General features: G+C 49.1%; 102 protein-coding genes, 12 pseudogenes and 2 riboswitches (1 of these 116 cut by a window edge). Of the genes and pseudogenes, 20 read left to right on the top strand and 94 right to left on the bottom strand.

Going from position 1 to position 115,343, the window contains the following annotated elements; translation table 11 throughout:
* Positions 1-349 precede the first annotated feature (349 nt).
* From tsaD to tsaE, 4 genes are read right to left on the bottom strand one after another with little or no spacing between them, the layout of a single operon-like run.
* Positions 350-1,414 (bottom strand): tRNA (adenosine(37)-N6)-threonylcarbamoyltransferase complex transferase subunit TsaD, encoded by a 1,065-nt coding sequence (gene tsaD, locus ASL14_RS05665; protein WP_134910773.1) that lies wholly within the window; start codon positions 1,412-1,414, stop codon positions 350-352.
* The gene (rimI, locus tag ASL14_RS05670) at positions 1,411-1,926 is read right to left on the bottom strand and encodes a ribosomal protein S18-alanine N-acetyltransferase (protein ID WP_134910774.1); all 516 of its coding nucleotides are present in this window, start codon (positions 1,924-1,926) and stop codon (positions 1,411-1,413) included. Before rimI ends, tsaD begins: the two co-directional genes overlap by 4 nt.
* A 17-nt stretch (positions 1,927-1,943) precedes the next feature.
* Positions 1,944-2,780, bottom strand: a complete 837-nt coding sequence (gene tsaB / locus ASL14_RS05675; protein ID WP_134910775.1) for a tRNA (adenosine(37)-N6)-threonylcarbamoyltransferase complex dimerization subunit type 1 TsaB — start codon at positions 2,778-2,780, stop codon at positions 1,944-1,946.
* A 3-nt stretch (positions 2,781-2,783) separates the two neighbouring features.
* Complete coding sequence (gene tsaE / locus ASL14_RS05680; RefSeq protein WP_134910776.1) at positions 2,784-3,263, bottom strand: tRNA (adenosine(37)-N6)-threonylcarbamoyltransferase complex ATPase subunit type 1 TsaE; 480 nt, start codon at positions 3,261-3,263, stop codon at positions 2,784-2,786.
* Between the two features lie 135 nt (positions 3,264-3,398).
* Between tsaE and ASL14_RS05685 the strand changes: the two genes are divergently transcribed.
* On the top strand, positions 3,399-3,926 hold the full coding sequence (locus ASL14_RS05685) for a cysteine hydrolase family protein (protein ID WP_134910777.1): 528 nt from the start codon (positions 3,399-3,401) through the stop codon (positions 3,924-3,926).
* A 452-nt stretch (positions 3,927-4,378) separates the two neighbouring features.
* Positions 4,379-5,937: pseudogene (locus ASL14_RS05690) on the top strand (IS1182 family transposase).
* Positions 5,938-6,033: 96 nt separating this feature from the next.
* Here ASL14_RS05690 and ASL14_RS05695 read toward each other — a convergent pair.
* The 3 genes and pseudogenes from ASL14_RS05695 to ASL14_RS05705 all read right to left on the bottom strand — a co-directional run bounded on the left by ASL14_RS05695 (position 6,034) and on the right by ASL14_RS05705 (position 7,331).
* Positions 6,034-6,267, bottom strand: a complete 234-nt coding sequence (locus ASL14_RS05695; protein ID WP_044645178.1) for a helix-turn-helix domain-containing protein — start codon at positions 6,265-6,267, stop codon at positions 6,034-6,036.
* Between the two features lie 354 nt (positions 6,268-6,621).
* Positions 6,622-6,714, bottom strand: a pseudogene (locus tag ASL14_RS29490) (alpha/beta fold hydrolase); the annotation flags it as partial.
* Positions 6,714-7,331 (bottom strand): DJ-1/PfpI family protein, encoded by a 618-nt coding sequence (locus ASL14_RS05705; RefSeq protein WP_223264210.1) that lies wholly within the window; start codon positions 7,329-7,331, stop codon positions 6,714-6,716. The pseudogene ASL14_RS29490 and the gene ASL14_RS05705, both read right to left, overlap by 1 nt.
* Positions 7,332-8,078: 747 nt before the next feature.
* Here ASL14_RS05705 and ASL14_RS05710 point away from each other — a divergent pair.
* The 4 genes from ASL14_RS05710 to ASL14_RS05725 are packed head-to-tail and all read left to right on the top strand — an operon-like array spanning position 8,079 to position 11,421.
* Positions 8,079-9,263, top strand: coding sequence for an acetyl-CoA C-acetyltransferase (locus ASL14_RS05710; RefSeq protein ID WP_134910778.1), 1,185 nt, complete (start codon positions 8,079-8,081; stop codon positions 9,261-9,263).
* A gap of 57 nt (positions 9,264-9,320) precedes the next feature.
* A complete protein-coding gene (locus ASL14_RS05715; protein WP_134910779.1) occupies positions 9,321-10,061 on the top strand; it encodes an acetoacetate decarboxylase in 741 nt (246 codons plus the stop codon).
* 41 nt (positions 10,062-10,102) lie between these two features.
* A complete protein-coding gene (locus ASL14_RS05720) occupies positions 10,103-10,768 on the top strand; it encodes a CoA transferase subunit A (RefSeq protein WP_134910780.1) in 666 nt (221 codons plus the stop codon).
* On the top strand, positions 10,765-11,421 hold the full coding sequence (locus ASL14_RS05725) for a 3-oxoacid CoA-transferase subunit B (protein WP_134910781.1): 657 nt from the start codon (positions 10,765-10,767) through the stop codon (positions 11,419-11,421). Before ASL14_RS05720 ends, ASL14_RS05725 begins: the two co-directional genes overlap by 4 nt.
* A gap of 236 nt (positions 11,422-11,657) precedes the next feature.
* Here the strand turns inward: ASL14_RS05725 and ASL14_RS05730 are convergent, their stop codons facing one another.
* The 4 genes from ASL14_RS05730 to ASL14_RS05745 form a co-directional block, all read right to left on the bottom strand.
* On the bottom strand, positions 11,658-12,638 hold the full coding sequence (locus ASL14_RS05730; RefSeq protein WP_134910782.1) for a hypothetical protein: 981 nt from the start codon (positions 12,636-12,638) through the stop codon (positions 11,658-11,660).
* Positions 12,639-12,641: 3 nt separating this feature from the next.
* A complete protein-coding gene (locus ASL14_RS05735; protein WP_044645186.1) occupies positions 12,642-12,821 on the bottom strand; it encodes an H-type small acid-soluble spore protein in 180 nt (59 codons plus the stop codon).
* Between the two features lie 58 nt (positions 12,822-12,879).
* Positions 12,880-13,119, bottom strand: coding sequence for a hypothetical protein (locus ASL14_RS05740; RefSeq protein WP_134910783.1), 240 nt, complete (start codon positions 13,117-13,119; stop codon positions 12,880-12,882).
* Between the two features lie 193 nt (positions 13,120-13,312).
* The gene (locus tag ASL14_RS05745) at positions 13,313-13,711 is read right to left on the bottom strand and encodes a RidA family protein (RefSeq protein ID WP_134910784.1); all 399 of its coding nucleotides are present in this window, start codon (positions 13,709-13,711) and stop codon (positions 13,313-13,315) included.
* Positions 13,712-14,135: 424 nt separating this feature from the next.
* Here ASL14_RS05745 and ku point away from each other — a divergent pair, with 424 nt between their 5' ends.
* Entirely contained in the window at positions 14,136-15,053 is a 918-nt protein-coding gene (gene ku / locus ASL14_RS05750) for a non-homologous end joining protein Ku (protein WP_134910785.1), read from the top strand.
* Between the two features lie 60 nt (positions 15,054-15,113).
* Here the strand turns inward: ku and ASL14_RS05755 are convergent, their stop codons facing one another.
* The 8 genes and pseudogenes from ASL14_RS05755 to ASL14_RS05790 form a co-directional block, all read right to left on the bottom strand.
* Positions 15,114-16,988 (bottom strand): ABC transporter ATP-binding protein, encoded by a 1,875-nt coding sequence (locus ASL14_RS05755; RefSeq protein ID WP_134910786.1) that lies wholly within the window; start codon positions 16,986-16,988, stop codon positions 15,114-15,116.
* Positions 16,989-17,008: 20 nt separating this feature from the next.
* Positions 17,009-18,208 (bottom strand): nucleotidyltransferase domain-containing protein, encoded by a 1,200-nt coding sequence (locus ASL14_RS05760; RefSeq protein ID WP_134914409.1) that lies wholly within the window; start codon positions 18,206-18,208, stop codon positions 17,009-17,011.
* Positions 18,209-18,214: 6 nt separating this feature from the next.
* Positions 18,215-18,676, bottom strand: a pseudogene (locus tag ASL14_RS05765) (lasso peptide biosynthesis B2 protein); the annotation flags it as partial.
* A gap of 1 nt (position 18,677) precedes the next feature.
* On the bottom strand, positions 18,678-18,980 hold the full coding sequence (locus ASL14_RS05770) for a lasso peptide biosynthesis PqqD family chaperone (RefSeq protein ID WP_134910787.1): 303 nt from the start codon (positions 18,978-18,980) through the stop codon (positions 18,678-18,680).
* Positions 18,970-20,013: a dephospho-CoA kinase gene (locus tag ASL14_RS05775; RefSeq protein ID WP_134910788.1), complete on the bottom strand. Its 1,044-nt coding sequence runs from the start codon at positions 20,011-20,013 to the stop codon at positions 18,970-18,972. Before ASL14_RS05775 ends, ASL14_RS05770 begins: the two co-directional genes overlap by 11 nt.
* Positions 20,014-20,145: 132 nt before the next feature.
* Positions 20,146-20,274 (bottom strand): paeninodin family lasso peptide, encoded by a 129-nt coding sequence (locus ASL14_RS05780; protein ID WP_134910789.1) that lies wholly within the window; start codon positions 20,272-20,274, stop codon positions 20,146-20,148.
* Between the two features lie 53 nt (positions 20,275-20,327).
* Positions 20,328-22,252: pseudogene (locus tag ASL14_RS05785) on the bottom strand (asparagine synthase-related protein).
* The gene (locus tag ASL14_RS05790; RefSeq protein ID WP_134910790.1) at positions 22,249-23,517 is read right to left on the bottom strand and encodes a sulfotransferase family protein; all 1,269 of its coding nucleotides are present in this window, start codon (positions 23,515-23,517) and stop codon (positions 22,249-22,251) included. The pseudogene ASL14_RS05785 and the gene ASL14_RS05790 overlap by 4 nt, the downstream one beginning before the upstream one ends.
* A gap of 216 nt (positions 23,518-23,733) precedes the next feature.
* Here ASL14_RS05790 and ligD point away from each other — a divergent pair, with 216 nt between their 5' ends.
* Entirely contained in the window at positions 23,734-24,624 is an 891-nt protein-coding gene (ligD, locus tag ASL14_RS05795) for a non-homologous end-joining DNA ligase (RefSeq protein ID WP_134910791.1), read from the top strand.
* A 54-nt stretch (positions 24,625-24,678) separates the two neighbouring features.
* Here the strand turns inward: ligD and ASL14_RS05800 are convergent, their stop codons facing one another.
* Both ASL14_RS05800 and cls read right to left on the bottom strand, forming a co-directional pair.
* Positions 24,679-25,623, bottom strand: coding sequence for a YitT family protein (locus tag ASL14_RS05800; protein ID WP_134910792.1), 945 nt, complete (start codon positions 25,621-25,623; stop codon positions 24,679-24,681).
* A 195-nt stretch (positions 25,624-25,818) separates the two neighbouring features.
* Positions 25,819-27,249, bottom strand: a complete 1,431-nt coding sequence (gene cls / locus ASL14_RS05805; protein ID WP_134910793.1) for a cardiolipin synthase — start codon at positions 27,247-27,249, stop codon at positions 25,819-25,821.
* A 122-nt stretch (positions 27,250-27,371) separates the two neighbouring features.
* Here cls and ASL14_RS05810 point away from each other — a divergent pair, with 122 nt between their 5' ends.
* Positions 27,372-28,403 carry a M23 family metallopeptidase gene (locus tag ASL14_RS05810; protein WP_187644857.1) on the top strand — a complete coding sequence of 344 codons (1,032 nt, stop codon included), beginning with the start codon at positions 27,372-27,374 and terminating at the stop codon, positions 28,401-28,403.
* Positions 28,404-28,422: 19 nt separating this feature from the next.
* Positions 28,423-28,884, top strand: a complete 462-nt coding sequence (locus ASL14_RS05815; RefSeq protein WP_134910794.1) for a bactofilin family protein — start codon at positions 28,423-28,425, stop codon at positions 28,882-28,884.
* A 27-nt stretch (positions 28,885-28,911) separates the two neighbouring features.
* On the opposite strand, the gene ASL14_RS05820 is transcribed toward ASL14_RS05815, so the two are convergent.
* The 16 genes and pseudogenes from ASL14_RS05820 to ASL14_RS05895 all read right to left on the bottom strand — a co-directional run bounded on the left by ASL14_RS05820 (position 28,912) and on the right by ASL14_RS05895 (position 45,851).
* On the bottom strand, positions 28,912-29,997 hold the full coding sequence (locus tag ASL14_RS05820) for an AI-2E family transporter (RefSeq protein WP_134910795.1): 1,086 nt from the start codon (positions 29,995-29,997) through the stop codon (positions 28,912-28,914).
* Between the two features lie 259 nt (positions 29,998-30,256).
* Positions 30,257-31,039, bottom strand: coding sequence for an ABC transporter permease (locus ASL14_RS05825; RefSeq protein ID WP_134910796.1), 783 nt, complete (start codon positions 31,037-31,039; stop codon positions 30,257-30,259).
* Positions 31,032-31,952, bottom strand: a complete 921-nt coding sequence (locus ASL14_RS05830; RefSeq protein WP_134910797.1) for an ABC transporter ATP-binding protein — start codon at positions 31,950-31,952, stop codon at positions 31,032-31,034. Before ASL14_RS05830 ends, ASL14_RS05825 begins: the two co-directional genes overlap by 8 nt.
* Before the next feature lie 109 nt (positions 31,953-32,061).
* Entirely contained in the window at positions 32,062-32,553 is a 492-nt protein-coding gene (locus ASL14_RS05835) for a hypothetical protein (RefSeq protein ID WP_134910798.1), read from the bottom strand.
* Positions 32,554-32,688: 135 nt separating this feature from the next.
* Positions 32,689-33,666 carry an LCP family glycopolymer transferase gene (locus tag ASL14_RS05840; protein ID WP_134910799.1) on the bottom strand — a complete coding sequence of 326 codons (978 nt, stop codon included), beginning with the start codon at positions 33,664-33,666 and terminating at the stop codon, positions 32,689-32,691.
* A 15-nt stretch (positions 33,667-33,681) separates the two neighbouring features.
* Entirely contained in the window at positions 33,682-35,022 is a 1,341-nt protein-coding gene (locus ASL14_RS05845; protein ID WP_134910800.1) for a UDP-glucose dehydrogenase family protein, read from the bottom strand.
* Between the two features lie 51 nt (positions 35,023-35,073).
* Entirely contained in the window at positions 35,074-35,883 is an 810-nt protein-coding gene (locus ASL14_RS05850) for a WecB/TagA/CpsF family glycosyltransferase (protein WP_134910801.1), read from the bottom strand.
* Positions 35,861-37,065, bottom strand: a pseudogene (locus ASL14_RS05855) (glycosyltransferase family 4 protein). The gene ASL14_RS05850 and the pseudogene ASL14_RS05855 overlap by 23 nt, the downstream one beginning before the upstream one ends.
* A 155-nt stretch (positions 37,066-37,220) precedes the next feature.
* Positions 37,221-38,461 (bottom strand): annotated as a pseudogene (locus ASL14_RS29230) (glycosyltransferase family 4 protein).
* A 493-nt stretch (positions 38,462-38,954) separates the two neighbouring features.
* Positions 38,955-40,217 carry a hypothetical protein gene (locus ASL14_RS05865; RefSeq protein WP_134910802.1) on the bottom strand — a complete coding sequence of 421 codons (1,263 nt, stop codon included), beginning with the start codon at positions 40,215-40,217 and terminating at the stop codon, positions 38,955-38,957.
* Positions 40,204-41,547 carry a flippase gene (locus ASL14_RS05870; RefSeq protein WP_134910803.1) on the bottom strand — a complete coding sequence of 448 codons (1,344 nt, stop codon included), beginning with the start codon at positions 41,545-41,547 and terminating at the stop codon, positions 40,204-40,206. The genes ASL14_RS05865 and ASL14_RS05870 overlap by 14 nt, the downstream gene beginning before the upstream one ends.
* A 122-nt stretch (positions 41,548-41,669) precedes the next feature.
* Positions 41,670-42,659 (bottom strand): GDP-mannose 4,6-dehydratase, encoded by a 990-nt coding sequence (gene gmd / locus ASL14_RS05875; RefSeq protein WP_134910804.1) that lies wholly within the window; start codon positions 42,657-42,659, stop codon positions 41,670-41,672.
* Positions 42,660-42,679: 20 nt separating this feature from the next.
* Positions 42,680-43,618 (bottom strand): GDP-L-fucose synthase, encoded by a 939-nt coding sequence (gene fcl / locus ASL14_RS05880; RefSeq protein ID WP_134910805.1) that lies wholly within the window; start codon positions 43,616-43,618, stop codon positions 42,680-42,682.
* A gap of 31 nt (positions 43,619-43,649) precedes the next feature.
* Positions 43,650-44,348 carry a sugar transferase gene (locus ASL14_RS05885; protein WP_134910806.1) on the bottom strand — a complete coding sequence of 233 codons (699 nt, stop codon included), beginning with the start codon at positions 44,346-44,348 and terminating at the stop codon, positions 43,650-43,652.
* 86 nt (positions 44,349-44,434) lie between these two features.
* Positions 44,435-45,121, bottom strand: coding sequence for a CpsD/CapB family tyrosine-protein kinase (locus ASL14_RS05890; RefSeq protein ID WP_134910807.1), 687 nt, complete (start codon positions 45,119-45,121; stop codon positions 44,435-44,437).
* Positions 45,102-45,851, bottom strand: a complete 750-nt coding sequence (locus ASL14_RS05895) for a YveK family protein (protein WP_134910808.1) — start codon at positions 45,849-45,851, stop codon at positions 45,102-45,104. The genes ASL14_RS05890 and ASL14_RS05895 overlap by 20 nt, the downstream gene beginning before the upstream one ends.
* Positions 45,852-46,162: 311 nt before the next feature.
* Here ASL14_RS05895 and ASL14_RS05900 point away from each other — a divergent pair, with 311 nt between their 5' ends.
* Complete coding sequence (locus tag ASL14_RS05900) at positions 46,163-46,531, top strand: helix-turn-helix domain-containing protein (protein ID WP_134910809.1); 369 nt, start codon at positions 46,163-46,165, stop codon at positions 46,529-46,531.
* Between the two features lie 54 nt (positions 46,532-46,585).
* On the opposite strand, the gene ASL14_RS05905 is transcribed toward ASL14_RS05900, so the two are convergent.
* The 24 genes and pseudogenes from ASL14_RS05905 to thpR form a co-directional block, all read right to left on the bottom strand.
* Positions 46,586-46,768: a hypothetical protein gene (locus ASL14_RS05905; protein ID WP_134910810.1), complete on the bottom strand. Its 183-nt coding sequence runs from the start codon at positions 46,766-46,768 to the stop codon at positions 46,586-46,588.
* A gap of 310 nt (positions 46,769-47,078) precedes the next feature.
* A complete protein-coding gene (locus tag ASL14_RS05910) occupies positions 47,079-49,367 on the bottom strand; it encodes a PD-(D/E)XK nuclease family protein (RefSeq protein ID WP_134910811.1) in 2,289 nt (762 codons plus the stop codon).
* 49 nt (positions 49,368-49,416) lie between these two features.
* Positions 49,417-51,042 (bottom strand): glycosyl hydrolase, encoded by a 1,626-nt coding sequence (locus ASL14_RS05915; protein WP_442953229.1) that lies wholly within the window; start codon positions 51,040-51,042, stop codon positions 49,417-49,419.
* Positions 51,023-51,103: riboswitch (cyclic di-GMP riboswitch) on the bottom strand. (Overlaps the previous gene by 20 nt.)
* Positions 51,104-51,257: 154 nt before the next feature.
* Positions 51,258-52,634 carry a sugar phosphate nucleotidyltransferase gene (locus ASL14_RS05920; RefSeq protein WP_134910812.1) on the bottom strand — a complete coding sequence of 459 codons (1,377 nt, stop codon included), beginning with the start codon at positions 52,632-52,634 and terminating at the stop codon, positions 51,258-51,260.
* Between the two features lie 718 nt (positions 52,635-53,352).
* Positions 53,353-54,681, bottom strand: coding sequence for a UDP-glucose dehydrogenase family protein (locus ASL14_RS05925; protein ID WP_134910813.1), 1,329 nt, complete (start codon positions 54,679-54,681; stop codon positions 53,353-53,355).
* A gap of 5 nt (positions 54,682-54,686) precedes the next feature.
* Positions 54,687-55,787 carry a glycosyltransferase gene (locus tag ASL14_RS05930; protein WP_134910814.1) on the bottom strand — a complete coding sequence of 367 codons (1,101 nt, stop codon included), beginning with the start codon at positions 55,785-55,787 and terminating at the stop codon, positions 54,687-54,689.
* 28 nt (positions 55,788-55,815) lie between these two features.
* Complete coding sequence (locus ASL14_RS05935) at positions 55,816-56,964, bottom strand: glycosyltransferase family 4 protein (protein WP_134910815.1); 1,149 nt, start codon at positions 56,962-56,964, stop codon at positions 55,816-55,818.
* The gene (locus tag ASL14_RS05940; RefSeq protein ID WP_134910816.1) at positions 56,958-58,145 is read right to left on the bottom strand and encodes a glycosyltransferase family 4 protein; all 1,188 of its coding nucleotides are present in this window, start codon (positions 58,143-58,145) and stop codon (positions 56,958-56,960) included. The genes ASL14_RS05935 and ASL14_RS05940 overlap by 7 nt, the downstream gene beginning before the upstream one ends.
* Positions 58,132-58,971, bottom strand: coding sequence for a glycosyltransferase family 2 protein (locus tag ASL14_RS05945; protein WP_134910817.1), 840 nt, complete (start codon positions 58,969-58,971; stop codon positions 58,132-58,134). Before ASL14_RS05945 ends, ASL14_RS05940 begins: the two co-directional genes overlap by 14 nt.
* 22 nt (positions 58,972-58,993) lie before the next feature.
* Positions 58,994-60,373: a lipopolysaccharide biosynthesis protein gene (locus tag ASL14_RS05950; protein WP_134910818.1), complete on the bottom strand. Its 1,380-nt coding sequence runs from the start codon at positions 60,371-60,373 to the stop codon at positions 58,994-58,996.
* A 5-nt stretch (positions 60,374-60,378) separates the two neighbouring features.
* Entirely contained in the window at positions 60,379-61,821 is a 1,443-nt protein-coding gene (locus tag ASL14_RS05955; protein WP_134910819.1) for an O-antigen ligase family protein, read from the bottom strand.
* Positions 61,822-61,826: 5 nt separating this feature from the next.
* Positions 61,827-62,597, bottom strand: a complete 771-nt coding sequence (locus ASL14_RS05960; RefSeq protein WP_134910820.1) for a WecB/TagA/CpsF family glycosyltransferase — start codon at positions 62,595-62,597, stop codon at positions 61,827-61,829.
* A gap of 4 nt (positions 62,598-62,601) precedes the next feature.
* On the bottom strand, positions 62,602-63,939 hold the full coding sequence (locus ASL14_RS05965; RefSeq protein ID WP_134910821.1) for an O-antigen ligase family protein: 1,338 nt from the start codon (positions 63,937-63,939) through the stop codon (positions 62,602-62,604).
* Positions 63,940-63,949: 10 nt separating this feature from the next.
* On the bottom strand, positions 63,950-64,885 hold the full coding sequence (locus ASL14_RS05970) for a glycosyltransferase (protein WP_134910822.1): 936 nt from the start codon (positions 64,883-64,885) through the stop codon (positions 63,950-63,952).
* Entirely contained in the window at positions 64,885-65,583 is a 699-nt protein-coding gene (locus ASL14_RS05975; RefSeq protein WP_134910823.1) for a sugar transferase, read from the bottom strand. Before ASL14_RS05975 ends, ASL14_RS05970 begins: the two co-directional genes overlap by 1 nt.
* A 16-nt stretch (positions 65,584-65,599) precedes the next feature.
* Positions 65,600-66,492 (bottom strand): annotated as a pseudogene (gene galU / locus ASL14_RS05980) (UTP--glucose-1-phosphate uridylyltransferase GalU).
* Positions 66,493-66,531: 39 nt separating this feature from the next.
* Entirely contained in the window at positions 66,532-67,170 is a 639-nt protein-coding gene (locus ASL14_RS05985; RefSeq protein ID WP_134910824.1) for a CpsD/CapB family tyrosine-protein kinase, read from the bottom strand.
* The gene (locus tag ASL14_RS05990) at positions 67,154-67,897 is read right to left on the bottom strand and encodes a YveK family protein (protein WP_187644855.1); all 744 of its coding nucleotides are present in this window, start codon (positions 67,895-67,897) and stop codon (positions 67,154-67,156) included. The genes ASL14_RS05985 and ASL14_RS05990 overlap by 17 nt, the downstream gene beginning before the upstream one ends.
* Before the next feature lie 326 nt (positions 67,898-68,223).
* Positions 68,224-68,865, bottom strand: coding sequence for a response regulator (locus ASL14_RS05995; RefSeq protein ID WP_134910826.1), 642 nt, complete (start codon positions 68,863-68,865; stop codon positions 68,224-68,226).
* Positions 68,866-68,958: 93 nt separating this feature from the next.
* Entirely contained in the window at positions 68,959-70,467 is a 1,509-nt protein-coding gene (locus ASL14_RS06000) for a sensor histidine kinase (RefSeq protein ID WP_223264215.1), read from the bottom strand.
* Positions 70,468-70,910: 443 nt separating this feature from the next.
* Positions 70,911-75,508: pseudogene (gene gltB / locus ASL14_RS06005) on the bottom strand (glutamate synthase large subunit).
* Positions 75,509-75,975: 467 nt separating this feature from the next.
* Positions 75,976-76,659: a metal-dependent hydrolase gene (locus ASL14_RS06010; RefSeq protein WP_134910827.1), complete on the bottom strand. Its 684-nt coding sequence runs from the start codon at positions 76,657-76,659 to the stop codon at positions 75,976-75,978.
* Between the two features lie 159 nt (positions 76,660-76,818).
* Entirely contained in the window at positions 76,819-77,631 is an 813-nt protein-coding gene (locus ASL14_RS06015; protein ID WP_134910828.1) for a cell wall hydrolase, read from the bottom strand.
* A 111-nt stretch (positions 77,632-77,742) separates the two neighbouring features.
* Positions 77,743-78,336: an RNA 2',3'-cyclic phosphodiesterase gene (gene thpR, locus ASL14_RS06020; RefSeq protein WP_134910829.1), complete on the bottom strand. Its 594-nt coding sequence runs from the start codon at positions 78,334-78,336 to the stop codon at positions 77,743-77,745.
* 185 nt (positions 78,337-78,521) lie between these two features.
* Here thpR and ASL14_RS06025 point away from each other — a divergent pair, with 185 nt between their 5' ends.
* On the top strand, positions 78,522-79,478 hold the full coding sequence (locus tag ASL14_RS06025) for a D-2-hydroxyacid dehydrogenase (RefSeq protein WP_134910830.1): 957 nt from the start codon (positions 78,522-78,524) through the stop codon (positions 79,476-79,478).
* A 4-nt stretch (positions 79,479-79,482) separates the two neighbouring features.
* Here ASL14_RS06025 and ASL14_RS06030 read toward each other — a convergent pair.
* The 30 genes and pseudogenes from ASL14_RS06030 to ASL14_RS06160 form a co-directional block, all read right to left on the bottom strand.
* Positions 79,483-80,471, bottom strand: a pseudogene (locus tag ASL14_RS06030) (methyltransferase domain-containing protein).
* Between the two features lie 13 nt (positions 80,472-80,484).
* Positions 80,485-81,428: pseudogene (locus ASL14_RS06035) on the bottom strand (MsnO8 family LLM class oxidoreductase).
* A 68-nt stretch (positions 81,429-81,496) separates the two neighbouring features.
* Positions 81,497-82,912, bottom strand: a complete 1,416-nt coding sequence (locus tag ASL14_RS06040) for a deoxyguanosinetriphosphate triphosphohydrolase family protein (RefSeq protein WP_134910831.1) — start codon at positions 82,910-82,912, stop codon at positions 81,497-81,499.
* A gap of 268 nt (positions 82,913-83,180) precedes the next feature.
* Positions 83,181-84,092, bottom strand: a complete 912-nt coding sequence (gene nikC / locus ASL14_RS06045) for a nickel transporter permease (RefSeq protein ID WP_134910832.1) — start codon at positions 84,090-84,092, stop codon at positions 83,181-83,183.
* 35 nt (positions 84,093-84,127) lie between these two features.
* A complete protein-coding gene (locus ASL14_RS06050) occupies positions 84,128-85,132 on the bottom strand; it encodes an ABC transporter permease (RefSeq protein WP_025685134.1) in 1,005 nt (334 codons plus the stop codon).
* Positions 85,133-85,170: 38 nt separating this feature from the next.
* The gene (locus ASL14_RS06055; RefSeq protein ID WP_134910833.1) at positions 85,171-86,826 is read right to left on the bottom strand and encodes an ABC transporter substrate-binding protein; all 1,656 of its coding nucleotides are present in this window, start codon (positions 86,824-86,826) and stop codon (positions 85,171-85,173) included.
* Positions 86,827-87,595: 769 nt separating this feature from the next.
* A pseudogene (locus ASL14_RS06060) lies at positions 87,596-88,560 on the bottom strand (glycoside hydrolase family 25 protein).
* 134 nt (positions 88,561-88,694) lie between these two features.
* Positions 88,695-89,141: a phage holin family protein gene (locus ASL14_RS06065; protein ID WP_134910834.1), complete on the bottom strand. Its 447-nt coding sequence runs from the start codon at positions 89,139-89,141 to the stop codon at positions 88,695-88,697.
* A gap of 89 nt (positions 89,142-89,230) precedes the next feature.
* On the bottom strand, positions 89,231-89,404 hold the full coding sequence (locus tag ASL14_RS27250) for a CD1375 family protein (RefSeq protein WP_187644854.1): 174 nt from the start codon (positions 89,402-89,404) through the stop codon (positions 89,231-89,233).
* A 148-nt stretch (positions 89,405-89,552) separates the two neighbouring features.
* Positions 89,553-90,503: a phage tail protein gene (locus ASL14_RS27830; protein WP_223264216.1), complete on the bottom strand. Its 951-nt coding sequence runs from the start codon at positions 90,501-90,503 to the stop codon at positions 89,553-89,555.
* Positions 90,504-90,518: 15 nt separating this feature from the next.
* The gene (locus ASL14_RS06075) at positions 90,519-90,908 is read right to left on the bottom strand and encodes a phage tail-collar fiber domain-containing protein (RefSeq protein WP_134910835.1); all 390 of its coding nucleotides are present in this window, start codon (positions 90,906-90,908) and stop codon (positions 90,519-90,521) included.
* Between the two features lie 121 nt (positions 90,909-91,029).
* Positions 91,030-91,797 carry a putative phage tail protein gene (locus ASL14_RS06080; protein WP_223264217.1) on the bottom strand — a complete coding sequence of 256 codons (768 nt, stop codon included), beginning with the start codon at positions 91,795-91,797 and terminating at the stop codon, positions 91,030-91,032.
* A gap of 61 nt (positions 91,798-91,858) precedes the next feature.
* Complete coding sequence (locus tag ASL14_RS29055) at positions 91,859-91,987, bottom strand: hypothetical protein (RefSeq protein ID WP_257721142.1); 129 nt, start codon at positions 91,985-91,987, stop codon at positions 91,859-91,861.
* A gap of 43 nt (positions 91,988-92,030) precedes the next feature.
* Positions 92,031-92,297: a hypothetical protein gene (locus ASL14_RS06085; protein WP_134910836.1), complete on the bottom strand. Its 267-nt coding sequence runs from the start codon at positions 92,295-92,297 to the stop codon at positions 92,031-92,033.
* A gap of 20 nt (positions 92,298-92,317) precedes the next feature.
* A complete protein-coding gene (locus ASL14_RS06090; RefSeq protein WP_134910837.1) occupies positions 92,318-92,929 on the bottom strand; it encodes a hypothetical protein in 612 nt (203 codons plus the stop codon).
* 16 nt (positions 92,930-92,945) lie between these two features.
* Complete coding sequence (locus ASL14_RS06095) at positions 92,946-95,540, bottom strand: hypothetical protein (RefSeq protein WP_134910838.1); 2,595 nt, start codon at positions 95,538-95,540, stop codon at positions 92,946-92,948.
* A 1-nt stretch (position 95,541) separates the two neighbouring features.
* A complete protein-coding gene (locus ASL14_RS06100) occupies positions 95,542-96,138 on the bottom strand; it encodes a YmfQ family protein (protein ID WP_335338624.1) in 597 nt (198 codons plus the stop codon).
* A gap of 13 nt (positions 96,139-96,151) precedes the next feature.
* On the bottom strand, positions 96,152-97,303 hold the full coding sequence (locus ASL14_RS06105) for a baseplate J/gp47 family protein (protein WP_134910839.1): 1,152 nt from the start codon (positions 97,301-97,303) through the stop codon (positions 96,152-96,154).
* Positions 97,303-97,761: a DUF2634 domain-containing protein gene (locus tag ASL14_RS06110; RefSeq protein WP_044645249.1), complete on the bottom strand. Its 459-nt coding sequence runs from the start codon at positions 97,759-97,761 to the stop codon at positions 97,303-97,305. Before ASL14_RS06110 ends, ASL14_RS06105 begins: the two co-directional genes overlap by 1 nt.
* The gene (locus tag ASL14_RS06115; protein ID WP_134910840.1) at positions 97,754-98,161 is read right to left on the bottom strand and encodes a hypothetical protein; all 408 of its coding nucleotides are present in this window, start codon (positions 98,159-98,161) and stop codon (positions 97,754-97,756) included. Before ASL14_RS06115 ends, ASL14_RS06110 begins: the two co-directional genes overlap by 8 nt.
* Positions 98,154-99,131 (bottom strand): XkdQ/YqbQ family protein, encoded by a 978-nt coding sequence (locus ASL14_RS06120; RefSeq protein WP_134910841.1) that lies wholly within the window; start codon positions 99,129-99,131, stop codon positions 98,154-98,156. Before ASL14_RS06120 ends, ASL14_RS06115 begins: the two co-directional genes overlap by 8 nt.
* Positions 99,128-99,769, bottom strand: a complete 642-nt coding sequence (locus ASL14_RS06125; protein ID WP_134910842.1) for a LysM peptidoglycan-binding domain-containing protein — start codon at positions 99,767-99,769, stop codon at positions 99,128-99,130. The genes ASL14_RS06120 and ASL14_RS06125 overlap by 4 nt, the downstream gene beginning before the upstream one ends.
* 37 nt (positions 99,770-99,806) lie before the next feature.
* Positions 99,807-101,579 (bottom strand): hypothetical protein, encoded by a 1,773-nt coding sequence (locus ASL14_RS06130; protein ID WP_134910843.1) that lies wholly within the window; start codon positions 101,577-101,579, stop codon positions 99,807-99,809.
* Positions 101,580-101,755: 176 nt separating this feature from the next.
* Positions 101,756-102,190, bottom strand: coding sequence for a phage tail assembly chaperone (locus ASL14_RS06135; RefSeq protein WP_044645253.1), 435 nt, complete (start codon positions 102,188-102,190; stop codon positions 101,756-101,758).
* 74 nt (positions 102,191-102,264) lie between these two features.
* The gene (locus ASL14_RS06140; RefSeq protein ID WP_134910844.1) at positions 102,265-102,672 is read right to left on the bottom strand and encodes a phage tail tube protein; all 408 of its coding nucleotides are present in this window, start codon (positions 102,670-102,672) and stop codon (positions 102,265-102,267) included.
* A gap of 63 nt (positions 102,673-102,735) precedes the next feature.
* Complete coding sequence (locus tag ASL14_RS06145) at positions 102,736-104,202, bottom strand: phage tail sheath family protein (protein WP_025685151.1); 1,467 nt, start codon at positions 104,200-104,202, stop codon at positions 102,736-102,738.
* 2 nt (positions 104,203-104,204) lie between these two features.
* Positions 104,205-104,423, bottom strand: a complete 219-nt coding sequence (locus ASL14_RS06150) for a YqzN/YkzM domain-containing protein (RefSeq protein WP_134910845.1) — start codon at positions 104,421-104,423, stop codon at positions 104,205-104,207.
* Between the two features lie 10 nt (positions 104,424-104,433).
* Positions 104,434-105,297 carry a hypothetical protein gene (locus tag ASL14_RS06155; protein ID WP_134910846.1) on the bottom strand — a complete coding sequence of 288 codons (864 nt, stop codon included), beginning with the start codon at positions 105,295-105,297 and terminating at the stop codon, positions 104,434-104,436.
* Complete coding sequence (locus ASL14_RS29060; RefSeq protein ID WP_257721153.1) at positions 105,294-105,428, bottom strand: hypothetical protein; 135 nt, start codon at positions 105,426-105,428, stop codon at positions 105,294-105,296. The genes ASL14_RS06155 and ASL14_RS29060 overlap by 4 nt, the downstream gene beginning before the upstream one ends.
* A gap of 339 nt (positions 105,429-105,767) precedes the next feature.
* On the bottom strand, positions 105,768-106,244 hold the full coding sequence (locus ASL14_RS06160) for an ArpU family phage packaging/lysis transcriptional regulator (RefSeq protein WP_134910847.1): 477 nt from the start codon (positions 106,242-106,244) through the stop codon (positions 105,768-105,770).
* Between the two features lie 399 nt (positions 106,245-106,643).
* Between ASL14_RS06160 and ASL14_RS06165 the strand changes: the two genes are divergently transcribed.
* From ASL14_RS06165 to ASL14_RS06180, 4 genes are all read left to right on the top strand, one after another.
* Positions 106,644-107,114, top strand: coding sequence for an XRE family transcriptional regulator (locus ASL14_RS06165; protein ID WP_134910848.1), 471 nt, complete (start codon positions 106,644-106,646; stop codon positions 107,112-107,114).
* Between the two features lie 11 nt (positions 107,115-107,125).
* Complete coding sequence (locus ASL14_RS06170) at positions 107,126-107,563, top strand: ImmA/IrrE family metallo-endopeptidase (protein ID WP_134910849.1); 438 nt, start codon at positions 107,126-107,128, stop codon at positions 107,561-107,563.
* A 180-nt stretch (positions 107,564-107,743) separates the two neighbouring features.
* Positions 107,744-109,630, top strand: a complete 1,887-nt coding sequence (locus tag ASL14_RS06175; RefSeq protein ID WP_134910850.1) for a 5'-nucleotidase C-terminal domain-containing protein — start codon at positions 107,744-107,746, stop codon at positions 109,628-109,630.
* A 245-nt stretch (positions 109,631-109,875) separates the two neighbouring features.
* Entirely contained in the window at positions 109,876-110,547 is a 672-nt protein-coding gene (locus ASL14_RS06180; protein ID WP_134910851.1) for a 3'-5' exonuclease, read from the top strand.
* A gap of 45 nt (positions 110,548-110,592) precedes the next feature.
* Here the strand turns inward: ASL14_RS06180 and ASL14_RS29235 are convergent.
* The 3 genes and pseudogenes from ASL14_RS29235 to ASL14_RS27255 form a co-directional block, all read right to left on the bottom strand.
* A pseudogene (locus ASL14_RS29235) lies at positions 110,593-111,574 on the bottom strand (helix-turn-helix transcriptional regulator).
* Positions 111,575-111,645: 71 nt separating this feature from the next.
* Positions 111,646-112,413: a hypothetical protein gene (locus ASL14_RS06190; RefSeq protein ID WP_134910852.1), complete on the bottom strand. Its 768-nt coding sequence runs from the start codon at positions 112,411-112,413 to the stop codon at positions 111,646-111,648.
* A gap of 224 nt (positions 112,414-112,637) precedes the next feature.
* On the bottom strand, positions 112,638-112,793 hold the full coding sequence (locus tag ASL14_RS27255; RefSeq protein ID WP_187644853.1) for a hypothetical protein: 156 nt from the start codon (positions 112,791-112,793) through the stop codon (positions 112,638-112,640).
* Between the two features lie 278 nt (positions 112,794-113,071).
* Between ASL14_RS27255 and ASL14_RS06195 the strand changes: the two genes are divergently transcribed.
* From ASL14_RS06195 to queD, 4 genes are all read left to right on the top strand, one after another.
* Positions 113,072-113,536, top strand: coding sequence for an SH3 domain-containing protein (locus ASL14_RS06195; RefSeq protein WP_134914419.1), 465 nt, complete (start codon positions 113,072-113,074; stop codon positions 113,534-113,536).
* Between the two features lie 25 nt (positions 113,537-113,561).
* Positions 113,562-114,266 carry an AIM24 family protein gene (locus ASL14_RS06200; protein WP_134910853.1) on the top strand — a complete coding sequence of 235 codons (705 nt, stop codon included), beginning with the start codon at positions 113,562-113,564 and terminating at the stop codon, positions 114,264-114,266.
* 70 nt (positions 114,267-114,336) lie between these two features.
* A riboswitch (PreQ1 riboswitch) is annotated at positions 114,337-114,380 on the top strand.
* Between the two features lie 133 nt (positions 114,381-114,513).
* On the top strand, positions 114,514-115,197 hold the full coding sequence (gene queC / locus ASL14_RS06205) for a 7-cyano-7-deazaguanine synthase QueC (protein ID WP_134910854.1): 684 nt from the start codon (positions 114,514-114,516) through the stop codon (positions 115,195-115,197).
* Positions 115,190-115,343, top strand: partial view of a 6-carboxytetrahydropterin synthase QueD gene (gene queD, locus ASL14_RS06210; protein ID WP_134910856.1) — the 5' end (the start) only. 338 nt of this gene lie beyond the right edge of the window; only the first 154 of its 492 coding nucleotides appear in the window; it begins with the start codon at positions 115,190-115,192; its stop codon lies off the right edge, out of view. The genes queC and queD overlap by 8 nt, the downstream gene beginning before the upstream one ends.

Consider the following 115,343-nt stretch of genomic DNA (forward strand, 5'->3'; position numbering starts at 1 on the left):
CTTTGAGCTTAATTATCCACATTTCGGACGGGATATGTGGATAACTTTGTTCACAACTTGACAAATCATATCATTGTTCGGGGAATATTAAATTTCAGGTTTTTTTGATGAATGCTGAAAAATCGTGCAACATCATGACGAACGACGCGGGAGAATTAGACACTAAAGTTCACCTGCTCAAACTCCTGTATTTATACCTGTTGAATTTTATATTTATAGATTTCTATAAGTTGAACTTACATTTTCCGTGTTCAGCCTAATATAAATCATAAAAGACACGACTCAAACGAGTCGTGTCCCTATCTACTATCTTCACTTGCATTCAGCTCACTGCCTGATGCTTCTCCAACTAAGATTGGACGGACCACTCTTCCAGAGACAGCCCGGGATCGGCTTTCATGTCCAGTGAGGTGAATTCGCCACGCTTCCACTTGGCGTAAGCAGCCGCACCAATCATAGCCGCATTATCCGTGCAATATTTCATGGATGGTACTAGCAACTCAATACTTTCACGTTCACAGCGTTCACGAAGTGCGGTCCGCAGTCCGCGATTGGCGGCAACACCGCCGCATAGCAGCAGTTGCTTCGCGCCGTATTCACGCATGGCACGAATTGCTTTTTCCACCAGCACTTCCACGACCGACTCTTGAAAGCCTCTTGCGATGGCTCCGACATGAACGGTTTCTCCGCGCATTTTCGTCTGGTTGATCACATTCAACACCGCCGATTTCAAGCCGCTGAAGCTAAAATCATAGGAATCCGGCTCCAACCATGCACGTGGCAAGGTGATAGCTTCCTCGGATTCATGAGCCACTCGATCTACGTGCGGACCACCAGGATACGGAAATCCAATAGCCCGCGCCACTTTGTCATAGGCTTCCCCAACCGCATCATCCCGCGTGCGCCCAATCAGGTGAAAATGACCCTCGGACTCCATCCATACCAGCTCCGTGTGCCCACCCGATACGACCAGAGCGATGCACGGATATACGATTTTATGCTCCAACTGATTTGCATAAATATGTCCTGCAATATGATGGGTTCCGATCAACGGCTTTCCGAACGCCATGGCGGCGCTTTTGGCGGCGACAATGCCCACCAGCAGCGCACCGACCAGTCCCGGTCCTTGCGTCACGGCAACCGCCGATAGCTCGCGGGGCGTAATTCCCGATGCTTGCATGGCCTCGTCCAGCATGTAGGTAATGCTCTCCACATGCTTGCGGGATGCCACCTCCGGCACAACTCCACCAAAGGCTTTGTGCGTTTCAATCTGACTGGAAATCAGATTAGAAAGCACCTCTGTACCATTTTTCACGACAGACACAGCCGTTTCATCGCAACTCGTCTCCACTGCCAGTATATAGCAAGGCTCGCCAGAGGCGGCGCCTGTACCTGCTTTTTCCTCTTGCATCATCGCTTCTGCACGCTTCCTTCCTGTTTACCGGATGCCCCATGTGCGGGAAGATCCGCCCACATGATCACGGCATCCTCGTTATTATCCGAATAATAGCCCTTACGGACGCCCGCTGGCTTAAAGCCTTTTTTCTCATACAAGCCCTGAGCAATCCGATTCGTCACCCGTACCTCCAGCGTCATGCGTTCCATCCCCAGATAAGAGGCCGTTTGCATTAGCTCGTCCAGCAGCTTATCTCCAAGCTTGCGCCCGCGATAGGCCTCACGAACGGCAATATTCGTAATATGGGCCTCGTCCATAATCGTCCACATCCCTGCGTAGCCGATGGCCTGTCCGTTCAGCTCCATAATCATATATTTAGCAAAATGATTCATCGTCAGCTCATTACGGAACGCTTCTTCCGTCCACGGCAGCGTGAACGCTTCATGCTCAATTGCCAGCACATCGGGAATATCATCCAGTTGCATCAGTCGAAACTCTAGCTTTTCTTCCCGTTGTATGTTCTTTGCCATGTTGTTCACCGCTCTCTTCAGCGCTGACGAAGCAGATTGGCTTCCGCCTCCGCCAACTGGGTATAGTTTGGAACCAGCGTATGTAACTCGTCATGTTCCTGACGAAGCAGCTTATCCGCCCCAAGGCGGCCAACCCATCTTCCTTCCAGCTCATACGGTACGATACGAAGCTCGCTCCATGCACGCAGGCGCTCGGCTGTTTCTGCGTGAACCGCCGTTTCACCGACCAGCCAAATGACCGCAGGGCGCTGTTCGGACGGCAAAGCCTCCAGCCGTTGCAGCAGGTCCTCAGTCCAAGTGGCCATCAATCGGATCGCATCCGGTTCCAGACGCTGCGGAATCCCGGTATTGCCGTCCACATTCGCTGCGAACAAGCCTGTGTAAACCTGTCCGCGCCTTGCATCCAGCACTGGAACGATCCAGTCTGCCGCCTGCTCTCCGGCCGAGTGTATACTTGCTAACTCACTTCCAGCTTCTTGCCCCTGCGACTCGGTGCCACGGCTCCAACCGCCCCAGGCCAGCGCGTGCAAAGTGGATACGGATGTCACCGGGACTCCCCAGGCCCAAGCAAGTGTTTTCGCTGCGGTCACCGCAATGCGAATGCCTGTGTAAGACCCCGGTCCCACACCCACCGCAATGCCGTCCACATCATCTCGTGTCAGCCCGTCTTCGTTCAGAAGCCGTTCCAATTCGGAAATCACGTGCACCGAGTGATTGCGTTCGCCATAGACATTGCTTTCTCCCAGTAACTCTTTTCCGTTCATCAGAGCGGCCGCCATCACGGTCGTCGCTGTATCTAACGCCAAAAACCGCTCACGCGGCTTTACATTCTCATCTGTATGCTCTCTTTGCATGGTTCAAACTCCATTCTCCCGCAAACTGCGGCACCATTGTTCATAAGGCTCGCCGTACCCGGTAAGGTGAATCAAGCGCTCCTCTACATCCGTTGTTTCTATATACATGTGAAGCCGCTGCTTCGGCAAAATATCCGGTATAATACTGCCCCATTCCACCAGACACACGCCTGTCCCGTAAAAATATTCGTCCAGCCCAAGATCCTCTGCCTCATCCTGTGTAATACGGTACACATCCATATGGTACAAGGGCAATCGGCCTTCATACTCCTTAATGAGCGTAAAGGTTGGGCTGTTTACGATACCCGGCACACCCAGATGACTGGCAAAGGCTTTGGAAAAAGCGGTTTTGCCCGCTCCCAGATCTCCATCCAGCACGATCACCGTTCCGGGAACCGCTTTGGCTGCCAAAAACCCTGCCAAAATCCCGGTCTGAGCCTCTCCGGCAGAACGGAACGTAAACTGTTCCTGCGAAATTGTCATATATTTTAATCACCTTTCGTCCGAATCGGACCGTGCCAACTTGTCCTTTATTATATAGTTCACCTTATGTCGCCGCAAGGCATGAAGACATGCTATTGTAAGATAGATGAAACATACAGGGAGGGAATCGAAACGATGGGACAAAACGTTTTACTCATAATTGACGTGCAGCAAGCTATGTTTATGTATGATGAGAAGCTGTACCGAGAGCAGGAAGTTGTAGAGCATTTGCAGCAGCTTTTGACCAGAGCCAGAGCTGCAGGTACACCGGTGATTTTTGTGCAGCATACCGATGAAGCGGATGAGGATTTCCGGGAAAACAGTGTAGGCTGGGCTATAGCAGATGTAGTGCGTCCCCTTCCCCATGAGCGGATTGTCCGTAAAACATCCTGGGACAGCTTTTACCAAACTGAATTGGGCGATGTGCTAAAGGAATTGGAGGCTGATCGGCTCATCATTGCCGGGATGCAAACCGAGTTCTGCCTCGACACGACCTGTCGGAACGCCTACAGTCTGGGGTACCAGAACAACGTGCTTGTATTGGATGCGCACAGTACATTTAATAGTAAAGTGCTGAGCGGCGAACAAATCGTTGCCCACCACAATGAGATGCTCGGTAATCGTTTTGTACGTTTGCTTGCAACGGAGGATGTACATTTTTAATATGAACCCATTTGAGGTCGATTGCTTTCAAGCAGTCGGCTTTTTTATCCTCAACTTAAAAGTTACTATTGCGCCACTGCGCATTTTTTAATTAAGCCCCTTATATGTTTACTCAGCCCAGCATAATATGCAAAAAGGGGCTGTCCCAAAAGCCATGAAATGGCTGCTTGGGATAGCCCTTGTTTTTGAGTAGGATATACGTGAGCGTTTGGTGAGGACGCTCCGCGAACGGAACGTTGTTCCAATCGCTGTTGTATCCAGATTTTATTTATTTGACTTAGCGGTAAAAATCCGGATACAAAGGCGACCGCTGCCGCTTTTCCACAATCGTTCCGTCCTCTCCGCTGTTTAAGCGGGAATCGTATCTACAATCCTTCTAAAAATCATAAAAAAAGAAACCTTTCTTTGGTAAAATGGAAGTGCGACCAACCATTTCAAAGGAGAGGTTTCTTTTGTACATTCAATATAACATGGACCAACTTTGCTTGCCAATGGATTTAGAAGAAGATATTCCTCCTAATCACCTCGTTCGTGTCGTTAATGCAGCCGTGAATCGACTGGACGACACCATCTTTGACGCCGCCTATCCCGGCGGTGGCCGCAACAGCTACCATTCTAAAATGCTGACAAAAGTCATCATCTACGCTTATACACAGCGCATTTACTCCTCCCGGCAAATCGCTAAAGCGCTTCGGGAGAATATCCCCTTCATGTGGTTGGCCGGACGGCAACGCCCGGACTTCCGTACCCTTAATCGTTTCCGTTCTCAGCGGATGAAGGACGTTCTTGAAACGGTATTCACCGCCGTGCTTCAATTTCTGGCGGAAGAAGAATACGTCTCCCTGGAGCATTACTTCGTAGATGGTACCAAGATCGAGGCCAATGCCAATCGCTACACATTTGTTTGGGGCAAGGCCGTGACTAAACACAAGGCCAAGTTGCAAGAGAATGTACACGTGCTGTTTGCCAGCATCGAAGCCGCAGAGCACCAGGAAGAGTGCGAGCACCAAGGTAAAGATCTTGTCGAACTCGGCGAATCGTTAGAGATGAGTAGTGAGAAACTCGAACACATGACCCAAGCGCTGGAGTCGCAACTTCTGGACAAGCCCAAGGACAAAACGCTGAAGAAAGCCGTTCGGAAGCTTCGCAAGAATTTGCTGCCAAGGCTGCTGAAGTATGAGCAATACAAAACCCTGCTTGGGGACCGAAACAGCTTCAGCAAGACCGACCCGGACGCGACCTTCATGCGGATGAAGGAAGACCACATGCGAAACGGTCAACTGAAACCCGGATATAATGTGCAGGTCGGAACCGAAAACCAGTTCATTTTAGCCTACAGTGTTCACCAACGACCGACGGATACTCGCTGTTTGCAGCCGCATATGGAAAAAGCTCAGAAACTACTGGGGGATTTCCACAGACCGTCATTGCAGACGCAGGTTACGGCAGTGAAGAAAACTACGCCTATCTGGAAAAGGAAAAGATCCAGGCTGTCGTTAAATACGGCAGCTACCATAAAGAGAAGAGCAAGGCGTGGAAAGCGGATATCGGAAAGATAGAGAACTGGACATACAACGAGGCAAAGGATACATGGACCTGCAAGGCTGGACAAACACTGCATTTCCGCAGAGAAAGAAAGGAAACCTTAAAGAGTGGATACGAGATTCGCAAACGTCATTACCGAAGCAACTCTTGTGACGGCTGCCTCCTGAAGGACCGTTGTACGAAGGCGGAAGGAAATCGGGAAGTAGTCGTCAGTGTGGAACGGCTAAGATACCAGAACCAAGCTCGGGAAATCCTTCGAAGTGAAGAAGGGTACACCTTGGCCGTGCGCCGAATGACGGAACCGGAAAGCGTATTTGGACAACTGAAAAACAACCGGGGTTTCCGGCGGTTTCTGCTTCGCGGCATGGAGAAGGTGACGCTTGAGGTCGGCTGGCTTTCACTTGCCCATAATGTGCTGAAGCAAGCCGCAGTGGACCAAAAACGCAAAGCAGCGATTCTCCAATAACGGGAGAATCGCTGCTTTGCTGACTTTTGTGGTTTTTTAGAATGAGAAGGGTTGTCTCTAACGTCGAAATCTACTTTTGGGACAGCCCCCATGTTATTATTCAGTACTTTCTTTGGCATTTGGTATGTACTCCAGAAGATCACCGGGAGTAACACCTAATCCACGACACAATGCACCGAGCGTATCGTAATCTATACGTTTGGTGGCATTGCCAGCAAGCGAGGTAATTGTGTTTCGACTCACGCCTGTTAACTCCACTACATCTTTGTTTTGTAATCCACGTTCTCTCATCATTTCTCCAAGGCGACAACGTATACTCAAAGGTTCCATAGAAATCCCTCCAAAAAAATAAGCACTACATGTTGACCCACTCTGTTTTTTCAACGTATCATAGCCCGTACCGCAGACGCTGTCCAGAACGGTCAGAGTTGCTTGAGTAATACGTACGCAAGCAACTCTGGATCGCTAATCATGACGTCATGGGCCGCATCTATCTCGATATAGCGCCAGCCTGAGTCCCTCCGCACGCGCGACAGTGATCGCTCAAGCAGGTCTCCAGGCGCCTGAATGCAGCGTATATAGGATTTTCGTTTTGTTCCACAATGTCATTGATATGTGTCGTTAGATTCACATCTCGCGAGCGCGCGGGTGCCCGTTCGGCAAGCCCAGTCAGCGTCGGCGCTGTGACGAAATGGCCTTCGGCTTCGAGCAGCGGAACACACGCTCCCAGCACCATCCACCATGCCATGCGCCATGAACCAGCACGAAAGATGTCATCATCGAACCTCCTTATCTCTTGCAATATACTTATCTCGCAAAGGGGTCATCATTTTTATTGGAATTCCAGATGTATTCAATTTGATTAGCCATCTGTTGAGCTTTTCAAGACCAAAGTGGTCGGAAACAAAGCCTAAGGACATATCTATTCCAGCGGATACGCCCGATGAAGTATAGAACTTTCCATCTACTACCCATCTTGCCTTTGGAATCCACTCAACCTCTGTGTCGATGGATTTCACCCAATCAAAGGCTAATTTATTGGATGTGGCGCGCCTGTTTTTTAACAAGCCTGTTTTGGCAAGCAGCGCAGAACCTGTACAGACGGTTATACAAAAACAGGACTGTTCCGCAAAATCTTTGACCTGTTTCATAAATTGATCATCATGGATTAAACTTCTTGTCCCCTGTCCGCCCGGGATCATGAATATGCCATCGGGCTTTGCTTGTGCAATAGGTTCTGTAACAATCTTGGTTTTTTGCCGACTCTCAATAATTCCCCCGTTCATAGAGAAATATTTTAAGTCATACTCTTCCGGTAGGCGACCAAAAATCTCAACGGGTCCGAATACATCCAGTGTTTCAAAATCATCGAACAAGCATATGTTAAAGTCCATATGGCTCACCTCCCTCAAAGATTAATCATACTATACACCCTGTTTCTTGGATTAAACAATATAAAAAGCACCTTTTCGGGCACTTATTCAGGCTCATCAACTTAGCAATGAAAGAGCTCTTGAATTTCCTTCTGTGGAGATTCAGGAGCTTTTTGTGTAATTGGGGTGACACCGTTAACAAGAAACAAGCTGGCACAATTATGACGAAGAGCATGAATATTTAAAGGCAAAGCCGTCTTCAGAAAATTCTGAAGGGCTTTTTTTTATTTCCCAGCGATCAGTTAGGTGCTATTTGCGAAGAAAAGGAAGGACGTGATTAAGAGGAAGGTGTGCAAACTCAACGATTAGCCTCGTTTTTTCACGTATTGATTACAAATTTCGTTTTTAACAGAAAATTCAATTTGCGATCATTATTTTCAGAAAAATCGAGAAATTAACAGAAAACATTAGAATGGCCTATTTATTTTGGAGTATATGGCTTTATAAACATCTGTATACAATTATATGTAAATATTTGAACATTGAGCAAAATCTGCATTGGGACTATGATGAAACTGGTTTTAATTTCCAACGGAAGAAAGAAGGCGATCGAACCGTCACACTCACCGTCTTAGGCACCATGATATGCCCGCATGCAAATGTATCTTGCAGTCGCTACGTTTCGTAAGTTAAGCGCGGAAATTACGAATTGAATTGCAATCATGGATGTATTGTGTCTTGAACACAGCGAAAGGAATGTGAATTTTTATGAAAAAAGTAGCTTTAGTAAGCCCGTTGAGAACAGCGGTCGGCTCTTTTAACAAAACCCTTGCGCCCCTAAGCGCTCCTGAATTGGGAGCAACCGTGATGACAGCATGCCTTCAGCAAAGTAAATTAGAGCCTGCTTTGATTGATCAAATTTATTTGGGAAATGTTCTTCAGGCAGGCAATGGCCAAAATCCTGCCAGACAGGCGGCACTGAAAGCCGGTATCCCCATTGATGTACCCGAATCAACGATAAACACGGTTTGCGGTTCAGGACTTCATGCCGTTGCTTTAGCCTACGATTCAATATTGGCGGAACAAAGCAACATCGTCTTGGCCGGAGGCATGGAGAGCATGTCGAACGCCCCTTATCTGCTAAGGAATGCAAGAAACGGCTACAAGCTTGGCAACGGTGAATTGGTAGACTCCCTGGTGGCCGACGGCCTAACGTGCCCGATCAACAATTACCATATGGGAATTACCGCAGAAAATGTTGCCGAGAAATATGGAATTTCAAGACTTGAGCAGGATGAATTCGCATATGAAAGCCAATTAAAGGCTGTAGAAGCAAAAAACAACAAGGTTTTTGAAGAGCAGATTGTTCCGGTCATGATCAAAACCAAAAAAGAAACGATTTATTTCACGGAGGATGAACACATAAGAGGAAATACAACGAAAGAAAAACTTTCTCATTTAAAAACTGCGTTTAAGGAGAACGGAACGGTTACCGCCGGAAATTCTTCGGGGATCAATGATGGCGCGGCAGCTATGCTTGTAGTGTCGGGAGACAAATGTAAGGAACATGCGTTAAAGCCGTTGGCATATATCAAGGGTTATTCACTTGTTGGCGTTGACCCTGCATATATGGGAATGGGGCCGGTGAAAGCCATTTCGTCACTCCTTAAGCGACAGGGAATATCCATTGATGCCATCGATCTTTTTGAAATCAATGAAGCGTTCGCCGCACAAGCATTAGCGGTATTGAAAGAGCTTGGGGTCAGTCCGGAGAAGGTGAATGTCAATGGCGGCGCGATCGCGATCGGACATCCTGTTGGTGCAAGCGGTGCTAGGATATTGGTTACGTTGGTTCATGAAATGGTGCGAAGATCTTCACGTTACGGCATAGCCTCGTTATGCATCGGAACGGGAATGGGAATAGCGATGCTGGTTGAAAATGCGCTCATTTAAAATGCGTGTTCAAAAGATGACTTTTGGAACTACCTCTTAAAAGGAAGGGAGATTGCTATGAATCAAAAAGATGTACTTTCACTCCAATCCATGCCTGCGGCCAGCGGCAGTTATGGGCGCCCACCATGCCGCTTCATCAACCGGGAATTTTTTATCATTACCTATGAATCCGACCCCGCTGCGATTAGACAAGCGGTCCCGGAACCTCTTCAGCCGGATGGAAGCAATACGGTTTCCTATGAATGGATCAAGATGCCCGATTCATCCGGTTTAGGAAGCTATGAGGAAAGCGGCATTGTCATTCCGTGTACTTTTCAAGGAGAACCCTGTAATTTTGTTGCCCAAATGTATTTGGATAACGCGCCTGCTATTCTTGGGGGACGTGAAATCTGGGGATTTCCGAAAAAATGGGCGAAGCCTCATCTGATCGTTGAGGATACGGAGACGCTGACAGGTACATTGCATTATAATCACGTTCTCGTGGCCACGGGAACCATGCCTTTCAAATATAACATTCTCGATGAACAGGAAACGGCTAAAGCGATCGCAAAAACGCAAGTTAATTTAAAATTAATTCCTGATGTTGACGGTACCCCCAAAATTGCTCAGTTAGTAGCGTATAATCTCGACAACATTACTGTAAAAGGCGCCTGGTCAGGGCCTGCCAGATTAAGCCTGATCCCCCATGTCAATGCTCCTGTGGCAGATTTGCCGGTTCAAGCTTATATTGGCGGAAAACATTTTATTGCCGATTTAACTCTTCCATATGGAAGAGTCCTCTACGATTATCTCCAATAAAGTTTGCTTTCCTAAAAATATATATATAAGGAGAAGGAACCATGAATAACAAAGTAATCTCCGCTGAAGAAGCAGTTAAGAAGGTCAAAGACGGAGACACGGTGATGGTCGGAGGTTTTCTGGCAGGAGGCTTTCCGGAGGATCTGGTACGTGCGCTTGTCGACACAAATTCCGCCAGCAATCTTACGATTATTTCCAATGACACAGGCACACCGGAATTATCTATCTATAACCTTGTAAAAAGCGGCAGAGTAAAGCGGATTTTTGCATCCTATATCGGCTCCAATCCGGAAACAGGAAGGCTCCTGATGACGAAAGAAGCAGAGGTTCAACTCTTCCCGCAAGGCACGCTCGCTGAAAAAATACGCGCAGGGGGAGCCGGTTTGGGCGGTGTTTTAACACCTGTAGGTGTAGGCACCATTGTAGAGGAAGGAAAAAAGAAAATAGAAATTGATGAAAGGGAATATTTGCTCGAACTGCCGCTTAAAGCGGATGTGGCGCTAATCAGAGCCCATAAGGCTGATGAAGAGGGAAATCTTGTCATTAACGGCTCTTCACGCAACTTCAATATGGTTATGGCTACAGCGGCAGAGTATGTAGTTGCTCAGATAGACGAATACGTAAAGACGGGAGAAATTGACCCCAATCATGTCAACGTTCCCGGCATATTTGTTGACTCAATTGTAAAGGTGGGTGGAAACGCATGAATAACAGAGAATTCATTGCTCGAAGAATAGCCGAGGAATTCAAAAATGGTGAAGTTGTCAACCTTGGTGTCGGATTGCCTACAATGGTAGTGGACTATATCCCCGAAAACATTCATATTATGCTGCAGGCGGAGAACGGAATCCTCGGTGTAGGTCCCAAAGCGGCTCAGGGAAAAGAAAGACTCGATTGTATCGATTCAGGCGGAAACTACGTTACAACTATGGAAGGAGCATGCTTTTTTGACAGTGCACTTTCATTTTCCATCATCCGCGGAGGGCATGTGGATATCACGGTTTTGGGCGCCCTGGAGGTCGATGAGAAAGGCAACCTTGCAAGCTGGATGATCCCTGGGAAAAAGGTGCCAGGCATGGGGGGAGCCATGGATTTGGTGGTCGGAGCCAAGAGAGTGATTGTAGCCATGGAGCATGTGAACAAAAATGGGGCACCAAAAATACTGAAGCAATGCAAGCTGCCCCTGACCGCTGTAAATGTTGTAAAGACCATAGTAACCGAAAAGGCTGTCATCGATGTTATTCCGGGTAGAGGGCTGATGCTAAAGGAAATTGCTCCGGGTTTGTCGGTAGAAGATGTTCAAATGGCGACAGAGGCTGAACTGATGGTTTCACCACATTTGAAGGCCATTGCAGTGTAAAGGTCATGAGAACGAAACAAGCCCTTAAGGGGAGATGGGTACTGACTCCGAAGAAGTTTCAGCTTCGTGGAGGCTAATCCCCCGTGGAGGCTCGAGTCCTCTCGACCGCATTCATTTTTACAAGTAGGGTTCGCTAATTGCTCATTGAGCAATTGCGAACCTTTTTTGTTGGAGTGGGACCTTTCAAGCAGCATTCTGCGATGAAAGCCTACAGCTGTGCAAATAAAATGCGCCTTTTATGAGCGTAAAATCCAATCCGCTACATGCTCAGCCACCTTCTTATGGTTAAGATAAGCAAAGAAGTTGTGGGGATTGGAACGCCCAGTGTGACTATCTTTCCAGAATGTCTGAATAAGCGGCTGATCATCAATACTTTCTATTAAATTTCGATTCAGCATCAGATGGAATTCATCTTCAACCGTTGCATCATGCGCAATGTAGTCATCCTCAGCGTTAATATTGGTCCAATGTCTGATATTTGCGGGATACATACCGTCGTCAGGCTCATTGGAATCATACAAGCTGCGCTTTACGGCTGGCTCGCCTAGCGGATTACCCAATGTTAGCCATTCGTTAACTTTGTGTTCCCATAGATGTTTGTATTCGCTCATACGTGAAAATTTCCATAAAACATCGTAAGCCACCATGCATCCCATACTATGGGAAAGCAGCATGACATCCTCTCCACTACTTAATGCCTCGGCTAGAGGGGACTGTAGCCTTTCGCGAATTTGGGAGCCTATTACACGACTGGTTAAATAGGCTCCCAGATCAGGGAGAATCCTTTTGATCGCACGGGTACTCATACCAAACAAAGAGAGGTAAGGGCTGAGTATTTTTGCAGCATCATCATAGAAGTGTATAGTGGGTTCATTGGCTATCAGACGCTCGTATTCCTCCGGGGTCATATGATCCGTTGGTCGATTAATTAATTGTTCCATACTTTCGTCGTAATAATGGTCTGGAACGTAGAAATCTCCATCCTCTTCTTCAAAAAGTTTTCTGTACCGAGGCCGACTCTCTAATAAGAGCCGATTGTTGATGTCACCATAATAACTAAATGTCAGTAAAATCTGCTCTTGCTCCAGCTTTTGTGCCGCTTCCTCGTTCACTCGACGCAATCCTGCGATCAGCGCTTTTTTAATGAGACGAAGCATTTCGTCGCATCTGGGCTTTTTGTCACGTCCATGAATAATGACTAAATGTTTGGTTCCCATCTCCTATCGCTCTTCCAGACGATCCACACGGACGGTTTGAGTATTGCCGGGATTGCTGCCCACCTGTACGGTAGCCATACCGTTTGCTTCATCCACATGCTCGATCCAGATTGGTTTACCCTCTAATTGCACGGCAATGTTTTCGGATGAATTGTAAATCGCTTTTGCTCGTTCGACGTTCATGCTGATATCCTCCTGATGATTTGTTTTGTATCCATTTATTTCAGAAATACAGGTTCACCTAGTCCTCATCTATAATCCGTTCAATGTCCAATGAAGGGATGCTATGAGAAGGAGAGGTTGAAACTACAGCCTCCAAATCCACATGAGCCACAGCTACGGGAAAAGGCGGCTGGATTCCATGGGAAAGGGCAAACTCGGGCGGCAATGCATCCTGTTCGCCTCCGGCGGGTCCCCGAAAAGCGATATGGCTTTGACCCACACGATGCCTGATTTGCCGAGGATAAGATTTTCCGGTCATAAATTGTGTACCTCCTTTTGAATCGGATATACCTTACTATGCACCAAAAAAGCTGCAACCATGCGCAAGCGGAAGCAATTCGCAGCCTTCATTTACACCTCATACTCGTGAGTTTAAACATCAAACAGCCCCAGCTTCTCACGAAGACCGGGGCTATCTATGATTCATCCCATAAATGAGGTACGTATTATTTTTATGCTTTAGCTGCCCAAATTTCAATTTCAATTTTTATTTCAGGCAATCCTAGAGCAGTAAGGTAGCCGATAGTCATTGCAGGATAATCATTCCCGAATAACTTTTCCCATTGGGAATACATGTAATCCCAATCTATCTGCTCAGTTGCCCATACATTTACTTTTATAATATTGTCAGCGATTAATTGTTCGGCGTCCAAAACTGATTTAATGTTATTAAAAGTATTGCTGATTTGTAGGTTAAAGCTTTCTGGGAACTGGCCATTCTGATCTACTCCAACTTGACCCGAAGTCACGAATAGCTCTGAATTTCTGGGAATTTTAGTTATATGTGTGTAATTCCCTACTGGTTTCGGCATACCTGCCGGGTTTTTTCTAGTTATTTTTTCATTTTTCATTTAATCGACCTCGTCATTTTAAAATTTTTCTACCGTTTCTTCTAACCATTTTCAGGCAGACTCCACCCATAAAAATGATTTTAGAAAAAAACAGCAGTAGAGTATCCATATCCAAAAGATATAAAGTTTAATGATCTTTTCTTCATGACATGAACACTCCTTTCTTATAAAATGTCAAAATCGTTGGTTATCCCTTATCTTAATATAACTAATGTAACTTAACAACTTCAAATCATTGTGTTATGCGATGTAGTCATACCTCAGAAGGCAGATTAGTTGGCTTGCTCTTTTCTTTACACCTCATACATTCCTTTCTCCGAAGCATACTAAGTGAAAAATCTAAGTGAAAAATGGATATGCTCACAGCCGAGCGTTGGAATCGAAGGATACAAAATGCGGATTAAAGAAAAGGAGGAGCGGCGTAATGCATACAGTCTGGAAAGGCGCGATCAGCTTTGGGCTGGTTCATGTGCCCGTTAAGATGTTTTCGGCTACAGAGGATAAGGATATTTCCATGCGTTATATTCACAAGGAATGCGGAAGTCCGCTCAGTTATGTACGAAAGTGTCCCGTTTGTGACAAGGAGGTCGAATGGGAGGAAATTGGAAAAGGCTATGAATACGAAAAAGGGAAGTTTGTCATGTTCGATAAGGAGGAACTGGAGCAAATCAGTGGACAGGCTGACAAAAATATCGTCATTCTGGACTTTGTGGACTTGCAGGAAATTGATCCGATTTATTTTCAGAAAACATATTATTTGTCCCCGGATCAGGCAGGCTCCAATGCTTACAAACTGCTTATGAATGCGATGAAGGATACCGAAAAAATTGGCATTGCTCAAATCTCAATCCGATCCAAAAGCAGTCTGGCGGCTATTCGTGTGCTGGATGAATGTTTGGCGGTGGAGACGATGTTTTACCCGGATGAAATTCGCCCGGTGTCCCAGGTTCCTAATCTGCCGGGGCAGGAGGAAGTTAAAGAGAAGGAACTGACCATGGCAAAAATGCTCATTGAGCAGCTATCTACACCTTTTGATGCAGCAAAATATACGGATCAGTACCGCGAGCGGCTGCTGGATCTTATTCAGCATAAAGTGGCTGGAGAAGAGATCCGAATCGCTCCGTCGCAGCCGCAGACCAATGTCGTGGACCTGATGGCTGCACTCCAGGCCAGCATCGAGGCAGTGAAGCCTGTCGTTACCGATCCCGGCCCTGCCGCTGTGAAAAAACGCCCTGCGCGTAAAACAGCAGCCACAACAACACAACAAGCGGTGGCAGGAGATGCCGTTTCTCCGACTCCGATCAAAAAGAAAAGAAGTACTGCCAAACGTAAGGAAACCTGAGACTGCGGCATCTCAATTCACCATGCAGCAGAAATTTAAGCAGGCCAACAGAACAGGCAGTTAAGGGGTGGCGATGACACTGCTTTGGTATGACAGCAGTTGGCTGAACGCCCCCCGCTCTTCCTGTACCAATTGACGATAATTCCCCTGCTGTATAATCTCGCCCTGTTCCAGAACGACAATTTGATCCGCATGACGAATGGTCGACAGACGATGAGCAATGACGATCAACGTCATTTGACCTTTCATCCGCTCCAGCGCCGCCTGAATATCGGCTTCATGCTCCCCATCCAGTGCACTTGTCGCCTCATCCAGAATGAGTACCGGAGGACGATGCAGGACAGCCCGCGCTAGTACCAACCGCTGACGTTCCCCTCCAGACAGGCGAATGCCGCGATCCCCGATTACCGTGTCCAGCCCTTCGGGCAATCTGGTAACAAAGCCGTCTGCGGCTGCAAAATGTAACGCTTCCCATAACTGCTGCTCGCTCGCATTCGCATCGGCCAGCTTCAAATTTTCACGGACGGTGGCATGAAACAAAAAAGGGTCCTGCGACACATACCCAAACGACTGCCTCCATTGTGGCAACAGCTCGTCGTTTAGTACATGTCCGTCCATTTTAATCTGGCCCTGGGTTGGGCGTAAAAATCCCATCAGGACGTCAACCATTGTACTTTTGCCCGCGCCCGATTTCCCCACAATGGCCGTCATTCCCCGAGCGGGGATGAACAGATTTATTTGGTGTAATGCAAGCTCTGCTGTACCATCATACCGATAATCCAGACCACTGCATTCAATGCCCGTACGAAGATAAAAGGGCTGGCGTGCAGATGCAGTTGTAGATGCAGATACAGATTTATGGGTTGCCGATAAATCGCTTGAAACGTGAGTCTCAAAGGTTGTAAGTGCAGTCAGCGATGGATCTGAGAAAGCTTCGCATTCCTGCTGTACCTTGGTCACACTTTCAAAAGCAGACAGCATGGACATGATATATTCCAGACTCGCTTGAATAAGGGCAAACCTCGGCCATAAGCGAGAAAATATAAGGATAAGCACAATCAGCTTTTCAGGAGAGACGTGTAGCCATTGCAATGACACCAACATGATGCAAGCGACAAACACGGCAGCCGCCGTGCGGTGAAAAAATTGTGTGGTGGCATTTTGCCGTACAAACTGGGTCGTGTTGTCCTCCATACGTTGGGTCAAAGATCGAAACCAGTCTATATTCGCAGCTTCCAGCAGATTGCTTTTAATATCCTTCATCCCGTTCATATGGTCGGTGATCCCGGCAAAATAAACCTGCGACAGCTCGGTGGTACGGTCGCCCAGTTGTTTAGCATTTTGAATGGATCGGCGAAAGACGACAAACAACCCCAATCCGCACAGGAACACCAGCCCGGTTAAAGAAGGAGACAGCCAAAAAGCCAGCGCAATCTGGATCAGCGTAAAAATAACGGCTGTGGTGAGCTGGAGAAGCAGATTGGTTCCCTGACTAACACGCGCCAGCTCGGTCGTCATCACATGACTGAAATCAGACTTTCGCTGACGCAAGTAAAAAGTCCACTGCGCCTTCATAAAGGAGGTATACACGTCTATTCGAAGGGAACGCATGAACCGTTGCTGAATCCGCGAATTCAGAATGGATTGGTAACGCTGAAGAAGTGCCTGCCCTATGAGCAGTAACACAAAAAGCAGCAGCATTCCTTGCAACAGCCAGCTTTTAGGGATGTTTGACAAGAAAAGATCAAATCCGCCTGACAGGAAGGGTATCCCTGCATGACCGCCAAATATGCCGATAGCCGCCAGCATGGGAACAAGCATGTAAATACCCAGCCCCTCCAGCAAGCTGACGATGATCATACATCCAATATTGAGAAATAAAGCACCGCCATTCACGGCATACAGCTTGGTCATATATAATCGCAGGTGGTACATAATGCACGCTCCTTATCAGGTCAGTGCTTTGAGAATCGCCGTTTTAGCCAGAGAAATGGACGTAGAGGGATGTATAAAAAATGCAGCTGACGAGGCAGCGGTAAAATCGCCGGATCGCCCGTGGAAGGAAACAAACGGCTTATCAGGTACAGCAATTGGTGGCTTGGCCCCTTTAGGGAGAGCAAATAGGATCGACTGGTTGGCTGGCAGATCGTTGGTTCGACTTTCTGGTACGCCGCCCCGGGAACGCTGGCCTGAATGAAGGACAGCGCGCTCAGCGCGAGCCTCTGCGCCTGCCGGGTAGCCGATACCGGACGCATCGGCTCCGGTATCGGCGTACCCAGTAGCGCAGCAGCGAGCGCCCAAGCCTGCCCGCCCACAGGCACGCCCCCGTATCGGCGCAGCATCGGCAGAAGCGCCTCCCAATCGACGGCGCGTACCGCAAGCCTGTCGATGTCAACCAGCCAGCGCAGTCTGAACCAGCCGTGACGCGCCCCGTGAGCGCTGAGGTACAGAAACTGGTGCTCGCTGCCAAGCGTGTACATACAGGGTGCTCCTGTGGCTGTGGCTTCACTCATTTGCCTGTGATCCCACAGCTCGTCAAAAGAAGGTTCTCCGCCTGCATCCGGCTGGAGCCGCCAATGCAGCTCTATCTCTACCCGCTTTTGCGGATGAAGAAAGGATGCATGATGGTCCTTCCATTTCCAACTGCCCAGAACACGTGCTTCTCCGCTTTTGGATACATACCCGGCTTCCCGCATCCAATGCTCCGCCTGATCCATGTCGTCCGGGGCAATGAGTAAATCCACGTCCTTGGAGGTACGCAGTGAAACATCCCCGTACAATTGCTGCGCCAAGGCAGGACCCTTGAGCATAAGTACACGGATGCCATGATTCATGAGCAGCCTGGTCACACGTCCGGCTTCCGCTTGCAGGTGTAGCATACGCAGGGTGTTCCGGTGATACTGCGCCTGAAGGTTACGCAGCAATTCAGCAGGAATGGCCGGATGATTTATTCTTTTCAACTGGAGATATACCGCAGGCACCACCCGATGGTGTTCTGCCAGCCGCAACAAGCGGGTCCAATCCAATCCATACAGATAAGCAGCATGGACTGCATCCAGCCTTGAAGTGGCATCTTTTCGCAGTAAAAAGAGCAGCAGCGTCAATTCCTGATCCTCATTCCAGCGTTCAGGTTCCAAAACAGTATGGGTGGACATACTTTCAGCAATCTTCGTATTTTGGGCCGTCACAGCACGCCTGCCGAAGGTGCCCACCACAGTAAACGCCCCCATCTCCCGTTCGCCCGTAACATAAATCGGTCCACTCCGCACCCAGGCATGTGCCGCCAAACGTCCTGCAGCATTCTTGGCTGTGCCAAGATACAGCGTGCAGTCCAGCTTTCTGCGGCCCAGCAACGTCATTGCGGCAGCAGCCTGCACAAGACAGCTACTGCGCCAAGGAGTATAACGGCTTGCCAGCTCCACAGCATGTGAAATATGCCGAACGGCTTGCTTCTGCCGGGCATCACACTCCCAAGAGGTTTCTTCCATCCGTATTCCCCAACCGCGTGCATAATCTTCAAACGGACGATGCTGATGAAGACGTGCCCATCCCAGTTGCAGCCAGGCTTCCGGCAGCAGTCTCCTGACCTCCGGGGATAGACGGCGAAGGCGTTGAACCCACATTTTAAACCGACTCCCGCAGAAGCTTTAGCAGTCCTTCCCGTTCCAGTTCAGCGACAAAGGAATGTACCTGCTGTCTGCACCGTTCCTCGTCCACTTCATATTCATCCGTCAGAGCAGCCACGATCTCCCCGAGTGAAGGGCAGGATTCCGCCAGTTCCCAGATTCGTCCTCCCGTGAAGCCGAGATTATAATATTTTCCTGTGTTGATGCTCATCATGACCTTTTCCCCGTCCATGTCACTGACATACACTTCCTCACCGTGAATGACACGGTCATGATCCTTCGTCGAATGATTAGCTGCCATAGCTGTTTTCCTCCTTGCGAATGATATCAAGTACCCGGTGTACAATCTCGGACGCGGTAAAAGCCGAGCTATCCCTCAGTAGTCGCCAGCCCTCCACCTGTCGAGCCACCCGGGCTACCGTTCTAAAATGCCATTCACCCAGACTCATTCGCGGAATAACCACCCTGCGATATGTATGAAACAATAACGTATGCAAGCATTCCAGCATGTTCAAAGAATGTTCAATAACTGCCTTTAACTCCCCTTCGCGTTGGAACTCACGTTTTGGAGACTCTGCCACCAGCTCGAATACACCTCCCAAGGGAAGCGGCTCGTTGTGAAAAGAATCGACTGTTGGCAAGGCATACTTATTCAGCTCACCTGTAAGCTTACGCAAATGTCCATGTTTGGGCATCGCAGGATTGCCGTCCATTAAAATAAGCCCGTGATTGGTTTTGCGTCCATGTTTATTTTCCTGTAAAGCCTCAAGCTGGAGCATGCTTTCCAAGCCCAACTTTTGCTGCGGGTAAGCTGGATAGACTATGGTTTTGAAAGCCGTAGCTTGCACAGCAATAACATCATCACTGACTATCTTATAGCCTGCCTGTGTAAAAGCAGCAGCCAGCGTCGATTTTCCTGCTCCGGATTCGCCCACGAAAGCGTAGGCCTTGCCTCCAATGACTACCGCACTCCCGTGAAGAGGCAATATCCTCCTCTGTAACAAAAGCACACCCATGCATGTGCCGAGCACAAACAAACGCACGGTGTCAGGATCAGCTCCGTGGTATACGTATACCTCAACCTCTTTGCCACCCCTGACAGCATAAATAGCCGTGCCCGGTACGTGAAACATAAAGCTCTCGCCCTCTATCATAAAATGCGTTTGCTCCAGTTGTTCGCTCCATTCAGTCAAATCAGCCTGACGAATAACCACATCCTCCACCACTCCCGACGCTGCGGGTATCAGTTCAGGTAGTTCCAGCTCACTGGCAATCTTGAGCCCAAATGCTGTATATACCTCCAAACTGATACTACGTGTACTACTGTCATGCACGATAGGACCCTCTCCCCCTGCTATTTAAAAATCCCGCCTTTATTTCGTTGAGCAACGCCTTTAACCCAATAGAAATAAAGACGGCTTTGTGCAACGAATATAGCCCGCTTAAAGAATCATGTATGTCATCTGTTAGCTTGGATTAACCAGGTCAGCGTCGTGATCAGATACCCAGTCAATTTCTTTCCAGCCCTTACCTGCCATCGTCTGGTTAATATCCAGCACCTCTATGGTGGGCTCCTGCCATCCTTTTTTACTCATGTCATCACCTCCCCTCCAACGAACGACGTATCTGTCTGACCGGATAGACCGGATCAGTTAAATCTGCGTATAAAACGGTACACAATCAGACTGTGCATCAGCAGCCGTATGTTGGGATCGGACGCCTGCTCCGGTCGCGGTTGGCGAAACTTCGCCATAGCCATTTTAATGACATCGATATTGAGAAATTCGGCGGCATGTAAATCATGGCACAGCAGTTGAAGTTCCCCCATAAACGTCTCCCAGCAGGGGAGCATACGATGCAGCCAATCCGCAGGCTGTACACCGCGTACACGCTGGTTCAACCGGACATCATCGGGCAAATAGTCCCGCATGGCTCCGCGAATGAGTGCGCGATCCCGGCCGTTTTGCACATACTGCTCAAAGGGCACCGACAGGCAAAAGCGGATCACCCGGCTGTCTCCGGTCGGGTCGCGCTCCCACAGACCATAACGCAGCGACAGCTTGGTCGCGACTACACCATTTTTGTTCGCAATCGCTAAATTCGTGAATTTCTCTTTTCTCGTCTGATCGGCGTTCTTCATCCATCCGGTTCCGCTCAAAGCCGGAATGTCCTCCACATTCATTCGCTTGGCGAACTCCGGGTCAATGAGTGAAGGAACCGGACTTCGATTGCCGCCACGCAACCAGGAACGGGAATCGAGCGTGGTCGCTTTTTTCAGCATCACGGGTAATAATTGGGACATCCGCCTTCCGGTCAGCTTGCTGTACCCCCACAACCCTGAAAGGATTGCAGCCAGTGCAAACGACGAAGCTGACGGGCATAATAGTCCAGTGCAGGTCCCCAGGATATGGTAAAATTCCCTCGTGCCCCGGTCAGTAGCACACCTACATTTTCCTCTTGTGCTTTTTCGTAAAAACCCCTGATCCAGAACGAATTTTCAAAATATTTATAGGGAGCTTCCATCAATTCCAGCCAGATATCAATTTCTGAAAATGGACTTTTCCCCTCAAAATCCAGGTAATTTTCGTGAATGTTGCCCACATATCGAGCCGTGGATTGGATATAAGCCCGTTCATTCGCCAGTAGTGTCGACGGTGTCCAATCCGTAAAATCCTGTACGGGCACATAACTGTACGCATGAAGAGGCTTTTGCTGCAATCGCAGCGACGGTGCTGCAAAGCTGGCAACCGCACCGGAATCCAGACCACCACTCAAGGCCGCCCCCACGGCGCGATGCGTGCGCAATCTGGCATTCACCGCCTGTGAGAATACCTCGCGAAAAGCCTCGACGTACTCGCCGCCGGTTTTGAGTCGCAGCGGCTCCACATCATCCAAAGAGGCATATTTATGGATGGTTCGCTTTCCCTCCTCCATGGTGAACCAATGGGCGGGTGGAAGCTGGTTTATATGCTTATAAGCAGTAGTCCCAATATCGACGGATTCCTGCATGGTGCGGATGGCCAGAAATTCCGCCAGCCACGGCTCATGCAGTTCTTTTCGCAGGGAAGACAGAGCCAAAAGAGGGGCTACTACTGTACTGAACGCAAACCCTCGGTCATGTTGGTATGTATACAGCGTGCGGCTTCCTGCCATATCACGAGCGCCATATAATCTGTGCCGTTTGGCATCCCAAATAACAAAGGCAAAATCGCCTATTAGATAGCGGGCCGCGTCGAGCGCCCATTTGTCGTATGCCAGCAAAATCAACTCACTGTCCGTGATGTCTTGCCGCCTTTCCTGTCCTACCCCCAGCCGTTCAAATAGCTCGGAACGATTGTCAATAATCGCATCCGCCGTGATCGCCAAATTCCGTTCCTCGTCATAGAAAGGGAGACGCTCATGAACGGATTCTGGTGTCACATGCTGGGAATGACAGCCCAAAAATATGGAACCCTCACACCAGGCGCATACGCGGTCGGCGGGATATTTTCGCAGAGCTTGCATCATTTTACCGCCTTCTTCGGTGCGTACGGACTCATGCCCAAAGCTGTATATTCCGGCAATTGCACTCACGTTTTCCCCCCTTTTTGTTTTTCCATTCCCGATAACACTACGGACGCCCAGCGACACAGCTGACGGGCAAAGGGGATACGAGATCGGAGCCGTTGATTTCTGCCTTGGTAGGTTTTGAGCTGTGCGATAAGACGATTCCGCTCCTCATAGCTATGTGCCAGCCTGTTTTCCAGTGATTGGAGCCGTCTATCATTTACAACCTGTACAACGTCCTCCTCTAGAGAATCATGAAGTGCAGGTTTCTGCCCTGCTTTTATTATGAATTCCCTGTTATCCGCATCCTGCTCTTCCAGCATTCGATAAGCATTCTTCCATTCAAAGCCGCTTTGTTGGAGAAATTGGCTCGTACGCCGACTTAGCAGTTCCACATCCGCTTCCTCTTCAAACTTTACACCGGTGATACGCTCGGCCTGTTCCAGCGCTTCACCGTAGCCAAGCTGTGTAAATATACGAGCTCCGATGCTTCTGCAATACAGCTCGATTTCCTTTTTGTTCAATAGATGTTGCCAGCTATGTACCGAGTCCTGATGCGTCTGCTCATGCTCCCCCACGAACGGATCACCCGCTCCCATGCTGTAAAACAGACTGGATTTAGGCGTATCCGCAAAGTCTCCGTACTTTTCCATACCGAGTTCATAATCTACGCCAAGAAAATCGCACAGCTTTCCAATCTCCACCGCCGGATTAGCTACAAGTTGCTCATACACAAGCGGGTATGCAAGCGGATGAGGTGTGGCAAAATAATGTGCGTAACGGAACAAACCGACCGTAATATCCGTCATTTTCATATTAAAATGCGGGCTCTCCAGCTCCTCCAGCAGATGAAAGCGTTCGCCGCGCATCTGATTAACTTTTTTGAATGAAGCCGCGATAGATAAAGGATTACGGATAAGCCACACCCTGCGGGCTGCCGGAAAAAGGCGGTCTATAAATTCCAGCACCGTATAGTAACGCGGGGATTTGTCGATAACCATATTTGCGTTAGTCCCTTCGAGCAGACCGTTATAAATTTCAAGTGCATACGATCGGGAAGCCTGCTCCAATACGTGCGTAGGAACCATACCATTAAAAAATTGCCGGATGATTCCGGTTCCTCCATAGGGACGTGTTTGTGACTGGGGAAGATCATGCAAGCTAAGCAGGAACCACATTTCCTGCGTGGCAAACAGGCGGGAGTGATTTTGTAAAATGGTGGTCACTAGCGAGCTTCCACTTCGGGGGACACTAAGCAGGAAAACCAGTCCCTCGCCTTGCTTATCAATCAAGGAAACGCCTCCTCTAATCTGCTCCAGACATTTTAATAGATACATTTCGTATTTTATTATAAATTTATGATACATATTGTATCTTGTCAATCCTTTTGGCGGATAAATTCTGTACACGACGCTCATGTTAATCCATAAGTACATCTACAGGTACATCATCCAGGCTGTTAATAGAAAGTTTGTATAAACTGAGGCTAAAAGAAGGAGCGTAGCGTTATGGGACAAGCTATTAAAGGCATCATTACCATCGAAGGTCTGGAAATTCCTATCACCAACCCGGATAAACCCCTGTGGCCCGAAGCTGGCGTCACCAAAGCGCTGTATCTTCGCAAGCTTGCGGTGCTGGCCCCTTTTCTGCTCAAATATAGCCACAACCGTTTACTGACTGTCATCCGCTGGCCGCACGGCATTCACGGGGATTTTTTTTACCAGAAAAATGCCCCGCAGCCCCGGCCGGACTACATCGAAACCTTCCAGCATGACGGTATTGAATATATGGTGCTCGGCACACTGCCACAACTGCTATGGCTCGGCAATCAGGCCGCGCTGGAATTTCACCCATCCCTGCATCAAGCGGGCAGCACGCTGCCGTGTGAATGGATGATTGACCTTGATCCGTCCAGAGAAGTGGAGCCACGCATTATGGAAGCGGCGTCCATCGTCGGGGAGGTGCTGGCTTCGCTTGGTTTGCAATCTGTACCCAAAACGTCCGGGGCCACGGGTGTGCAAATTATCGTCCCGATCCGCACAGGCATCACCTTCGACGAGCTTCGCAGCATCGGTCTGCTGGTGGGACAGTTCGTAACCGAAAAATACCCGCATCTATTCACACTGGAACGGTTAAAAAAGGATCGGGGAACGGCTATCTATTTTGATTATTTGCAGCATTATCAAGGAAAAACCCTGGCCGCTCCCTATACCCCGCGAGCACGCCCTGGCGCTACGGTATCCACCCCACTGACATGGGACGAGGTGCGACAAGACGTATCGCCGCTTGACTATCATTTGCTGAATATTGAGGAACGGCTAAATCAGGTGGGCGACTTGATCGCCAAAATCCCTTCCCAGCCCATCGAGGATGTTCTCAAGCATATGCGCGCCAAATAAAAAAGGGGACGAACTCCACAGCCGTAAAATCGGCCGAGGAATCGTCCCCTTGCGCTAGTGTATTCCTTTTTTCTTGAAGCGTCCGCCCTTCACATCGTGAATGTTACCAATCGCCACAAAGGCATGTGGGTCCCAATCTTCAACGATGTTCTTCAGCTTCGCTTCTTCCAGACGGGTGATGACGACGAAAATGACTTTCTTGCTATCGCCTGTAAAGCCGCCCTCACCTTCCAGATAGGTTACGCCCCGTCCAAGACGGTCCGTCAGGGCATCCCCGATGTCGCGGTATTTTTCACTAATGATCCAGACCGATTTGGACTGATCCAGACCTTCGATGGTAATATCAATCATTTTCATCGCAATATAATAAGCAATCATGGAGTACAGGGCATTCGGCCAACCGAATACAAAGCCTGCACTGCCCAGAATGAAGATGTTAACGAAAAGTACGATCTCACCGACCGAAAAAGGAGTTTTTTCACTGACGAGAATAGCTACGATCTCTGTTCCATCCAGCGAGCCGCCGGACCGGATGACGAGACCTACCCCAACGCCGAGAATGACACCGCCAAAAATAGCGCCGAGCAGTGGTTCGCCAGGGGTCAACGCATTTACACTGTGAAGTAACGTGGTTCCGATGGACATCACGATAATGCCGAATAATGTGGATAAAGCGAAGGTTTTACCGATTTGCTTGTAGCCGATAACCAAAAATGGAAGGTTCAACAGGGTCAGGAAAATGCCGAGTGGATAGCCAGTAATCTTGGAGGCCATAATTGAAATACCTGTGACCCCACCGTCGATAACGCCGTTAGGAACCAGGAATATTTCGAGGCCCACTGCCATAAGCGCTGCACCGAAAATAATCATGGCCGCACGCTGAAACAGGCGTTTTGCTTTGTTTTTAGGATTGGCTGGAATTTTGCTGATCTTGGTCAACTCTCCGGTCACATCTGTGATCTCAGACAGATTGTGGACTTCCTTGCTCACTACACTCATATATAAATCCCCCCGTTACAGTATGGTATATTGGACCGAAAAAGGGGCTGCGATCCGCAGTCCCTTCTCCTTTACCGCGCTTGTGTTATATGAATACTATACCATAAAACAGTGATTTTGCGTAAAAAAGTTAGCAAAAAGCACATAAGTCTCAATAAAGCGGGATTATATTGATAAAAACGGCGAAAACCGCCTTTAAAGGAGCGGAGAGAGCATGCGAGTCAGAATTTCAGCTGTTTTCTGTAATCGTGGACGTCTGCGGAACACCTTTAAATCAATGTGTGAGGAGTTGGACAGGTCCTCTTCAAAATCGGCCGACAGGTGCTCCAGCGCCGAACGGGCAAAGAGTACTGCGGTCAACTCAAAATTATAGAAAAAGCTGCGCATGTCCATATTGGCGGTCCCAACCGAACCGAGCAAATCATCCACAATGATGACTTTGGCGTGAATAAACCCTTTACGGTATTGATAAAATTCTACACCTGCCTCCAGCAGCTCTTGTACATAGGACAGAGACGCCAGATGCACCAGCTTTGAATCCGATTTGTATGGAATAATAATTCGCACATCTACGCCACTGACCGCCGCCAGCTTAAGCGCCTCATAAATACCCTGATCGGGAATAAAATACGGCGTGGTAATCCAAATCCGCTTCTTGGCAACCGCCAGCGCACCAAAGCACATTTCCTGGATCGTATCCCATACCTGATCGGGACCGCTGCTCAAAATCTGTACTTCCTCATCTCCTTCACAGGTATGCGGCGGAAATAAATTCTCATCCATCAGCCGTTCCCCGGAGGCCAGCTTCCAGTCGCTCAGAAATGCATTTTGCAGAAAATAGACGCTATCTCCTTCAATCTGCAAATGCGTGTCCCGCCAAAATCCCACCTTGGGGTATTTGCCGAGGTAATCGTCGCCCACATTAATGCCTCCAACAAACCCGATCAATCCGTCCACCACTACGATTTTACGGTGATTCCGGTAGTTAATCCGGCGATCCAGCGTGGCGAAAAACGGGGGCAGAAAATAATGAAACTCTACACCTGCCTCACCACAGGCACGAATAAAGGAATACGGCAAATTGTAGCTCCCCACGCCGTCCACAACGAATCGAACCCTCACCCCCTCACGCGCCTTGCGGATCATGAGCTCCTGAAATTGGGTACCGATGTCGTCCGACCGGAATATGTAAAACTCCACATGAATATGATGCTGCGCCCGTTCCAGCGCTGTCAGCATCGCATCAAAGGTTTCCTCCCCATTCGTTAGCACACGGGTGCGATTGCAGCCGGTCAACGGATTTTCCGACATGCGAATTAGCTGGTTAAACAGACGCTCCTGGTGCTTGAAATGAGGATTGTGCATTTGTTCCACATTCTCAATCACCCTCGATTGTGACCACAGGCGCTCGCGGAATTCACGAAATAGCTGTGATCCCCTTTTTCGCACCATTTTGCGCTTCTTATAATCCTGTGCAACAAAGTAGTACACGACAAAGCCGATGAGCGGGAAGCAGAACAAAATAAATAGCCAGGCTACCGCCTTGGACGGCTTGCGAAATTCAAAGAGCAGGATCGTCCCGGTCTGAAAAATAAAAACAATTAAAACCAACAGCAACCACAGCATGTTTAAGCCTCCTTATATATCTATGTTATATACCAAGCTCCAATTTTTTTGACATGTTTGCCCCTTAAGCTGAATAGATAGTAACCAAGCACTATAGGAGCGATGTCCGGAAAGGAGCGATTATGAAAAAAGGAAGCCTAAATCGCCGGATGACCTTGCTCGTCATTCGAGATGCACAGCAACCACCCAAGCAGTTGCAATGCTCTACAGCCGCTGTCATTCTCGTCCCGACCCTTGTGATCGCGTCCATCTCTACACTCGTGATCGGGCTGCAAATCCGTTCTTCCCATATCATTTCCCAAATGGAAACGAATCTTGCCGTCCAGAGCTTGCAGATGGAGGTTACGGTAGCGGACAAGGATGCGGCAATCGGGCGATTGCGCCGCGAAGTCATGGAACTGACGAATCAGGCCACCAGTATTCGCGAACGCCTCCAGCGTGTAACGGAGCTGGAGCAGCAAATGCAGCAATTTATCCGTAAATACGGAAAATCCTCTGCCACCAGTAGCAGCAAAGCAGCCATGACCCCACTCTCCTGGGATGCCTCCGGCTATACCGGGGGCGAATTGATTACAGTACATGAAAATACAGCCATGCTTACTCGTCAAGCCATGGATGATTTTCAGGAAATCGAATCCCTGCTGGACACGGTAGAGCGCACGGTTCCCCGCTCTATTCAGCAGGCGAACGCCGTACAGCAGAACCTTGAGCAGAAGCAAGCCGCACAGTTACTCCAGACCCGCAGACTGGCGCTTGCCGAACAAGGCAAGCCTTCGGCCTGGCCTGTCAGTTCACGCCGGATGACCTCCAGCTTCGGCTATCGCAGCGATCCGTTTACGGGCAAATCGGCTTTCCATTCGGGCATGGATATTGCCGGACAAACGGGTGATCCCGTCTATTCCGCAGGAGCGGGCACCGTGCTGGAGGCAGCCTCCAGCGGGGCACGCGGCAAGTGCATTATCATCCAGCATCCTGACGGATTCCAGTCCTGGTATATGCACCTGAGCGGTATGCAGGTGACTCCGGGGGAACGAGTCCGTAAAGGGCAGACCATCGGCCTTCTGGGAAGTACGGGAAGAAGCACGGGGCCTCATCTTCATTTTCAGATCGTCAAGCATAGTCAGCCTGTCGATCCGTTACTGTATGTACAATAAAGGATTGGAGGAAAACAACATGTTCAAGGACTCCAAAAAAAAGCTGGCCGCTCCTGCGACCGATACGCTGTTGGCTAACGGCACCAGCTTTGAAGGTACGATTGAGGCTGAGGCCAATATTCGAATTGATGGCCATTTTCAGGGCGATATCCGCAGCACTCGCGCCGTCGTGATCGGGGAATCTGCTGTCGTGCGTTCGGATATCATCGCACGAGACGTCATCCTGGCCGGCAAGGTATTCGGCAGCATCACCACAGAGGGACGGCTGACGATCACGCCTACGGGCGAACTGTACGGCAAGGTAGCCGTCTCCGCGCTGGTCATCTCCGAAGGCGGCGTACTGGACGGTACGAGTCAGATGATCCGCACGAAAGACGCAGAACCGTCTTCTTCAACTGACGATTCTGACCTTGAAACACAATCCGGTACTCGCAAAGACAGAGATACCAGTCAAGCGACCCTGCAATCAGAGACGGGATAATTCCATTTACTCCATCCTATCCTTCATTCATTCCATCATATCCTCCATCCTGTGTTCCAAAAATAAATGATACACCTTGCGTATCACTATTTTAGCGCACATGTACAGCGGAAGAACCAAAACGATACCCAAAATGCCGAGCAAGTCACCACCGACCAATAACAGTATGACGACAGTCAGCGGATGAATATCCAGTTGCTTGCCAAACACAACAGGTGACAACCAATTGTCCTGAATTTGCTGGGCAGCGATCACGACGACCAGCGACCAGATCGCCATGGAAGGTGATTCAAGAAACCCGATAATGACGACGGGTATGGAAGCCGCCACAGCCCCCACATAAGGGATAAAATTGAGAAAAATCGAAATGACCGCGAGCAGCAAGGCGTAAGGCAGACCGATGATTAGAAAGCCAAGGAACATCATAATACCCAGCGCGACATTTATCAGCACCCGACTCACGATAAAGCTGCTGAGCGCACTGTCGATATCCTCCATGACCTCCAGCGCGTCCTTGTGATATTTTTTAGGAAAGAAGTTTAGCATTTTGGGACCAAACTTGCTCCCCTCCTTCAGCATGTAATAGAGCAAAATCGGAAAGGTAGCCAAGACGATAAAAAAGTAGGATACGAACGATACCAGCTTAACCGAATAATCGGACAGAGCTGAAAAAGCCTCATTCAACGTATCCGATAGTCGTGACAGCGGATCTTCCCCCGGAGGCAGCACTTGTCTCAAGGATTGATTATGCCGCCATTGGCTCAATTGATCAACCAGACTGCTAATGAGCTTCGGCGCATTTTCAAATAAATTCGTTACCTGATCACGCAATGTAGGCCATACACCCCATGAGAAAATAAACAGCAGCGCGGCAATGACCAGATAAATCAGCAAAATGGAGACGGGACGCTTGATTTTTCTTCGTTCCATCAAATCTACCACTGGCCTCAATAAATAGTAGAAAAAAAAGGACAGCATCAACGGTACAACCAGCAGGCTGACCAGAGATACGATGGGGCTGAATATAAAACTTACTTTGGTGCCCAAGTAAATGATGAGCAAGAGCATGACAATACCTGTAGTCAGGCGAAAAAAACGATTATTGGGCAGCATATCATGCAGCACCCCCTTCTGATCTGTTTCTCTCTACCTCTTTAAACGCAAAACGACCCTATTGATTGATTCTTGCTGAAAATAGGTTGCAATATACCCCGGCACGCATAATCTGTAGCGGTAATTGTATAAATACAGCGCCAAAACAGCGCAAAAAGGACGTGCAAATGGATAGCCATTTAACACGTCCCTTTTACCGATTCCAGAATATGGTGAAATTCTCAAGTTATGAAAATCAGATCAAACCAGAGGATCGGGTTTAGGTTGAAACATCCCGTTTTACAAAAACTACCCAGGCAATTGCGATAAAAACTACATAATAGGCAGCCAGCACGGTGAGCGAAAAGGTCAAACCAGAACTTACCGTGCCCGGCGGCATTTCGAGATATTTTTTCAGGTCCATATGCGTAAACAGCACGTATTTGGTCCATTCATAACGATCTGTACTAAACAAACCGATTGAATTATAGATTGTTTTGGTGAACATCATGAACAAAGACAGGCCAATCGCCAAGGCGCTGGAACGAAAAACAGCGGACAGCATAAAAGCAAAGGCGATGGTCACGAATAGAGCGATATAGCTGTACAAGAAGTTCAGTGTTACATAAGAAATCGGATCACTGAACGGCGGAATCGAACCGGCTGGCGTATCTTTGGATAACATCAGCCAAGAGGACAGCGAAACCATCGCTATTAAAATGAACGTTCCGAGCAAACTGAACAGGATGACCGATATATATTTGGACAAAAGAATTTTGCTGCGGGTCCAAGGGCGGATAAGCAGCAGCTTGATGGTTCCCCATGTAAATTCACCCGCCACCGAATCAGCCGCTACAATGACCGTAAACGTCGTATTGAGGAAAAATGTAAACATCGCCGTCAACACGATACCATCCCACACGCTGACCTGATCGGAAACCAGGGCAATCAGCATCGGAATCACAGCCGTGATGACCGCCAGCAGCCCTAGCATAATCCACGTCCGTACACGCAAGTAAATTTTAAGATTTTCGTTATGTACCAGCTTGAAGAAGTCAGCCAATGGACCCGCCTCCCGTCACTTCCAAGAATTGATCTTCCAACGTACGGGCCACCGGACGAATCGCATATACCTTGACTCCATTTGCAGTAAGAAGGCTGTTCATCTCTGCTATCTGCTCCCGCTCCAGATGCAGCAGCAGTTGGTTGCCTTCGACGCGCCCTGCTCCGGCAAGCACATAGGCTTGCTGGGGATCATTCACTTCAAAAGCAATTTCCGCCGTCTGGGCCTCTCCACCTGTACTCTTTAGCTGCTTGATGTCAATCAGCCGTCCGCTTTGGATAATGGCGACACGGTCGCACATCAGCTCCATTTCGGACAACAAATGACTCGATACAAATACTGTAATTCCCTCGCTCCGGCTCAACTGTCGCAAATAATCCCGCAGTTCGCGGATACCCTGCGGGTCCAGACCGTTGGTCGGCTCGTCCAGCACGAGCAGCTTTGGCCGATGCAAGATCGCCTGTGCTACCCCGAGTCTCTGCCGCATTCCGAGCGAGTAGGTTTTGACTTTATCGTTAATCCGGTTTCCGAGTCCTACCAAACGGATCGCCTCATCTATGCGCTCCTTGGTAACCCCTGGTGACATTCTCGCAAAATGCTGCAAATTTTGATAGCCGGTCAGAAACTTGTACATTTCCGGGTTCTCCACAATCGCACCGACGTGGGAAACCGCCTTTTCAAACTCGGTTTTGATGCTGTCTCCACAAATATGGATATCGCCCTTGCTGATCGAAATCAAGCCAACCATCATACGAATGGTGGTTGTTTTTCCCGCACCGTTCGGTCCGAGGAAACCAAATACCTGCCCCGCTGGAACCTCCAGCGTCAGATCGTCCACAATCGCTTTTGAGGAAATGATTTTACTCACACCCTCCATACGTATGACGGGAAGCTGTCCTGTCGCTTGCTGCATGCTATGAAACTCCTTCCATCCGGAGTGAAGCTCTATTCTATTTTGCTGTTCATTTCCGGTTTTGGAAGTATTGTACCATATTTAACCTGTTAGAAACACTGCGTCCGATCTATTCCTTATGCTTGTATATCCAGAGCACCCGCCACTCTTCACCTTCCTGCGTCACATAACAAGGCTGTACGATATCAAAATTTCCGAACCGGGTCTTGTAATGCTGAGTAACTGTAATACGGTAAACCTTCCCCAGCTCGTCTCCACTCTGCTCTGTGCGAATATCATATTCAGCCTGCGGCTCTCCCAGCTCGAATGTGAACGTATCTGTCCCCATATCCTGCATAAACACATGCGCACGCTGCTGCACATACGTGGATTTTTCGAATTTCTTCTTCATTTGCGAATGAAAAAGCTCCCAGGAGCCTCCAAAATTACCTGACTGCTCCATCGTATAGAACTCATTCAGCGCTTCAACCGCCTGATCGCCCTCACCAGTAGACATCACCCCGCGCAGACCCAGCCACAGCAGCCATAACAGCCCGCATATCAATGCAAAATACAGCAGCTTGCGGACGAACGCAGAAGCCGCTCTTCTTCTGAACAGCACAAATCGCCCCTCCCCTCAGTTGGACATTCTACTGAATACTCTACAGATGTATGTGGGACAAGCCGAGTTTAGAAGAGCGTAGAAGAGAATAAAGGGTGACCTCCTTACAAGTCACCCGAGTGCATAAAGACCAGCTTAAGGTGATATCGCTGTGGTGAGCAAATGCTGCTCCATCAGTCCACGAATACGCTGGCGTTCCTGATTATCCACGATGTAATAATACACTCCGTTGATTTTGGTTCCATGGCCCTTCAACTCAACCATATCCGTCTGCCGTAGGGACGGGCCGACCCGGGTCAGAAAGGTCGTCATATCGTCAAAGGTAATATCCGTGCGGATCTGCTCCCCCGCTGCCTGCAATATCGGTTTTACCTTTAGCAGTCCTTCCTTGCTGATTGCCTGTGCGAGAATTTGCTTGAGCAGCTCCCGCTGGCGGGCATTTCTCCCGAGGTCCCCACGCGGATCATCAAAACGCATCCGCGCATAGGACAACGCCTCAGTTCCGTTCAGCTTCAAGCTGCCCTGCGCAAAATGATGGCCCTCATATTGAAAATCGAGCGGATTGTTAACCGCGACTCCCCCCAAAAGGTCAACCATTTTTGCAAACCCTTCCATGTTCATTTGCACATAGTAATCCATCGGATGATTCAAGAAATGCTCTACCGTACGGATCGACATGTCCACGCCGCCGAAGGCAAAGGCATGATTGATTTTGTCCTCACGTCCTCTGCCGATCAGTTCTGTTCGCGTATCGCGCGGGATGTTGAACATCAATACAGTGCCTTCGGCGGGATTAACGGACAGGACGATCATCGTATCCGAGCGCCCCCGATCATGGGGACGCTGGTCCACGCCCAACACAAGCACGGTGAATGGCTTGAATTGGGATATGGCTGCCGGATTGGGCATACCCGAACCGTTGCCTGTAACTGCCGGGCGTGCCGCTCCGCCTGTTGTAAGGGTAGAAATCGCGGCGGGCTGCACAATACTGCGCGGATGGTACATGGCATTTGCCGCCGTTTGAACGGAATGATATACGTAAGCGGTGTAAACACCAGCACCCACCATCAATAATGCAGCGGCCCCTAATGTTATTTTCAGCCATCGTTTCATAAAGAGCCTCCCCCTTTACGGGTTCATTACAGACCGATGACGATCCATATCCAGATTGTTCATCTGCGGCCTGCCGACAGAATAGTATGCAAAGGCAGACTGCCTGATTTGCTCCTCACGGTACACATTGCGTCCGTCGATCATAATGGGATGCTTCATAAGCTCGTTCAGCTCGCCCAGCCCCACCTCACCAAATTCCTCCCACTCGGTTAGCAGGCACAGCGCGTCGCATCCTTCTGCCGCTTCTCGTGCGCTATCGGCCCAAGTCACTTCCGAGCTGTCCAGCAATCTGCGGAAGTTGGCGGTGGCGACCGGGTCATATGCGCGAATTTGCGCCCCCGCTTCCAGAAGCGACTGCATAATATCCAGCGCTGGAGCATCTCTTACGTCATCTGTATTCGGCTTGAATGCCAGCCCCCATATGCCAATCGTGGCTCCTTCCAGATCACCCAAGGCTTCTTCCAGCTTGCGTATCACATTAAAGCGCTGCCCCTGATTCACTTCCACCACGGATTTCAGCAGCTTGAATTCATAATCCACATTGCCCGCAATCTGGATTAATGCCTGTGTATCCTTGGGAAAACAAGAGCCGCCATAGCCGATGCCTGCGGACAGAAAAGAGGAACCGATCCGCTGATCCAGCCCCATGCCGTGTGCCACACGCGTGACGTCTGCGCCCACCTTCTCACAGATATTCGCAATCTCATTAATAAACGAAATTTTAGTCGCCAAAAAAGCGTTCGACGCGTACTTGATCATCTCCGCCGAACGGATATCTGTGGTCAAAATATTTGTCGTCAGCGGCTCATGCAGCGTACACAGCACAGCGGCGACATGAGGATCGGATGCCCCGATCACGATGCGGTCCGGCTGGAGCGTATCTGCTACCGCCGAGCCTTCGCGTAAAAATTCAGGAACCGAAGCCACGCCAAAAGAGTAGCTCGTGCGGCTCGCGATCAGGCTGTGAATACGATCATTGGTTCCGACAGGCACCGTGCTTTTGGTGACAATCACTTTGTAGCCATTCATGGCGTCTGCCACCTCGCGTGCGGCTCCTTCAATATAGGACAGGTTCGCTTCCCCGCCCGGCAACGAAGGTGTACCCACTGCCAAAATAACAATCTCGGCTCCCTCTACCGCAGATGCGGTATCTGTTGTAAAGGTCAGGCGTCCCTGCTCGACATTATCCTGGATCAAGCCTTTTAAGCCCGGCTCATAAATCGGTACTTTTCCTTCATGAAGCTGACTAATTTTGTCCTCATTCTGGTCGACACAGACGACCGTATTCCCGAGCGCAGCAAAACAGACTCCCGATACCAGTCCGACATACCCCGCACCAATTACACATAGCTTCAAAGTAGCTCCCCCTTTTACATGCTGTCTCGCTACATTACGCTTACACCAGCTTCACTTCTCTACGCCTCTCCCTGCATGCCGATTATGATGGAGCGTCAATCGTTTGTTCTGCCGATAGGATTTGAGAAAACGGTATACATACACCGGATTGTTATAGGCGTATCTCTTCCACAACCGTTTCGGCTCGCTAATCAGGCGGTACAGCCACTCCAGCCCCAGCTTTTGTATCATTAGCGGCGGTCTGCGAACCTTTCCGGTGATATAGTCAAAGGCCGCTCCTACACCAATCATCACGCCACGAATGCGGTCTTTGTTACGATACATCCATATTTCCTGCTTCGGACAGCCCAAGCTGACGAAAATGATATGCGCACCTGACGAGTTGATGTCATGAATAATCTGTTCCTCCTCATCCGGCCGAAGCTTCCGAAATGGCGGTGAAAAGCCACCTGCGATGCGGATTCCTGGGTAGTCCTGCTCCACTCTTTCCTTCAAGCTGTCCAGCGTATCCGGCGTGCTGCCGTAAAAATAAATACTTAATCCTGTCTGAGGCGCGCGTTCGCACAGCTTGAGCATCAGACTGGGGCCGTCTACCCGGTCCTGACACTCAAATCCGTACAGCTTGAGCGCCCATACCAGCGGCATACCATCCGGGGTACACAAATCTGCACGCGCGAGTGCTTCGTGGAACTCGGATTGATTTCCGGCTGTAACAATGGAATGCGTGTTGCAGATACATACATAGCTGTCCTTGCGCCCGACGGCCCACTGCTCCACCGTGTGTACTGTTTCCTGAAACGTAAGCGCCGCAATATCTGCGTCCGCAATCCTTCCGACTCTATACTGGGGCAGCTGCTTCATAATCACGCTCCTCTATCGCCTCGCTGTATATGGCCATCAGTTGCTCGTAATTCACTTCTTCTGTGTAGCGTGCAGCATATATTTCCGATACCTTCTGTCTCATGGCTGGATAGTTTTCATAGGCTGTCGCACGACGGATTACGTCACTTATATGTTCCATATCATCATGTTGAAAATGGAACCCGGTCACTCCATCCTCCACCACTTCCTCCAGTGCCCCGATTCGGCTGCACAACACCGGGGTTCCCACGGAATAGGACTCTACGATGGTCATGGGAAAGCCTTCATACCAAATGGAAGGGACCATGACATACATGGCCCGGCTCATGCAATCCAGCACCGTGTCTCCATCCTGCTTGCCGAGAAAACGAATGTCCTCCTGTGGATAAGCGGCAGCCAGTTCAGCCTTTTCCGGGCCATCCCCAATGACGACCAGTCTCAAGCCGCCCCGATCTTCCACCTGTGTCCAGGCTTGCAGCAGATTACGCACCCCTTTTTCAGCTGAGATCCGCCCTACAAACAACAAGTAACGATCATCCGGGTCATACACGGCTTCCACCTCTTTACGTTGGATAAAGTTAGGCTTTACCGCGATACGATCTGGTGGAATGCCGCTTTCGGCAAATTTGTCCCTTGCAAACTTGGTCAGCGCAATATATCGGTTTACTTTGTGCTGCCATGTGCCAATCAGATCGTTGAACTTGATCATCGCCGCCACCGGAATCGTCTGTAGCTGTGAGTCCCGGTAGCACCCGTGGCGGATGGAATGCAGCAACGTGCCGTGCAGGCATTTTTCACAAACCTCATTCCCTCGCATAAAGGTCGCCGCCGGACAAATCAGCCTGTAATTATGCAGCGTCTGGACGACCGGAATCCCTAATCGTTCACAGGCATGATAGACGGAAGGCGAAATAACCGGAAAAAAGTTATGCACATGCACCACATCCGGCTTCACCCGCAGAAGCAGCTTTTGATTCTTTTAAACTCTGGCAGGGACCATGCCGCCTCCACTGCCAGCTTTGCCATGCTAACCAACCCTTTGCTTTGGATGCTGTCGTTATGCACATAATAGTGCTCTGTCTCTATCCCTCTGGAGCGCAGCATAGCCAATTCCTGCTCGACAACCTTGTCTTCTCCCCCGCTTTGCTGATAAAAGTTATGGATGACCAGCACCCTGCCCACCGTTTTATGGCTATGTTCACGTCGCTGGACAGGGTTGGCAGTATCCACTGGTGATGAGTTTTCAGGCTGAGGTGCCTCCCCCTGAACATGATGATGGTCTAGGTTTGAAGCCTGTTCGCGCACTGGGGACCTCGTCTGTATGCTGATTTGTTTGCTCACGTGGCTGTCCCTCTTTCCTGCCCGGATTGCATAGGATGGTGCATAGGCTGCATCGGTTGTATCCGTGAGTGGCTTAGCATTTCCTCTGCAATACGATCCCACGACATACGCTCGACTGTAAGAAACGCCTGCTCCGCCATACTTTGTCGCAGCTCAGCATTGTCCAACAATTCAGAGACTCGACTCACCCATTCCTCCTCTGAAAAGCTGCTCAGGATCACTCCGCTCACTCCGTCCTCGATCAAGGTAACCGAACCGCCATTTACCGAAGAGATAATCGGGACGCGAAACAGCATACTTTCCAGCAGCACCATACCGAAAATATCGTAATGAGTCGGGAACAGCATCACATCCGCCGCTCCATAAATCTGCCACAGATGCCGCTGCTCCACTCTTGGAAAATGCAAAATACTGTCCGTCAGCCCAAGCTCATGGGCATAGGCCCAATAGCGATCCGTATCCGCTTTACGTCCATCCCCGACCATTAACAAAAGGCAACTGGGATGCTTTTGAAGTACCTTTTTGAACACGCCTAGCATAAAACGTATATTTCTCCGCTCCTCCAGCACGCCGACATACAGTAGCACCGGACGATCCCCGAGCCGCCTCAGCTCATCCGCGACCTCAGGATTTTTCTCCCGGCCTTCGCTTTTGTCGTTGCCGCTGCTGTGTGTCCCTCGACTTTGCTGCGGTCCAGTCCAACCCCAAGGGTGACGACGTTGTGAAAGCCTTTATCCTCCAGATAGCGCTTGGCAAGATCGGATTTGACATAGGTACAGCGTAGAGACTTTGCCACCTTCGGCAGTAGCAGGGTATCGTACAATCTTCGGATCAGCGCATGTGTGTTATCCCGGTACGGGCCGTGATACAGCACCAGCTTCTCGGGACATTTGCGGGAAAGCAGATAAGTCATGATCTGGTTGTATTCTGTGGAAATGACCAAATCATAAGCAGCCAAAAACGAATCCTTGAGGACATCCCTATAGATGCTGTTGCTCAGGAACTTAAACCCGTGGAGCCAGATGATGCGCAGGGTGCAGCCTTCGTGACGGTATACCTGCTCCAGATGGGTTTCCTTGTGGTCGTTGTAGTAGACAATGTCGCAATCGAAGCCTTTCCGAACGAGTGCTTTACCCAAGCCGACTTCCTGCAAATTGTATGAGGCCCCGTTCACCTTGCTGGCAAAATTGCGAAGATACAATATTTTTGAATCATCATTAGGCTCCTGCCATTTCATATTGGGTGAGTTATGGGAGTGCGGGGTGAGAACGCTACGTGGATGGATCATTCTTCCGATCGCTGTTACCCCCGGATTTCATCTGACTGTATAAACCCTTTAAAGGGTGAAATCCGGGGGTAAAGGCGAACGCTATCGCTTCTTCAGAACGATTCCATCCACTCCGCTGCTAACCGCCGTGTCCATAAAGCCACCCTAATTTAAAAAAAGGGAACTTAGGGCATGAAGTGCCCGGCGAAAGATTTACGGCGATAGGCGAAGCTATCGCCGGGCGGGCTCTACCTTCCCCCACCCTATGGGCTGGGGAAATTCTTTTTGGCGGCGGTGAGTAGCGGAGGGTAGGATTTGAATCTGGAGAAGCGTCAGCGTTCGCCTTTGACGTGGGATTCCGCCCTCTACAGGGCTTATTCAAACCAAGGAATCCCACGTCAACAGCGATCGGAAGATCAAATGCTACTCGAAGCGCCTTACACCGACAGTCGTAGCTAGGAGATCAAACCCTGCCCGAAGCGGCCTCCCCCCTCCAAACCGAATGCTCCCGCTGCTTTTCTTCCGTCATCTGCATATTAAAATGGTCTGCTCCTTTAAGCTGGGCAGCCGCCATATCCGCCACCAATGTCACGCTCGACTCCATCGGGACAAAACGGTATTTATAAGCCGTAAGCCGATGGTCCGTTTCATGAAATAAAATATCCTGCGCGTAGTTGCCCCAACGATCCTTTGGCATCAGGTCAATCGTCATGCCGGCATGTGCGGAGGGCAGCAGCATATTGGAGCCGTGAATGCCGATGACTAATCGGCTGGCTGCATATACCTCGCATACTCGTAGCTCGCTTTCCCGGTCGAAGCGTGCGACACGTTCGTCGTTAATCCATGACGGGAAGCTCCCGGTGCGACCCAATCCGGCGACCGTAAAACGATAATCCGGAAAGGATTCCCGCAGCCTGCGGAACAATCGAATGAGTTTGCGGCGCTGATGATAAATCAGCGGTTTAAGCCAACGTTTGAGCTGCGGAAATTTCTGTATTGCCCGTGCGATATGATGGCTGCCGCTCCACAAGCGGTCTTCCCTCCATACAAAGGTAATGCGCGGCTCCGATTCACGGCCATCCTCATAACGCGGGACACCCGTAAACTGCTCAATATCGAACTGGCTGGGGTGTGAATACGCAGGGCTGACATAGACCTCGTCAAAACGTACCAGTTCCTCCATCATCCGATGATGCAGCACCGGATAAAAGTTACGGGCCTTGCTGAACGGCACATCGACTGTCCAGATTTCAGCCACACCTGCGGGTACCATCCACTCCAGCGATTTTTGCACAATAACGACGATACCCAGCTCCGGTGATTGTTCATATTCCCGCTGTACATTCAGCAGCTTAAGCAAGGCGTGACCATACAAATAATCAATCGTATTGACAATGATGACGCGCTTAAAGGGTTTCATTGTATGCACAGTCATGCCGACCGTCAAATCATAGGAAGGACTCAGCAACGATTGCCGCAAGGGCTCTCCGAGCCATTTTCTCGACTTTGCATCTCCAGTCAATGTATAGTTGGGCATTTCTACCCGATAGGGTGAATACGTGGCATGACCAACCCGCATATCCTCGATATATTCACGTTCACAGCCTTCACACCAAGTGCTGACACATACATGAATTCCCTGCCACAGCACCTCCCCGCCCCGTACCTTACCTCCACAATGCGGACACTGCCCCTCATGCTGAACAAACGGTTTAATGGGTATCATGATTGTTCTCTCCAACTTTCGGTACTGTAATGTGAACACGCCAGAAGGTCAGGATCGACTTCATCATCCAGCCCAAATTGGCTTTGACTTCCTTAAACAGCAAATCTAATAAAAATACAGATATCGTAAAAGACAAGATGGTCGCCACCAGCGAGCCTCGAACACCAAGCAACGGGATAAGCGCATAATTTAAAGCCACATTCGTGACCGCACCCACAATCGAGGTCAGCAGCGTATATTTGAACAAATTTTCATTCGTGATAAACAAGCTTTTGGCAACACTGAAATTGGTGAAAAACAGACGAATCGCAAACAGCGACAGCAACGAGCCAGCCTCGGTAAATTCCCGCCCATACAGCACGACCACCACCCATTGGGACAGAAAAAATAACGGTATCGAGGTCACCAGAAAGCAAATAAACATCAGTCGGTACACGTTGGACAACGTTTGTCTGTATTCGTCGCTCCCTTTCATCTTGGAACGGGTCACCACCGGGGCATATGCTGTGGTAAGAACGACCGGAATGAAGCCCAGCACTTCAATAAGACGGAGCGCAACAGAATACTGCCCCACGGCCGCATCCCCCAGCATCTCGCCGATAATGACCTGATCGATCCGTGCCTGTACATATACAGCGGAGGATGACAAAATAAGCGGCCAACTGTGATTCATGATTCGTCGTGCTGTGGTTAGGCTGAACGTCCACTTGTGTACATGCCGTCCTTCCTTGCGGAAGAAATACAGCAGAATCAGACTTCCGAGCAGAAACTCTCCATGAGCGCACAGCGCCACCACCCATATGGGGACACCGGACAACAATAAAATGATTTTAACGGTGGAACTGAGGACAAAGGCTGTGTTCTTGGCAATGACCGTGTATTTGGACAACATCTGCGCCCGAAACCAGTAGTCGATGATATCGAACAACTGAAACACCGAGGCCGTCGCCAGAATCAGATTGATCAACCGTACGGAACTATCCTCCGGTCTGAGCAGCAAAATGAAGGAGCAGGACAGGACAATAGCTACCAAAGTACCCACCAGCTTCAGCAGAATCGCCGTACCCAATAACTCATGCTCATCCTTGGGGTCCTTGACGAGATCGCGCACCAATATGGAATCAAAACCAAGCGTCGTGAAGATCAGGAACATCCCGAAAAAAGATTCCGCATAATTCCATTTCCCCAGTTCCTCCGGTCCGAGCACTCTCGCCATGATAATGCTGACCGCCAGCCCAAACACCATGCGGATCATTTTGTCGCCGAACAGCCAAGACGTATTCACCAGCAGACTTCTGCGCGGTTTGGCGCGATTTTCGACTAATGTCATAAGCTCTACTCCATCTTGAAAAATGACCTTTCGCACGGCTTCATAGCATGCTGTTCTGCCGATGCGACTACAATAATGTACAGCGAAGAGACCTCCCGGCAAGCGGGTGGCCCCTCCATGTCTTATACGACGACGGAAGCTTCGACCGCAGCCTGTCTTTTTACCCGCTCCAAGTCTGTGTCCACCATCATATGAATGAGCTGTTCGAAGCCTACCTCCACTCGCCAGCCCAGCTTTTCCTTCGCCTTGGCGCAATCGCCGAGCAGTAGATCCACCTCTGCCGGACGGACAAACTGAGGATCAATGACGACATAATCCTCATAGTTCAGACCTACATGGGAAAAGGCAATTTGCAGCAGTTCGCGGACGGAATGCATTTCTCCCGTGGAAATGACGTAATCATCCGGTTGATCCTGCTGGAGCATCATCCACATCGCCTTAACATAATCTCCTGCAAAACCCCAGTCCCGTAGCGAATCCAGATTCCCCATGCGCAGCTCCTGCTGCAAACCCAGCTTGATACGGGCTACAGCGTCCGTCACTTTACGTGTTACAAACTCCAGCCCACGGCGGGGCGATTCATGATTGAACAAAATGCCGGAGCATGCAAACATATCAAAGCTTTCGCGGTAGTTCACCGTGATCCAATGACCGTACACTTTGGCGACACCGTAAGGGCTGCGCGGGTAAAATGGGGTCGTTTCTGTCTGCGGCGTCTCCAGCACCTTGCCGAACATCTCACTGCTCGACGCCTGATAAAAGCGCGTGTCCGGCTTGGCAATCCGTACCGCCTCCAGCATATTGGTAACGGATAGCGCTGTAATCTGCCCGGTAGCCAAGGGCTGCGGCCATGAGGCCGCGACAAAGGATTGGGCAGCCAGGTTGTAGACCTCATCCGGGTCAGACTGACGCACGGCTTCGATGAGCGAGGCCAGATCGGTCATATCGCCGGAAAGCCAATGAATGTCATTCTGGATATGTGCCACATTTTCAAAGTTCGGCGTACTGGTGCGTCTGCGTACCCCGTACACCTCATAATCTTTGGACAGCAGCAACTCAGCCAGATAAGATCCGTCCTGTCCGGTAATCCCTGTGATCAGCGCTTTTTTCATTCCTATTCCTCCACCGTTTTTTATTGTTCAACCAGATCCAGACCTTGAAATGCCTGATAGACAGACCTTAATCCCTCTTCCAGTGAAATACGCGCCGACCAGCCCAGCCCGGAAATTCGGGACACATCCACCAGCTTACGCGGTGTGCCGTCGGGTGCGGACGTATTAAAGGTAATTTCCCCCTCATAACCGACGACTTCCTTCACACGTTCAGCCAGTTCCCGAATGGAAATATCCTCCCCAACGCCGATGTTCACAATTTCATTGCCCTCATAGCTGTTCATCAGGAACAGACAGGCTTCCGCCAAATCATCCGAATGAAGAAATTCACGACGCGGTGTGCCGGAACCCCATACTTCTACCGTCGGGGACTGATTCAGCTTGGCTTCGTGAAACTTGCGGATGAGCGCAGGCAACACATGGGAGGTCTGGAGATCAAAATTGTCGCCCGGACCGTACAAATTCGTAGGCATCACCGAAATAAAACGGGTTCCATATTGACGGTTATAGGACTGGCACATTTTAATCCCGGCAATTTTAGCGATAGCATAAGCCTCATTCGTTGGCTCCAGCTCACCTGTGAGCAGATATTCCTCCCGCAACGGCTGCGGGGCAAATTTGGGATAAATACAGGTCGACCCGAGGAACAGCAGCTTGCTTACATTCGCCCGGTATGCTGCATCAATTACATTCGTCTGTATGAGCAGGTTGTCACGGATAAAATCCGCCGGGTAATCATTGTTCGCCAAAATCCCGCCAACCTTGGCTGCTGCCAAAAATACATAGTCCACCGATTCGGTTTCGAAAAAATGGTCTACCGCCTCCTTGTTGCGCAGATCCAGCTCACTGCTTGTGCGGGTGATCAGGTTACGATAGCCTGCTTTGCTCAATGCCCGAGCAATTGCAGATCCCACCAGTCCGTTGTGTCCTGCTACATATATGTTGGAATAAAGATCCATGCTTTCCCCTACCCTTCCTGTTGGAGTGAATTTAATACGCATCGTTGGAGCCCAATAGCACCCGGAATGTTTTCAGCATGATGATGATATCTGTGCGCAAACTGCGTCTGGATATGTATTCCAGATCCAGCTCTACCATCTGGTTAAAGCTCAGATGATTACGACCGCTGATCTGCCATAGGCCGGTACAGCCTGGCGTAACGGTCAGACGCAGCTTATCCCTTACCGTATAGTCATGGACTTCTCTGGGTAGCGGGGGTCTAGGCCCTACCAGACTCATCTGCCCACGCAGCACATTCAGCAGTTGCGGCAGCTCGTCAATACTCGTTCTGCGGAGAAAGCGCCCAATTCGGGTGATACGCGGATCATCCCTCATTTTGAACATTGCACCCTCGATTTCATTCTCCAGCAGCAGCGCAGACAATCTGTCCTCGGCATCGGACACCATGGAACGAAATTTGATCATGCGAAACGGCCGCTCATTTTTACCAATACGAACCTGATAAAATAACGCGCTTCCTCTCGGGTCCTCCAGCTTAATCAGCAAAATCACGAGCAAAAATACCGGGCACAGCACGATTAATCCAATGAACGACAGCATGATGTCCATACTTCGCTTCACGAACGGATATACGCTCAATCCTTGCCGACGTTCAAGCCCATGAGCGACCGAATACACTTCCACTGATGCACTCAAAGCTTCGGCCTCGTTCGAGTGGGAAGAAGACACTGCTCATCACCTCGATTTCCGATATATTAGTATTATTTATTCATTGTTAAAAGAATTTTATTAACTTTCATTTCCCTTGTTGCTGCTCATGTCAGGTTGCGTTCCTCCATGCCGCGTTCGGCACGAGTATTTGATCGTTTCACGTTGTTGAGCACCACGCCCAAAATACGTGCCTTTACTCTTTCCAAATTTGCCTTTGCTTTCTTAACGAGATCCTTTTTGACCTTTCCTGCCTGCACCACCAAAATCACTCCGTCACACATAGCGCTTATAATGAAGCCATCCGGAAAGGACAGCAATGGCGGCGTATCCATTAAAATCACATCATAATGCTCCTTCAGCTCAGCCAATAGAGCGTTCATTCTGCGAGAGCTGAGCATTTCGGACGGATTCGGCGGAGTCGGTCCGGCTGTAATGGCATACAGATGGTCGATCCCGGTTTCCTGAACCACATCCTGCCATGGCTGCTGGTTGGCCAGGACCCGCGTCAGACCGGTATGATTACGCAAGCCGAACATGTGGTGCAGGGAAGAGCGGCGTAAATCCATGTCCATAACCAGCACCTTTTTTCCCTCTTGCGCATACGTTACAGCCAAATTGCTAATCGTGACCGTCCTGCCTTCACCCGCCTGAGCTGACGCCACCATCATAACCTCAATCGGCTCGTCTACAGAGGAAAACTGGATGTTCGTGCGAAGCATACGGTACTCCTCCGAAACGGAAGATTGGGCATGCAGGGATGTGACGAGCTGGTTATTGATTAATCGCGGCATATTGTCCTTCACCTACCTGTTTGGGAGTTGTAGCGGAACCGTCAGAGCGTCTGTCTTCTTTTTTCATTTTCGTAATCAGGGACAAGGTAGGCAGGCCGAGTTCTTTTTCAACGTCCTCTTCATTTTTAAAGGTATCGTCCAGCACTTCCAGCAAAAACGCCAAGCCTATACCCAGCAGCAAGGAGGCGGCAAAAGCAATAAGCATCTGTATAGCGGGATTACTGTTCACAGGAACAGCCGGTTCACTCAGACTGGCTTCGCTTAGAATCGTGACGTTGTCCATTTTCATGATAGAGGGGATTTGTCGTTTGAATACTTTGGCTACCGCATTTACGGTTTTGACAGCCTTCGTATACGATAAATCGCGGATTGTTAAATCCATGACCTGCGAATCACCTGCGGTGTTTACTCTTAATTTTTGCGTCAGAGCTGACGGAGTGACCTTGAGATCGGGGAAGCTGGCGACCACCTGGTCCATAATTGCCGAGGACATCATAATTTGCTTATAGGAGTTCGTTAAGGCTATATTCGTTTGGACGACACTGTAATCGACGAAACCCGCCCGATCCGGCCTTGGCGTCTGGTTGATAATAAGCTTCGCCGTCGCTTCATAAACCTGAGGGGTAAAATATACATTTTTCACGCCCACGACAGCACATACCAACAATACGATACCGCCAATTAACCATATTCTTTTTCGGATCATACGAATGTACTCTTTCAACTGCACAAGACCAGTCCTCCCTGATTGACTTGTTTTCGATGCGATGACGCTTGTACTGATCCTCTGCATAGCATGACCATATAATCTATAGTAAAATGTTGTATAATAGCGCATAGAAGGTCTAGCCAACGAATTTGCACAAGTGCTAAACCATCCGTGGCCTCCCAGGGTATATGAACGATAGCATATGGATAAAACTATAAAACAACGATACGTTATGTATCCTACATAACTAATTTATGATACAAAACGTATCTTGTCAAGCGTAAAATTGCTTTTTTTTACTTTCTCAACCTTGCATTCAGGAGGAAAATCAGATGAATTATGGCACCCGCATCGCTGAATTACGGGAATATAAGGGATTAAAACAAGAGGAACTAGCGCAATCCCTCGGAATTACGCGGGCGGCTCTTTCTCACTATGAAAAAAACCGGCGCAAGCCAGATTTTGAGATACTGACCAAGCTTGCAGACATTTTCGGGGTATCCATTGATTACTTGGTAGGACGCACTAGCCATCCGGTAGCGGTATTGGATTCAGATGTGAGGGAATTTGTGGACCAGTTGGAACTGTCCGATGAAGATATCCTGCAGCGTTTTAATCTGACCATTGACGGACGAACCTTGTCTGAGGAAGAAGCCAAGCGTTTTATCGCGTTTGTCCGCATGGAACGAATGATGGAATAAAGAAGGGTGGGAGCCGGTTCACTCCTGTTTTTAGCAGTGCCGGCAACCGATATTTTACTCGCTCTTATCCTTCCAGCCCTTGGTTCCGTCCGCTTCGCTCTGTAAACATTGCGGCATCGTGATACCGCATTGAAGCAAAATATCCCGGATGTCCAAGTGGACGACAGGTTTGTCTGCTTTCCGTTCGTTGTTTCGTAGAAGAGGGTTGTCCATCCCTGATTCAGTCTCCTTGTTCATTCGGCACTTACCTCACTTTATCATTCTTGGTCACCGGAAAGAGAATCCCCACAAACCATGTATGTATAGTTATGAGCAAAACTATTATATATGAATACATACCTGTAATGTTGTCGTCTTATGGCGAGAAAATTAAAGGATTTTCGGATTTTCTTCTGAAATATACGCCATGATCTGCCAAATCAGAACGATTTTCAGATAAAAAAGAACCTGTCAGGTCCTACTTTCTCCTGATAGGTTCTTTGGCATTCTATTTTCGGTTGCATGTAAGGTATTCTTCGACGCTGGTCCTACTCTGTATCTGTCCTGATTAAGCGACCTCGGCCGCCGGGGACACTTGGGTGCCCCCAGTCGCTCGGACTTTGTAAGCGTAGTGACTCCCGGCTTTCGCCGTGTGATCCGTATACGTGTTTCCCGCTACTTCGGAGGCAATCACCTGATACGCCCCGTCTGTTCCTTCCGCACGCAGCACATCATAGGCTGATACACCTTCTGCCTGAAGCCAATCAATCTTTACCGCGCCTGCCTCCACAGAGGCGGCCTTCACCTCTGTTGGAGCCGAAGCTGCGGCCTGATCTGTACTTTTCAATTCCAGAATGTATTGCACCGACTCGCCAGGTCCCAGTTTTTCTTCAAAATCGAGATTAGGCGAAGCATTAAGTCCTGATAGGGAACGCCGTGCCTGGCTGTAGGTAGACCCGGCTCCGAAGCGCTCACCCGTGTACAAACCTGCCTTCGGCATCGTCACCCGTACGCGGATCGTCTGTGCTGTGGATTCGAAGTTCACCAGATTCACCAGCAATTTGTCCGAGGTGGCGCTACTGCCAGCCAGCGGTTTCAATTTGGAGGTATCCACTGCACGGACATAGACCATCTTATCCTTTGTTTCCTCCGGATTCAGTACCATATAAGTCAATGGTTTCCCGTGTGTGGCATAAGCCAGACTCAAGCGTCTCATGATGTTTACACGGCTGTCCTGCCCTTGTCCGAACGGATAAATTTCCGTATTCGCCGGATTGTGATTTTGCAGGTCAAAGCCGGTTTTAAACAGCGTGTAGTCCTTATAGAAAGCAGCATGCTGGATAAACATATCGGCAAAACCGATTTGCGAACGCATAATCCGGTCGAACGCGGCTGCTTGTGGCTGACTGGCCCCATACTCAGGGTTGTCCCGATGCGTATCGTTCGTACCAAACTCCGTATTCAGCATCTTCTTCTCCAGCCCGTTACTTGAACCGCCGAACGTTTTCAGATTTTGAACAAAGCTGCCTCCGCCCTCTTCGTTATACGATTCGCCATAGGCATGTCCATTGGTCAGGTCAGTGACATCCTCCAGTTGCTTACGTTGTGCCGGGTCCCGCTCCCATCCATCCGGATCGCCGCATTTGAGCGTACCTCCGGTTTGGTTTTTACATGCCTTGGTCGAATACGTCGGCCAGTAGGCCCAGCCCGGCGCTACCGTTTTGAGATGCGGTGCCAATTGCTTACCTTCCGTATTCAGCCACTTGGCCACGGCCAGATTGACCGCTTTCGAGCGGTTAAACAATCCAGGTTCATTATCTACTTCGTAATATTGCAGGTATGAACCATATTTTTTTACATAATCGCGCAATTTCTGCTTGGCCGTCTCCGGCAGGGAGCCGTCTTTTTGCAGCTTGATATCGCCTGTATACAAATACAAAGCTGACGATTGCATATTATACTGCTTCAACGTTTGGTAGTAATCTCCCACGTCTGTGCAGGCCTTGTTTACATTACTGGCACAAGTGACTCTCATGACATTGCCGCTATACGCAATTCCCAGCCATTTGAGAACATATGGTAAATGTTTAACTGCACCCTCATCATAATAAAATTCTTTATTATTAACATTCGTTCCGGTCAGTATATATTTACCGTGTATCGGCTCGGTTGCAGGTAAAGCTAACGTCTCCAAGCTCAAGTCATCCCAAGTCCACCACACATTTTTATCTTCAGCAGAGGAGCAGTATAGGCAGCGCGCTGTCTTTAGCTTGAGTACGTTAACACCGCTTTGCAATTGCTCTTTAGGTATATACATCTCGTAATTGCTTTTGAAATTATATGCACTGCCTGTACCGGCAACCCCGGCAATCTGAATGATACCGGACAACTGATGATTTGAAAATACAACCATTTGAGGAACGGCTTTGCCCGCATCCAAAATCCGTACACGGAATATCATCCCGTTCGGAGGAACCTGATCGAGCTTGTACTGAAGTGACAGCTCAGGATTCGTGGACGCATTTAGACCGGGAGGAATATCATCACTGCTGAGCAATACCGGAGCCGTTGTACTTCCTGCTACGGACATCGCTGACGATGTTCCTTTAGCAGACGACTCAGTAGAGGCCGCAGAAATATTGACATTGTCCTTACCGACTACACCCTTAAATTCTGCTGAAGAGTCATCCCGCTGACCAAGCTTCCATACCGGACTGGCCGCCGCTACTTTATCCGTCTGAAGTTCTTCACTCTTTGGAGGCGTATGAATAAACCAGGCGATCATCGCTATAGCTGCGACCCCCAGTAGCCCGGCCAATACTACTATATACCTTTGGGTCAACCATTTTTTCATCATTGTGCTCCACCCTCTCTCCTCAAAATTTTTGGCGGGGAAAGAGTATATATCAAGGAAGAAACAAAGCGTTGCCGGGAATTACCGCTTTCGCTTCATGCTGACTTTCCCACATCAGACGTGCCATTGCGTCGCCTTTTTCATCATAATATTCAACCTTCAAATCTGCTATTTTTCCTGCTTGCAAGGTAATGCTGCCCTTGCGTTCAGTCCAGCTTTGTTTGAACCAACTATCAATAATCAGCTTGCCGTCTATCCATACACGAATACCATCATCGGATATCGTGGTAAACGTATAGGTCTCACTATATTGCGGCTTGATTTTGCCCGTCCAGCGGACCGAGAATTGACCAGCCTCCACCTTGGGATCAGGCGAGGCGGCGCGCCAGTTATAATCCAGCTTACTATCTGTGCGAACCAAAACAGTGGTGCCGTCCAGATTCATGCTGTTAAAATATTCACCCCGCAGCCCGTTCGCATAGACCATATTCGGAACGGAAGGCGGGGCTGGTTTGCTTACCACTGGCGGAGCCGGAGTCGAGCCGTTTTGCCCCGTGTCCGGTACGGTCGGTGACTCCACCTCAGGTAGTTTCATCGCAGCCAACCCTTTTTTCACGTCATCCCGCGTCAAGCTCTTCGAATTATTCATATAATCCTGAATCTGATCCGTCGTGTTATTTTCGGTCAGCATCTTGCCCCAAGTCATGGAATACACCCATTTGGGCTGAGCCTGCATGACCTCGGGACTCGGCATCTCACCGTGTTCCCCAATGGCAATCGGCTTATTTCGTGCCAGTCCGAGCAGTCCTTCGTAATGGCTTTGCTTAAAATCATTGTTGTAAATGTCTACAGCCAAGATATCCACCTTGTCATCCCCCGGATATTTCGGGGTATATGGGACGGTGTACGAACTAGGTGCATTCGGACTCCATACCCACAGCAGATTGTTCAGTTGATGCGTGTTTACAAAACGGTCATACATGATATTCCATAGCTGATTGAAATTGTTCTTGTTTCCCCACCAGAACCAGTCGCCGTTCATTTCGTGGTAAGGTCTCCATAATACCGGAACACCCGCATCACGAAGCTGCTTTAACGATATAGCGACCTTATCCAGATCGGCAATGAGAAGATTATACTGCGTAGTGCCCGGCGTCACGTATTTATTGAACTCCGCCTGGCTTACTTTCGCCTGCACATTGGCCCAAGTCAGTGGCTTGCCCGGCAACGGTTCATGATAAGTCATCGTAACTATGCCGCCATCTCTACTCCAACGTATAGCGCTATCGACGAGATTTTTACGTTGTGCTGCCTCCGTAGCGGCGGACTGGCTGGAGATGGCTCCCATCTCGTAGCCATGTACACCAGCATACGCCTTACTGATTTTTTGGACCTTGTTGCTTAATTCATCCGGACTTTCCAAATAATCATGTTGACCTGTGACCATTTTTTTCCCCGAGATGCTGATCAAATAGCTGTATAGTTCACGGGCCTCAGCAGAAGCGTCCGAATTAACAGGCTGTAATGTGGCAGCATTCGCCACGGACAGAGATTCACCAAAGCCGACGGGCAACAAAGAAAAAAGCATAACAACGGGGAGTACACTGCGTATCCATCGATTCACAGGGGTAAAATAGGGGCTCACTCTCGCTCTTCCTTTCGGTAGCCAGGCTGCCATCCTTACGGAAGGCCCTTTAGCTTTGCGTACCTGCCTTTCAACAGGGCTGCGTTTATCGTGGAAGGAGTTTGGATTCCTTCTTATCCCTAAGTATCGACTTTTTTTTACCAAAATTTAATAGGTCATGTTCATTGAATTTACAGATTTTCGTGTATTTTCGACAGTTTGGGCTAAATAACTTCATAAATGAGTCTTTTTTCATCTTTACGAAATATTTATGAAATAAACTTGTGACGGGAAATTTCATCCCAATCCATGCAAAAGCGGACAATATCCTCTTCAACCAGCTCAGAACCTGTCTGTACCTCGATTAATTCCACATCAGTCACGGCCAAAATGCTATGCTTTGTCCCTTCAGGAATACGAACCACATCACCAGCCTTCACCTTGTGCAGCTTTTCATTCAAAATAATTTCCGCTTCACCGCTAATGATGGTCCAAATTTCACTCCGTTTGAAATGAAGTTGGTAGCTGATATTTTTGCCTTGCAGCACACGGATTCGCTTAGTCAATACCTCATTGCCCTCTTCATACTTTACATAATCCACTACCCTATAATGTCCCCAACGGCGCTCTTCGTACATTGGTCGCTGATTGTGTGCTTTGAGCACTTCCTTGATGCGCGGACTTTCTGCCTTATTAGTCACAAGGATGCCATCCGGGCTGGCAGCTACGATCAGATCATTCGTTCCAATAATCGCCACGGGAATGTCCAGTTCATTGATGAGGCTCGTATTGACACAATCCTCTGTTACTACACCTCTGCCCACTTGCTGATGGGACATTTCTTCCGTCAAGGTGTTCCAGGTACCCAAGTCCTTCCAGAAGCCATCATACGGAAGAACGACGATATCCTTCTCCTTCTCGACTACCGCGTAGTCAAAGCTGATTTTTTCCAGAGAAGAATATTGCTTTTGCATTTCTTTATAGTTCAGCGGCAATCCTTTGGATGCCAAGATATCAAGCAAATAACCTAATTTGAATGCAAAAACCCCGCAGTTCCATAGAGCATTGCGTTCAATCAGACGCTCCGCCTGCTCCCGGTCGGGTTTCTCTTGAAAATGGCTCACTTCACGGTAGCCTGTGCTACCTTGTGTAGCATCGTTTTTCGGTATAATGTAACCGTATTTCTCAGAAGGATAAGAAGGGACAACCCCAATTAACGCAAGCTTGCCTTCACTCTCCTGAAGGGTATGCTCCAACTGGGCGACGGTAGCAAAGAAAGCATCCTCTACATAGGGGTCTACCGGCAATATAGCAACAATTTCATCGGGCGAAACACCAACGATGGAATATAGATAGGTCGCTGTCAACGCAATGGCGGGAAAGGTATCTCTTCGTTCCGGCTCAACAATGATGCGCGTATCCTGCCCAACCTGACTCTGAATCATTTCGACCTGCGCTCTCCCTGTTGCAATGAACGAGGATTCAGACAAGCCGTTATCCCCCAGTTGTCTCCACACCCGTTGCACCATCGATTCCGAATTCCCCTCCGGACTCTCCAGCACCTTCAAAAATTGTTTGGAACGGGAATCGTTGGACAAAGGCCATAATCTTTTACCGGAACCACCAGACAAAAGTACGAGCTTCATAACTCTCCACTTCCTCTCTAATTTGGGTAGGTGATCGGATGGTACACGGTTGAGTAGCCCGCTACGGGATGGATTTGATCTTACGATCGCTGTTGGACCGGGATTCACTCGATTATATAAAATCGTATAAAGGTTTGAATCCCGGTCCAAAGGCGAACGCTTTGCTTCTACAGATTCAAATCCATCCCTGCGCTACTCAAATATGCATCATGCCGATCATACCGTGTATTGCAAAAGGCACGACCGGACATGATTAGTCCGGTCAGCCTGTAAAGACGCGCGTGCACTCGCGCTTGCCTGCCGTGCTTGCAGGCTTCAAGTAATGTTCAGCCCTGCCACGCCCTTGCTCGGAAGGAGCAGCATAGCGTAATCACATGATAGCCTTGCTCCACAGGAGTAGCATAGCGCATTCACATAGTAGCCTTGCTCCGAAGGAGCGGCTTCACTGAGCCGCTCCTTCGGATACGCCCTTCCTACCTCCCCCCATAAGGTGGGAGGTTAAAAATTGTGACTCCATGCGGTAAAAGCAGCGGAGCGGGCAGAATTGTTCTGAAGAAGCGTCAGCGTTTGCCTTTATCCCCGGATTTTAACCTTTGAATGTTTTATACAATCAAGAAAATCCGGGGGTAACAGCAATCGGAAGAACAATCTGCACGCGTAGCGCCTCCAACACCACCACAGTCACTTTTTAATGTTTCACTTTTAAATCCATCACTTTTTAAGCTTCAACCTTATCTCTGTTCCACCCACTCATCCGCGGACGACCCACAGAGTAGTATTCCAGCCCGGAGCCTTGAATCTGCTCCTCAGTAAATACGTTACGACCGTCAATCAGGACTGGCTTGTGCAAAATGGAAGACAATTGCACGAGATTGACGTTCTTGAACTCTTCCCAATCAGTCAGCAGGCAGACCGCATCGCTTCCTTCGGCGGCTTGCTGCGGGGAGGAGCACCATACAATATTCGGGTGATCCACGCGCTCCTTGAATTTTTCCATCGCAATCGGATCATACAGCTTCACAATAGCGCCTGCCTGGATCAGCGTTTCGACGATTTCCAGTGCCGGGGCCTCGCGGATATCGTCTGTATTCGGCTTGAAGGCCAAGCCCCAAATGCCAATCGGCACGCCATGCAGTTGACCCAGCGATTCGCGCAGCTTGGCTACAATCATGAAACGCTGGTCGGTGTTCACCTCGACCACCGATTTTAACAGCTTAAATTCATAGTCTACGTTGCCCGCAATTTGGATGAGCGCATTCGTGTCTTTCGGGAAGCAAGAGCCCCCGTACCCGATCCCTGCTTGCAGGAAAGAGGACCCGATTCGTTTGTCCATCCCCATACCGTCAGCCACACAGGTGACATCCGCGCCCACCTTTTCGCAAATATTGGCGATTTCGTTGATAAACGAAATTTTGGTCGCCAGAAATGCATTGGATGCATATTTGATCATCTCGGCACTGCGGATATCCGTTACATAAATTTTATCCGTGAACACCTGATGCAGCGTAACCATCGTTTCACGCAACCCCGTGTTGTCCAAACCGATAATGATGCGATCCGGATGGAGTGTATCATTGATGGCAGAGCCTTCTCTCAAAAATTCCGGAGCGGATACGATATCGAAGGACAAACTCGTATGACGAGCCAGCACGTCCTTGATCTTTTCGTTCGTTCCGACAGGGACCGTGCTCTTGGTCATAATAATTTTATACCCGTTCATGGCCTTCCCGACATCAGCAGCCGCCTGCTCAATATAGGACAGATTCGCTTCACCGTTAGCCAGAGAAGGCGTACCTACCGCCAAAATAACGATATCCGAGCGTCGAACCGCGTCAGCCAAATCCGATGTAAACTGCAAACGACCCGCTTCCAGATTTAAAGCGATCAATTCCTCAATGCCCGGTTCATAAATCGGAGATTCTGCCCGGTTCAGCATGTCGATTTTGTGTTGCTCCAGATCGACACAAATCACCTCATTACCTTTATGTGCAAAACACACGCCCGAGACGAGTCCAACGTATCCAGTACCGATTACAGCCAGCTTCATTCCGTTCATCCTCCTTTTAGAAAGTTCACATAGGCTTGCTCTACATACTTTTTGAAATGATCCTTGAACGTATCTTCATCAAATTTGCGTGCATGGCTAATGATACCGTCCACATCCCATGCATGCTGCTCGACCTTGGCGACCGCCTCCAGCACATCCTCTACCTGATGTCTGCGGAAAAATACACCATTCACATTAGGGACAATGGTATCCAACGCTCCCCCGCCCTGATAAGCGATAACAGGCCGTCCGGCTGCATTCGCCTCCAGAGGCGTGATACCGAAGTCTTCTTCCCCCGGAAAAACGAGCGCCCGGCATTCTGCCATCAGCTTGTTGACCTCTTCGTCTTCAAGTCTGCCAAGAAACTCAATGTTCGGGGAGGCCATACCTTCCAGTCTTTTACGATCCGGTCCTTCACCAACAATGCGCAGCTTGAGACCATTGCGCTTGAATGCCTCAATCGCCAGGTCAACGCGCTTGTAGGACACTAACCGGGATACGATTAGGTAATAGTCACCGATGCTTGCAGCACGTTGAAAACGGGATGTATTAACAGGAGGGAAAATGACATCCGACTCCCGTTGGTAATAGTGCAGAATTCTCCGTTTGACGACCGAAGAGTTGGCGACAAATTGGTTTACGTTGCGAGAAGTTTTGGCATCCCATGTTTTCAACCGATTCATGTAAAGCTTTAGCATGCTTTTGAGCAGGTTGGATTTGGACTGCCGGGCCATATATGTATCATAATCCCAGGCAAACCGCATCGGTGTGTGACAGTAACAAATGTGAAACGTATGTTTAGGTACCTGGATGCTTTTCATAAATGCGCTGCTGGAGCTTAAAACAATGTCGAAATCCCTAAAATCAAAATCACGGATAGCGATGGGGTACAGCGGCAGCACTCCTTTGAAATTGGCCTTCACTCCAGGGATGTTTTGTAGCCAGGTGGCTCTAATATCTGCATCCTTCAAGTTGTTCGACAGGCGGTCGTCGCTGAACACCGTTGTGAAGATTGGAGCCTCCGGGTACATATCGTGGAATACCTCTACCACCCTTTCCGCTCCGCCCATTTGGATTAAGTAATCGTGTGCTATCGCTATTTTCATCTGAATCATCCTTTAACGCGAATGTCGGTCAGACTCCTGCCAACAAACCCTTATAGTAATGAACTATATCCTTAACCGTGTTCTCGATAACAAAATGCTTCTTGACCCGTTCCATCCCTTTATCGCCCATTTGCTGACGTTCCTGTGGATGCTCCAGCATCCAGCGGATGGCTTCTTCCAGCTTGGCTGGATCACCCGGTTCAATAAGCAACCCGGTTTCGTTCGGTACGACAGTTTCCCTGGGTCCGCCCTCATTCGAAGCAATCACCGGCAGACCTGCGGCCATGCCTTCAATAATGACCTGCCCGAACGGCTCCGGTGTGATGGAGGTGTGAATCAGCAGATCACAGCGCTGCATCAAACCCTGAATGTCATCGACGTGTCCAAGTAAATTGACGTTGTCTAATCCGTATTCGCGCATTGTGGATTCCAGACGGCGTTTATATTCCTCTTCGCCGAACAGTGCATCTCCAGCCAGCCAAAATTTCACACGCTTATCCGGTAAAAAAGTGCGGGCCGCTTCCAATAAAATATGCTGCCCCTTCCACTCTGCCAGTCTGCCGACCAATACGACGTTAAACGAGTCATCGTCACGTGAATTTGCGGTCACATCACGAGCCGTAATCGCTTTGGCAAATGCCGAGTAGACGACGAGTGTCTTTTTGTCCGGGGGCAGCTCCAGCGCACTTAGCGTGGACTTGGAGTTGGCAATGACGCCGTTAGGCAAAAAGCGGGACATCAGCCGAATACCTTTGGCGACAATCGGCTTCAGGTACGGCGGGCCGATATGGTCACGAATATGCCAGATCAACGGCACCTTCGCTGACTTCGCGGCTACTGCGCCGTAGAACGCCGACTTGAGCGAGTTCGTGTGAACACACACGACCTTTTCCTCGCGCAGCAAAGGCGCAAGCTTTTTCCCATAAGCCAACAGCCGGTAGGCTGCCGCAGGCGCACCCAGATTGACAGCATTTCGCCCCCGATTGCGGATAGAATCATCCAGCGGAACGATACGTACATCAATGTCACGTTGCCGGAGGCGATCTGCCAAATCACCTTCCTCCGCCAAAATGACGAGCGGGTCGATATGTTCCCCGATGTTCGTCAGTATGTTATACAAAGCGACTTCGCCGCCGCTCCATCTTGCCGTGTGGTCAATATAAGCTATTCTCAGCATTTTGCCGCCGCCTTTCTGTCAAGGGCCTGCCGGAACACATCTTCCACCTGCTCCGCCACATGCCCCCACGTATATTTGCTCAGGACATGGTCCCTGCATTCCCGTGCGTCAGGGAGGGCTTTGCGGTTATCCAGCACACGCAGCAGTCCTTCCGCAATGGCTTCGCTGTCTGTTCCCCGGAACAACAGCTCCGGACGGAATCTACTTAAAATTTCCTTGTTGCCGCCTACAGGAGTCGCCATCACCGGCAGCCCCGAGGCCATCGCCTCCACTGTAATCAGACCGAAGCCCTCCAGTGCCTGAGTCGGCACTACGAACATATTCGATGCCTGATGATACAGGGGGAGTTCCTCATCGGATACATATCCGAGCAATCTTACATGGTTGTGAAGATTGTATTCTGCCACCTTGGAGGCCAGTTCCTCCATCAGAGGTCCCTTCCCTCCGATCAGCAGCAGATGATCAGGATGACGCTCGGTGACCCGCCGCCATGCTTCCAGCAGTTGCAGCAGTCCCATTCGGTTAACAAGACGACGGACGGTCAGCACAATCGTCGCATTCTGTGGCAAATTCAGCCGTTCCCGCACCGTCCTCCGATCCTCTGCCGGATGGAATCTCTCTACATTCGCTGCACCGGGAATGATATGAATTTTGCTGAGTGGAACCTTATAATGCTCATGCAGAATATCCCGAAAGGTTTCGCTCAGCACTACAAATTTGTCCGCCAGACCATAAGCCTTCATTTCAATGGATTTGGCCAACGTTGTTTTCAGCAGATGCTTGAGGCCTTTCCCTTCAATCTTCATTTCCTCCGTCCATGGGCCGTGGAAGGTGGTGACTACCGGAATTCCCCGTTTTTTCGCCTCCAGCGCCGGGCCGACACCATAGGGGGCAAAATGGGAGTACAGCACATCTATCGGATGCTTGTCGAACAGCGTCGCTGCATATTTTTGCATCAGCTCTCGGCGCTTCCAGATGGATTGCTGCTTGCTGCCAATCGAATGAATTCGGATATTTTCAGGCACTTGCGGCTTCTCATCGCTGCAGATTAAAGCATCCAGCGTATTTTGTTCCGCCAACTGCTCACAGATGGATTTGAAGTATGTGTTTAAACCGCCGGGCTGCAGGGACGGCCAGCTAAGCCCTGTTGCTGCAATGCGAAATCCGTTATTGTACGACATAGCTGGTTTCTCCTTTCTGCTCGGTCTGTTCGTCTTCCACAATCTCTATTTTTTTCCGTCGCTTCGTTAGCTCATAATGCTTGAAGCAGACTAGAAACTCATACATCACCCAGAAGACCGCTACTGCAAAACCTGCCAATCCCTTGCGGTATAAGCCTTGGACAAAATACTTCTGCACAAAGCGGGCTGGAGGCCGCAACAACAACCTAGTAATCCGAAAGGATCTGCCTTTGTTAAATGCCGTCTCCGCTTCGAGGTCCGTGTACTTGTTAAAACGGGTCATATGATCACTAATGCTGCGGAAGCCGTAGTGCCATAACACACCCTCCAGATTAACGATTTGGGAAGAAGCTACATCCGGCATTTCATGGACCAGACTATTCGTAATGCCGTAAATACGCCGATTGTACAGACGAACCAAATACTCACCTTTGTTCATCCATTTGCCCAGAAAATCGCCAATTCGAAACACAGAGTATGCTTTGGCCGGATCATGGAGCGTTTCCTTGATCTTCAACAAATCTCCAAGAAGCTCCGCATCTACCACCTCGTCCGTATCGATCAGGAAAATCCAATCAAATTCAGCTTTTTCAACACCAAACATGCGCTGCTTCGCATAACCAGGCCACGGGTTGGAAAACACCCGACAGCCCAATGATTCAGCTACCTGAATCGTATTGTCCTTGCTCCCACCGTCAATGACGACGATATCGTCCGCAAAGGGCTTGCAGGATTTGATGGCGGCTGTGACTCGAGTGCCATCATCCTGAGCGATAATAACTACGGATATCCGGTTGTCCGCGGGAACGCTAGACATGTGGTTCATTAGGGGGTGCCTCCTTCTTTATCTAACCGTTAACTGGCTTTTTCCGGATGTAGTGTGACATCGTTGATCGGAGCCATTGAATATCTTGTTTAGAAATAAGTAGTCTCGGAATTTTCATTTTCAGAACGAATTTAACATTACATAAAATGAAACCGAACCGTAGAATCCCCGAAGACAGCATTGCTATCCCTGCACCCGTCAAGCCGTATCTCGGAACGAGTATAGACAGCAATGGTATGACGAGCGCCAATCCGACACCCTGTAGGATGGTAACCAGCTTGGGCTTACCCAGCGCCATGAATTGCTGTGCCAGCACCATGGTTCCTCCGCTGATAGCGACCTCAAGCACCAGTAACCGGAACACCGTAAGCGCTTGTTTAAACTCCTGACCATATAGCAATGTAAATACGAACGGTGCAATCAGCATCAGCATCATGGCAGCCAGAATCGTTGCTGTTGAAGTCACTCGAAACGCCCGAAATGTTATTGCAACCGCGTCCTCCTTGTTTAACCCGGAGGCCTTGGGAAAGAGCACGACGATAATCGAGGTTGAAAATACATTCACCATCCGGGCCAGGCTGACCGCTACCGCATATAAGCCGAGATCAGCCGGTCTGAGCAGACCCGCAATCAGGATCTGATCAATGTAACTAGAAACCTGCCCCATGAGATCGTTGCCGTATGAGCCCATGCCGTAGGTAAAGAGATTTTTGAATTGCGTCCAGCTGTTCTTCACCTTCGGTTTGTACAGCCGAACCATTCGAATCGTGACACCGATATAAATCGGCAAGCCTGGCAGCAAATAGGCCAAGGCTGAGGTGTACGGATTCATATGACCCGTCAGGATCAGGATCGCCAGACCCAGCAGCGTACTTAGCGGCACCAGATACCGAAACAAATTGTACTGCTTGTATTCCGACCGGACCTGAAGCAATGCATTATTGATCTGCGAGATCGCGATAAGCGGACACATCATCATGGAGCATTGCGCGAACAGTATGACCGATGAAGAAAAGGAGCGCAGCCAATAAGGAATCAGGAACACGCCGATGAGTGTCGCCAAGCCCCCGAACATCGTCGCCAGTAGCAAGGCGAGGCCATACAGCTTGCCTGTTTCCTCCGGGTTCTTTTTCGCATTGTAAATCAACGCGGACGGGACACCGAAGCTCATGCAGAAGGCGAGAAATTGGGACCAGTTCACCATCGCGGTCTGTTCCCCGCGTCCGGTAGGACCCAGGAATCGGGCCGTCAGCACGCCAGTCAGCATGTTCACGACGAGAATCAGCATGCTGAATATCATCGTTTTGACTGCTGCCGAGCTGCTATCCTTGCTTTTGGCAAAGCGAACCACTGTGGACCATAGTGTCCGAACAGGTGCGGATAATGTTTGTAAGTTTTGCACAGCCTTTACCTTCTTTCCGCGATGACATCTTTCGCCCACAGTCCTATGCCGATCATCATCCAAATCAGATAGCCACGCATACCGGGAAAACCATTATCCGATATGAGACTGGCTACAGCTCCAGCCCACGTAGCCAATGCCAGTCTGATATAAGGCTGACTGGCATCTCGCTCGGCAATGCGGACGAGAAGGCGCTTGATGATAACGATCAGACCACCGAAGAAAAAGAATGCTCCGCAAATACCGAAGGTGAGGAAAATAGCAATATAGCCATTATCCATAATCCCAAGTTCACCGAGGTCGCCGCCATTATCAAGCTTGGTTCCGATTCCTACGCTCCCGATCCCCTGCCCCACCGGGTTACCGACAATGGCCGGAAGCATCGTATTCAACAGATCCAGGCGTTCATTGTACGAATGATCCTGTTGAATATCCGTCAACGTTTGCATGCGGGCCACCAGACCTTCTGCTCCTGGCAGCTTCGGAACAATGATGTAGAGAAGGAAACCCACGACAGCAAGTTGAATCAAGGTTTTCCACTTGCCCTTAGAGGATGAAGTGAGAATATAAGCCAGCAGCATAACGAATGCAATCAGCCAGGCCGAACGTACCAGCGTGATCAAAAGACAAACGACCGTCAGCAGGACTCCGATCCATCCCAATGTGCCGCGCCACCGTTTTTCCATCAGCATGGGTACGAGCGCCATTGCCAGGAAAATAGCGCAGGGACCAGGCGAGTTCATAGAAGAGAAAACTCTGATTTGGAGTGGCTCTGGTATACCGATAGAATTCATCTCTACGTTATTCATCCAAAACGCATCCCAAGGAGGAACTGTCAAATACTGAATAATGCCGTAAATCGCCACAAGAACGGCAATGTTAGCATAGGAATACAGCAGACGATCCAGTTCCTTTGCTTTCATGGGCTTAATCGCAAGATAAGGCAGCAGTAGCAAAGGAATCACATAGTTGGCCAAATCATAGGCAAAAACGATTCCATTTTTGAACAACCCGACCACACTTCCGTAGGCCAGTTCAATCCCAAAAAACACAGCAATTCGGGTCAATGGCTTTTCCGCCTGATGAATGCCACGCAGCACAGGAATAATCAACATGCTGCTGACCAGCAAGGGTGCCAAGCTCAACAAGGACACCGAGTGATATGTTCCCTCCATCCAGTCCACAATGCGCCGGATTTCCGGTCCTACTGCCCACACCGTGAGTGTGTACGGAATCAGCATCCGCGATTGAATGATCGCCAGCAAAAAGGCCGGAAAAACGAGCGCCAGCAATATGGCTCCCTGCTGGCTCATGGTGGGATTCATCTTGGCGCTGACAAATCCGATGGCGAGCGGCAGCATACAGGCCAACACTCCCATGCCGATCATGCTGATTCCACGCCGATTTCCTAACCAAACGGAAACCTGCTGATCTGCCAATCGACTCATGTTTCTCACCCCTGACCTCCCTTCATCCGGTTCCGCTTGAACATTTCCTTAAACAGCAGAACGAGAAACTGGGAATCCTCAATCAAGTATCTTTTCCACAAACGCTTAGGCTCCTGAGACAACCGCCAAAACCATTCAAATCCCGTCTTCTGCATCAGTTCCGGTGCACGTTTCACATTTCCCGACAGAAAATCAAACGTAGCTCCCACCCCTATCGAAATCGGAGCGCGATATGTCTCGTAATATCTGTAAATCCATTTTTCCTGTTTAGGTGCGCCTACACCGACAAAAACGATGTCCGGGCGAGCCTCTTGCAGTAATTGGACAATATGTCTGTTCTCTTCCTCATTTTTCTCAAAGCCATAAGAAGGAGAGTAGCACCCCACCACATTCATGTTCGGGTACGATTCCTGAAGATTGAGCATGGCCTTCTCGGGAATACCGTCTGCCGCACCCAGAAAAAATAACCGATAGCCTCGATCCTCAAAAGCCTCCCCCAGACGGGTGAACAAATCGGAACCTGACACCTTTTGCTTGAGGGGCTTTTTCAGCAACTTGGACGCCCAAATAATGGGCATTCCATCGGCCACCACAGCTCCCGCATCGGAATATACCTTGCGGAATTCATCATCCTTGCGAAGCTTGATCACATGATCGACATTACAGGTCAAAATGTAGGAATGACGCTGATGCACAATAGAAGTATCTATAAATTCGAGTAGATCGTTAAAATCATAATTATCAAAGTTGACATCGAACATGTTCACTCTGCTCATCGTATCACTTCTCTTTGCGAAAATCGGTTTGCGTAGATGTCTGGTATAAAGCATTCAAATACCAGCAAAATGGAATAATCATCTGAACCGTCGACAACGTGTTATCTGAAAACGAATAAATCAGAAAGCCGGCAATCAAGCTTGCAAAATAAGGTTTGATTGGCTTGGCAAGCGACCGGTAAATGAGAACGAACACGACCAGCAATGAAAGCATCAATAATCCGCAGCCGATATATCCCGTGTCAAAATAAAAGCGTATATACTCGTTATGCGGTACGACAAAGCCTTTGAATAACGTCCCGTCGTTCGCAACCGTCACCGCGCCAAGACCTCTGCCTGACCACGGATAATCCTGTACTCTGTTCAAGAAATATTCCCATGCCTCCGAGCGTCCCGACAGGTCAATTCCCGTATCGGTCTCCCGCTCGAAGGAGCGTTTTTTTAAATTGTTCCATTGCAGGGCCACCGCCCCCAGAGCAATCAAAAACGATCCGGCCAGCGGTAGCAAATAATTGACTTTTCCCTTGAGATACTGCCGGGCGATATCGAACAGATACACAGCAAACATTAGCAGCAATGCCAGAATCGGCCCACGTGTGCCAGTGGCAATCAGAATCAAAAAGTTCAACGCCAGCACCGTATAATAAAAAGCAGCTTGCTGCGGCTTGCGTTTGACCTCAATCAGCGAGACGGCAATCCCGAGAAAGGAGAGCATCGCCAGATGCGGCGGGATGTTCGCTCCCTGTACTCTCACCGCTCCCGTAAATTCCACATCGGTAAACGAATGCAGCCCTACGACCTGTAAACCAAGTCCAACGACCACACTAATGATCGGCAGCAAGCTGATCAGTCGGATATGCTTTTCGGCCACATCCTTCTTCCACTGGATTAGTAGAAAAAAGAAGGGCAACGATAGTCCTACGAAAGCTTTTACTGCAATCGAGGTCGTCAGCGTAGGCAGCCATGCTGAAAATCCAAATGTAATTCCCAGCATGATCACCAATGCCCAGATCGGATAGCTAAACTTGAAGCGTATGCCGTAAACGAGCATGCACGGCACCAGTAGGGCCAAAATGCCCAATTTGTACAATGACAAAATCTCGATGCCGAATACGCCACCCTGATACAGGGAATCCACCGATACCGCCGTGCTCAGCAGAACTGCATAGCTGATGCGCTCCGGGTGATGGATAGAAACGGCCAGCAGAAGCAGTAAGCATACCGCCGCAATGCTGGCCACGGGCTGATAAGTAGCCGCAATTCCTACAGCAAGAGCGCCCAGAAGAAAAATGAAAACATGCTGTATTGTGTTTATTCTCGAAGTCCAAGGATAGTTGCTCATGTTCAATCTTTCACCCCGCAGCTGACTCGCTTTTCCGGTTGCGCAGCGTATCCAGGGTTCCCCGTATACTTTCAAATCTGCACCGGTTCAACAGCTTCCTGCCCTCAGTACGTGCCAGCAGGGAGTCCATCGTGTTGTATAACCATTTGGCTGCTGTCTTCGCCATCAACATCACGTTGCCGCGCAGACCTACGGCCTGAACAGCGTGAGACATGCCCTGACAGTAGTAACGGTTCATGATCCATTCCTTTGTTAACCGTGCCGCCGGAACAAAATGCTTCACAGCCATGTGAGGATGGTACATGATCGTTCCGCCATTTTTACGAATCTGCTCGAACACCCACGATTCTTCACCGGATAAGAGGATGTCTCCCTTTCTTCCCAAATGAAGCGGGAACATCACGGCAGCAAAGGCCGTTTTGCGCATAGCCATATTCGCTCCGAACGGGTTCAGTCCCGCCGGATATTCACGGATGGCTTTTCCCAAGTCAATAATCGTGTAGGGCAACTCAAGCGGACCTGTCAGCCAGCCCGGTCGTTCCGTTTCAAACAAAGGATCTATCTTCCCGCCCATGGCCGTCAGCTCGGGATTGTTCCCAAAGGTCGACATAATCGTTTGCAGCCATGTAACACATGGGATCGCATCATCATCCAGAAAAGCAATGACTTCTGCTCTCGATAACGTAATACCCGCATTACGAGCGGCTGATAGTCCTTGCTCGCGCTCATAATGATACCGGAGATGAATATCCTGACCATGTGCGGCACTAAATCTTTTGATCGTCGCCGCCGTATGATCCGTGGAGCGATTATCGACCACAATGATCTCAGCCAGCGCAAGGTCATTTAGCTTCAGCAGGGACATTAGCGTTTTTTCCAGCAGGTCCGCCCGGTTATAGGTGCAAATAACAACGGACACTGCGGGACATCGCTTGAATGCATCCATCAGTAAGCATCCTTGGAGAACAGCATTTTAATGCCTGTTTTCATGATGATTTTCAGATCGAGCCACGTATTGCGAACATGAATATACTTCAAATCCATTTGCACCATTTCTTCGAAGCCTACGCTGTTACGTGCGCTCACCTGCCAGTAGCCGGTACATCCCGGTGTGACAATCAGGCGTTGCTTGTCATAATCGGAGTATTGCTCAACCTCGCTCGGCAATGGTGGACGCGGACCCACTAATGTCATGTCCCCGACCAGCACATTCCACAGCTGCGGAATCTCATCAATACTCGTCTTGCGCAAAAAACTGCCAATCTTCGTAATCCGCGGATCGTTTTTAATTTTGAACATGGCGCCGCTCACTTCATTCAGTGCCATCAAATCCTTTTTCAGCTCCTCGGCATTGGACACCATCGAACGGAATTTATACATATTGAATTGCTTCTCGTTCTTACCCACCCGAATTTGCTTGAAAAACACGCTTCCCTTCGGATCCTCGAGCTTGATCAAAACACCCACCACGATAAAAAGCGGCAGTAATACGATCAAACCCACAAAAGACAGCAGCATGTCGAGGAATCGCTTGGTTACCAGGTAAGACGTTTTATCTTGAATTTGTGTATTTCCGTATGGCATGTAAAACGCTTTACCTGACATGACAGCCTCGCCGTCCTCCGGTAAATTTTCCATGCTCATGCTGACGTACCCCCTCTCAACCTGCCGTGGTTGCTTTCTCGGCCTTTTTCAGCCACTCGTGCATGGCTTCAATAACCGGATACTTCAAATCATCGCTAGCGAGTGCAAATTCAAGTGTGGTCAAAATATAACCGAGACGCTCGCCCACGTCATAACGTGTTCCTTCAAAGTCATAGGCGTACACGCGCTCACTTTGATTAAGCTTTTGGATGGCATCGGTCAACTGAATTTCGCCGCCCGCTCCTTTTTCCTGAAGATCGAGATATTTGAAAATTTTCGGTGAGAATACATAACGGCCCATAATGGCCAGATCGGAAGGCGCTGTGCCCGGAGCCGGTTTTCTATAAAATTGTTTACCCGGTACAGGCGTCCGTCCTGTTGATCCGGTTCAATGATGCCGTAGCGGTTTGTGAACTCCTGCGGTACCCGTTGTACACCAATGACGGAATTTTGAGTTTCCTCATACTGATCCATCAACTGACGCAAGCAAGGCTTCTGACCTGTTACGATATCATCGCCCAACAGTACGCCGAACGGCTCGTCCCCGATAAAGCGTCTTGCGCACCATACCGCATGTCCCAGACCTTTGGGTTCTTTCTGGCGAATGTAGTGAATTTCTACTCCTGAAGAACGCTGTACCTCTTCCAGAAGCTTCAGCTTGCCGTCCTCCAGCAGTTTTGATTCCAGCTCAAATGCGTTGTCAAAGTGATCCTCAATAGCACGCTTGCCTTTGCCCGTTACAATAATAATGTCCTCAATACCGGAAGCAATCGCTTCTTCCACGATATATTGAATCGTGGGCTTATTGATAATCGGAAGCATTTCCTTAGGCATTGCTTTGGTCGCAGGAAGGAAGCGCGTACCCAACCCCGCTGCTGGAATAATGGCCTTTTTCACTCTTTTCGTCATCGCACTCATTCTCCTTGCTTCATCGAATTTTGGTGTTGCTTACTTCACCTGATTCATCACAATTCCAACCAGTGTCGCACCGGCCTGATCCATGAGCTGCTTTGTTTTGCGTAAGTCTTCCCGTTTGGTTCGGGCATGTCTGGCGACGAGAATCACGCCATCCGTCATGCTTGCGACCAGGCGGGCATCCGTATAATTCAGCGCCGGAGCCGAGTCGAGCAATATGATGTCATATTCGCGCTTTAGCCCTTCCAGCAGCTCCACCATGCGTTCACTGCCGAGCAGATCAGCCGCGTTGTATAAGGTGTCGCCGCCGGGAATAACAGACAGCTCCGGCACGCCATGCCTGACGATGGACTTGGAAGAAGCTCCACCGCGCAAATAAGCCGATAAACCTCCCGTATTCTCCAATCCGAATATCTCGTGTAACGCTGGTGTATGGAGATTGCAATCCACCAGAACCACCTTTTTGCCTTCTTGTGCAAAGGAAACGCCGATGTTGGCGAGCAGCGTCGTCTTGCCCGCTCCGCTCTCTGGCGAGGTCAGCAGCAGAACCGTCCCGCGGTCCGTCTGCCCGATGACCTGCTGCCGGATGTATGTACGGAGGGATCGGAATGATTCCGAGACATACGATGAAGGATTGCTTTCTGTAATCAACATGTCATTCAATCGCAGCATATTTACGCTCCCCTACCCGTTCTTTGGAATTTCCGGCTGCGCCGTTGATGTCCTTCTTACGAATGACAGGGATCGATGCAATCACCGGAATACCGATGTCCGCATCTGCCTCTTTTTCCGTGCGCAGCGTACCGTTGATGCTTTCCAGGAACACAATCGTGCCCAGCGCAATCATCAGCGATACGAGAAAGCTAATCGCAATATTCATGAGCGGATTCCCATTGGTGGGGTCAGGATTGGCCCGCGGGTCCGCCTCATTCAAAATTTTCACATTATTCAATTCCATCAGCCCCGGAACCGTCTGCACGAATTTCTGGGTTACCGCGTTAACAACAGCGGCGGCCTGTGAATAACTCCCTGCCTCAAACGTCAAGCCGATGACCTGACTTTTATCCGAGGTTTTGACCTGTAGCTTTTCTGCCAGCTTTTGCTGCGTCAAGCCGAATTCAGGATGGGCCGTTACGACAGCCTCCATAATTTTGGGTGAAGTGAGAATTTGCTTGTAGCTTTCCACCAAATTAAGACTTGTGTTGACGTCGTTCAGATTGTTGCTCCCCTGCTTACCGGAAATATGGTTAACCAGCAGCTGACTTGAGGCGGAATAGACCGGCTTCACGACATTGTCGCTCACAAAGTAAGTCGTTACGCATGAGAGAATGACAAAAATCGCAATCAGCCACAATCTTTTTTTGATCAGGACCAGATAATCCAAAATGGTTTTCTCCACAAAAATCCTCCCTCCCATACAATTTCTCTTCTTATTTTAAGTATGATCTAATTGTACCAAGCTGCTGTGGGAACGACATGGAACTGGACGGCACTTTCTCCATCACTACAGGGGGAGGGGATTGTATACTTTTGGCTACGGCATGGTATACTTTTGTACCAGCCTTTGTCGATTATGGAAAAATAAATAGAAAAAAGCCTCAAAACCACCGAAGCTGGTGATTTTGAGGCTTCTTCTGCTACTCGCTATATAAACTGAACTGAAAAGTTACATTGGTGCCACTGCCCAGTCGGACAGTGCTTTCCATCGCCATTACCCTCAGCGCATCAAACGCTAGATGTTCTTGGCTCGTACTTCGCCAGACCAATCGCATTGGCATACAACGCTGCCTGCGTACGATCCGCCAGCCGCAGCTTGGCCAAAATCTGACTGACATGCTTTTTGACCGTAAATTCGCTGATGAATAACCGGGATGCAATCTCGCGGTTGCAGGCTCCCTGTCCCAGCTCGACCAATACTTCTTTTTCCTTAGGTGTCAGGTCGTCTGACAGATTGCCCGCATCCTCCCGCAGCTTGTTCTCCAGAATAGCAGGATCGTAATATTTGCGTCCTTTGTTGACAAGATGAATCGCGTAAATTAGTTCCTCAGGCAAAGCCTCCTTGAGTACGTAACCGTCCACAGAAGCTTCCTCTGCTTTCAGGAAGTCTTCCCGTGTGGCCGAGGATGTCAGCAAAATAAATTTGCTTCTGAACCCGCGTCCGCGTGCTATTTTGATAATATCCAGGCCCGATTCGTCAGCAAGCTTCAAATCCAGCAGCACCAGATCCGGATCGGTTTCCTCGATTACCGCAAGTGCTTCCTGTTGGTTCTGGGCCTCTCCCGCAAACTGAACATTGGACTGCATGGATATAACCGCAGCGAGTCCTTTCCGTACTAAAGGATGATCATCGACAATGACAATTTTCATGATTCGGCCTCCTGTCTACAGTTCAGGATTTGCATAATCCCTATGTATCCGATTGTTACCGCAGATTTTGTATTGCAGGATGTTCACACATCTTTATTCATAAGCATTTACTGGAATGGACAATCGGATCTGTGTTCCCTCTCCGATTCGACTTGAAATATCAAATTCACCTCCCATTGATTGAGCTAAATATTCCATATTCATCATGCCCAGGCCACTGCCTGCACTGACCGCCTCACCTCCTGCTACCATTCTCGCCGTCTCGAACCCTACTCCGTCGTCATGAATAGACAGTCTAATCACCTGGGGCGTCAATTTTAACTTCACATCAACCCGCTTGGCCAAGCCATGCCGGATTGCGTTACCTGCCGCTTCGGATATGATACGGAACAAAGCCTTTTGATACAAGTACGGCAGTGAAAAATGATCCCCATGAATATCAAAGTCAATCTGTACATGATTCAGCTTGGACAGCGTATGCAGATGGCTTTTCACCGTTCCTAACCAAGTTGGCCCCCCGCTCTTTTTCGAGCTTAGGCTATGAATGGCCCCTTTCAGCTCCCTGACTGCCTGGTTGGCGGATTGCTGAATCAGCTCAATTTGTTCCTCCACCTGCTCCTTGGGCTGATCATGCCATGTCTGCCGAAGTGAATGCGTCGCGTATACAATGCCAAAAAGACTTTGTGATACATTATCATGCATTTCATTCGCAATCCGGTTCTGCTCGTTCGTTACAATCAACTGATTTTCGATTCGCTCCAGCTCGTAGCGCTCCAAGAATACGGCGCTCAGCTCAGCCAGGAATATGAGTTGTTGTACAAGCCAGCGTCTTCCCGTCAAACTTTGATCAGAGCCCAGCTTAAGACCGATGGTCGCTACAAAACGAGTCGTCATCGGTACCGTGATCATGAGAAAATCGCCCCATTCTGGCAGATGCCTGAAAAACGGCTCCCGCTCTTCCCTGAATTCCTCACGGTAATTCCCCAGCTCCTCGAATAGCTGCTCCTCTTCTTCCACCGTCCAACCTGTCTGACTGCTCTCCGGCGCATCCTCCTCCTGACTGTCCAGCCAGAAAAATGCGCGGCTCTGCTTTGTCAGCTTAACCGTGTAGTCCGAGATGACCTGCCCCAGATTTAATGCCTCGTTGTGGCTAGTCGTCTCCATGATGTGGTAAATCGACTTAATATGTTCCATCGTCTCATTAGCTTGCTCCTTCGCCATCTTCAACTCATTCTTCATGACGCCGATTACCTGCATGGCCATCGTGGTCACAATCAGCACCAGGAATAAATTCGCATTCTGTAACACCATGTCCCACAAAAAATATTGACTTGGTGTAAAAAAGATATAACAAAATGTGAGTACCAAGCCGATATAAGAAAGAAGGAGCGTCCAACTGTACCTCATAGAAAGGTGAGCACAAGCCACCAACATAGGGGTAATCACATACCATTTGAACGGACTGTCCATCCCTCCTGTCGGGAGCAACAACAAAATGATCCCTGCGGTTTCCAGAGCAATGCTGCATTTCAAAACCATATCATGAAGTCTGTACTTGCGGTAAATCCACGTAAATAATGTAACAGATAAAAATAGAAACACAATAAGTAATAACTTCTGCCACACATTTAATCTGGATGATTCGAACAAAAAAACAAGCGACGTTAAAGATAGTGATACATACCGATACAAAAAATCATTTTGTCTTCTGCTGACTTCTTCAACTTCATCCTGTCACCCTATTCTGTGTTTTGAAGGGACGATGGGGATTTGTTTGTGTACTCTAAAAAATCATAACCAATCCAAAATAAATAACAAGACATAAACTCTTACGTAAACGGTTACATTCCAAAAAATTTGGTACTTTTTATAACATATTTACCGTTTCAGGAAAACATTTCGGGGGTAATGTCAGAAACTATAACGTTTGTCAAGGATATAAATCATATTTCCGCAGAACTAAAAAAGGACTTGCTGGTACCACCGTGATCATAACAGCGGTATTCAGCCTGTCCTTTTTTCAGTGAATTTGGTGCAGGGCTACATTAGCCCCCGGCACGCGCCAATTCACGCATATTGGCTTCAAATGCAGCCAGCAGAGCCTCATCCCCGCTCAAACCGGTTGCCTCTTCTTTTGTATCTGTTCAACCATACGCTTGTAATCCTTCGGAATCACCCGTACAAACTGCTGAATCGCATCCTGCCAGTCATCCAAAATACGTTGTCCCGCTTCGCTGCCTGTGTACGTGACATGGCGCTGAATCAAACCTCGCAGATCCGCTGCTTCCGCAGGATCTTCCACGTCTTCCAGCAGCACCATCTCCAGGTTACAACGGCTTAGGAACGTTCCCTGAGGGTCAAAGACGTATGCAATACCTCCAGACATCCCTGCTCCGAAATTCCGTCCGGTTTCGCCCAGCACAGCTACACGTCCGCCTGTCATATACTCACAGCCATGATCGCCGACACCCTCGACAACGATACGTGCGCCAGAGTTCCGGACGGCAAAGCGTTCCCCAGCAATTCCGCTAATATAAGCTTCCCCGCTGGTCGCTCCATACAAAGCCGTATTTCCGATAATAATGTTCTCTTCTGCCTTAAAGGTCGCTTTGTGAGATTTCTTCACAATAACCTTACCACCGGATAGCCCTTTACCTACATAGTCATTGCTATCGCCTTCAACGCTCAGCGTGATACCTTTCGGAATAAACGCCCCGAAGCTCTGACCTGCTGATCCTATGAAGTTAAAACGAATCGTATCCTCAGGCAGCCCCGCCGCTCCGTACTTACGGGTAACCTCGCTGCCCAGAATCGTACCTACGGCCCGATTCACGTTCGTTATAGGCAAGGTAGCCTCTACAGCTGTTCCGTTCTCCAGCGCCCCGGCAGCCATCGGTACGAGCTTCTGCATATCAAGCGTTTCTTCCAGACCGTGGTTTTGGCGTTGCACGCGGTAACGTACACTGCCGTCTTCCAGCTCAGGAACATGCAGCAGCAAGCTCAGATCGACGCCTTTCTTCTTCCAGTGCGAGTCGGCGTTCACGGTATCCAGACAATCCGTGCGTCCGATCATTTCCTGAATCGTGCGGAAGCCCAGCTCGGCCATTATTTCGCGGACATCTTCTGCGATGAAACGCATAAAATTCACCACATGGGCAGGGTCGCCCATATAATTTTTGCGCAGCTCCGGATTCTGCGTAGCTACACCAACCGGACAGGTGTCCATTTGGCATACCCGCATCATAATACAGCCCAACGCCACAAGCGGCGCTGTAGAGAAGCCATATTCTTCTGCACCCAGCAGGGCAGCTACCACCAGATCGCGGCCGGACAGCATCTTACCGTCTGTCTCCAGCACTACACGGTCGCGCAGGTTGTTCAGCATCAGCGTCTGATGCGTCTCGGCCAGACCCAGCTCCCAAGGCATACCCGCATGGCGGATGGAGCCTTGCGGAGAAGCGCCTGTACCGCCGTCATAGCCACTGACCAGAATAATGTCAGCACGGCCTTTAGCCACTCCTGTAGCAATCGTGCCCACGCCTACCTCCGATACCAGCTTCACATTAATGTCAGCACGCGGATTGGCGTTTTTGAGATCGTAGATCAGCTCTGCCAAATCCTCGATAGAATAAATATCGTGATGCGGCGGTGGTGAGATCAGTCCCACGCCCGGCGTAGAACCACGCACCTCAGCAACCCAAGGATACACCTTGCGTCCTGGCAGTTGTCCGCCTTCGCCCGGCTTCGCACCTTGCGCCATTTTAATCTGAATTTCGTCGGCGTTCACCAAATAATTCGACGTTACACCGAAGCGGCCTGATGCCACCTGCTTGATCGAGCTGCGACGGGAATCGCCATTAGCATCCGGTATGAAACGTGCAGGGTTTTCTCCACCTTCACCGGTGTTGCTCTTGCCGCCGATACGGTTCATCGCAATCGCCATATCCTCATGCGCTTCCTGACTGATCGAGCCAAAGGACATAGCTCCCGTCTTAAAACGACGCATAATCGATGCAGCAGATTCCACTTCATCCAGTGGCACAGGTTCACCCACGGACTTCAACTGAAGCATGGAGCGGATCGTCAAATACTGTTCACTTTCGCCCTGCACCAGCTTGACGTATTTCTTGTACAGCTTGTAGTCTCCCGAGCGAACCGACTGCTGGAGCAAATGTACCGTTTGCGGATTAAACAAATGCTCTTCCCCATCGTTACGCCATTGATATTCGCCGCCTGAATCCAACACTTTATCGTTGCCGTCCTTGTCGGTAAAAGCCCGGTTGTGGTGAGCCAGCGCTTCCACCGTGACTTCCTCCAGACCGATACCGCCAATGCGGGAAGGTGTCCAGGTGAAGTAGCGATCAACGAAATCCTGTTTGAGACCTACGGCCTCAAAAATTTGTGCTCCACGGTACGACTGAATCGTGGAAATACCCATTTTGGACAATATTTTAACGACACCCTTGGTAGCAGCTTTAATATAATTTTTAATTGCTTTTTCGTGCGAAATGCCGCGCAGCAAGCCCTGTTGAATCATGACATCCAGCGTTTCGAAAGCCAGATACGGATTAACCGCACTCACGCCGTAGCCAAGCAGCACTGCATAATGATGAATATCTCTCGGCTCTCCCGACTCCAGCAAAATACTAACACGTGTGCGTGTACCCTGCTTGATCAAGTGATGATGCAGGCTCGAAACAGCCAGCAACGCCGGAATGGCCGCATTCTCAGCATCCACGCCACGGTCGGACAGAATCAGGATGTTATGACCCTTGTCAATGACACGGTCAGCAGCCTCAAACAGCCCTTCGAGTGCCTTACGCAGTCCTTCTGCGCCTTCCTTCGCTTCAAAGAAGATCGGAATCGTCATCGACTTGAAGCCTGGACGGTGGACGTGACGAATTTTAGCAAATTCCTCATTCGACAACACCGGTGAATCCAGACGAATCTGACGACAGCTTTCGGGTTCCGGATGCAGCAAATTGCGCTCAGGTCCAATCGTAGTTGCCGTGGACGTTACGATCTCTTCCCGAATGGCATCAATCGGCGGATTCGTGACTTGCGCAAACATCTGTTTAAAATAGTTGTACAAACGTTGTGGACGGTCAGACAGCACCGCCAATGGAGCATCATATCCCATCGAGCCAATCGGTTCCGCACCTGTGAGCGCCATCGGCTCCAAAATCTTGCGCAGTTCTTCAAACGTATAGCCAAAAGCCAGCTGAAGCTGGTTCACATTCTCATGCTTCGGCTCCGGCTGCTCCAATGCTTCCGGCAATTCATCCAGATTGACCAGATGCTCATCCAGCCATTCCTGGTAAGGTTCCTCGGAAGCAATACGTTCCTTCAACTCTTCGTCAGAAATGATGCGGCCCTCCTGAGTATCGACCAGCAGCATCCGTCCCGGACGGAGACGATCCTTGTAGAGTACATTTTCAGGAGCGATATCCAGTACACCCGCTTCTGAAGACAGGGCGATCAGGTCATCCTTGGTCACATAGTAACGCGCAGGACGCAGGCCGTTGCGGTCTAGAATTGCCCCGATCTGCACACCATCCGTAAACGCCATCGCAGCCGGTCCATCCCAAGGCTCCATCATCGTACTGTGATACTCATAAAATGCCCGCTTCTTCGGGTCCATCGTCTCATGCTTGTTCCAAGGCTCCGGCACCATCATCATGGCTACATGAGGAAGGGAACGTCCACTCAGATACAGGAATTCCAATGTATTATCAAACATGGCTGTATCCGAACCATCGGGGTTAATAACCGGCTTTACCTTGCCGATATCTTCGCCAAACGCTTCACTTTCAAACTGGGCCTGACGTGCATGCATCCAGTTCACGTTACCACGCATCGTGTTAATTTCACCGTTGTGAATCATAAAACGATAGGGATGCGCACGATCCCAGCTCGGGAACGTGTTCGTACTGAAGCGGGAATGGATCAGCGCGATCGCCGATGTCACCCGCTCATCCTGCAAATCCAGATAAAATTGTCCTACCTGCTCGGTTGTAAGCATTCCTTTGTATACAACCTTACGGCATGACAAACTCGGGATATAAAACGACTCACGATTCTGGTCTTCTTCGTTATAGCGAATGGCAAGCTCCGCCCGTTTGCGAATAACATACAGTTTCCGTTCAAAGTCCAGTTCTTCCTTCAAATCGCTGCTGCGACCGATGAACACCTGACGTACGCCCGGTTTGGCCGCTTTCGCCGATTTGCCCAGCATTTCGTCATAAGTCGGAACATCACGGAAGCCCAGACAGTTCTGACCCTCATCTATGATAATATCTCTCAGCTTCTGCTCATGAACTTCACGAACCTTCGGATCATTGGATACAAAAAGCATACCCACGCCGTAATGTCCGGCCTTTGGCAGCTTGAAGCCCAGTCGCTCCGCTTCCTCTTGGAAAAACAGATGCGGCACCTGAATCATAATCCCCGCTCCGTCACCGGAGTTCGGTTCACTTCCCTGACCGCCCCGATGCTCCATATTTACGAGCATGGTCAAAGCCTGACTTACGATATCGTGTGATGGTTTTCCCTTGATGTGGGCAACAAAGCCCATGCCGCAGGCGTCTTTTTCGAATTGGGGATCATATAATCCCTGTTTGGGTGGTAAACCTGTCTGTCTCATGGAACGCAACCTTTCTGTTATAAAGTCATGCTGGCCTGAAATACAGGCGGCCGAATAGAAGACAGTGGCAACAAGAGGTAACTCAAAGAACAACTACGAGTACGAGGATTGGGGGACAAAACATGTGACGTATTCAAGGCGGTACGGTCCGCCGAATGCGAATGTTTTTCAATAATTATGCAATAGCTTGACTTGAAAAACACGTCGGATTTACTGATGAATCTAATTAGTTCTATCATTTTATCATTGACCTACCATGTTAGCAATTCAAAGTTTTTATGATTGTGATAATAAATCTTTTACATTACAGCTTCAATGTGACATGCAAAAATATACTATTTTTATGTATAAATATTCACTTTAAAAAATCCAGCCTTTCCCATTCCCTAAGGAACAGAAAGGCTGATAAAGGATATCTGTTGAATATTCTCGTACCTGGATGTATAACCGCTATTCGGCAATACGGGTTAAAATTCAAGGCTTTCACCGGGATTCAGGGCTTTCCCCTCAATCCCTTCTTTGTGCAGACGGTCACAGAAGGCGTTCCCGTCCTGCTCAATGCCCGGGAAGGTATTGTAATGCACCGGTATCACGCGGCTTGCCCGCAGCCATTTGGCTGCCAGCAGCGCATCCTCCGGTCCCATGGTATAACCGTCACCTATCGGTAATACCGCAGCATCTATCGAGTTGGTCTCTCCAATGAGGCGCATATCGCCAAACAGGGCGGTATCGCCAGCATGGAAAAATGTTTTGCCGCCTATGGTCAATAAAATGCCCGCAGGCTCACCCATATATATCGTTTGTCCATCCACATTTAAAGAGGAACTGTGGAACGCAAGCGTGAATTTTACATGGAAGCCGTCAAATTGGTGACCACCGCCAAGGTTCATACCGTGAGCCTTGGCTCCCTGAGATGAACAATAGTCAGCCAATTCCGCCACCGCAATCACCGGGCAATCGTTGCGCTTGGCAATTTCAACAGCATCTCCAAAATGATCGGCATGACCATGCGTCAACAGCACTGCATCCACCTGAATGTCCTCAGCTTTCACTGCTGCTTTAGGATTTCCAGTCAAAAAAGGATCAATGATAATCCGTTTGCCCTCTTCCTCCACCAACACCACTGAATGTCCGTAATATGTGATTTTCATATCATCTGCCACCTCCATTGTCACTTTCAAAACTTAGGTACCTTTCCTTTACCCATTATACCTCTTTTTGCATACAAGCTTCACCTGTACACGAAAAAATACGTTCACAAAGCTGAACCCTGTTGTTTAGAAAGGGCTGTTATTTGTAGAAGGCTGCCTTTATTTATAAAAGGTATGATGGCCGATTGTTTTCACTTTGGTACGCGAATGATGAACCGTAAGATCCTGAGCCAATGTCAGCGACAGGAAAAAACAGGTATTATCAGGCACGGCTTTATGGCCGTTCAACGCAGCCGTAACCGCACGAATGCTGTCCTGGTTAGGCTGAACACGACGAAGACGCCCGTTAGCGACCGGACTAAATTGCGCTTTTTGATAAATCACTGCCTGAATCGTATCGGGAAATGGGGCTGACCGCAGCCGGTTCAAGACAACGTTGGCAACTGCCACTTTGCCTTCGTACGGTTCGCCTTCTGCTTCTGCCATGACTATTTTTTGTAGCAGGAGCAGTTCTTTAGCGGAGACATGATAGCTCCAGGTAGACAACGCCTTGTCATCCTGAGAGAGCATTTGTGTCTTCGTAAAGTAGATGGTTGTAGGAGGGGTAAGAATTGCGGACTTGCTATGCTGGACTTCAGGCTTTTTCACGCCGGTTGCAACATTGCTCCGGGCTTGTCCCGCCTGCTTCATCTGGGAAGCGGGTAACGGAGTCGGCATGATTTGTTTCCAGCTCGGCTGCCCATGAGCCTCGGCAAAGATGGGACTTGTCCTGTTTGACCCGTTATGGGTCCCCATCCTGTCCCCGTGTGCAGGAGCCAAAGAGTTCCCTGACCAGCTCAGAGATTGCATAGGTGCATTTTTATGATTTTTCTGTGTTTGTTGAACCTCAGCGTAGAGGCCTACCCCCAATATACAAACAAGCAGCACACTCAAAAGAGGTGCAAACCAACGATGTTCTTTAACGATTTCCATAATGTTCCTCCCGTGAACTTTAGGCACATTCCTCAGATATGTAACCCAAAATGCGCCTTTTGAATAACGCTGAAACACTATATCACTAAAATCGCTGATAGATCAAGGGTTTCAACTTAATAATGGTATTGTTTGAATTATTTGGTACATCGGTTTTTGCCCCATTCGGGTCGCGTACAAAACAAATTCTTCCACTTCCCACGGCTCGCCTATCCGGTCATCGGACTGAAAAATAGACGCCGGAACAGGCTCCTGCCCTGTATATGAACGCGCTACTGTGATATGGGGTCGGTAAGGCCGTTCCTCCGGCTTAAAACCAAGCGGTTCGGTAGCCTGAACTATGGATTGGTGGAGCTGGTTCAAACAATCCTTCTGCCCCGTAACTCCCCTCCATAGCACACGCGGAAATCCATCTCGCCCAAAAGTCCCCGGTTCGCCAATGCCGAGAGTGAACGGGAGATGTGCAGCGGCCGCCTGAAATAAAGCCCGTTCCAGTTCCGGTATATCCTTGGTCGCCACATCCCCCAGAAACTGAAGTGTTACGTGATAATCCCTGAAATCGGTCCATTTGCGAAAAGAAAGCTCGTTAACATCCTGTTCCACCCAGCGCCGTAACTCCTCCTTATGCTCGCTCGGGAGAGCAATCGCGGTAAAAAGTCTTTGTGTCTGTGCTGTATGCGAAACTATCGGCTTTGATCCGTTCATCGTCATCGTCTTCCTTTCATCCCTAATCGGAGCTACAGTCATTTGTTGTTATCTATAGTGACACAGCAAGCTCGCATTTACCCCTATTTATGCAATCTTTTCACCAATCTGTTATCCTTGAAAGGATAATTCAGCAGAATATATTGGAAGCTCCAAAGAATCAAAAGCCGAGGAGGTAATGAATCATGGGAAACATCGTCAGTTTACACCAGCTTACCGCAGAGCAAGAAAAGCAGGTTCGTGCAGCAGCCCCGGGCTATGAGCTGGTCATTGGCAAAGCCCAAGAGCTGAATCCTGAACAGATCCGACAGGCCGAGGTCATTTTAGGCTGGTCCAAGCATATTGTCGAAGCGGCTTTGCATCCCGACAGCAAGCTGAAATGGATACAGACCTGGTCGGCGGGCATTGATAAGCTGCCACTTGCAGAGCTGGAAAAGCGTCATATTTTACTCACCAATACAAGTGGCGTTCATGCCGTTCCGATTACGGAGCAAATCTTCGGGATGCTGCTGTCGCATACACGGTATTTACAGCAAGCAGTTCTCTTGCAACGTCAGAAAACATGGCAGCCACCGAAAGGCGACCTGACGGAATTACGCAGTAAAACGCTGCTGATTACGGGCGTGGGCGAAATCGGTCGTGAAACGGCCCGGATCGCAGAAGCCTTCGGCATGCGGGTGATCGGAGTTCGTCGTTCCGGCAAGGATGCCCCTCATGTGAAGCAAATGTACACAAATGAGCAATTACATGAAGCGTTGGGAGAGGCGGATATCGTGGTAAATATTCTGCCATTCACCGAGGAAACCCGTCACTTCTTTGACGAAAAGGCATTTGCAGCCATGCGTAAGGGAGCTTTCTTCATTAATGTAGGTCGTGGCAGCACTGTCCATACGGATGCACTTGTGCGCTCTCTGGAGCAAAAGCATATTGCCTTTGCCGGACTTGATGTATTCGAGGAAGAACCGCTACCCGCGTCACATCCACTGTGGAGTCTGGAGAATGTCCTGATTACGCCGCATATTGCAGGCGACACGGACCGTTACGCTGAACGGGCGGTAGATATTTTCCTCACCAATTTGAAAGCCTATGCTGCCGATCAGGAACTGCCGCTGAACTTGGTGAACTACAAAACTCAGTATTAACAAACTATTCACAGATCCATATTTCCCGGCTCATACCTGTCTTGTGTATGCGGCATTGCTCCGTGAGGGTCCAGCCTGACTCGGACAGCAATGCTGACATCGGCTCCGTGCTTACGACTACCGCTCGTGCGGCCAAGCGCCTCAGGCTGCGCAGCATCTGCTTTTGTTCATCGGCAGGGAGCACGGAGCACAGGTTATAGGGCATATCCAATATGGCCGCATCATAGGTCCCTCCAGCAGATTCATATCTCCCAGCTTTACCCGATCCTCTTCATATCCAAAATGACGCAAATTCACGCGTGCCCCGCGTACCGCCAGCGGATTGATATCACAACCGCGAATATCTTTTCCCATGCTCAATGCTTCAATCATCACATTGCCCATGCCACAGCACGGGTCCAGCAACTTCAATCGGCCCACATCTATATCCTGTGCTGCTATGTCATGCACTGCTAAATTCACAAGCGCTTTGGCTACCAGCACTGGTAGTCCGGTGGAGTAGTTTTGCGGCTTATGACGGCGCTCCAGCCATGATCTGTCGCTATACATGCACTTGCCGAGCAGCCACCGTTCTCCTACCCGTATGACACCCAGGGTGACATCCGGTTCTTTCATTTGCGCCTGTCCTCGAATACGTGCGCCAATGCGTCTTTCTATACCGCGACGCTCGTCATAGTCGGCCACGTTGTCGCCTTCCTTAAGGCACAGGACCTTGAAGGTCTTCCCTTCTTCAAGGTGAATTGCGGAAGCTGCTTCGCATAGCTCATCCAACGTACCTGCATCTGCGGTCACATCCAGCCGAAGATGGATGAACGGGCTGGTGCCCGGCTCCAACCGCCGATGGGACAGCAGCATGGAATCATGCGCAGGCGGCTGGCCGAACAAGCTTTTCAACTCCAAAAGACACAGCTCTCGCTCGGTTTCATGACACGCGTAAGTATATATGTATCTTTGCATATTCATAGCAGAACTATTGATTTCATGTCGGTTCATGTCAGATCTCTTTTCATTTAGAATCATAGCTAGAATTTATGGCCTCTGCTATAAGACGGTAGGATTGAAGTCGCTGCTCATAATCGGGAATGGGTGTGACCAACAAAAATTCATCATTATCGTACTCAACCTGCAAGCTGTGCAACCGTTCGGCAACATCCGATGCTGTTCCCACCAGCCAATTAGCCCGCATCGCCGGGTCACCCATCGTAATCTGTGCAGCCCACCGCTGCGCCTGTTCATTCGTTGAGGCACATATGGCCCCTACAGCAACCATCGTACGGGGCTTGTCCATTCGTTTGGACGGCTGAAAGCCGGAACGGTACATGCTCAGCATATCTCTCGTATCCTGCTCACTCATAAATTGACCGAACACATAGCCAGTTGAATACCGGGCGGCGTATTCGGCACTTTTACGGTTTGTACCCAGCATCCACAGCGCAGGTGGCTGTTCAGGCATCGGGCGGGCAAACACGGGCACCTGCTCATACTCGTAGGTACCTTCCAGCAAAGCCAGCAGCGCTTCCATCGTCTGTGGCAGTTCAGTCACATGCTGGAGAAAGTTGCCGCTCAGCGCCATCGAAGCATGTGGTCCTCCACCGGGTGCTCTCCCAAGACCCAGCTCGACTCTGCCCGGATATAGAGCCGCCAGCAGATGAAACCATTCTGCGACCTTGACCGGACTATAATGCGGAAGCAAAATAGCCCCTGCCCCAGCTTGATTTTCCGGGTCACTGCCCCGATGTGAGCCAGCAGCACTTCCGGACTGGAGGAAGCCAGCCCCTCCATATCATGATGCTCCGAAGTCCAGTAGCGCGTATAGCCCCACGCTTCCGCACGTCTTGCCAGCTCTCCTGCCCATTGAACGGCCTGCTCCGGTCGGCTTCCGGGCAATAACGGCACCATATCAAGTACCCCTAAATTCAGTGATTGGGCAGGTATAGACTGAGAACCCATAGATATTCCCCCCTTCTTTTCCATACTTAAAAACCTGTTTCTTCTACTATATAAGGTTAAATGAAATGTTAGTCCAGATCGTAAATGGAACCCACCTTTAAACCATACAGCTCATTATAGATTTTCTCGGCAAACGCATCGGTCATCCCGGCAATATAATCAATGACCATATGCTCCCAAGTCCAAATCGGTTTTGCCTTGGCCTGATCACGTTCAAAGCGTTGGAGCCAATCACTCGGAATAATGGACTTGGATGTCTCTGGATCGAGAAAAGCCAGCCACAGCCGTCTGAGCATCCATTCACTCCGTTTTTGCAGCCGCTGTACGCGCAGATCACGGATCATCGTGACCCAGGCAAAGCTTTTCAGCACACTCACGGTACGAAGCATATCGAGATCCTCGCTTCCATCCCGCACAAAAGTAACCCTTTTCCAATCACCCGCATCAATTACACCCAAGCTGCTGACGAACAGACTGACCCAGTACGCTTTCACCTCACGACGGGTACGGGAATAATCGTGTTCACACATTGGCATCTTGCCATTCCATACCTTCAAAAATTCGCTAAGCACAGCCGCCACCTTCTGTTCGATCTGAGCCAGCTGCCAGCCTTGCCAGAAGCTATCCTCCAACGTGGTGATTTTTTCTGTAATCAGACGGATCAAATACGGATCATATAAAAAATGCTCGTGCACCTCAATTTTCCCTGCCTTAATACCGTCCTCCAGATCATGCGCGGAATACGCAATATCGTCGCACAGGTCCATAAGCTGAGCCTCCAGCGTCTTTTGACCATCAGGAATTCCCCAATCCTCGCGGATGGAACGAATGTATTCCCACTCATGCAGATACATCCCTTTTTTGTTCAAAATCCCCGGATACGGATACTTGTTGATCCCCAGTAAAACAGCGTCCGACAAATTCAGACCATCCACGTTCTCACGCTTCTCCAAAAACATAATCAGTCGGAAATTGTGTGCGTTCCCCTCAAAATGCTCGTAGATTTGCCGCTCGCGTGCATATGCCTCCAGCCCCTGCTTGGAATCAGGCGTGAAGCCTCCGGTGGTCGCTATCTTTTCCACCTTCGTCTCGATCAACTGATCCAAAATGCCGTCCAGTACCTCTTCGCCCTTGTGCCCGAACGGTGGATGACCAAAATCATGCGCAATGGACGCACATTCCACCACCTCGGGGTCAATAATCAGCCCGGCGTTATCCGCTTGCTCCAGCTCCACCTCGGGATGCCGCCGTAGCAAGCTGCGTGCCGCTTCGCGTGCAATCTGTGCTACCTCCAGCGAATGCGTCAGCCGTGTGCGATAATAATCGCCCGTGCCTGCGCCAAATACCTGTGATTTGCCTTGCAGCCGACGAAAGGTCGGTGAATGGATCAATCGGGAGTAATCCCGTTCATATGCTGCCCGTGAAGCGTCGCTTCGTGTCTGTTCCGGAAACTGCCGATGCTCTCTCTTGTTTTGCCATGTCATAAAGCCCACTCCCAACGTACTCAATTGGAGTGATTATACATTTTTTCACGTCTCAGGAAAGCTGACATGACTTGCATCAAGAAGATTGTATGTCACAGTTGAATGAATCGAAGTTCATTACACGAAAAATATCATATGAAAAAGGTGTTCCTCCAGCCATTAGGATTCAGGCCGGGGAACACCTTTTTTTATTAATATTAGATTCCGACTGCGCAGTGGCGCTAAAGGTAACTATTAAGTTCGGTTTATATACCTCACTACTTTTGTTCTAGCGCTTCGCCCTCGGGTCCAGCACATCCCGCAAGCCGTCACCCATCAGGTTAAAGCCCAATACAGTCAGCATAATGGATATACCCGGAAAAATAACAGTCCATGGTGCGTTCTGGATGTATTGGCGTGAATCCGACAGCATTTTCCCCCACTCCGGTTGAGGAGGTTGTGCGCCCAAGCCGAGAAATCCAAGCGCCGCCGCTTCAATGATCGCCGTTCCAATCCCCAGCGTGCCCTGTACGATGATCGGTGTCAGGCTGTTCGGCAAAATATATCGGAGTATGATTCGAACATTATTCGCCCCAAGCGCTCTGGCAGAAGTGATGTACTCCTCGGTTTTGACACTGAGCACTTTGGAGCGCACCAACCGTCCGTACGTTGGTACATTGACGATCGCAATGGCATACAGTGCATTTTCCAGGGAAGGCCCTAAAATAGCAACGATAGCAATCGCCAGCAGAATCCCCGGAAATGCCAGTAGAATGTCGAACAGCCGCGAGATGATCATATCTGCCCATTTTCCATAAAATCCCGCAATTAAACCCAAGGCCGTTCCTACGATCATCGAACCAATGACGGACAGAAAACCGACCCACAACGAGATTCTGGCTCCATACAGCGTACGGGTCAGCAAATCCCGGCCGAGATCGTCCGTCCCGAACCAATGCTCTGCGGAAGGAGGTTGCAAGCGACCCACCAAATTCTGCGCTTTATAGTCAAACGGAGCAATCCACGGCGCGATCAAAGCGATGATGACAAAGAAGATAATAATGCTGAGGCCGACGAGCGCCATTTTATTGTGTTGGAAAGCCCTCCACGCGTCTCTCCAAGGGCCGGAAACGACAGGCACATGAGCCAGCGTATGGCGTGTCGTCGATATATTGTTGGGTTCCATCGAAAATTGTGACATCGGACAAGCTCCCCCTTGACCCATTGACGACTTGATTACTGATAACGGATACGCCGGTCCAGAACCGCGTACAGCAAATCGACAATCAGATTAATGATAACGAACAGGAACGCAATGATCAGAATCCCGCTTTGAATGACAGGATAGTCACGCGAGCTGATCGCTTCAAAAATGTACCGTCCGATGCCAGGCCATGCAAAAATGGTCTCTGTCAGCACCGCGCCGCCCAGTAGCGAGCCCGTCTGAAGACCGATGACGGTAAGCACGGGGATGGCGGCATTTTTAAGTGCATGCTTGTACACGACTTGAAAAGATGCCAGTCCCTTCGCTCGGGCTGTACGGATATAATCCGAATCCATAACCTCCAGCATGCTGGAACGGGTAATACGGGCAATGACCGCCATCGGGATGGTTCCCAGTGCAATGCTGGGCAAAATTAAATGCTTGATGACCGTCCATACCTGCTCCATACGTCCACCAATCATCGCATCAATAACCGCCAAATGTGTCACCGCCTCCACCGGATCACGGGAATTCATGCGTCCGATAGAAGGAAGCCAATGCAGCTTATTGGCAAAAATCCACTGCTCCATCAGACCCAGCCAGAAAATGGGCATCGACACCCCGACAAGGGCAATGACCATGCTGACATAGTCAAACCAGGAATTCCGCTTCCAGGCGCTCACGATACCCGCATTCATTCCAACAACAACGGCAAAAAACATACTCGCCACCGTCAACTCCAGCGTAGCCGCCAAGTAAGGCAGCATTTCCCGGGCAATCGGCTGTCTGGTGCGGATCGAATCACCCAAATCGCCATGTGCCAGCTCGCTCAGGTAGGTTCCATATTGCTGCAACCACGGCTTGTCCAGCCCCAACTGCTCACGTAGCGCCTGCTTGGACTGCTCTGTGGCCTTGTCTCCCAGTATCGTTTCCGCCGGATCACCCGGAATGGCATGAATAATCGAAAAAACAATGAGCGTCATGCCGAGCAATACCGGAATCAATACGGCCAGTCTTTTTACAATGTATGAGTTCATACCAGAATCACCGCCTGCTTGCGCTTGAGCTATTTGGACTATTCAAAATAAACGCTGCTATACGATTCCATACCTCCAGGAGCAGGCACGAAACCCTTGAGATTCACTTTGCCCGCCATTAGCGGTGTGCTGTGAACCAGTGGAATCCATGGCGCATCCTGTTTAATAATCACTTGCGCTTGTTTGTACAGCTCAGCACGCTTATCCTGATCGACCTCAACCTGGGCTTTCACCAATATTTTATGCAGCTCCTCATTGACATAAAAACTACGATTATTGCCTGGAATCGTATCCTTGTCCAGCAGGGTGTACAGGAAGTTATCCGGGTCGCCATTATCCCCGTTCCATCCCAGCATATACAAATCATCTTTCTGTCCCGCCTTGACATCATCCAGATAAGTGGCCCATTCCGGCGATTGGATGTTCACTTTAACACCTATTTTTTCAAAATCAGCTTGAATGGCTTCCGCTACCTTTTTGCCGTCAGGCATATACGGACGAGATACAGGCATCGCGTAAAAGGTTAACGGCTCGGTAAGCCCGTTAGGGTAGCCCGCTTCTGCCAGCAAGGATTTGGCCTTATCCAGATCATAGGCATAATCCTGAATGCTATCGTTATACCCCCATAATGTAGGCGGCATCGGATTGACCGCAGACTTCGCCTGCCCCGCAAATAGCGCATCAATAATAGCCTGCTTATTCACCGCATGGTTAAGCGCCTGACGCACCTTGGGATTATTGAATATCTTTTTCTTCAAATTAAATCCGATGTATGCCACATTAAAGGATGGGCGTTCAATTTTTTGCAGCTCATTGTTGCCTTCCAGTTGCTTCGCATCGTCCGGGTTGAGGTCCTCCATCAGGTCAATCTCCCCGTTTTGCAGAGCATTAAATCGCGCGGTATTGTCGGGAATAGAACGAACAATGACCTTGGACAGCTTCGGCTGTCCCTCTTTCCAATAGTTTGGATTTTTCTCCAGCGTGATGGTATCATTCCGTTTCCATTCCTTAAATACAAAGGGTCCCGTACCGACCGGATTGCTCTTGAAATCAGCCTTTTTCTCCTGAATAGCCTTGGGGCTGGCGATACTAAAGGATGGCATAGCGATATTTTGTAAAAAAGGCGCCTGCGGCTTGGTCAGTGTAAACTGAACAGTGTTCGCATCTACCGCTTTGACCTCCTTAATCACCCTGCTTCCTTCAGGACCAAACATGGAATCATAATAATCATACGAGTCCCCTTCAAATTTGTATGGACTTTTCGGATCAGACCAGCGGTTAAAGTTAAATACAACGGCTTCTGCATTAAAGTCGCTTCCATCATGGAATTTTACACCTTGACGCAGCTTGAACGTATAAATCAGTCCGTCCGGTGATACTTCCCAGCTCTCTGCAAGCCCCGGCTGAATCTCCGTGGTGCTCTCCTTGTATTCCAGCAGGGTGTCAAACACTTGCATCCCGATTTTTAGCGATTCACTTTCGGTCACAATCGCAGGGTCCAGCGCCACGGAATCTCCGCCGCGTCCATAAATCAGCGTATCCTGCACGCCCTCGCCCGCTCCGCCCGGCGTTTTTCCCGCCTCTGGTTTTGCGCCTTCATTGGAAGCTCCGCAGCCGGAAAGTGCCAGAACAGCACCTAACGCAAGTACCAGCAGGATGGTCCAAGCTTTGTTTTTTGTGTACTTTTTGCTCATGCAGCAAACCCCTTTCACACCTCGTATATTGTTAGTTCGTTGATACCGGATGAATGTCCAGATAACCTCTATGATCTAATGGACACAGCGTCCAAATTAAATCTAATGACACACAGATACGTAAGCTTATACAGCAAATAGCTACCACATATCGTAAGGTATACGCGAGTAATTGCGGTGAATGGCTAAAAAGAATAACCCCTTTATATTCAGCAGAAAAAACTGCTTCCGGGTCGCATATGCATTATTTCGAGTAAGTCTAACGGAATCAAGTTCATTTCCATCCTATTAACTATTACCGAGTGATATCATTTTCTCTGATGTTATTTCATAAGTAGGAGGTGTGAAAGGTAGTTTTATATGTAGAAGTAGATATCAACACCTGTGGTTCAATTCAATCGGCCTCCGTGATGTATGCCTATAGTTTCGTACCCGATGCGAAGGTCTGTGAGGTTATGAGGAAGATTGCTGTCTCCAAAGCATTCAGCTTTTGTTGAATCATAGTGAGAAATGTCATATATACTCACAATATATACAAGTGATTACATGAATGGAGAGTGATTACTGGTTACTTTACTATAAAATGAGATGGTAGACAAGAGCGTTTTCATAGATTTTTTTAAATTTTCCAACGTTTCTGGAGAGCAATGTTAGTTAATATCACAGGGAAATATCTACAAATATATGAAAAAGAACGCGGCTCTACCATCTGCTCGCGTCCTCTTTGCAAGATCCAATTTCCCCACTTGGCTCCTGTTTCTTCAGTAGTTTACGACGATTTCTTAAACACACCCAGACGGTTCAAGACTACAAGCAGGCGATAAAAATCATAGCTGCTCGGCTGCTTGGCATCCACAATCGGACTCGACGGATTAAAAGCAACGGCTGCGGCTACGGCTTCCTTTGCCCAAGCTGGCACTGGCATCACCTGACGCGCCTCCAGGTCAGCTACTCGCTGATCCACTTTTTAATATAAGCGCTCTGTTCGCTCAATGTCTGTTTGAGTACATCTTTGCTGTTTTCAAGTGCGGCAACCTGCTGCTGCAAGGCTTTAAATGCCGCTTTTTCCTCTGCTGTCATCGGCTCATCCCCCTCTTCTCCTGCAAAAGCTTGGCGCAGCTCTGCCTCTGTTCCTGCGTATACATTCAGGTCAACTGGCCCTTGAATCCCATCAACTCGTCCATTGTCGCTGTATTGCCAGAAATCCCACAGCTTCCATGCTGTGGTATCGTTCGGCACTCGTGTGCTGTAACGCGCGATCCATAGCTTGTAGGCTCCCAGCGACGCTTTGAAATGGGTCGCAAAAGCGTTTCCCGTATATACCATCGGCTTGCGACCACTTACCCTTTCAAATTCCGTCAAAAACGCCATGGCTACTTCATGGATCGCCGCAGAGCTAAGTCCACCCGGATTATTCTCATAATCCATGACCGCAGGAAAGTCCAGCGCTTTCGCGCCTCCAACCCGATCCAGCACCTCGGCAAAATGTCTGGCCTCCGCTTTGGCCATGTCAACGCTGGTTGCATCTACAAAATGGTAAGCCCCCAGCAATACCCCTGCTGCCTTGGCCCCTTTTGCATTGGTGATAAATGTCGGATCGACGTAACGCTGCCCCTGACTCGCTTTAATAAAAGCAAACGATTTGCCATCGGCTCGTACACGTTTCCAATCAATATTTCCCTGGTATCGGGACACGTCAATGCCCTCGGCAGCGTTAGGACTGCGATTTTGCATAAGGCGATCCCTCCTTGTCATTCATAATGTTGTAACCGATGATGTTACTGTTATAACTATGCTTGGACCATTGAAGCGGTCCGGGCTTTTCCACCTTGATGCTGAAAATGGGGCAGAGATGCATTCTGCCCACCTTATGAAGCTTTATTTCCTTTGTCGGAGGGGTCTGTTGGCTTTTTCTTTTCTCCGATCGACTTGGTCTCAAAAATCGCCACTGCATTCCGCAAAATATCCGGCATCGGCACTCCCATTCGACCCACATTTTCAATAATCGACAATAGTTCATTTGCCAAATAAAAGAAAACGACGGCATCCCGGAAATAATGTGCATCCCCGAGAATACCGTCGATCAGATGAGCTACTGTAATCATCAAAAACACCGTAACCTTGCGAAAAATACCGTAATAGCCTTCTCGGCTTTTCAATGCTCCGTTAATCCAGGCCGCCGCCCAGCCGGTAAAAAAGTCGATAATGACCATCCATAACAACAACGTCAACATCGTCGTCCACCCCCCGAAAAAATAACCGATCAGGGTCCCCGTGGAAAACCCCAGCCAAATCTGATCGACCTTTTCATGCATGCTTGTTCCCCCTTTTGAATCAAGGTGTAAAATGAATGCCCTTGGTTGATCCAAGGGCATAAAAAACACGCTCTGTATGGGCGTGCTGGTTAAACATTTTGCGTTGTTGCTCGTTCTGCCGCCTGTGTATTTGGCGCTGCTTCTTTAAGATCAGCCTTAACGAGTTCCTGCAATGCTGCTGGAACGTCTTCGATAGTATGGCGGCCAGCAAGGATAAGATGTACAAATTTGGTTGCAAAGGATTTTCGGATTTGTTCATTCATGATGCCACTTCCCCTCATGAGTCAGGACAGACTAAAAATAGAGTCCATATTCCAACTGCAAAACACCTACCTTCTCCCTAGCTAGCCCTTTTAATTGATGATAAAATCCAAAGTCGTCGTCAACTGTTTATTCCACCACATCTTCCCTTTATCCGATTGCCCACCAAGGGATGTTATCTAGCGTATAGTACCTTGCCCTTGCACCTGTTAGGGTTCCTGACCCCATACTCATAGTAATTGTAAGTAGATTGCTTGAATTTATGTTTACAGTATAGGTGCCGATATCGTTTGATAAGCTTCCATTGCTACCGACTGTTGCGATGATGTAGCCTCCAGGCATCCATCGGTTAGACCACCCGCCAGAAACGCTAAAATACGCATAACCGTTCAAACGGATAAATACTTTACTTATAGCAAACGCGGTCGGCAACACGTATGATACGGTTACTGTGGCAGGCAGATCAATATCATAGCCATTATTTACACTTATATTCCCACTCCGAACTATTGTTCCTTCGGCATATTTTACTATAGGTGCATTTGTAATTGCTGCCGCTAACTGGTCGCCGCTCATGTCGGGACTGGCGCCTCCGAACTTGCCGTTGATCGCGCCTACGATTTTATTTTTAAGATCAACGGCTTGCGTAAAAGCTTGGTCTGCCCGGCTGTATGCCTCATTTGCCCGGTCATATGCCTGTTTGGTGGCGCTCGGTGTAGCTGCCCGATCTGTAGCTCCACTGCTTACAGAAGTGTCGAGCTGCACAATCCCCCTAGCCTGCGTAGAAGCAGATGGTAAATCCGATGCAGGATGCGTATGCGCCTTGGGTGCTGCATAATCCCTCGTATACTGTTTGGCGTTGGCTTCAGCTGTAGTCCATGCCGCTTGCTTAGCTGCTGTAACATGGAGGTCTGTATTGCTGGCGTGATTGTCCAACGCTTCCTTGGAAGCAACACCGTTCCCGGCCGGGTCTTTTTTGATGCTTTCGACCTGTGCGGCCAATTGTTGATCATTTGCATAAAGCGTATCAATCGGTACATTCAGGACATCCGCATGTCCTTGATCGGTGGTAACAAATCTGCGCGGCTGTTGTATAGTCATATTTTCCCTTCCTCCTTAATAAATGTCGTCAATTTCAAAAATAAACTCCATATCGCTGTCCTTGACCTTGTTGTTCATCGTACGAACGGCTGTCAGCTTACCCGCTGAATCTACCAAAGCAAGCTCATTAATCGTTTCACCAGCCAATTCAGCCTCGGCCAGCGAGCAAGTATAACGGATAGTCGCAGGTGAAATAAATTCAAAGCTGGTAATATCCTTTTGGATTAGTTCTTTTTTCAATGACTGTTCCGTTCCTTCCAAAGGGAGTGGCTTACCTGCTTGATCCACACCTCCGCTACCAAATGCCATCTTCACCACTTTAGTTAGCGAACCACCTTCAGCGCGGGCACGCGCCATTTGTTCCCTTGCATAAGCGGTCGTGACTGTTAAAACTTGTTCTGCCATGACTAACATCCTTTCTCTCATAAAAATTAACGTTTACCCTTGTCTAATCCATTTATTATGAGGCAACTATGTTGCAAGTTTTCACGCTCTTACCAATGAGTACCACATATTAGTAAGTGCTCTACATTGAGATAACCGTCTCCGTTGAGCTTAAGAGTCGGGTACCATCGAGCCTCATGCTTCCATCGAATTTCCAGTAATGATTTCGTATCTTTACGTTACCTTCCTGATGATTGTCCACACGATGCAAAGTGGATAGCTTCGTGCGGTTCAAATACCGCAGACGTTCCCCAGTCCAGCCAGACAACGAAGCCCCTCCGTTTAATAACTCAACACCATCCAGATACCAGGGGCGACCACCAAAAAAGCGAACTCTTGAACGTAATCGGAGACGCTGATCCATCTCATGTTCATGAAGAAATGTGAGCCTGGTCTTGTTATTTATATAAAAAGCAAGATGAGCAGGCTTAACATCCTCTATGATCTTTCTAAAATCAGCCATATTTTCTGGAACCCGATTTTCGAAGCTGATGCCGAACTTGTATTCCGTCGGAAAAAAATCAACTTCTCCATCGGCGCCAAACGAGTTCACAATACCTCGTACTAAATCCCCGGAAAATTTGCCACTCCCGCGCAGCTTGGATTCTACTACCGAACGTCGCTGCTCCAGCGGCTTATCCAAATCAGTAGGGATGCCCAACTCCATCTCCCAACGTTCCAGCGCCCAGGTGGCGGTACGAACGAAAAACTGGGCTAATGTATCATCCAACGCGAGATATAGAGCATCCAATTCACTACCTTTTGCGTCCATATCAGTTTGCATTACACGGGAGGTTTCGTAATAAGCCGGTAGATAGGAGAATAGCTCCCGTCCTCGCACACTGCGCATTTGACTTTTGATATCCTTCATTACACTCTGTATATTGAGTTGATTATTGTTCAATCCATCACTATACACCGACGATCACCATCCCTTGCTCCGTCGCCTGACCAAATTGAATCCTTTTATGCTGATTACTCCATTTATTCATTTTCTGCTCGGAACGATCAGTCATGGTCGGATTCATTCTTTTACACATGCTCGTCCCCCTTTGGGTTCAGACTGTTTTTTTGTTCTGTTCGCTATACTGTTTTCTTGCGGAAAATAGAGCTATACCATTTAGCCGTTTCTCCCTGCTTATTCGAAACATCCACAGATGACGAATCTTCTACGTTACCCGGTACCAGATCAGAACGTTTGGATAAAATAATCTCCATTACTTTTTCACGTTCCTGTTCATCCAAAGCATAACTGCCAATGATCGTAGCTACGTCGCCCTCTCCCCGATCACAGCGGGTGATGCAGGCATGAGTACAAATACGCAATTGAGCCTCTGTTAAAGCTGCCATGGTTATGATTTCACCTCCGTTTATTTCCCTGTAGTGCCCAGCATAAGCTGAGTCAGCGTTACTTCCAGATCTGCAATACGCTGCTTCAATTGATCTGTCTCACTTGGCTGTTGCTCCGCTTTTTGTGTCAGTTCCTTAATTGCTTCCTCGCTTAAGCCTTCACTCCAAAATGTCGTGGGGTCTCTTCTCTCTGGAGACGTAAAGGCCTGGGCAAGATAGACAGGCTCGTCCCCACGTTCGTTTTCCGGTTTGCTTTGCCATTCATCATGGAGCTTCTGAAATGAAGCTTGTGATTCCTTGTTGATCTGCTCGTATGCGTCCTGTGCTTCTGCCAGCTTTTCGCTGTATTCTGCTTCATAAGCCAGCCAGCTTTGGATATCAAAACGAGGATGGTATAAGCCCCGTGGCACTATAATACCGACGGTATAGCCAGCAGGGATGTTTTCTGAATTTGCTTCATCTATAGCACTCGAACTATCGATAGTAAGCTGATAAGTGTCTAACTGCTGGTCTGTATCAGATAGCGTGAGTAAAGATGGAGTATAAAAAGGGACGACACCCGAAAAGGCATCGTCCACCAACTCGTCCTCCAGATAGAGGCCGTCTGTATTTACTTTAGGTACTAATTTCATATGTTGTCCTCCCTTTTTACTTAGCACGGTATGAAAAATCAATGACCAAGAATGCGTTCTTAACCTCTGCGTTGCACTGGAGGTTGTTGCTGCCTACGTATAGGGTAGAAGGTGTGTTGGCTGTACCGCTGTTAGAAATAGCATTAACCTCTATAGGAGTTTCGGGCTTATACCCTTCAGGGAAGCTGAATATTACCGCTCCTGGTGTTGATGTTCCTCCCTTTAAGTATCCTTGGACGTGAACCCATCCCATCGAATCTTTGTAATAGCTCAACGGTCTACGGACCGAATCATAGTTTAACCACCCATTCAGCAATGTAGGGGTGATCCACGCCGGGCTGTCCTTGTCCGCCTTTTTGTTCTCCAGAGCCGATACACGCGACGAATTCTGCTGTACGCTGTCTACCAAGTCGAGCAACAACGTCTTTTCACTGGCTGCGTAGGAGCCGACAAACGGTACGATAGGAGAGGATGCAGACATAAGATACGTAACAGCGTAAGATTTCTCAGGAGCGTAAGCATATAACTGGTCTATATAGACGTTTCCGTACCATCCTCCGTCTATGGCTGTATTCCCCCATCGATACGGCTCTGAAAATCCGTTGCCGTACACTGATAAAATCTTAGAGGGCATATTTTTTAGCGGATTGGTATACCCGGCTAACCCGATGTAGTTTATCATGTATCTACCAGCCACATTCGGATAGGGGAGTGGCTTTGCAGACTCGCGCAACACGATGCCTGTACCGGTCTCAATCTGATTATCGCCCTCAACGAACGTTAACTGCCCCTCAGATATGATAGGTTCAACAGTAGGCGTTGCAAGTTGGTATACAAGTTGGTTTGGTGTTTTATAATCAAGCGCTTGTGTCGTAGGTAGCGTGTTGGTGTAGTAATCCGTTCCGCCAGATTTAACACTCCCCCAGGCTTTAACACCGCTTGTGTATGGGTCAGTCGTAACCTGGTCTCGCATCCTCCAACCCATAAAATACGCCTTAATCTCGTCTGCTGTCGGCGTGTAACTGTCTGCCCAACCGCTATCGGCAAGCGGGATAGAGATGTAAAAATCTCCTGCTCCTGTAACTGCGTTTGTATCAGCAACGCTACCTGTGGTGCCTTGTGGGATTATCTTACCGTCATACTTAGTTGCCATACCACTTGCTGCAATACCTCCAGTAACCAAGCCAACCACTTTAACCTGTTTTAGCCCTGCCGCAGTTGCATCCCCATACACCCATGCCAACGAGCCGTCCAATGCCAAGCCCCGCCACTTCTTAGACTTGAAGTATTGCCCATCCCGTTCAAACACTGTATCAGCATTCGCCCCCGTAACTGGATCTGCGTACAAATCCGTTTGCAGCGCAAGCATGGAATCTTCACGTGGCTTGAATGGTTTGTCCATGCTACCGATATTGAGCTTTATTTCGGAAAATGTGAATGTCCCAAAAACGCCTGTGTCGGCTCCAATTATGATACGCAATCCGAATGTGCCAGTAGGAGTTGTAAACGTCTGTGATAGAGTGACCTCACCATTAGCTACTGCGTATGGACCTGTATCTAAGGGGTTTCCCACATAATTCCCATACGCGTCCAATGCGCGTATATTGTAATACCCTCCCGCACCTATGACTCCCCCGATATTAGTTACCAACACCTTCATAGACAACGTGTATGCCTTGCCAGGTGTAGCAGGAAGGTTCCAAGCATATGAACTGAACCCCGGTGTACTCTTAGTGATAGTAGTGACATAGGGTGAAGCAATTGTTTTCGTACCAGTGGTAGCACTGTTTTCAGCCTCATAGATGCTAGGTAACATGTTCTCACCATATCGGATTACATACGGATTACGTACAGGCATTACGCTATCCACATATGGATACTTAGCGTCAATTTGCTCCCCCGTCATTGAGGCCAAAGCGGTATAATCAGCTGCAGAAATTTCATAGATGCGGACAGCCTCAAAATAAGAATACTGTCCTTGAGTCCCCTGTATTCTCAAATCAATATTTGAAGTCACATCGCTGGTAGGAGCCGCCCTGAACCATGACGTAGTAAATTTAGTCTTATCCGTTACTGTCGTTCCTTCCTGAACGTTCGGGGCTGATATTCCCGCATTTGTAGAGTTTCCAACCTTGACCTTTGCGATTGCAACATAGTACTTTCCAGCCAAAAATTTAAAAGCGTTATAAAACCCAACTCCAACTGTATATCCCGATTTAATCGCTACTTTTAACGAATTAGGCATCGTTCCCTTATTCGTAGTATCCAGCGCTATCTCGGATTGATAAGGTGTAATATTCGTTAAACTACTTAAATTACCCCATCTTCCCAACAAATTCACCAACGTACGCCCGCTCAGCCCCGTGAGCGAGAACGGGGAAGCCTTTTCCGCATGAACAATCTGCACCCCGGGTTCCAAAGTTACCGCCTTACGCTCCGTCGTATCCAGACGCTTCTTGATCGTATCCATACCATTATTCACATCACCTGCAAAATCATCTACAGCACGCCAGTTTTGATCCAAATACTTCTCCAGATCAAAATACGTTGTTTTGGGCGATGTACGGTCAATTTGATTTAAGCCTAGATTTGGTGTTTTTTCGCTTGCCATGTTATGCGCCACCTCCTAAATATCTATCCTGTGTTGTATGTTCATTTTCATAGATGGTCATAGACTCAACTTCAGCAATGGTCAGGTAGCGTAGTTTATATTCTACCGCCAAATGAGCCGGCTTGATCTCCTCGATGGCTGCTTTAAGATCCTCCACATTGGGCGGAATCCCGATGGTATCTATAAATTTGACCGTGAATCCCCATTCGGCGGGATGAAAGGTAACATCTACCGTACCGCCGTCATATGCTTCAGCTACATTTTTGACAAGTCGGCCTGAAAAAGTCCCTGCTCCCCGCAGCTTCGATTCCACTACCGAACGCCGCTGATCCAGCGGTTTACTAAGCTCGGTTGCGATCCCTAGCTCCGTTTCCCAGCGCTCCAATCCCCAGGTAGCGGTACGGACGAAAAACTGAGCCACCGTCGCATCCATCGCCAGATACAAGGAATCCAGTTCACTACCCTTCGCTTCCATATCGGAGCGCATCACACGGGAAATTTCATAGTAGGCGGGTAAATAGGAAAACAGCTCGCGTCCCCGCAAGCTGCTCATTTGCCCCTCTTCACCCATAACTAGACGATTCGTTTGATCGTTCATGTTCGTACCATCATTACTCACTGACGCTCACCGTCCCCAGCACCGCCACCTGACCTGATCCAATCTCAATGTTTTGATTACTCTGTCCGTTGATTTTCAGTTCAGAGAAATCAATAATGATCGGAATATCCAGCAGAACAGCAGCAATCCGGGTATACCGAACCAACGGGTCTTCCTTGTAAAAAGCTAGCTGCTTCAAATACGTTCGCACACCGCTTTCGATCAGCTTTTTGATCTCATCCAGGGTGGACGGCTTCTCTTTGGTGCGCTGTACCTTGACCGAGATGTTAATTTCCACCTCTGTCGCTGGCATGATCGTCACCACGGGACCCGCTGGTGCCAGCCCCTCGCCTTGTCCATCCTGAGTCGGATCAATGTACTTCTGCACCGCAGCGACGATATCCGGACTGGCAGCACGTTTATCCGTGTCCAGCACATATAAAGCCACCGTACCCGGCCCTTTCCACAGCGGAACAACCTCCACGCCGCCTACTCCGGCGATTTCATTCGCCCACTGCGTATATTGCGCCTTGTTGCCGCTTGTTCCCTGGTTCCGCACCTTGGCATAAAAACGCTCCAGCAACAGCTGGTCGCTCTCAATGTCCGTGCCACTTTTAGTTTCCTCTGTATTGATAACGGAGGAAACACCACTGACTGGGCTCGCCATCACCTGAATGACGCCCGCGGGTACGTTACCGCTGCGACCGGGATTGACTGCCCGAATCGCCGCTTCTCCTTTACCCTGCTCATCCAGCGTGATTGATGCCGTGGTCGCATACTCAATGGAAGCCTCCCCCGATACATCATCTGCCGGGGTTGCCACCAACGTTCCCACCGGGACGGTCGTTCCCGCTGTGCCCGTGAACGTGACCATACCTGAGGCAGCAACCGCTTCCCGCCGTGTCACTCCATGCTCTGCTGTTCGCAGATCCAGCTCAGGCGAGCGAAAATCCGGGTTATCGCTGGCCGCCGTACTGGCAAAGCCCCGGCGCAGTAGCTCCTGTGCCCAGATTGCCGCTTCGGAGAGCATAAATGCCACGGGCGCCTGCGCATCCCAAATAAAAGAACCCTCGGACTTATCAATGTCCGAAGGCACTTTTTCCAGCATACGACTCAAAATTTCCTCTTCCGTCTGATCTACCAAATATTCCGGCAAGTCTGCCATTAGATCACCACACTTTCCACAATTTCCGTTTCATCTCGCACATTCGTAATCTGGCAGCTAAAATGGCACGCCTCGCCTTCCCAGCTAAACGTAAACTGATCCACACTAGCCGTGCGAGCATCTGCCAGTAGCGCTTCGGTGACCATGCGCTTTATTTCACTTTCCTGCACACCGTGCCCATAGCTGCTGCCGATCAGTTCCTCCAGCTCGCTACCATAGTCGGGAGAATAGATCACATGACGGTAGCGAGGGGTGCGAATTGCTTTTTCACACCACTGCACCCAGGCTTCTTTTTCACCTGTAGTCACGATTTTACGACTGGGACTCATGACAAATTCTCCGGCTTCAAAATCAAACCGCCAGCTTCGTCCAAATACCGCCCGGTTATCCTCCAGCACATCCGGGTCCGTAATATCCGTCCAGAGCATATCATCCGTTTCGGGAAATAAATTAGCCACGTCCACTCACCACCTTACATACCACAACCACATCGTTGCCACTATTCACCCGAACCGCAAGTACGCGATCTCCGGGCTTAAGTCCTTCGTTGAGGCTCAGATTCACATCCTCTAGCTCGTCCTCCCCGATATAAAAGGAAGTTTTCAGCTCCTTGCCCTCCCAATTCTCCGACTCTACTGCGGTTGAGGTTCCTTTGTACATATGACGCGGTACAGACAGCAATCCCGGCAGCTCGGCGACCAAATAGTCCTGAAGCTCGTGTTTAAAATCATCCAGCTTGATTCCCGTGGAGGTAATCGTGCCCAGTACCGCACCCACTCCGCTCAGCGCTTGCTTGGTATGCTTGTGAAATGAGGATTGCAGCGCGGTTGCCAAATGCCCGTAGGGGTCCTTATTCAAGATAAAACCTCCTTTTTACATCGTCATACGTGCCCAGCTCCAGCGACATACTGCCGGGGTTCCCTAATTCCCTGCTCACTGAAATCACCAGCAGCTTCATGGAACCCAGCATCACCGCGTCTCCTGCACGAATCGTGTTCATATCCGGTGCATTTAGCGATATCGTTTGTTGTATGCCTCTCAGCTTACTTTTGGCCAACTCACGTGCGGCTGCACCCGATTTTACCTCGTCATCCTGCACGATCACCTGAAGCGTTCCATATTTGGCAATGCCCTTTTCCTCCAGCGCCATCACCTTGGACGGAACCTCGTTGCCCGTTTCACTGGCCGCCGTAGCCAGCACCTTCACCCTCGTGGCCGCGCCTTCGAGCGTACGGGATTGTGTCGTATCGGTCACTCTCTCCAAAACATACACATCTTTATTCGTTCCCAGCTCGTATAGCTCCAAACCGGAGGTAATCATCCGAGGATGATAAAGCTTACCGCCCGCCTTTGCCGTTTCACGCAGATCGCCCAGCATCATGGAATAGATGGACTGTGTCCGATATACGGCGCGTCCCAGCGTCTTTTTCGTATCTGGTAATGAAGCGATTTTCAGCTTCCAATCCCTGGCATATTTCTGAAAACGCTGAGTAGCCGTCTGCTTCGCAGGGAGCAAATATTCATCCTCCGACTTGTCCAAATACACCGTGCGATCATACAATGTCAGCGTCATACGCTTGAGTCCACTGTTGGAGGTTTCCACTTCCCAAATAACCGCTGGAGACAGCAAGGGGACATAGTCTTTTTTGCCATAAGGAATGCCACTAACCCGAATCGGCATCCCTGGAGAAATGGGCGGCATATCCGGCGTAACGACCAAATTTACCGTGCCCTGATAAGCGATTTGCTCCAGCGAATCCCTCAAATTAATGTTCTCCACCAGCGGCGACAAATCATATTTATCCTGTAAAATAACTTTATAGCTCATAACAGCACCAGCTTTTGCCCCGGTTTAATCGCATTCGGATTTTGACCAATGACCTTTTTGTTAAGCTGATAAATGCGGCTCCATTGTGAGCTGTCCCCCAGCTCCAGCTTGGCAATTTTGGACAAGGAATCCCCCGATTTAACCGTATAGGTTTTCTTCTTTTCTTTCATATCCGTGCGGGGCTTTTTGTTGACTGTAGAAGACTTCGTCCCACTGCCAGCTTTTTTGGATACCTTCATTTCACTCCAGGTCCGCAACGAAAGATCAAAATTCACGTCCCCATATTCCCCGCCCCGAAAGGTTGAATTATGAGATGCTACAATTACAGGTACATTTACAGCCGTCTCTGAAATAATGAAGCGTAATGGCTTTTGGGACAGCAAAAAACCATTCAACGTGTTCATGGCCTCCTGCGGATCAGGTAAATCTTTATAATTGCAATACGATTCATCGTACTCCTTGGGAAAAAAAGAAGAGAAGGAGATTTCCTTCACCTTCTCCCCTTGCGGAAAATCAAACTCCCCATAGGATAAAATCGTCGTCGTATCAAATCCCTTTTGCCGTGAGATCGTCACTTCCTCGGGATTCACCGGAAATATAAACTTAAATCCCTTGCCATCCGTTAAACTAAATTCCATCTCTTTCCTCCTTCCCCGCTACTCCCATCCTACTGCATTACATAGCTCCTCCGCTCGCAGGCTTGGTGTTCTGCGTCGCCCGCAGAATCTCGGCTTTGAGTCGGTAGCCAATTTGCGTAATAAGTCCCTCCACATCCAGCTTGTTTTCATGCACAGTTACCTGTACAGCCCCTGCTGGAAGATTGAATTGGTTCGTAGTTTCCGTCTTAAAATCCTTCAAAAAGCCGGAGAGTGTTCCCATTTGTTCTGGGCTGATCTGTACTACTTGAGGAGTCGGATTACCATTGGCTTTACCTTTAGCTTTGGCTCCGTTGTTCGCATGAGCCGTAGTATTCAGCAGTGGGTTTGGATTTACCCCTTGGTTAGCGATAGCCATCGGTCCATAAGGATTAGGGACGCCTTTTGCACTTGATTGCGGAGGCACGTATGCGACTGCACTATATAAAGGCGGCATAGTAGCTAATGGCTTAAGGGACGCACCTATAGTCGAATGAGGCGGGATTGCAGGTTTAGGAACTTCAGGTGGCTTAGCTGGCTCTTTCTTAGGTTCATCTTTCTTACCAAAAGAAAAGAAATCAGAAAAGCCTTTACCAAAGTCTCCAGCCTTATCCGAAATCCATCCTTTGACTTGTGAAGCCTTTTCTCCAAGAAATTTACCAGCTGACTTGGCTTTATCCATAATCGCTGGACCATAATCTGAGACTAACCCGCCAATTTTACCTCCAACAAAGTCTCCCGCCATACCTCCAAGTGTAGAGCCAACCACAGTACCAATACCTGGAAGCAAAAATGAGCCTATAGCTCCACCTAACGCTGAACCAGCGGTCCCGCCCACAGTAGAACCAATAGCTTCTGCACGTTCTTTACCAGAGGTAGCCTTAGCTATATTCATAACATCCATTCCATAACCTAAGGGACCCAGTAGCTTTTTCGCGCCGCCTTTTAAAAGATTCTTAAATAAGCCTGACCCGGCTTCCTCAGCTGCACCAGCAACGCTACTTGGTCTGATAATACTTGAGGCTGCATCTGCGGCAGCACTTGAACTTGTAGAACTGGGTACTATACTAGCGGCTTCACTTGGATTTATCATACCAATACTTGTAGCCTGATCAAATAACCCCTGTCCGCCTTCAATTAAATCTGAACCTCCGCCAATTTTCGCTAAAAAATCGCCTCCAGATTTCCCTACATTAACTGTCTTTTGGGCCATATCTTTAAACTTTTCCCATCGGGTATTTCCTTCAAGTGGGCCCTTTAGGGTACCAAAATCAGTTTTCATTTTTTTAAATGCTTCAGGAGCTTCAGATATGCTTTTTACTCCTTCACCAACTTTTTTTACATTGCCCAGAAAATCCTTTATGTTAGTCACTACACTCTTAGGCTCTTCTTTTTTCTCTGCGGCTGGTGTCACAGAACCCAACTTAGTACTTAAATCCCCAATTGCGGCCGTATTCGCATTCACTGCAATAGTATTTAATTGCACCGCAGTGCTCAACAAAACGATACTTGGATTATTATCAACCTTCGGCGAGCCTGATCCAGTTTGAGAGCTTACTTTCACATTTACATTCCCCGAGGCGTTAATAATCTGAGATTTAACTCGGTTAATCTTGTTCAACAGATTATCCAGCCCTTTGGAGGCCATATCATTCAGCACAATTTCCGGGGCCATGCGGGTACGGCCTATTTTCAAAACACGCCCTTGAATCCGCTCAAAATAGCGTTCCATCGCGCGCAATTCGCGGTTCGCCTTAATGACGTTTTTAGGATCAATCACGAGGTTCATGCGGTAATTTAATGCTTCTGCCATATTTCATGTTCACCTCCTTGTTTATGCTTTTGAAGAAACCATACTGTCCATTTCCTGTTCAGCAAACGCTAACAACAGCATGCGCTCGCCACGGGGGAGCTGCCAAAAGTCTCCGGGGCGGAGGTGGTGCCGGACCCACAAGTGGTACAGCATCGTCGTCATTCCCCCGGAGTTGATTAGTTTTTTAGATCAGCAATTTCCACGCCAAAGCCGGACAGTTCCAGCACTTTGTCACCTACGGCATCCAGCTCACCTGCCAACAGCATACGGCGGACAGACTGTTCGCCACCGGACAGCTTCAAGCGGCTTGTAATCCGAGGATCGCCCCAACCGCTAAGAGACAAGCCCTTTACTTCGAGTTTGCCGGTAGCTTCGGAAATCAACAACGCATTGAACGTCTCAGTATCTACCTTTTCATCCACTGCACCCTTCACGGTACGGCGAATTGTACACCGTTCACGAATGCTGTCCACCTTGCTGGAGGTGAGACCGTGCAGCACAATTTTCATATCGAGGCGCTTAATACGAACCGTTTCCTCCGGTAATTTTTCAGCAGCTTCAAACAGACTGTCCAAGATTTGTTCTTCTGTCATATTTTCATTCAAGCTCATAAGTCATTCTCCCTTATTTTTAATTTGTATTGGGGAACGGAACGCCTGACAGCATCCCATCCCCCGTGTTCATATTAGTTCGCTACAATCGGGTCAAGCAGCTCATAACCTTCGAAGGTGAAGGTCGTTTCTTCCTGTACTTCTTCTCCAGCTGTCCAGTTGGCCAGCTGAATTTTGTCAGGAGTGCAACGGATAAGACGAATACTTTCATGTCCGAAGGCTTCCGGATCATCCAGTTTGGTAATAATCTCAAAACGGTTAAAACCACGACGAAGCATATCGGACGTAACCTTGTAGCCACTCATCGTTCCCGTTCCTTTTTTAATACCGCGTTTGTGTACCTTCCAGTCATTGCCCACGAGGTTCAGCTCGCGTTTTTCCATTTCTACGCTGGCTTCCAGCTTATTGATATTCGTCTGCCATACCCCGTCCACATGCGCCTGACCATACGTACCTAAAATGACTCTTGAAGCATCCAACATTTATTTTTCCTCCTCAAAATGATCCATAATATAGTTTTGGATTTCTAATTTCCCGCGATATTCTTATTGCACGTAAAATGTACCGAACAGTTGCTCCATCACGTCGGTCAGCTTCACATTCCATTGCAGGAACACTTGGTCCGGCTCCGGTTTGATAACTGGAGCATCACCATAGTAAGCCGGATCGAGAATGACATCGTAGCCATCGGCTTCGATAACGTTGCTTAGCGACAGCTGTGCCAGGTATTCTTTGATCGCACCGATGAGTGCCAGACGGCCTTCTACCGTGTTGTTGATTTTGCCAATGTAAGTCTCTTCGGCTGCACGCTGCAAGTCAGCGTTAATAGCATCCATAACGCGGATGGAGCGGATTTTCTTCCATGCGTTGTTTTGCCCGGCAGCCGGGTTCACCAAGCTGTTGATACCGCGCAACGCTTTGACCTGACGGCCGTCGAAGAACAGCAGGAAGACACCATTACGGACAGCCTGCTCCTGCTCGGAACGTGTCCAGCGGCGGGTTACATCCTCAAAAGGCGTCACCGCATATGTCGCGGATTGATTCAGACGTTGACCTGCGATCAGTCCGGCTACATAAGCAGCCGTTTGAGCGGAGCTGTAGTCCGTACCTGCCAGACGCACGCCAGTACCCACGTTTACGATACCTTCATGGTTGAGCGCCAGAGAACGGGCAGAGGCCAAGCTAACAGCGGTTTTGGATACATCATCTGCCGCAGAACCACCAAACACGGCGATAACGCCCTTGCCTTCGCCCCGGACACGCTTGATCCACGCGGCAAAGCTTTGCAGCAAGGCCAGATCGGCTGCATAATCGAGCGCGAGGACGTTAAATTCCTGTCCTTCCAGCGCTTCCTGCATCGCGATATAATCGGCGTTAACCAGCGTGCTATTACCGCTGTTGCCGCCAGTGAGATGTACGCCGCTGACATCCGCCGGAATACCGCCATTACCGACAACCTCGGCCTTCACCCATACATTTTCGCTGTTCTTGTTCATCGCTTCGGCAATCGAAGCAGCCGTACCGTCGCTGCCTTTATACGTACCCAGCAGCTTAGTGCCCTCATAGAGACGCACCTCACGGGCTTGCTCGTCACCCAAGGTTGGCTGTACCGTTACGGCAAAGCCATTACCGCGACTACCTGTGTACAAAGCCTGCAAGCGCAGCACATCGGTTGGTGCCTCACCGCCACTTTTCAGCGTCACAGTTGCTGGTGCAGCCGTGTCATCTGCCAAACGGTAGGCCAACAGCTTTTTCGGTCCACCCAGCAGAGCCAGATACAGCGTGGAATACGCTGTTGCTCCATCCAGACTGTCATTCGAAAAGATTTGGCTGATCGCCGTTTCGCTACCAATCTCTACAAACTCACGTACAGGACCCCAGTTGGCTTTAACCGGTACAACGACCGTACCGCGCGAGCCACCTTGAATCGCTGAAGCTGCTGCTGCCTGAAAATTCATATACAAACCCGGCAATACCGGTTTATTCGTGTTTTCCCATGTTCCGCCTGCCATAATTAATCCACCTTCGCTTTCATAAATTGTTCGATTTTAGTGTGTGCTTCTGCTACCGTGAACAGCTTGTCCTGTGTGCCAAAAAAGGCGCCTGCCAGCACTTCTTCCTTCACGGAAAACAATTGTTCCGCGTGCTCCTTAAGCTCCTCCAGCGTATAGCGGGGACCGCTTGCTTCCTGCCCGGCATTGACCGGGGCCTGCTCGTTGTTTTCCAAGGTCACTCGGACCACCTCATTTCAAAATAGGATGAATTTCCACTCTGCGGATTAGCGCCGCTTCCTCAGCCGGACGCATACGCCGCTGTACCAGCGTCAGCCGAAGCTGACCGTCCAAAATCGCATCCGCCTGCAAATCTGCGGAAGCTTCCGCCGTGGACATATAACGGCCCTTCTCCTGATCCAGAGGGAGCTGAATTTGAGCGGCGAAGCCCTCAACCAGCGCGGAAGCCGCGTGGTTTTCTTCGGTGGTGTCCGGGGCGGTAATATGCCCGATGAACCGTTTGCGAAGTTCATACATGGAGGCTCCCGCCATCCTGGTCTCGCAGCCGCTCAGCCGCCATAGCACCGCGTGCCGTCCCGGCTGTGCGGGCCATGCATCGGCGTACACCGACCACGTTTCGCCCAACTGCTTCTGCGTCCAGCGGGTCAGCGCCGCCAGCCATTCATCCGGCTGTGCAACACCGTTTGCCGGAACGGCCGCTGGACTACCTTCCGTTTCAGGCACATACACGCCAAAACGTAGCGTTCTGTAGGCCTTGCCCGTAACGGTATCCAGCTTTTCCGCATCCCGCACGCCCAAATAGTGCGCGGTAAAAGCCGACGTGTCCTCACCTTCGCCTGTCACCGGTTCCCGGTGCAGTCCGGCAATCAGGGCGTTCGCCCATACATCGGCCTGTGCCAGCCCGGCTTGTCCTGCGTACAGCTTGATGCGGACAACCTGCCGATATCCGGCCCAGGACGACTTCCAAATTTCCTCGCCCAGCGCCATAACGGCGTACGGCTCCTCTGCCGTCTGCGACGGTGGCTGAACATCGTATACGCGCCCTTGAAGCGCTGGAACAATGTCAATGAGCTTTTGTTTAAAGGCTTGTCTCATCCTGCGGCATGCCACCTTTGCGCATCCTGCACTCGCATGTTGTGGCTACTTAGCCAGGCTTTTTTCCACTTCCGTGTTCTCATCCTGCGCAGCCTCGTACTCATGCATTGCAGCATCCCTTGCTTAGGCAACACGACTCCTCCTTTCTATCCAACGAATTCCCGGGAATCGACAGGGACGACAACCGCATGAAAAAACCGGCCCTGATGGCCGGCTAACGTTTGACTGTGTGTGTCTTCGGTATGTCCTCTTGTCTTGATTCCCGATGATATAATCTTACACCCTTATAACGAATGCGTTGCCGGGGAAAAGGACGATAAAAGCAGAGACTAGGGATGAAGTTGGGCGGTATTTTTAGAACATATGTTCGTGTGAATAAAAAAGACCTTGACCCCTGATATTACAGGAAATCAAAGCCTTTTATGAAACGATATTAAAATAGAAATGCGAACTAATGGATAATTATTACATCATCCCCATTTTCGATCCGCGCCCTTCTGTAAGCCTCCCAGATTCAAAACACCCTGATCCGCCAGTGCAAGCGCCATTTTGTAAAAAGCCCGGGTGCGGATTTTCGTGTACGTATCTTTGCTTACTGGCGGATCGAGCACATAATTGTAAACCTTGTAGTCGAACACATCGTCATCCTTTAAATAGCGCTCACGGATGAGTAACTGTTCGCGTTCATTCAAACGGCCGACTACGGCATCCACCATTTCGCAATAAGCCAAACGAGCCGCAGGAGCATCTACATTATATACGGCTGTCCGTGCCGTTGGATCGCTGGTCACATTCGTCGGGCCGTTCGGGCGATCCGTATAGCCGGCTGTGATAAAACTTTCCCGGTCCATAAAGGTAATGGTTCTATAAATCCGATATTTTTCAAATACCCCCTCCAGTGCGTTCTGCGTTTTGCGTCTGTCCAATTCGGGTAAGTTATTTTTCATGTAAAGCAACACTCCTTATCTTATGCCTTTTGACAATGATGTATTTTTTAAATCCAGAATTTTGCAAAATTCGATTCCAGTCGCTCCAAAGTGCAATATATAGACGAACTAGACCCTTTCGATCTATATATTGTTCATTGGAAGTCGCTTATTGGATTTTTGCAAAATCCTCAATCGTACAACTCTTACGTTTACAATTTGTTCCCCTTTTGTTCGTATTATGAGTATAACATAGCATTATTTAGGATAGCTATCCATCGGCAAAAAAAGCGATATAGCTTCAAAAACAGGATATTCGCTTTATTTTTCTATACCTTTTGGCATATTACGTGCTTTTACTATTACCTAATGGTATAATGGAACTAATCTTTTATTCTGTTGCAGAAGGGAGCCGCCATTGTGGAACAACCAGCATTCGGAACATACTTAAAGCAGCAGCGTGAGCACAAGCAATGGAGCATTAACCAATTGGCAGAAGCGGCTGGCATCAGCAATTCACAAATTTCCCGTATTGAAAACGGGCTGCGTGGCGTACCCAAGCCCTCTACTCTCCGCAAAATAGCGGACGCGCTCGGCGTATCGTATACCGAGATGATGAAGAACGCCGGATATTGGGGAGACGATGATTACGTAGAGCAGCATTCACACGACTCCTATCGTTCCAACGTACCGGAATGGGCTACTTCCAAAGACCGCCGGGATTTTAAAAAAATGCTGGAGGAAGACGGCGAATTGATGTTCGACGGCATTCCGCTGGATGAAGAAGATCGTCAACGGATCAAGGATGTGCTAACTGGTCTGTTCTGGGAAGCCAAACAGATGAACAAGCATAAACCCAAATCGCCCCCAGCGGGCAGTGATCAGGAATAGCAGGTGAACGCATGAACGAACTCATTCACAAACTCGTCCGAAAATACCGTACGAACTCCCCCTTCGATATTGCGGAAGCTCTGGGTATCCATATCCGTTACTGCGATCTGGGCCCCACAACCAAAGGGCTGTATTATCGCAAGCTACGCAGGAGATTCATCGTCATCCACAACAGGCTTACACCGGAGTGGGAACGATTCGTCTGTGCGCATGAATTGGGGCATGACCGACTTCATAAAGGCGTCAGCCGCTTCTTTATGGAAGAGCATTCCTATTTCTGCCCCGGCAAATTTGAGATGCAAGCCAATCGGTTCGCTGTGCTTTTGCTCAGTGAAGGACAACCACCGCTTACTGACGAAACGCAGGAGCACTATTTATCCCGGATCGGTCTGCCCAAGGAGGCTGTCCTTTTTTTGACCCTAAAACAGAACGTTAGTTCTCACATATAATTGTTTGTTTATTACTTCCTCTTCAATATAGGTAATTTCACGATGGCTTTAACAACCGATATACAAAAAATTTTCAATGCCCTTATATAAAATAGAAGTTATTTTTACAATCTTCTGATAAAATGTGGACGTAAGCGGTTTCTCTAATTCATTCATTTTATAGGAGGTTGAAAGAACAACATGAATTCATGGAAAAAAATCTCGTCCATCTTGACGACCGCCGCGCTCCTGCTCGGATGTCTTGGCACAGCAGCAGCAGACCCGGCAGCCAGTACGGGAGCAGCGGGAAGTGCAACTCCTCCGGCCAGCGGTAAACACATCACCATCCTACATACGAACGACACCCATGCCCACGTGGTCGCGAACGACAAGGAAATGGGCTTCGCCAAGCTGGCAGGCATCATTGACCAGTACCGCGCTTCCAATCCCAATACGCTGCTGTTGGATGACGGGGATACGGTTCATGGAACGACCTTCGCTACCTTGGTCAACGGCGAGAGCATCGTGAAAGTAATTAACAAGCTTCGCTATGATGCGATGGTACCAGGCAACCATGAGTTTAATTACGGCTGGAAGCATCTTGTGGAGCTGAGTAAGGAAATTCAATTCCCGGTACTCAGCGCCAACATTAAGCAAACAGACGGAACACGTTTGTTCCAGCCTTATGTCATTAAAGAAGTCGATGGCGTTAAAATTGGTATTATCGGCCTGACTACGCCCGAAACGGCATACAAAACGAATCCTAAAAATGTTGAGGGCATTCAATTCACCGATCCTGCTGTCGAAGCCAAAGCGGCTGTAGATGAAATCCGCAGTAAAGTGGATGTTGTCGTGGTCCTCGGTCATCTGGGACAGGATGCATCCAGCAAAGACACGAGCCTTAAGGTCGTGAAGGAAGTGCCCGGCATTGACATTTTCATTGATGGACACAGTCATACCGTACTGGAAAAAGGCTTGGTCGGTGACAATGGTACACTGATTGCAAGCGCGGGTGAATATACGAAGTATCTGGGTGTTGTTGATTTATGGGTCGACGGCGGTAAGGTTACCCAAAAACAAGCCAAGCTGATTGATTCGACGCAAGCAGCCGACATTCAGCCAAATGCTGAGATTACTTCATTGATTGCTTCCATTCAGAAGGAACAGGAGCCTATTCTCAAAGAAGTTGTAGCACAAACGAGTGTGAACCTGGAAGGAGCGCGTGAAAAGGTACGTGCAGGTGAAACGAATCTCGGCGATCTGCTCACCGATGCTATGCGTGATATTTCGGGGGCAGATGTGGCCCTGACCAACGGCGGCGGCATTCGGGCGTCCATCAAAACGGGAACGGTAACCAAGGGAGATATCATCACTGTGCTGCCATTCGGCAACCAGATTGTTACCCTGAAAGTGAAAGGCTCCGACATTCAGGCAGCACTTGAAAATGGCACTGCCTACTATCCGGAGCCAAGTGGCGGTTTTCCACAGGTATCGGGGATCTCGTTTAAAATAGATACATTGGCAGCCAAGGGGAGCCGCGTCCATTCCATCCTGATTGGCGGAAAAACGCTTGATCCTGATGCCACGTACACATTGGCAACCAATGACTTTACGGCTGTAGGCGGAGATCAGTATACAATGTTCGCCAAATATTCGCAGGCAGGTATGTTCGGATCGCTTGACGAGGCGCTGATTCGCTACATGCAAAAGGTTGGCTCCGCCAGCCTGCAAGGACAAGCAGACGGCCGCATTCAAGAAGCCAAAGCAGACGGCAAGACTTCCGTTCCTGCCGCGCAGCCTGTACCATCTGCTCCAACCGCAACACCGGCACCCGTGCAGGAAGAACCGCAAGTGGTCTCTACCCCATCTGCGAAACCTGCACCAGCCAAGACTCAACCAGCGAAGCCACAGCAGACAACGACTTCTGCGCAAGCTGCAAATAACCATGTGTATATTGTAAAGTCCGGGGATACACTGTATGACATTTCCCGCCAATACGGGTTCACCTGGCAACAGCTCCAAAAGCTGAACAAGCTGAAAAATCCTCACCGCATTTATCCGGGGCAAAAGCTTGACCTCCCGGCCTAATTCAATAAGCTTGTAAAGACAGCGTCCGGAATCCCAGTGGTTTCGGACGCTGCTGTATGTCAGGAGGTTGTTTTTATGCGATAGTCCATACTCATTTGGACATCGCATATTTTTTTTCAAAAGCCAGCCTTTTAGACGCTGACAAGTTGTGAACCGAGAGGTATGATGGAGAAGAGCCATTCGGGCAGAAAACATCCATCCCGTTCTCCAATGGGATCAGTTATATGTGTGGAAGGAGCACAAAAATGCAATACATTATTTATGATCTTGAGTTTACCGTTAGCCGTAACGCCAGATATTCCTCCGAAATCATTGATATCGGTGCCGTCAAAGTCATGCAGGGAGACGATGGCTTGTACGTTGCGGACACGTTTCACAGCTTTGTCAGACCCTCGAATCGGCCTGTGCTGTCTACGGATACCGTGCAGTTTACCGGTATTACTCAACGGGACATTGATGCGGCCCCGCTCTTCCCTGAAGCAGTGAAGCAATTTATCGCATGGCTCGGAACAGACTCAACCTATTACTTGTGTGCATGGGGACCAGATGACCGTCAGAAGCTCGTATCCCATTGCCGCACCCATCATGTGGACCTCAATTGGATTCATAATACGAATGATATACAAAAGCAAATCTCCCGTCTGTTCGGCTCCAACGGTAAGTACCGCCAGCTGAGCCTGTCTCAGGCGCTGGAACTGTGCAACATTGACTTTGACGGTCAACAGCACCGTGCGCTGGATGATGCAGTGAACACCGCTCAGGTTTTCATGCACCATTTTGATCGTATTACATTAACCCATAACGCTTCTGACGATGAAGAAAGCCGGGGCTCAAAGCTCGTATACTCTACACCGGAAGAAGAGCAGGAGCAGTACAGTCCATTTGGCAATCTCGCCAACCTGTTTAAGGACCGTTAGGCGGATAGCACCCCGGCCCGTTCCGGGGGATCTATCACCCCCTTGTCATTCTTGGTTCCCTGCCTTTTTATCGGAATAAAATGCCCCCCAGGTTCGCAGCATTTCCTGCATTCGCTTGCGGTATCGCAATGGCTCCAAGATTTCCGCCTCCGCTCCATATTGAGTGAGCCAGTCCAGAAATTCACCATCATGATTAACCGTTACCTCAAACAATAGACTTCCATCCGGCAAATCCTTGAGAAAAGGCTTGATGAACAGCTCCTCTTCTTTGACCCGATATACAGATTCGGCAGAAAACCTCACCACAAACCGAATATTCTGGTTTCCTTTGGTAACCGACCAGGTCCCCTTAAAAACATCTCCATTTCAGAAGTATTCTTCTGAAATGTATACGGCAAAATCCTCATATTTCGAAAACGGCTGATCCGAAAGGTTCTCATGGCGGATTGCTTGTGACAAAAACCAAGCATATAAAAACGCCGATCCTGTGGAACCAGACAATAAGGATCAATCTGAACCAATGATACATCTTCATTTTGAGGCGAACTGTATTCCGCTTCAATGGTCTGCTGCGTAAGACTTGCCAAAACAATCAGCCTGAGCAGATAAGGCTGGTTTTCCCGCTCAAGTGTCGAGCCGAGCCGGACGATATTTTTCATTTCCTGCGCGAAGCTTGTCTGGTCCATCTTTTTTTCTGACTGGAGGCCATCACTTTCTCATAAGCACTCTCAAAAGCTGGTGGTAAAAGAGGCTTTACGGTTTCCATGACATCCCCCAGCTTGGCAAAAGCATGTGCCTCTTCTTCCGTCCAATTGAGAGGATACAAGGCGAAGTTACTAATAAATATGTATCCTTTGCCATGCCCCATATTGGCTATTGGAATATGCATAGCGCTTAGAGCCTCCATATCTCGGTAAATGGTGCGTTCTGATGTTTCACAACGTTCGGCAAGCTCTCTTGCCAGTATCCCCGGATTTGCCTGAACAATAGTAATAATCCGCATTAACCGTATCAACCGATCAGTCAAGGAAGTCTCTCCTTTACAAAAAGATAGTAAATTAGACTCACTATATTACATAAATAAACTAGCATAATTGCCTACTTTAAAATATTAATTTCGGTAAAGCGAACATCCTCTACAGATATCCCTTTATTAACAAAGACTTTTGAACTATACGTTTGGAATAATCCAAAAGTCCCATTCCATTTATTGCGTACGGCAAAGAGTAATTCGGCTTCCTCCAGATATTCCATATCTTCTGTTCTTGCCGCCCGTATTAGCAGTTCATCTGCTTGTCTGGTAAGGACAAACGCCCCTCGCTCATGTTCCCCCTTCTCGTACATACGTAATGCTTTCTTCACAATAGGAGCCGTCTCATTCAGCTTTATGTATTTTTCCACCTTTGGGTTGATTGGAATGCTCAGCAGACCAAGATGATGCGTGTAATGGATATAGAGCTGATCCGTTCGAATCAGCGTCCTTTTTTCCTGAGTTGGCTTACGCCAGCTCCACTCCATCAATCCAATGATATGTCTTCCGGAAGAGTGGGCCGGTATAGAAAAGGACAAAATAGCCTGCTTATACTTCCCCCTCCGCATATCACCACAGTGAACAAGCATGTACTCTCCGTCTTCCGAGCGATTGAAGTTGAGCCTGGCCCCATCCACTTTTAATAGATTTACCCCACTCTCTGGAATGAACCGGAGTTGCAGGTCACATCCAACTGTTTTCGGCATTAAAGTCCCTTTTCTTTTACGTATAGCCCCATGGCCCCATTCTATCAGCAGATTTACTTGCTCGGACCCATTCGCAGATATAGACTCTTTGTCCCATGTGTACGTTACGTTAACCATTGACTTCACCACTGGTAAATTCCCCCTAAAAGAACATGTAACTCTAAATTAACAGTGTTATCTGACACTATATTGTCAGGGAACATATGTTCGTCACCGAAAATTATACATGGTAATCTATAGGAAAGGGGGAGTACGTCAATAAATAGCATTTTAACCCATTAAAATTTCATGATTACGCAAAAAACAGCCCGGCGTAAGCCGGGCTGCATTATAGTCTTGTTTCATATATGAAGTTAAGAAATCGTAGTTTCTGTCACAGAAACATTCGCTTTTGTGCAAATATCAGACACAGGCGCAAAAGTAATGCTGTCCACCACCAGTTCCTTCGACAAAGGCTTTCCGTTTACAGTTATTTTTAACGTTTTATAGGTTTGTTCTTTTTCGTTCATCGTTCATTTCTCCTTCTATATTCTTGCTTAATATATTTATACTCATTTCTGTTCTTCATCATATGGGGTTGGCTCTTGTGCGTACTCGCCAGAAAATTACCGGAATGTAGCTGCTTCCTTGATATACCCGTTTTGAGGTACACTTAAACTAAAATATCGACTTTTTTGTAATATTTCTCCCGAATTAGTCATCCTGTTATTCTAAACTTTGAACCCTAATCATTACACTGTACGTAACCATAAGATATGGGTAATTATGCTTATCATTTAACATCTTGATGCATCAGAAGGAGGATGATCTCTTGGCACGACAAATTTCTCGCTTTATTTTCTGCCGCCGTGTCGTCTGCGCTGCTGTAGCGCTTCTGTTTGTTTTTGGCGCAACTGGTGTTCCGGGAGCGCATGCCGCTTACTGGGATGATGTATACCAGGGCTTTGAGCAATTTTCCCGGCTGCCTGGGGATGTATATCAGCTCAAGGAAAGCTACCGGCAAACGCAGGAGGAACTGCAAAAGGCCCGTAGTAGCGTTGAGGCATATCAGGAGCAAAATGTCCAACTATTGGAGCAAAATCGCAAGCTGACCGACACCGTTACCGAGCTGAAAAATCTTCAGCTTCAGCGCGATCAGGCTTCACACCGTAACAAGATGCTGATCCTCACAGCTGTCATTCTGCTGGCTGGTTATTTTATCGGTATCCGCCTGTTGCGTTACGGGATGCATCGACGTTCGGGAAGATACTAACCGCCTGAGAGGATGAAAGGTCAGAATGGACATACAAGCAGGACAACACTATGATGAAAGCGTCGGTTCCGTCGTCACGCTTGATCTGGCAGAGGGCGAAAAGCTGCATGTTCTTCACCCGCAGCAAATCATCGCGTACCGCGGACCCAGTTCAGGCCGCAGTGACAAGCTAATGAATATTAAAGGCATGTACCGCAAGCACAAGCTGATTCAAGCCGATTTTACAGGAGCTTGCCGTCTCATTGCTGCACTTCCCCCCGGCTTTAGTCTGAAAATGATTGAGTTGGAAGGAGGCGACGATCTGCTATACGATTTCCGCAACCTGTTCTGGTACAGCTCTGGTATCCATATGCGCACCAAGCTGCTGAGCGTGAAAAACATGTTGTTCAGCCGCGATGTCATTAAAATGAAATTCGACGGCATCGGGCAGATCGGTCTATTGACTCAGGGACTGGTATGTCAGGAACAGCTTCATCCGACAGAGCCGATGTATGTCGATGCAAGCAGCGTCATTGCCTATCCCGAGAACGCCAAGCTTGAGCTGACGGTGTACGGCAACCATTTGGCCAGCCAGCATATGAATTATCATTTTAAAATGACCGGACACGGTACTGTGCTTTTTCATGCGGGTGAACATCATCGACGGCTCCAGCAGGATATGAACGACGATGGCGTGATCAAACGCTTTTTAAGGGAAGTCATTCCATTTGGTGGAGTGTTTATCAAATAGCCCTGCCATGCTATAATGAAGGCGTCTGCCCTCTGGCAGACACCAAATGAAGAAAGTCCATGCTCCATGCATGGGAGAGGTTCGCGAACTCCCTCTATAAAAAACTAACGACGCTTTGTCCTCCGCATGAAAAAATAATCGCGGGGCAAGGCCTGTTTTTTGTTGAAGTCGGTTCAAGAACTCTCCTTCTTCCATGTGACAAGACCCTGTGTCTTACACCATTCCAAGAAGATCGAGAGGTTTTTTTATGTTTACCAACGAAAAAGCAGTCGTCGTATTCAGCGGCGGCCAAGACAGCACGACCTGTTTATTTTGGGCGAAAAAATATTTTGCCGAAGTAGAAACGGTGACGTTCGATTACGGTCAACGCCACAAGCAGGAAATCGAAGTAGCGGCCGGGATTGCCCACGAGCTGGGTGTTCCACAATCGGTACTGGATATGAGCCTGCTCAATCAATTAGCCCCCAATGCACTTACACGCACTGACATTGACATTACTCAGCAGGAAGGCGAGCTGCCCAGCACCTTTGTAGACGGCCGCAATCTACTGTTCCTCAGCTTCGCAGCGGTGCTCGCCAAGCAAAAAGGAGCCCGCCATATCATTACAGGCGTATGCGAGACGGATTTTAGCGGCTATCCCGATTGCCGTGATTCGTTTATTAAGTCACTGAACGTCACTTTAAATCTTTCCATGGACTATCCATTTGTCATTCATACCCCGCTCATGTGGTTGAATAAAGCCGAAACCTGGCAAATGGCCGATGAGCTGGAGGCCTTTGAATTTGTAAGAACACGGACACTAACATGCTATAACGGCATAATTGGAGATGGCTGTGGCGAATGCCCTGCCTGCAAACTGCGCCGCGCCGGGCTGGAACAGTATCTGGCTGTACGCGAAACTTCGTCTCAAGGAGTTGAAGGCCATGCGTGAGCCGGGCACCTTTCGTATCGTCGAAAAGCTCCAGCAGTTCGGGACGGACATTGAACGCTCCCAGCTACGTTACCACCGTAAACGTGTACTGGTCAGCAAGCAATTTACGTTCGATGCAGCACACCATCTGCACTGCTACGAAGGCA

Origin of the sequence: Paenibacillus sp. IHB B 3084, assembly GCF_001447315.1 — a bacterium.
Lineage (GTDB): Bacteria > Bacillota > Bacilli > Paenibacillales > Paenibacillaceae > Paenibacillus.

Excerpts from the sequence above, each read along its gene's own strand:
- ASL14_RS05850 (WP_134910801.1), bottom strand. The coding sequence starts at position 35,883 with ATGAAGCAGCTGCCCCAGTATAGAGTCGGAAGGATTGCGGACGCAGAT.
- ASL14_RS05710 (WP_134910778.1), top strand. The coding sequence starts at position 8,079 with ATGAAAAAAGTAGCTTTAGTAAGCCCGTTGAGAACAGCGGTCGGCTCT.
- ASL14_RS06125 (WP_134910842.1), bottom strand. The coding sequence starts at position 99,769 with ATGGAATTTAGTTTAACGGATGGCAAGGGATTTAAGTTTATATTTCCG.
- ASL14_RS05925 (WP_134910813.1), bottom strand. The coding sequence starts at position 54,681 with ATGAAGCTGGCTGTAATCGGTACTGGATACGTTGGACTCGTCTCGGGC.
- ASL14_RS06055 (WP_134910833.1), bottom strand. The coding sequence starts at position 86,826 with ATGAGCAAAAAGTACACAAAAAACAAAGCTTGGACCATCCTGCTGGTA.
- ASL14_RS06015 (WP_134910828.1), bottom strand. The coding sequence starts at position 77,631 with ATGGAAATCGTTAAAGAACATCGTTGGTTTGCACCTCTTTTGAGTGTG.
- ASL14_RS05745 (WP_134910784.1), bottom strand. The coding sequence starts at position 13,711 with ATGAAAAATGAAAAAATAACTAGAAAAAACCCGGCAGGTATGCCGAAA.
- ASL14_RS06065 (WP_134910834.1), bottom strand. The coding sequence starts at position 89,141 with ATGCATGAAAAGGTCGATCAGATTTGGCTGGGGTTTTCCACGGGGACC.
- ASL14_RS05890 (WP_134910807.1), bottom strand. The coding sequence starts at position 45,121 with ATGCCGCGATTAATCAATAACCAGCTCGTCACATCCCTGCATGCCCAA.
- ASL14_RS05995 (WP_134910826.1), bottom strand. The coding sequence starts at position 68,865 with ATGAAAATTGTCATTGTCGATGATCATCCTTTAGTACGGAAAGGACTC.
- thpR (WP_134910829.1), bottom strand. The coding sequence starts at position 78,336 with ATGAACGGATCAAAGCCGATAGTTTCGCATACAGCACAGACACAAAGA.
- ASL14_RS06105 (WP_134910839.1), bottom strand. The coding sequence starts at position 97,303 with ATGGCAGACTTGCCGGAATATTTGGTAGATCAGACGGAAGAGGAAATT.
- ASL14_RS06160 (WP_134910847.1), bottom strand. The coding sequence starts at position 106,244 with ATGAAAAATAACTTACCCGAATTGGACAGACGCAAAACGCAGAACGCA.
- ASL14_RS27255 (WP_187644853.1), bottom strand. The coding sequence starts at position 112,793 with ATGAACGAAAAAGAACAAACCTATAAAACGTTAAAAATAACTGTAAAC.
- ASL14_RS06155 (WP_134910846.1), bottom strand. The coding sequence starts at position 105,297 with ATGAGACAAGCCTTTAAACAAAAGCTCATTGACATTGTTCCAGCGCTT.
- ASL14_RS05920 (WP_134910812.1), bottom strand. The coding sequence starts at position 52,634 with ATGAAGCTCGTACTTTTGTCTGGTGGTTCCGGTAAAAGATTATGGCCT.
- ASL14_RS05985 (WP_134910824.1), bottom strand. The coding sequence starts at position 67,170 with ATGCTGCGATTGAATGACATGTTGATTACAGAAAGCAATCCTTCATCG.
- ASL14_RS05915 (WP_442953229.1), bottom strand. The coding sequence starts at position 51,042 with ATGGCAGCCTGGCTACCGAAAGGAAGAGCGAGAGTGAGCCCCTATTTT.
- rimI (WP_134910774.1), bottom strand. The coding sequence starts at position 1,926 with ATGGCAAAGAACATACAACGGGAAGAAAAGCTAGAGTTTCGACTGATG.
- ASL14_RS05760 (WP_134914409.1), bottom strand. The coding sequence starts at position 18,208 with ATGTCCACCCATACTGTTTTGGAACCTGAACGCTGGAATGAGGATCAG.
- ASL14_RS05870 (WP_134910803.1), bottom strand. The coding sequence starts at position 41,547 with ATGACATTAGTCGAAAATCGCGCCAAACCGCGCAGAAGTCTGCTGGTG.
- ASL14_RS06175 (WP_134910850.1), top strand. The coding sequence starts at position 107,744 with ATGAATTCATGGAAAAAAATCTCGTCCATCTTGACGACCGCCGCGCTC.
- ASL14_RS06130 (WP_134910843.1), bottom strand. The coding sequence starts at position 101,579 with ATGGCAGAAGCATTAAATTACCGCATGAACCTCGTGATTGATCCTAAA.
- ASL14_RS06010 (WP_134910827.1), bottom strand. The coding sequence starts at position 76,659 with ATGAAAATCACATATTACGGACATTCAGTGGTGTTGGTGGAGGAAGAG.
- ASL14_RS06100 (WP_335338624.1), bottom strand. The coding sequence starts at position 96,138 with ATGAACGATCAAACGAATCGTCTAGTTATGGGTGAAGAGGGGCAAATG.
- ASL14_RS05730 (WP_134910782.1), bottom strand. The coding sequence starts at position 12,638 with ATGGGAACCAAACATTTAGTCATTATTCATGGACGTGACAAAAAGCCC.
- tsaB (WP_134910775.1), bottom strand. The coding sequence starts at position 2,780 with ATGCAAAGAGAGCATACAGATGAGAATGTAAAGCCGCGTGAGCGGTTT.
- ASL14_RS06050 (WP_025685134.1), bottom strand. The coding sequence starts at position 85,132 with ATGAACTCATACATTGTAAAAAGACTGGCCGTATTGATTCCGGTATTG.
- ASL14_RS05780 (WP_134910789.1), bottom strand. The coding sequence starts at position 20,274 with ATGAGTAAAAAAGGATGGCAGGAGCCCACCATAGAGGTGCTGGATATT.
- ASL14_RS05820 (WP_134910795.1), bottom strand. The coding sequence starts at position 29,997 with ATGCTGCCCAATAATCGTTTTTTTCGCCTGACTACAGGTATTGTCATG.
- ASL14_RS06145 (WP_025685151.1), bottom strand. The coding sequence starts at position 104,202 with ATGGCAGGCGGAACATGGGAAAACACGAATAAACCGGTATTGCCGGGT.
- ASL14_RS06075 (WP_134910835.1), bottom strand. The coding sequence starts at position 90,908 with ATGGCAGAACAAGTTTTAACAGTCACGACCGCTTATGCAAGGGAACAA.
- ku (WP_134910785.1), top strand. The coding sequence starts at position 14,136 with ATGCATACAGTCTGGAAAGGCGCGATCAGCTTTGGGCTGGTTCATGTG.
- ASL14_RS05815 (WP_134910794.1), top strand. The coding sequence starts at position 28,423 with ATGTTCAAGGACTCCAAAAAAAAGCTGGCCGCTCCTGCGACCGATACG.
- ASL14_RS06140 (WP_134910844.1), bottom strand. The coding sequence starts at position 102,672 with ATGTTGGATGCTTCAAGAGTCATTTTAGGTACGTATGGTCAGGCGCAT.
- ASL14_RS06135 (WP_044645253.1), bottom strand. The coding sequence starts at position 102,190 with ATGAGCTTGAATGAAAATATGACAGAAGAACAAATCTTGGACAGTCTG.
- ASL14_RS05975 (WP_134910823.1), bottom strand. The coding sequence starts at position 65,583 with ATGAGCATGGAAAATTTACCGGAGGACGGCGAGGCTGTCATGTCAGGT.
- ASL14_RS05685 (WP_134910777.1), top strand. The coding sequence starts at position 3,399 with ATGGGACAAAACGTTTTACTCATAATTGACGTGCAGCAAGCTATGTTT.
- ASL14_RS05910 (WP_134910811.1), bottom strand. The coding sequence starts at position 49,367 with ATGATGAAAAAATGGTTGACCCAAAGGTATATAGTAGTATTGGCCGGG.
- ASL14_RS06080 (WP_223264217.1), bottom strand. The coding sequence starts at position 91,797 with ATGCGCAGTGTGCGAGGACGGGAGCTATTCTCCTATCTACCGGCTTAT.
- ASL14_RS06170 (WP_134910849.1), top strand. The coding sequence starts at position 107,126 with ATGAACGAACTCATTCACAAACTCGTCCGAAAATACCGTACGAACTCC.
- ASL14_RS05965 (WP_134910821.1), bottom strand. The coding sequence starts at position 63,939 with ATGAGCAACTATCCTTGGACTTCGAGAATAAACACAATACAGCATGTT.
- ASL14_RS05970 (WP_134910822.1), bottom strand. The coding sequence starts at position 64,885 with ATGGATGCATTCAAGCGATGTCCCGCAGTGTCCGTTGTTATTTGCACC.
- ASL14_RS06025 (WP_134910830.1), top strand. The coding sequence starts at position 78,522 with ATGGGAAACATCGTCAGTTTACACCAGCTTACCGCAGAGCAAGAAAAG.
- ASL14_RS05735 (WP_044645186.1), bottom strand. The coding sequence starts at position 12,821 with ATGAACGTCGAACGAGCAAAAGCGATTTACAATTCATCCGAAAACATT.
- ASL14_RS05725 (WP_134910781.1), top strand. The coding sequence starts at position 10,765 with ATGAATAACAGAGAATTCATTGCTCGAAGAATAGCCGAGGAATTCAAA.
- ASL14_RS05800 (WP_134910792.1), bottom strand. The coding sequence starts at position 25,623 with ATGAGTGTAGTGAGCAAGGAAGTCCACAATCTGTCTGAGATCACAGAT.
- ASL14_RS05900 (WP_134910809.1), top strand. The coding sequence starts at position 46,163 with ATGAATTATGGCACCCGCATCGCTGAATTACGGGAATATAAGGGATTA.
- ASL14_RS05935 (WP_134910815.1), bottom strand. The coding sequence starts at position 56,964 with ATGCTGAGAATAGCTTATATTGACCACACGGCAAGATGGAGCGGCGGC.
- ASL14_RS05930 (WP_134910814.1), bottom strand. The coding sequence starts at position 55,787 with ATGAAAATAGCGATAGCACACGATTACTTAATCCAAATGGGCGGAGCG.
- ASL14_RS05960 (WP_134910820.1), bottom strand. The coding sequence starts at position 62,597 with ATGAGCAGAGTGAACATGTTCGATGTCAACTTTGATAATTATGATTTT.
- ASL14_RS06120 (WP_134910841.1), bottom strand. The coding sequence starts at position 99,131 with ATGAGCTATAAAGTTATTTTACAGGATAAATATGATTTGTCGCCGCTG.
- tsaE (WP_134910776.1), bottom strand. The coding sequence starts at position 3,263 with ATGACAATTTCGCAGGAACAGTTTACGTTCCGTTCTGCCGGAGAGGCT.
- ASL14_RS05720 (WP_134910780.1), top strand. The coding sequence starts at position 10,103 with ATGAATAACAAAGTAATCTCCGCTGAAGAAGCAGTTAAGAAGGTCAAA.
- fcl (WP_134910805.1), bottom strand. The coding sequence starts at position 43,618 with ATGGATCTTTATTCCAACATATATGTAGCAGGACACAACGGACTGGTG.
- ASL14_RS27830 (WP_223264216.1), bottom strand. The coding sequence starts at position 90,503 with ATGACTATACAACAGCCGCGCAGATTTGTTACCACCGATCAAGGACAT.
- ligD (WP_134910791.1), top strand. The coding sequence starts at position 23,734 with ATGGGACAAGCTATTAAAGGCATCATTACCATCGAAGGTCTGGAAATT.
- ASL14_RS06200 (WP_134910853.1), top strand. The coding sequence starts at position 113,562 with ATGGACATACAAGCAGGACAACACTATGATGAAAGCGTCGGTTCCGTC.
- ASL14_RS06095 (WP_134910838.1), bottom strand. The coding sequence starts at position 95,540 with ATGGCAAGCGAAAAAACACCAAATCTAGGCTTAAATCAAATTGACCGT.
- ASL14_RS06040 (WP_134910831.1), bottom strand. The coding sequence starts at position 82,912 with ATGACATGGCAAAACAAGAGAGAGCATCGGCAGTTTCCGGAACAGACA.
- ASL14_RS05945 (WP_134910817.1), bottom strand. The coding sequence starts at position 58,971 with ATGAACCACATGTCTAGCGTTCCCGCGGACAACCGGATATCCGTAGTT.
- ASL14_RS05830 (WP_134910797.1), bottom strand. The coding sequence starts at position 31,952 with ATGCAGCAAGCGACAGGACAGCTTCCCGTCATACGTATGGAGGGTGTG.
- ASL14_RS06085 (WP_134910836.1), bottom strand. The coding sequence starts at position 92,297 with ATGGCAGCTTTAACAGAGGCTCAATTGCGTATTTGTACTCATGCCTGC.
- ASL14_RS05715 (WP_134910779.1), top strand. The coding sequence starts at position 9,321 with ATGAATCAAAAAGATGTACTTTCACTCCAATCCATGCCTGCGGCCAGC.
- ASL14_RS06180 (WP_134910851.1), top strand. The coding sequence starts at position 109,876 with ATGCAATACATTATTTATGATCTTGAGTTTACCGTTAGCCGTAACGCC.
- ASL14_RS05695 (WP_044645178.1), bottom strand. The coding sequence starts at position 6,267 with ATGGAACCTTTGAGTATACGTTGTCGCCTTGGAGAAATGATGAGAGAA.
- gmd (WP_134910804.1), bottom strand. The coding sequence starts at position 42,659 with ATGAAAAAAGCGCTGATCACAGGGATTACCGGACAGGACGGATCTTAT.
- ASL14_RS05865 (WP_134910802.1), bottom strand. The coding sequence starts at position 40,217 with ATGATACCCATTAAACCGTTTGTTCAGCATGAGGGGCAGTGTCCGCAT.
- ASL14_RS05810 (WP_187644857.1), top strand. The coding sequence starts at position 27,372 with ATGAAAAAAGGAAGCCTAAATCGCCGGATGACCTTGCTCGTCATTCGA.
- queC (WP_134910854.1), top strand. The coding sequence starts at position 114,514 with ATGTTTACCAACGAAAAAGCAGTCGTCGTATTCAGCGGCGGCCAAGAC.
- ASL14_RS29055 (WP_257721142.1), bottom strand. The coding sequence starts at position 91,987 with ATGTGTAAAAGAATGAATCCGACCATGACTGATCGTTCCGAGCAGAAA.
- ASL14_RS06090 (WP_134910837.1), bottom strand. The coding sequence starts at position 92,929 with ATGAAATTAGTACCTAAAGTAAATACAGACGGCCTCTATCTGGAGGAC.
- ASL14_RS06195 (WP_134914419.1), top strand. The coding sequence starts at position 113,072 with ATGCATCAGAAGGAGGATGATCTCTTGGCACGACAAATTTCTCGCTTT.
- ASL14_RS05755 (WP_134910786.1), bottom strand. The coding sequence starts at position 16,988 with ATGTACCACCTGCGATTATATATGACCAAGCTGTATGCCGTGAATGGC.
- ASL14_RS05840 (WP_134910799.1), bottom strand. The coding sequence starts at position 33,666 with ATGAAACGATGGCTGAAAATAACATTAGGGGCCGCTGCATTATTGATG.
- ASL14_RS05905 (WP_134910810.1), bottom strand. The coding sequence starts at position 46,768 with ATGAACAAGGAGACTGAATCAGGGATGGACAACCCTCTTCTACGAAAC.
- tsaD (WP_134910773.1), bottom strand. The coding sequence starts at position 1,414 with ATGATGCAAGAGGAAAAAGCAGGTACAGGCGCCGCCTCTGGCGAGCCT.
- ASL14_RS05770 (WP_134910787.1), bottom strand. The coding sequence starts at position 18,980 with ATGGCAGCTAATCATTCGACGAAGGATCATGACCGTGTCATTCACGGT.
- ASL14_RS27250 (WP_187644854.1), bottom strand. The coding sequence starts at position 89,404 with ATGAATGAACAAATCCGAAAATCCTTTGCAACCAAATTTGTACATCTT.
- ASL14_RS05955 (WP_134910819.1), bottom strand. The coding sequence starts at position 61,821 with ATGAGTCGATTGGCAGATCAGCAGGTTTCCGTTTGGTTAGGAAATCGG.
- ASL14_RS05740 (WP_134910783.1), bottom strand. The coding sequence starts at position 13,119 with ATGACCGGAAAATCTTATCCTCGGCAAATCAGGCATCGTGTGGGTCAA.
- nikC (WP_134910832.1), bottom strand. The coding sequence starts at position 84,092 with ATGTCACAATTTTCGATGGAACCCAACAATATATCGACGACACGCCAT.
- ASL14_RS05940 (WP_134910816.1), bottom strand. The coding sequence starts at position 58,145 with ATGTCGTACAATAACGGATTTCGCATTGCAGCAACAGGGCTTAGCTGG.
- ASL14_RS05705 (WP_223264210.1), bottom strand. The coding sequence starts at position 7,331 with ATGGACTTTAACATATGCTTGTTCGATGATTTTGAAACACTGGATGTA.
- cls (WP_134910793.1), bottom strand. The coding sequence starts at position 27,249 with ATGCTGTGGTTGCTGTTGGTTTTAATTGTTTTTATTTTTCAGACCGGG.